Here is a 112,282-nt window from a genome sequence, read left to right as displayed (position 1 = left end):
TCCTCGGCGCCGAGGAGGAACCGCACCTGCCCCGGGGTGAGCGCCGCGCGGTCCTCGCCGAAGGCGCCGATGTTGCGCTGGTAGAGCTCCCGCCAGGACTGCCCGTGGGCCCCCGCGAGCGCGGCGAACGGGTCGCCCTGCTCGGCGGTGTGCCGGTCCTCCTGGGTCGCGGTGACCGAGGGCGCCGGGCTGGTGGTGTGGGCCTGCGCCGGGGAGCTGAGGACGCCCAGCGTGACGACGGAGACGCCGGCCACGACGGGGAGGCCGACGAGGACGTCCCGCGTGCGGACGAAGCGAGACGAGCTGTTCTTGGGCATGGTGATCTCCGATCACCGCCTGAGGGGTTAGCTGTCGGGTTCGGGCGATCGGTGCCCGGCCGGCGATGCCGGCTTCACCCCGAGGCGCGCCATCCGATGGATCGGCGCGCCGTGTGCGGTGGGTTCCCCACCCCTGCCCTGAAGGTCCTGGATGGCGGCCGGCAGGCAGGGTTGGGCGGACCGGCGCCACGCCCACGAAGTCGGCGTGACCGGAACGTTATGTACCCGCGATGGGGCTGTCTTCGTGACGGTCGTCACGCCATCGGCGTGCCGTCGGCGGCACGCCGTCCGGTGGCGGGACGCGCCGGCCGACTCGCCGCCGTAGTGCCGGACAGCGGGCCCGGGGCGCCGTCCGCGCGAGAGTGGGGAAGGCCACGACCCGCGCGTGGTCGGCAGCCGTGACTTCCCGTCAGCGCTCCGTAGCCTGGCCCGAGTGAACCCCACGACCCGGGACCGCAGCCGGCGGTTCCCCCGCCTGCCGGACCGGGCGCGCAAGGCGATCTCCGGGTCCGGGCCGCCGACGGCACCGCTGGCGCTGCGCGCCCAGCCCAGCCGGGTCGACGCGGACACCGCGCGCTCGGCGCTCGGCCTCGCCCTGCGCATCGGGGAGTCGATGCTGGCGGTCGGGGCCTCCGCGGCCGACGTGACCGCCACCGTGCTGCGCGTGGCCGCGGGCTACGGGCTGACCGACTGCCAGGTCGACATCACGTTCACCTCGCTGACGATCAGCTACGACCCGGACGACGTCCCACCGCTCATGCTGATGCGGATCGTGCGCCCGCGGGGGCTGGACTACACCCGGCTCCAGGGCATCACCGACCTGGCGGCGGAGATCAAGACAGCCGGCCTGGGCCTGGAGGAGGCGCACCGTCAGCTGGACGACGTGCTGTCGGCGCCGCACCCCTACCGCCGCTCGATCCACGCGCTCGGCTGGTCGGGTGTGGCCGGTTGCGTCGCCTTCCTGCTCGGCGGGGACTGGCTGGTGGCGCTGGTCGCGGCGCTCACCACGGCCGCCATCGAGCAGACGATGCGAGCCCTCGACCGGCGTGGGCTGCCGATGTTCTTCCAGCAGGCACTCGGCGCCGCGGTGGCCACCGGAGCGGCCGTCCTCCTCATCGTCTCCGAGGTCGAGGTCCGCACCTCGCTGGTGGTCGCCGCAGGGATCGTGGTGCTCCTGGCCGGCCTCTCCTTCGTGGGTGCGGCCGAGGACGCGATCAACGGCTTCCCGGTCACCGCCGCGGCGCGCGCCTTCGAGGTGCTCACCTTGACGACCGGCATCGTCGTCGGCATCGCCGCCGTGCTGGACCTGGCGCAGCGGGCGGGTGTCCCGCTGCGCGTGACCGACCCGTCGATGTACACCGTGCCGTTCGCCGTGGCGCTGGCCGCAGCCGCCGGGATGGCGGGGTCCTGGGCCCTCGCGTCCCATGCCCGCCCGCACGCCGTCGGGGTCGCCACGGTGGCCGGCGCGCTGGCCTGGACGACGTCGTCGGCGACCGCGGCGTTCGGGGCCGGCCCCGCGGTGGCGAGCGGGACGGCGGCTGTGGTCGTCGGCTTCTGCGGTGCGGCGCTGACCGATCGGCTCCGGTTCCCGCCCCTGCTCGTCGCGGTCTGCGGCATCGTGCCGCTGCTGCCCGGGCTCACGATCTACCGCGGCCTCTTCGCGATCGTCGTGGAGGCGGACGTGCCGGGCGGGGTGGACGAGCTCGTGGGGGCCGCGGCCATCGGCCTGGCCCTCGCCGCCGGCATCGTGCTGGGCAGGTACCTCGGCCAGCCGCTGGGCAGCAGCCGCGACCGGTTCGACCGGCGGGTGCGGCGCCGCGCGACCAGCTCCGACTGAGATCGGCCTGCTGACCGAGGGGTCCAGGCCGGGCAGCTCGGGCGGGTGCGCGAAACGGCGAGATCGGGTGCACGCGGTGGTCGTCGGCCACCGCGGATCGGACCGAGGGTCTACCGAACAGCTCACCGCCGCCGGGTGATGCCGTCAGCGGAGCTCGCTCCGGTCACCACCCCCGCGGGACCAGTCCCGGGGTGGCCGGGCTCCGTCCGGTCCTGACGCCGTCCCCTCTGCAGAGAACGAGGCCCTCATGTCCGCACGCCGTCATCGAGCCACCGCCGCCGTCGTCGCGCCGCTCGCGGTGACCCTGGCGCTGACCGGTTGCAGCACCACGAGTGAGAGCGGCACCGCCGCGGCCACCTCTGCGGGCGGCGACACCGAGGTCGACACCATCCTCTTCGACTTCCCCTTCACCTCGCTGCCCATCTACTCGGTGCTCAGCCAGCAGATGCAGGACTACGCCGAGGAGCAGGGCGTCACCGTCGAGTTCACCAACGACAACAGCGACCTGTCGACCCAGGTGTCGAACCTGACCACCTACCTCAACAGCGACGTGGACGCGGTGGTGTCCTTCCCGATGGACCCGGCCAGCATCGACTCGATCGCCCAGCAGTACCTGGACGCCGGCAAGTACTGGGTCACCTACGGCGGCGACCTGGAGAACCAGAGCAGCACGCTGCAGTTCAGCTTCACCGAGTCCGGGCGGATGCTCGGGGAGGACGCCGGCCGGTGGGCGCAGGAGAACCTCGGCGAGCCCCCCACGGTGCTGGTGCTGGAGGACCAGCTGACCCAGATCGGGCAGGAGCGGACCAACGGGATCCTCGAGGGACTGCGCAACGCCGCTCCCGATGCCGAGATCGTCGCCCAGCAGCAGGCGGTGACCCCGCAGGAGGCGCTGACGGTCACCAACTCGGTGCTGGCCGCGAACCCCGACGTCGACATGGTGCTGGCGGCCGTCGGTGACGCCGCCCAGGGCGCCTACCAGGCGCTGCTGTCCTCCGGCCGGGCCGCGGACGACCCGGAGACCTACGTCGGCGGGCTCGACGGCAACCTCTCCCTGTTCCAGGCGATGCAGGAGGGCGACTTCGTGCGCGGCGTGGTGACCGTCAAGTCCGAGGACATCGTGAAGGCGACCATCGACATCCCGCTCGCCCTGGGCCGCGGGGAGGAGCCGGAGACCGACGTCCCGGTGTACCTGGTCACCCCGGACAGCCCCGACCTGCAGGAGTACGTCACCGCCTTCGGCGGCTGACATGACCGTCTCCGTCCGTGGCCTCACCAAGAGGTACGGCCCGACCCTGGCGCTCGACGACGTCGACCTGGACATCGCCGCCGGCGAGGTGCACGCCCTGCTCGGGCACAACGGCGCCGGCAAGTCCACGGTGATCAAGTGCCTGGGCGGGGGCACCGCACCCAGCGCCGGGTCGATCACCATCGGTGGGACGACGTACGACGCCCTGGACCCCAGGTCCTCCATCGCCGCGGGGATCGCGGTCATCTACCAGCACCTGAGCCTCATCGACCGGCTCGACGTCACCGAGAACCTCTTCCTCGGTCAGGAGACGACGGCGGCCGGGGTCTTCCTCCGCCGCGCCGACCAGCGGTCACGCGCGGTGCGACTGCTCGAGCGGGTGGGGCTCGACGTCTCGCCGGACACCCCGGTCCGGGAACTCACGATCGGCCAGCGTCAGCTGGTCGAGATCGCGAAGGCGCTGAGCCGGGACGCGCGGCTGCTGGTCTTGGACGAGCCGAGCGCCGCGCTGTCCCCGGTGGAGTCGCGACGGCTGGCCGAGCTCGTGCGACTGCTCAAGGCCGAGGGGATCGCCGTCCTCTACGTGACGCACCTGCTCAACGAGGTCGTCGAGCTGGCCGACCGCACGACGGTGATGCGGGACGGGCGGGTCGTCTGGTCCGCGCCGATGACCGGCGTCGGCAAGGCCGACCTGGTGGCCGCGGTGAGCGGCCGCGCGCACGGCGCGGCGGTGGCGCCCCGGCCGGTGGACGGCGACGCGACCCCGGCACTGGCCGTCGACCGGCTGCGGGCACCGGGCCTGCACGACGTCTCCCTGGCGGTGCAGCCCGGGGAGATCGTCGGCCTCTACGGGTTGGTGGGGTCCGGCCGCTCGCGGCTGCTGGAGACCCTCTTCGGTCGCCGGCCGGCCGCCTCCGGGACGGTCGCCGTGGACGGGCGCCCGGTGCGCGTCCGCCGTCCCGACGACGCCCTCCGCGCCGGCCTCGCACTCGTCCCCGGTGACCGGCTCCGGCAGGGGCTCTTCGGCTCCCTGTCGTCGGGGGAGAACACCGTGCTGCGGGTCATGTCGCTCACCGCACGCGCGGGGTGGCGTCGGCCCCGGGCGGAACAGCAGGTCTTCCGGAGCACCGCCGCCGCGTTCGGCCTGCGCCCGGCCGACCCGGCGGTGCCGGTCTCCCGGCTGTCCGGCGGCAACCAGCAGAAGGTGCTCATCGCCCGCTGGGTCAACGACCGGGCCGGTACCCGGGTCCTCCTGCTGGACGACCCGACCCAGGGCGTCGACGTCGGCGCCCGGGCCGAGATCTACGACGTCCTGCGGCAGGTCGCCGCCGAGCGGGGACTGGCGGTGCTGTTCGCCAGCAACGACCCCGACGAGGTCGTCGCGCTGGCACACCGCTGCCTGGTGATGCGCCAGGGCCGGGTGGTCGACGACCTCGACATGCGCGACACCGACGAAGAGCAGCTGCTCGACCTCATCCACAGCGAGCTGGAGCCCTCCTGATGACGACCGCCCCACCTCCCACCGTCGACGGCGCCGACCGTCGCCCGCCGTCCACCGGTCACGCCGCCGCGGCACCGTCCCCGGTGGCCGCCGCCGCGGGCTGGCTGGTTCAGAACCCGCTGCTGGTGCTGCTCGTGGTGATGGTGGCCGGCGTACAGCTGGCCACCGGGGCGCAACTGGGCTGGGGCAACCTGCGGGGCGTCTTCCTGGACGCGGCGGTCATCGCGATCGTCGCCGCCCCGGTCGCGATGCTGGTGATCGCCGGCTACATCGACCTCTCGGTCGGGTCGACCCTGGCCCTGGGCGGGGTGGTGGCCGGCAAGGTGGCGCAGTCCGGTGGGTCCCCGCTGGTCGCCGTCGGGGCGGCGCTGCTCGCCGGCGCCGCAGTCGGCGTGGTCAACGCGGTGCTGGCGACGGTGTTCGGGCTGTCCTCCTTCATCGTGACCCTGGGCATGCTCACCGCCGTCCGGGGCGTCGCCCAGCTGGTCAGCCCGCTGCCGCTGAGCAACTTCGGAGAGGCCTTCGGCTTCCTGGGCATCGGCAACATCGCCGGGGTCCCGCTGCCGGCGCTGCTGGCCGTCGCCGTGCTCCTGACCGCCGGGGTGTTCCTCACCCGTACGCCGGCCGGGCGGCACGTCTACGCGATCGGGGTGAACCGGGAGGCCGCCTACCTGTGCGGGGTGGACACCCGGCGGATCCGGTTCCTGCTGTTCGTCACCAGCGGCGCCGCGGCCGGGCTGGCCGGCGCGATCACCGTCGCCCGGCTCAACAGCGCCCCGGCCGGCCAGCTCGGCGGCGGCTTCGAGCTGGCGGTGATCACCGCGGTGCTGCTCGGCGGCGTCGCGCTCACCGGCGGCGAGGGCAGCATGGTCGACGTCCTGGTCGGGGTGCTGTTCATGGGGCTGCTCCGCAACGGCCTCACCCTGCTGGGCGTCACCACCTTCTGGCAGAACGTCGCCAGCGGCCTGGCGCTGGTGGCGGCGATCGCCATCGCCGCAGCCACCCACGTCGTCCGCGAGAAGATGCGGGCCCGGGAGGCCCACCGGCTGCACGACGCGGCTCCCGCCGGCTGAAGCGCACCCGGCCGGGGGCGACTGCCCTCGGCCGGGCCCGGGCTACGGGGTGGGGTCGACGGCGAACTCGTACGGCGGGACGGCGGGCCGGGCCAGGTAGCCGAAGTCGGAGACGACCGAGGTGCCGTTGATCGGGGAGCTCACCGGTGAGGCGAGGAACGCGGCGTGCCGGGCCAGGTCCGCCGGCTGCATGACCGGCAGGTCGCTGCCGGCGAACCCGTCGGGGCGGCCCAGGTCGGCCCGCGACATCGGGGTGTCGACGACCCCCGGGCACAGGCAGTTGACGCGCACCTCGGGGTGGTCGACCGACAGCGAGCGGGTGAGCATCAGCACCGCGCCCTTGGAGGTGTTGTAGGCGCTCATCCCCTCGAACGCCACGAGTGCCGCGTCGGAGGCGATCAGCACGATGGTGGCGACCGAGCTGGAGCGCAGCGCGGGGACCGTGTGCTTGGCCAGCAGGAAGTTGCCGCGGACGTTCACCGCCATGACCTGGTCCCAGTCGGCGACGCTCACCTCTGCAGCCGGTGTCCCGGCCGGGCCGGAGATGCCCGCACACCCGAGGACGGTGTCCAGCCGGCCGAACCGGTCGAGGACGGCGGCGACGGCCGTGCGCACGTCGGCCTCGACCGTCACGTCGGCCCGGACGAACAGGGCGTCGTGGCCCCGGTCGCGCAGCAGAGCGGCGACCTCCTCGCCGGCCGGGTCACGGTCGAGGAGGGCGATCTGCGCGCCCTCCTCGGCCAGCGCGTCGGCACACGCCCGCCCGATGCCGGAAGCACCACCGGTGATCAGCGCGACCCGGTCGCGCAGCTGCAGGTCCATGGTCCGGTCCTCCTGTCCTCAGCGGTCGTCGACCGGGCGGTCGTCGACCGACACCCGGGGGTCGAAGGGCACCGTGCCCACGTCCACGGCCACCTGCCCGCCGTCGACCGGGATCACCGCCGCGTTGACGTAGCGGGCCTGGTCCGACAGCAGCCAGGCGATGCACGCGGCGACCTCGTCGGCGCCGGCCGGCCGGCGCGCCGGGACCAGCGAGGTCACCAGCCCGTAGGCGGCGCTGGGGGAGAGGCCGCGCGGACCGCCGAACTCCGCCATCTCCGCGTCGGCCATCTCGGTCGCCGTCCACCCGGGGCACACCACGTTGGCCCGCAGTCCCTGGGGGCCGTAGTCGACGGCCAGGGACTGGGTGAGCGCGGTGGCGGCCGCCTTCGAGGCGGCGTAGACCGACATCTCCGCGCTGGCCCGCAGGCCGGCCACCGAGGCGACGGTGACCACGGCGCCGCGGGAGGCCAGCAGGTGCGGCAACGCGGCCCGGAGCACGTGGTAGAGGCCGCCGACGTTGACCCGCAGCGTCGCCTCGAACGCCTCGGGGGAGACGTCCAGCAGCGCGCCGGGGTGCATCACCCCGGCATTGAGCACCAGGCCGTCGAGTCGACCGAAGTGGTCGACGGTGCGCTGCACGACCCGGGCGGCGTCCGCCGGGTCGGCGACGTCGCCGGCCACGGCGAGCCCGCCGGTCTCCTGGGCCGTCCGCTCCAGCGGTTCCGGCCGGCGACCGCAGACGACGACCCGGGTCCCGGCGCGCGCCAGCGTGCGGGCGGTCGCCGCACCGATGCCGGCGCCGCCGCCGGTGACCAACGCGACCCGGGGAGGGGTCATGGCGTGGTGACCGGCGGTGCCTCGGACAGGGGCTGTGCGTAGGCGCCCATCGTGAGGTCGACCAGCTCACCGCTGAACTGGTCGAGCGCGAACTGGATGCCCACCGAGCGCAGCTGGGTCAGGTCGACCAGCACCATGCCCTCGACGCCCAGCAGCTTCTCCAGCCAGGAGAAGAGGTACACCCCCTCGCGGATCTTCCAGTGCACGCACCGCTCGGTGTCCGCCTCGCCCTGCTCGGCACCGCCCATGCAGACCCAGGTGAAGAGGCGGTCGGTGAGGTAGACGTGGTCGTAGACGTCGTCGCTGCTGTAGCGGTAACGGATCCGCTGGCCGACCAGCTCCGTGGTCGGCTGGTGGGGGTGCGGGTCCGCCGGCCGTCCGTCGATCGTCGCCTGGAACCACTGCTGCCGGGCGCGGTGCGGGTCCGGCTCCAGGCCGAGCTGGGCCAGGGCCCCGGTCGCTGTGCCGTTGGCCAGGTCCAGGGCGAAGGACGCCGCCTCGGGTCGGGGGAGGCCCTGCCACAGCTGGTGCACGTAGAAGAGCTCGTCGGCGAGCTCGAAGGCCTGGTAGGTGGCGGTGCCGCTGCGCTCCGGGCGGTCGCCGACGCGCAGCACCCAGTCGAGCCGGCGGTCCTCGGTGAACCGCTGCTCGAGGGAGAAGGCCTCGCCGCCGTCGGCCAGGGCGCCGGTCAGCGTGATGGTCCGGCCGACCAGGGCGCCGGACACCGGCGGGCGGAACTCGTCGAAGCCCTCGGCCATCTCACTCAGTGGGGTCCAGGACTGCGCGTCCCAGGCGAACTCGCCTCTGCCGCTCACGGTTCTCCTCGTCGTCGTGCTGGTCGGGTCGGTCTCGGCACGGCCGAGTGGGTCACGGGCGGGTGGTCGGCTCGTCGGCGGTGTGCACCAGTCGGCCGGCGAACCAGGTGCGCAGCACCTGGGTGGCGTGCACCTGCGTCGGGTCCACCGCGAAGACGTCACGGTCCAGGACGATGAAGTCCGCGGACCGGCCGGGGGTGAGCCGTCCGGTCACGTCGCCGAGCCCCATCGCCTCGGCCGGGTGCGTGGTGAAGGCGGTGACCGCCTCCTGCACGGTCAGCGCCTGCCCGGGGTTGAGCGTCCCGGGCACCGCGGGGTCGGGGTTGCGGCGGGTGACCATGGCCTCCAGCCCGGTCCACGGGTCGGGGGTGGGCGCGGCGCACGGCCAGTCCGACCCGGCGGCGACCACCGCACCCGAGTCGAGGAAGTCGCGGAACGGCCAGGACGCCGCGACCACCTCCGTGGGCACGTGGGCGGCGATGCTGTCCTGGATCACGCCGGGGAACCAGATGTAGGGGGAGGCGTCGGCGACCACGTCCAGCGCGGCGAACCGGGGCAGGTCGTCGGGGTGCACGTACTCGGCGTGGGCGATCTGGAAGCGCGGCCCGGGCCCGCGGCGGGCGCGCACCTGCTCCACGGCATCGAGCACGAGCCGCACCGAGGCGTCCCCGGTCGCGTGGAACTTCGCGCCCAGGCCCAGGTCGTGGCACCGCTCCACCTCGGCGACCAGGTCGGGCAGGTCGTAGTACAGGTCACCGGTCGTGGCGGGCTCGCCGTGCCGGCACAGGTAGGGCTCCAGCAGCGCCGTCGTGCGGGTCATCGGGACGCCGTCCAGCACGACCTTCACGAAGTCCGGGCGCACCAGCTCGCTGCGCTGGGCCCGGGCCTCGGCGATGAGCTCCCCGCCGACCGCGCCGTCCTCGAGGAACGGGCGCACCGGGAGGGAGGCGACCACCCGCAGCGTCAGCTCACCCTCCGCCTCGAGCTCGCGCAGCGCGGCCAGGGGCCCGCCCATGGTCGCGGCCTCCTGCACGCTGGTGATGCCGTAGGAGTTCAGCACCCGGACCGCGGTGGCCACCGCTTCCCGCATGCGCGCCTGCGGATCGGCGACCGACGCCGCGAAGGCCGACTCGGCCCGGGCGGAGGCCAGCTCGTGCAGCACGCCGGTGAGCCGGCCGGCGTCGTCCCGGACGTAGCGGCCGCCCTCCACGTCCGGGCTGTCCGGGCCCACGTCCATGAGCTCCAACGCCCGCGAGCTGACCCAGCGGTTGTGCATGGTGTCGTCGCGCAGCAGCACCGGCCGCCCGCCGCTGGCCTCGTCGAGGGCCAACCGGTGGCGCTCCTCGGCCAGCTGACCGAGGAGGGTGCTGCCGAGGATGCCGCCGACGACCCAGGCGTCCGGCTCCAGCCGGCCGGCCCACGCCCGCACCTTCGCCAGCACGTCGTCCAGCGAGTCGCTCGGCAGCAGGGGCAGCTCGAACGCCGCCTGGGCGCCGGCCAGGTTCAGGTGCACGTGCCCGTCGACCAGCCCCGGGAGCACCAGCGCGCCGGCCAGGTCGTGCACCTCCGTGTCCGGGCCGCGGTGCCGGGCGACCTCGTCGACCGTCCCGACGTCCAGCAGCAGCCCGTCCCGGACCGCCAGCGCCTCCGCCCACGGGCGCGCCGGGTCCGACGTCCAGACGCGTCCTCCGGTCACGACGAGGTCAGCGGCGAGCGGGGTGGGGGACATCGGGCCTCCGGGTGGACGTGGGCGGGCGGGGGACGCGCGGTGCCCGGGGCCACCGGCGGGGCGGTCGGCCCGCCGAGCGGGGCCCGGCCGGCCGGCGACGGGCTGCGCCGACGCCGGTGAGTCCACGGCAGCGCGGGGGAGGGGCTGAGCCATCCCGTGCACGGCCTGTCGCCATCTCGTGCACAGGACTGGTCGGCACCCGGTCAGGCGGCGGTGCTCTGCCGACGGAGCTGTGCCGGGGACTCGCCGAAGGCCGTGCGGAACTGTCGCGCGAGATGGGTGACGTCGAGGATCCCCCAGCGGGCGGCGATCGACGGCGTGCTCCGGCCGGCGAGCGTCGGGTCGAGCAGGTCGCGGCGGATGCGCTCCAGTCGGCGGCGCCGGATCCACGCGGCGGTGGTGAACCCCTCCTGGGCGCACATCTTGTGCACCTGGCGCACCGAGACGCCGAGGGCCACCGCGATCGACTCGACGCCGAGGTCGGGGTCCCCGAGGTGGGCCAGCGCGTACGTGCGCACCCGGTCGGCCAGGGTCGGCCCGCTGCCCCCGGGCACCTGGGGGAGCCCGGCGTAGACGGCTAGCACCATCGACACGAGGGCATCACCGAGGTGGCAGGCCGCGGGGGAGTCGCCCGAACCGGCGTCCTCGCACCGCGACAGTTCCTCCAGCATCGAGGAGAGCGCGCGAGCGGGGCTGCTCGTCGCCGGGACGGGGACCGCGGTCCGCTCGCTGAACGGTCGGAGGTGCGGGTGCAGCCGGTCCCGCGGCACCGCGACGACGACCGCCTCCCAGTTCGTACCCGCGCTGTCCAGGTGGTACGGCCGGGTCGTCTCGTAGGCCACCAGGTCCCCGGGCCTGGCCTCCCCCCGACGCCCGTCCTGGCTCAGCCGGCTGACGCCGGAGCGCTGCCAGATGAGCTTGAGGAACTCCGGGTCGGTGGAGCTGAGCAGGCGCCCGGTCCGGGAGACCGTGTTGGGGCTGGTGCGCAGCGCGGTGACGAGCAGCCCGTCGGCAGTGGCGCTGCGCAGCCGGCCGTGGAAGGCGACGCCCTCGACCGGCCGCACCCGCACCGGCGCGCAGGCGGAGGACACCGCCGCCTCGAACGTGCCGAGGGCTGCCTCGGCGTCCAGCGGCTCGGCCGTGGGGCTGCGGGGCGTCGTGACCACAGGCTGCCTCGTTCCATTCGGAAAGCGAACGACATGTCCGTTAAGAGGGAACGCTAGGTCATGTGTGACCTGCTGCACAACGACTGACCGGCCACGGACGGTCAGTCGAGGGGAGTCGGGGCCTGGACCACCGTGCCGGCGGCCAGCAGTGCGTCGACGTCGCTGATGCCCCAGTCCGACAGCGCCGCCCGGGTGTGCTCACCGGCGCGGGACGGCGGCCGGTCCAGCGTGGCCGGGGTGCGGGAGAACCGCGGCGCGGGCGCCGGCTGCACGACGCCGTCCCGCTCGACGTAGGTCTGCCGCGCCGCCAGCTGGGGGTGGTCGCGGGCCTCGGCGAAGGAGAGCACCGGGGCCACGCACGCGTCACTGCCGGCGAACACCTCGGCCCATTCGTCGCGGGTCCGCCGGCCGATCGCGTCGGCGAACAGGCCGCGCAGCTCCTCCGGGTCCGCCCCGGCCCGCTCCGGCACGCGGCCGGCCAGGCCGAGCCGGTCGACGAGCTCGGCGTAGAACTGCGGCTCCAGGGCGCCGACCGCGAGGTGCCGGCCGTCGGCGGTCTCGTAGACGTCGTACCAGGGGACGCCGGAGTCCAGCAGGTTGACGCCGCGGGTGTCCTGCCAGACCCCACCGGCCAGCATGCCGGCGATCATGGTCGCCAGGTGCGCGGTGCCGTCGACGATGGCGGCGTCCACCACCTGGCCCCGGCCACTGCCGCGGGCCTCCAGCAGCGCGGCGAGCACCCCCACCACCAGGTACATCGCCCCGCCGCCGAAGTCGCCGACCAGGTTCAGCGGGACCTGCGGCGGCCCGCCCGCCCGCCCGATGGCGTGCAGGACGCCGGTGACCGCGATGTAGCCGAGGTCGTGCCCGGCCGTCGCCGCCAGTGGGCCGTCCTGACCCCAGCCGGTCATCCGGCCGTACACCAGGCGGGGGTTGCGGGCCAGGCACTCCTGCGGCCCGATGCCCAGCCGTTCGGTGACCCCGGGCCGGAAGCCCTCGAGCAGCACGTCCGCGCGCTCGGCGAGGCGCCGGACCAGCTCCGCGCCGTCGGGGTCCTTGAGGTCGACGGCCACCGACCGCCGCCCGCGGGCCAGCAGGTCGTGCTCGGCGGACGGCGTTGGCGGCCTGGCACCGGGACGGTCGATCCGCAGCACGTCGGCGCCGAGGTCGGCGAGGAGCATCGCCGCGAACGGGGCGGGGCCGAGACCGGTGAGCTCGACGACGTGCAGCCCGGCGAGGGGTCCGGTGGTCATCGGAGAACCTGACGGCACCGGGACGCCGGTCGTCAAGGGGCGGGTGCCGACCGGCCGGGTGCCGAGGGTGCCCCGGGCGACCGGCCGGTCGGCGGGGGCACCATGGACGTCGGGCACTAGCCTGACCCGCGGTGGACGGCGAGGTGGAACTGCGATGACGACGGCGGGCGACCGGGCGGCCGACGTCCCTCCGGACGGTCCGGCCAACCGTCGGCGCGTCGTGCCGCGGAACCGGGACGAGCTGGGCGACCGGGTGTGGACGCTGCCCAACCTGCTGTCGGTCGTCCGGCTGCTGGGCGTGCCCCTGTTCCTGTGGCTGCTGCTGGGCCCGCACGCCGACGGCTGGGCCATCGTCGTGCTCGTGGTCTCCGGCGCCACCGACTGGCTCGACGGGAAGCTGGCCCGCGCGCTGGGACAGGCCAGCCGGCTCGGCGCGCTCCTGGACCCGGCCGCCGACCGCCTCTACATCGTCGCGACGCTGATCGCCTTCGTCATCCGGGACGTCGTGCCCCTGTGGGTGGTCGTCGTGCTGCTGGTGCGCGAGGTCGTGCTCGCCACGACCCTGCTGGTGCTCCGGCACGCGGGCTGGCCGCCGCTGCAGGTGCACTACCTCGGCAAGGCCGCGACCTTCCTGCTGCTCTACGCCTTCCCCCTCCTGCTGCTGGCCGACGGCGAGGGGTCGGTGGCCGCGGTGGTCCAGCCGGTCGCCTACGCGCTCACCGTGTGGGGGGCGGCGCTCTACCTGCTCGCGGGGGTCTTCTACGTGGTCCAGGCCGTCCAGCTGCTGTCCGGGCGCCACCCGGCCGGAGTGGAGGCGTGAGCGCGCCCGCACCCGGGCGGCCACGTTCGCTGGGTGCCTCCCTGCTGGACCAGGTGCTGGCCGACACCCTGGACCCGGCCTACGCCCAGGTCGCTGCGGCCCGGGCGGCCCGGGCCGCGGAGGAGGCGGCCGGATCGACGGCGCAGCCCGGCCCGGCCTCCCGCCCGTCGTGGCTGCAGCGGAACCGGGGGCAGCTGCTCGTCGCCGCCGCGCTGCTGCTGGCAGGGCTGCTGGCCGCGGTGACCTACCAGGAGGCGGCGGCCGGCGCGCAGGGGCGTGAGGCGGCCCGGCAGGCGTTGCGCGACGACATCGTCCAGGAGTCCGCGGTCGGCGACGAACTGGCCGCCCAGCTGCAGGAGCTCACCGCCGAGGTCGCCCGGACCCGGCAGCAGGCGCTGGACACCAGCGTGGTCGGGCAGCGCGCGCTGAGCCAGCTCGCGGTGGCCCAACAGGGGGCCGCCGCGGTGGCGGTCGCCGGGCCCGGGCTGCTCGTGACGGTCGGCAACGCCCCGCCGGCGGCGGACAGCGACCCGGTCGGCGGGTCCGACCAGATCGCCCTGGCCGGCCGGGTCCAGGACGGCGACCTCCAGCTGGCGGTGAACGCGCTGTGGGCCTCCGGTGCCGAGGCGATCAGCATCAACGGTCAGCGGGTCGGCCCGACCACCGCCATCCGTCAGGCCGGCGACGCCATCCTGGTCGACTTCCGACCGGTGATGAACCCCTACGAGATCTCCGCGGTCGGCGACCCCGACGACCTGGCCCGCGCCTTCCTGGCCACCCCCGAGGCCAACGACCTGGCCACGCTGACGAAGGACTTCGGTGTGGTCTTCGACTTCGCCCGGGCCGACGACCTCGAGCTGCCGGCCGGCAGCAGCGCGGAGCTGCTGTTCGCCGAGCCGCTCACCGCACCCGAGGAACAGGGTGAGGCAGCGGCGCCCGCCACCCCCGACCCGCCCACCGACGGAGGCTGACGCGTGATCCCGATCCTCGGACTCGCAGTCGGCGTGGTGCTGGGGCTGTTGCTCGACCCCAGCGTCCCGCTCTGGCTGCAGCCCTACCTGCCGATCGCGGTGGTCGCAGCGCTGGACGCGGTGTTCGGCGGGGTGCGGGCGCGCTTCGACCGGATCTTCGACGCCAAGGTCTTCGTCGTCTCCTTCGTCTCCAACGTCGTCGTCGCAGCGCTGATCGTCTTCCTCGGTGACCAGCTCGGGGTGGGCGCGCAACTGTCCACCGCCGTGGTGGTGGTGCTCGGCATCCGCATCTTCGGCAACGCCGCGGCCATCCGTCGGCACCTGTTCCGCGCATGAGCGAGGAGCCGACCGCCGAGCGCCGGTCCGATGCCGGGCCTCCCGGGGCCGACGACCCCGGGACGGGCTCCTCCGCGGCGGGCACCCCCCAGGCGGGCACCCCCGGTGCCGACGGCGTGGGGGAGCAGGAGGCGGCCGGCCCGTCGGACGGGGCGGACGGCGCCGGGGCCACGCCGGTGGCCGGACGACGGCGTCGCGATCCGCTGGCGGCCGTCCTCATCGGCGTGCTCACCCTGCTGCTGGGCTTCGCCTTCGCGGTGCAGGTGCGCAGCACCGACACCGACGCGCAGCTGGCCGGCCTGCGCGAGGAGGACCTCGTCCGCATCCTCGACGACCTCTCCTCCCGGGAGGACCGGCTCCGCCAGGAGATCAACGACCAGCGGACGGCGCTGGCCCAGCTGGGCAGCTCCGACAGCGCCGCGACCGCCGCGCTGGCGGAGGCCGAGGAGCGGGCCGAGGCGCTCGGCATCCTCAACGGCACCGTCGCCGCCCGCGGTCCCGGGCTCGAGGTGGTCATCCGCGACCCCGCCGACCGCGTCACCGCCGGCGTCGTGCTCAACGCCATCCAGGAGCTGCGCGGCGCCGGTGCGGAGACGATGCAGATCGACGGCGTCCGGATCGGCGTGAGCAGCGCCATCACCGGCGAGCCCGGTGCCCTGGAGATCGACGGAGAGCCGGTGGAGGCGCCCTACACGATCCGGGTCATCGGCTCGCCCGAGGACATGGCCACCGCCCTCAGCATCCCGGGCGGGGTCTCCGCGATGGTCAACCAGCGCCGGGGCGACGTGGCCATCACCCCGTCCCAGGACGTCGTGGTGGACGCGTTGCGGCCACTGGACACGCCTCAATACGCTGAGCCGGCCGAGGGGGACTGAGGAAGGACCTCGGTGCCCCCCAGACCTCGCTGGCGCTCGGTCCGGGCCCCTGCACCGAGGCCGCGGCCACCACTGCAGCCACCGAACCGACCCCGATCTCTGGAGATGCCGCATGACCACACCCGATGACCGCCGTTACACCGACCAGCACGAGTGGGCGCTGGTCCAGGGCACCGAGGGTGCCGCGACGGTGGTCCGGGTCGGGATCACCGACCACGCCCAGGACGCGCTGGGGGACATCGTGTTCGTCCAGCTGCCCGAGGTGGGTGCGGAGGTGGCCCCCGGCAACCCGATCGGTGAGGTCGAGTCCACCAAGTCCGTCTCCGACGTCTACTCGCCGGTGGCCGGCGTCGTCTCGGCGGTGAACGAGGCCCTGACCGACGCGCCGGAGACGGTCAACAGCGATCCCTACGGTGCCGGCTGGCTGGTCGAGGTCCAGGTGACCGGGCAGGACGGCGACCCGACCGCGTCGCTGCTGGACGCAGCGGCGTACCAGGCGGTCGTCCAGGGCTCCTGAGCCCGCCCTGACCGGGCCGGATGGATCGGCCCGTCACTCCGCTGGCCCCCCGCCGTCCGGTCGGGGTGGTCGGCGATCACTATCATCACTGCGACGGTCGGCCGTGCGCTCCACGGCGTCCGACCCTCACCCTGTACGTGCGGTTGACCCTCGGGTCGGCCGCTGGTTCCATGACCCCCGGCCCGACCGTGATCCTGCGGTCGGCCGACCTACGACGGGCCGACCGGTCCGTCGTCCGCCGGCCGACCGCGGCCCGTACCACCAGGCCCGCGGCGGTGCCGCCTGCACCGGAGGAGACAGACGTGCTCTGCACTCGATGTGGCCACCAGAACCCAGAGGGCAGCCGCTTCTGCGCGCAGTGCGGGGCGGCGCTGAGCCCCGAGCGGGTCGGCGAGTCGACCAGCATCATCCCCAAGGTCGGCGGTGAGGACTCCGGCGAGCAGGCCGAGGTGTCCGAGTCGACCGCGGACGCGCACGCCGGCGCCGTCGAGTCGCTGCCGGCCGGGTCCGCGCTGCTGGTGGTGAAGCGGGGCCCCAACGCGGGCAGCCGCTTCCTGCTCGACCAGGAGGTCACCACCGCCGGTCGGCACCCCGACAGCGACATCTTCCTCGACGACGTGACGGTCAGCCGCCGGCACGTGGAGTTCCACCGCGAGGGTGGCGGGTTCACCGTCCACGACGTGGGCAGCCTCAACGGCACCTACGTCAACCGCGAGCCGGTCGACGTGGCCTCCCTCGCCGGCGGCGACGAGGTCCAGATCGGCAAGTTCCGCCTGGTCTACCTGACCGGGCCGCGGACGGGCGAGCCGGCCGGCGCATGACCGCCACGTCGTGCACGGAGCGGGCCGAGAGCGGACGCCGGTCATGACTGCGGTGCCCCAGCCCAGCCCCAGCGCTGACCGGGACACCGCCGACGCCCGGGACGCCGCTGACAGCAGGGACGCCGCGGACGCCAGGGACACTGCCGACACCAGGCCCCGGTTCACGATCGGCGAGGTGCTGTCCGCCCTGCGCGGCGACTTCCCGGACGTGACGATCAGCAAGATCCGTTACCTCGAGTCCGAGGAGCTGGTCCACCCGCAGCGGACGCCGTCGGGCTACCGGAAGTTCTCCGTCGCCGACGTCGCCCGACTGCGGTACGTGCTGGCCGCCCAGCGGGACCAGTACCTGCCGTTGCGGGTCATCAAGGAGCACCTGGACGCCCTGGACCGGGGCGAGCCGGTGCCCGGCAGCGGGACCGCCGGCGGCGTGGCCGGCCAGCCGGTCGGGACCGCCCCCCTGCCGGGCCCGGAGTTCGCGGCGGCCGCCGGCCTGACGGAGGCCCAGCTGGCCGACTGCGTCCAGTTCGGACTGCTCAACGCCGACTCCCAGGGCCGGCACCGCGTCACCGACCTGCCCGTGGGCCGCGCCGTCGCCGGCCTGGCCCGGCACGGCATCGAACCGCGGCACCTGCGGGTGTACCGGACGGCGGCGGAGCGGGAGGCCGCCCTGCTCGAGCAGCTGGTGGCCCCGGTGCTGCTGGCGCGCTCCGAGGAGGCGCGCGCCCGGGCCGGTGAGCAGCTCCAGGAGCTGGCCGCGCTGTCGGCCCAACTGCACGGCGGGCTGCTGGAGTCGCGCCTGCGCGAGGTCCTCGGCGGCTGACCCCTGGCGTACCGTTGCGGGGGTGCGGGCACCCGCGGTGCTCCGGTCGGCCGCCCTGCGGTGGACGGTCCGGGAGCGGTGGGTGACCACGGGGAAGTCAGCGGAGGGGAGCCAGACGTGCAGGAGCTCAGAGTCGTCGGCGTCCGGGTGGAGCTGCCCGGCAACCAGCCCATCCTGCTGCTCAAGGAGACCCAGGGGGAGCGGTACCTGCCGATCTGGATCGGCGCGACCGAGGCCGCGGCGATCGCCTTCGAACAGCAGGGCGTCCGGCCGGCCCGGCCGATGACCCACGACCTGCTGCGTGAGGTGGTCACGGCCCTCGGCGCCACGCTGGAGGCGGTCCACATCACCGAGATGCGTGACGGCATCTACCTCGCCGAGCTGCAGTTCGGCGACGAGCGCACGGTGAGCGCCCGCCCGTCCGACGCCGTGGCCCTCGCCGTCCGCACCGGTGCGCCCATCTACGGCGCCGAGGCCCTGCTCGACGAGGTCGGGATCGAGATCCCCGACGAGCAGGAGGACGAGGTGGAGAAGTTCCGCGAGTTCCTGGACAACATCAGCCCCGAGGACTTCGGCGCCGGGTCGGGCTCCGGCGGCAGCTGAGCCGCCGGCTCCCCGGGGCCACCCGCACGGGTGAGTCCAGCGACACGCCGCGTCCCTCGGTTGACCCTGTCCCGGCCCCGGCCTACGGTCAGCGAATCACGTGCGTGGAAGTCCCTGAGCCGCGCCCGTGACCGTTCCCAGCCACAGCACGGGGACGGCCCAGGTGCTGGGTGCCGGAGTCGAGGAGGCGCTGGAGTGAGCGGGCCCGCGATCGACGGCACGAACCCAGCAGCGCCGCGACCGCGGCAGATGAACGCCAGCGAGGAGTGCCCGTGAGCGACCAGGACAACGGTTCACAGGGTCAGCTGTTCAGCGACGCAGCGGTGGGCGTCCCCTCCTACGACGAGATCGACACCGACGTCGTCGGCTACCGCGGCCCGACGGCGTGCGCCGCCGCCGGCATCACCTACCGGCAGCTGGACTACTGGGCGCGCACCGGGCTGGTCGCGCCGTCCGTGCGGACCGCCACCGGGTCGGGCACGCAGCGGCTCTACTCGTTCCGCGACATCCTGGTGCTCAAGGTCGTGAAGCGGCTGCTGGACACCGGCGTCTCGCTGCAGAACATCCGCAAGGCCGTCGACCACCTGCGCACCCGCGGGGTCAAGGACCTCGCCAACATCACGCTGCTCTCCGACGGCGCCACCGTCTACGAGTGCACCTCGGCCGAGGAGGTCGTCGACCTCCTCGCCGGCGGGCAGGGCGTCTTCGGCATCGCGGTCTCCGGCGCCCTCCGGGAGCTCTCCGGGGAGCTCGCCGAACTGCCGGCCGAGCGGCTGGACGGGGGCGGCTCCGTCGCCGACGACGAGCTGTCCGCCCGCCGCCGCCGGCGCGCCGCCTCGGCCTAGGCCACACTCCGCCGGCCCGGCTCGGCCCGGCGCGGACGTGGTCGAGCCGCTCTGGCCTGGACGGCCCCCAGCCGCTGATCGCGCGCTGGTACCGTCCCAGCAGTGGCCGACCGGACTCCTGGTTCTGATCCCGCACCCCTGACCGGGTCGCTCCCCGCGCTCTCCGCGCTGTCGACGAGCGGGTCGTTCGCGGCCCGACACATCGGCCCCCGCCCGGCGGACACCGCCGCGATGCTCGAGGTGCTCGGCCACGCCTCGCTCGCCTCACTGGCCGATGCCTGTGTGCCGGAGGGCGTGCGCGACCGCACCCCGCTGGACCTCCCGGCGGCCGCCGACGAGGCGACGGTGCTGGCGCAGCTGCGGGAGCGGGCGGCGGCCAACGAGGTGTTCACCTCGATGATCGGGCTCGGCTACAGCGACACGATCACCCCGGCGGTCATCCAGCGGAACATCCTGGAGAACCCCGCCTGGTACACCGCCTACACGCCGTACCAGCCGGAGATCAGCCAGGGCCGCCTCGAGGCGCTGATCAACTTCCAGACGATGGTCGCCGACCTCACCGGGCTGCCGGTCGCCGGCGCCTCGATGCTGGACGAGGCCACCGCCGCGGCGGAGGCGATGACGCTGGTGCGCCGGGCCGGGCGGGCGAAGGCCCACTCCGTCTTCGTCGTCGACGCCGACACGCTGCCGCAGACCCTGGCCGTGCTGCGCACCCGCGCGGAGCCGCTGGGCATCGGCCTGCACGTGGCCGACCTCTCCGCCGGCTGGCCCACCGACCTCCCGGAGGCGGGGGCCTTCGGGGTGCTGCTGGCCTACCCGGGCGCCAGCGGCGCGGTCCGGGACCACCGCGAGCTGGCCGCGGCCGCGCACGCGGCCGGTGTCGCCGTCGTGGTCGCCGCCGACCTGCTCGCCCTCACGCTGCTGGAGGCGCCGGGGGAGTGGGGCGCCGACGTCGCCTGCGGCACCACCCAGCGTTTCGGCGTCCCGATGGGCTACGGGGGCCCGCACGCCGGGTACCTGTCGGTGCGCGAGGGCCTGGCCCGTCAGCTCCCCGGCCGGCTGGTGGGGGTCTCGGTCGACGCCGACGGCGACGTGGCCTACCGGCTGGCGCTGCAGACCCGGGAGCAGCACATCCGCCGGGAGAAGGCCACCAGCAACATCTGCACCGCCCAGGTGCTGCTCGCCGTCATGGCCGGCGCCTACGCCGTCTACCACGGGGCCGAGGGGCTCACCGCGATCGCCGCCCGGGTGCACCGCACCGCCCAGGTGCTGGCCGGCTGGCTGCGCGCCGGTGGCCTCACCGTGGTGCACGAGCACTTCTTCGACACCGTCGTCGTCGCGGTGCCCGGCCGGGCCGCCGAGGTGGTGGCGGCCGCGGCCGCCCGCCGGGTGAACCTGCGCCTGGTCGACGACGACGCCGTGGCGATCGCCTGCGACGAGACGACGACGCCCGCCGTCCTGCGGCTGGTCGCCGAGGCGTTCGGGGTGGGCACGGACGACGCGGGCCTGGACGACGCCGGGGCCGACGCGCTCCCGGCCGAGCTGCGCCGGCGCAGCCCGTTCCTCAGCCACCCGGTCTTCGCCGAGCACCGTTCGGAGACGGCGATGCTGCGCTACCTGCGTCGGCTGTCGGACAAGGACCTGGCGCTGGACCGCACGATGATCCCGCTGGGCTCGTGCACCATGAAGCTCAACGCCGCCACCGAGATGGCTGCGATCACCTGGCCGGAGTTCGCCGGCCTGCACCCCTTCGCACCGGTCGAGCAGGCCCGCGGGTACGCCCAGCTGATCCAGGAGCTGTGCGACGGGCTCGCCGAGGTCACCGGGTACGCCGCGGTCAGCGTGCAGCCCAACGCCGGGTCGCAGGGGGAGTTCGCCGGCCTGATGGCCATCCGCGCGTACCACCACAGCCGCGGTGACGCCGAGCGGGACGTGTGCCTCATCCCGTCCTCCGCGCACGGCACCAACGCGGCCAGCGCCGTCATGGCCGGCATGCGGGTGGTCGTGGTGGCCTGTGACGAGGCCGGCAACGTCGACCTCGCCGACCTGCGGGCCAAGGTGGACACCCACGCCGAGCGGCTCGCCGCGATCATGATCACCTACCCGTCCACCCACGGGGTGTTCGAGGTCGAGGTGCAGGAGATCTGCGCGGCGGTGCACGACGCCGGCGGTCAGGTCTACGTCGACGGCGCGAACCTCAACGCCCTGGTCGGGCTGGCCAAGCCGGGCCGGTTCGGCTCCGACGTCAGCCACCTCAACCTGCACAAGACCTTCTGCATCCCGCACGGCGGCGGTGGCCCCGGCGTGGGGCCGATCGGCGTCCGGGAGCACCTGGTGCCCTTCCTGCCCGGCCACCCGCTGGTGGAGACCGGGGGCAGCGGCCCGGCGATCTCCGGTGCCCCGTGGGGCTCGGCGGGGATCCTGCCGATCTCGTGGGCCTACCTGCGGCTGATGGGCCCCGACGGGCTCCTCCAGGCCACCGAGCAGGCGATCCTGGCGGCCAACTACGTCGCCGAGCGGCTGCGGCCGCACTACCCGGTGCTCTACACCGGTGCCACCGGCCTGGTGGCGCACGAGTGCATCCTGGACATCCGGCCGCTCACCAAGGCCACCGGTGTGACCAACGACGACATCGCCAAGCGGCTGATCGACCTGGGCTTCCACGCGCCGACGATGAGCTTCCCGGTGGCCGGCACGCTGATGGTCGAGCCGACCGAGAGCGAGGACAAGGCCGAGCTGGACCGGTTCGTCGAGGCGATGGTGCACATCCGCGGGGAGATCGAGCAGGTCGCCACCGGCGAGTACGGCCGGGAGGACAACCCGCTGCGCAACGCCCCGCACACGCTGAAGATGCTGGCGGGGGAGTGGGACCGCCCGTACTCGCGCGAGGCGGCCGTGTACCCGGTCCGGGGGCTGGTCGGGCGCGGCTACCTGGCGCCGGTGCGGCGCATCGACGGGGCCTACGGCGACCGGAACCTTGTCTGCTCCTGCCCGTCGCCGGAGGCGTTCGAGGAGCCCGCGGTGCCGCACCCGCCGGTGGCGACCGAGCCTTCCCGCGCCGACGGGGCCCCCGATGACCTGGGGACGGTGCAGGACGTGGTGGGCGCCCGGTCCTGACACGCCGGGAAGGGGTCGACGGCGGGGCCCGGAAGGTGCACCATCCCCGTGCATGGGGACCCTGGTGCGTCGGTCGTCGGTCGGTGTGGTAATGCTCGCCGGGACGGCGGTGCTGACCTCCTGTGCGAGCCAGCTGGGCGCCGCCGGTCCCACCGCGGTCAGCGAGGCGGCCGCGACCGACAGCGTCGCTCCGGCCGCCGCGGAGGAGCTGGCCGGCGCACTGCTGCCGGAGTCCGCGTTCGGTCCGGACGCCACGGTGCTCCAGCTCCCGTCGGAGTGGGTCGGCCCCTGGTCGGGGTCGTGGGCCGGGCCGTGGTCGGGTGACGGGTCGTGGGGCGACCACCGCGGCTGGGGCGGCCACCACGGCTGGGCCGGCAACGGCTGGGGCGGCCACCACTGGTGGGGCGACGCGGACGGCACCGACGAGGACGGCACCGACGAGGACGGCACCGACGAGGACGGCACCGACGAGGACGGCACGGTGATGGAGCCGACGGTCGAGCCGGCCGCCTGCGCCGATGCGCTGGCCGCCCTGCCGGCCCTCGAGGACGAGGAGATGCCGGCGGTCGCGGCCCAGGTGGCCGCCACCGATCAGCAGCGCACCTTCCAGGTGGTCGCCGAGGGGCCGGCCGTCGAGGGGCTGGAGCTGCCGGTCGACGAGCTCGTCCAGGCCTGCGCGGACGCGACCGTCGACGCGCCCTGGGGGATGCAGGTCGAGATCGGCCTGTCGGCCCTCGACGTACCGGAGCGTGGGGACTCCGCCGCCGCGCTGGCGGTCACGATGACCCACTCGGTCGGCACGGTCTCGATGCTGGTCGGCGTGGTCACCGACGGCCCACGCGCGGTCATGCTGAGCCAGACCGGCACCGCGGACGCTGCCCTGGACCAGGCCGCGTTCACCACGCTGCTCACCCAGGCCGCCGACGCCGCCGGCCTGGACTGAGCCGACCCGATCAGGCCGCGGAGGCGCCGGCCAGGGCCCAGGGGCGGGTCAGCACGACCTGACCGTCCGGGAGGAGTTCGCCGTCGTCGTCGAACACGATCACGCCGTTGCACAGCAGCGTCCACCCCTGTTCGGGACGGCGGCTCAGCGGCGCGGCCAGCACGCGGCCGTCCGCGGCGGGCGGGGGACAGGTCGAGGGGTGCGAGCACATCGGGGTCCACTCCAGGGGAAGCGAGGCAGGGTGCGGCCGCGGCGCTGCGGTCAGCCGAGTGTGCGCCGCGTCACTCCCGACGGGCGGGGACGCGACCTCACGACGTCGGCGGGCGTGCTCGGCACTTCCTGACAGCGGACGCTCAGAGCTTGCGCAGCAGCACCCGTCGCACGGAGTGGTCGGCGGCCTTCTGCAGCACCAGGCGCGCCCGGGACCGGGTGGGGGCGATGTTGAGCCGCAGGTTCGGCTCGTTGACCGCCTCCCAGATCCCCCGGGCCGTCGTCGTGGCCTGCTCGTCGGTGAGGTCGGCGAAGCGGTGGAAGTACGCGTCGGAGTCCTGGAAGGCCGTGCGGCGCAGCGCGAGGAAGCGCTCCACGTACCACTGGGAGATGTCGTGCTCGGTGGCGTCGACGTAGACGGAGAAGTCGAAGAAGTCCGAGAGGAAGACCTCGGGCACCCGGCCGTCGTTGCGGGCGCCGGCCTGCAGCACGTTGAGCCCCTCCAGCACCAGCACGTCGGGGGAGTCCACGACCTGCCGCTGGTCGGGGAGGACGTCGTAGGACTGGTGGGAGTACAGCGGGGCGCTGACCTCCGGCTTGCCGGACTTCACGTCGGCCAGGAAGCGCAGCAGCGCCCGCCGGTCGTAGCTCTCCGGGAACCCCTTGCGGCCGAGCAGGCCGCGGGACTCCAGGACGGCGTTGGGCAGCAGGAAGCCGTCGGTGGTGACCAGGTCGACCCGCGGGGTGTCCGGGGCGGCGGCCAGCAGCGCCTGCAGCAGCCGCGCGGTGGTGCTCTTGCCGACGGCGACGCTGCCGGCCACGGCGATGACGAACGGGACCTTCGCGGTGCGCGCACCGAGGAACTGGGTCTGGGCGGCCCACAGCCGCCGGCTGGCGGTGACGTGCAGGTGCATCAGCCGGGCCAGGGGCAGGTAGACCGTGGAGACCTCGTCCAGGTCGATCCGGTCGCCCAGGGTGGCCAGCTGCCGGACGTCGGCGTCGTCCAGGGGCAGCTCACCGCCGGCGGCCAGCGCCCGCCACGACTGTCGGTCGAACGCGGTGAAGGGCGAGACCTGCGCACGCGTTCCGGCCGTCACGGCGCCCATGGTGCCGTCTGCCTGCCGGGCGCCCCCCGACCGGGTGGGTCGGGGACGGCTGCCGACCGGACCTGCACCGCCGGGCGGCTAGGGTCCGGGGCGTGTCGTCGCCCGGGCTGCTCGACCGGATCGAGCGCTACTTCGCCCTCGCCCCGCTGCCCGACGCCCGGGTGCACTCCGTGGGTGCACTCCAGGTGCCGATCGGTCCGCCGGAGTGGCCGCACCCGGCCCGGCCGCGGCCCGGCTTCGAGGGCGAGGTCGCGGTGGACGACGTCCGGGCCGCGATAGCCCTGCAGGAGCGGGCCGGCCTGCCGGCGTCGCTGGAGTGGCTCGGCGACCGCTGCCGCGGCCTGGCCACGGTGGCGCGGGCAGCGGGGCTGGTGGTCGACGAGCTGCCGCTGCTGGTGGCCGACGACCCGGTCGAGGTCCTGCTGCCCAGCGAGGTGCGGCTCTACCTGGTGGGCGCCGACGACCCGCAGCTGGGCCTGTACCAGCGGCTGGCCGCGCTGGCGTTCGCCACGCCCGCCGGCGCACCGGCGGCGGACGCACCCCGGGAGACCCCGGAGGTGGCCCGGGACGACCCCGGCCCGGCCGCCGTGCCGCCGACCGAGGTGCTGCGCGACCGGGTCGCGTCAGGCTCGACGGTGATGATGGTGGCCGTCGAGGACGGCGAGCCGGTCGCCATCGGCTCGCACCAGCCGGTGCTGGTCGACGGCACCGAGATCAGCGAGGTCGTCGGCGTGGCCACCCTGCCCCGGTTCCGTGGCCGCGGGCTGGGGGCCGGGCTCACCTCGGCCCTGGTCGAGCACGCCCGGCAGACGGCCGACCTGGTCTTCCTCTCCGCCGGCGACGACGACGTGGCCCGGGTCTACGAGCGGGCGGGCTTCGCCCGGGTGGCCACCAGCTGCGTGGCAGAGCGTCCGTCCGGCTGAGCCGCGGAGCGGCCGTCCGGCTGGGGCGGTCGGACACCCGCCGCCCCAGCCGGACGACGGGTCACTGCACCTCGTACGTCGCGACCAGGGTGGCCCGGGCGAGGGTGTGGCTGAACAGGTTGAACCCCAGGTAGGCCGGGCTCGCCTCGGCCGGCACGCCCAGGTCGTCGGTGTCCAGTGCGTGGACGACGACGAAGTACCGGTGCCGGCCGTGCCCGGCCGGCGGGGCTGCCCCGACGTAGCCGGCGAACCCGGCGTCGTTGCGCAGCTGCACCGCGCCGTCCGGCAGCCCGCCGTCCGCGGCACCGCTCGGGAGCTCGGTCACCGAGGCCGGGAGGCCGGCGACCGCCCAGTGCCAGAAGCCGCTGGCGGTCGGGGCGTCGGGGTCGTACACGGTGACCGCGAAGCCGCGGGTCCCGTCCGGGAAGCCGGACCAGCTCAGCTGCGGTGACCGGTCCTCACCTCCGGGCACGCCCATCTTCCCGCTGACGTGCGGCTGCGGCATCGGCTCGCCGTCGGTGAGGTCGGCGCTGGTCACCTGGAAGGCAGGCACGGGGGGCAGGAACTCGTAGGGGTCGGGTGGGGTCGGTCGACCGGCCATGCCGGGTCCTCCTCGGGTCGTCGGGCTCCCCGGCAGTCCCGCCGGCGAGCGGGGGCGTGGTGCCCGCCGCCGACCCTAGGCAGCCGCGCCCGCCGACGCCCAGCGAGCGCCTCGGTCGGACGATGGACCGTTATCCCCAACGACGACGCGGCACGAGCCGGCCGCGTCCCCGGCCACCGCACCCTCCGGGCACAGCTCAGCAACGGGGGTGGGGCTCCCGAGAGGTCGTGTGGATCATCTCGCCGTAGCGTGTCGGGCGTGCTGGGACTCCCTGACGACATCCGGGCCTGTTTGTTCGACCTCGACGGGGTCCTGACGCAGACGGCCAAGGTCCACCAGGCTGCCTGGAAACGGACCTTCGACGAGTTCCTGCTCAGCCGCGACCCGGGGGCGGCGGAGTTCAGCCCTGACGACTACAACCGGTACGTCGACGGCAAGCCGCGCAAGGACGGCGTCCGTGACTTCCTGACCAGCCGGGGGATCACCCTGCCCGAGGGCAGCGACGACGACCTCGCCGACGCGTCCACCGTGGCCGGCGTCGCGACGCGGAAGAACCAGCTGATCATGGCCGAGCTGGACGAGCACGGCGTGCAGGTCTACGAGGGCTCGATGAGGTACCTGCGGGCGGCGCGGGACGCCGGCCTGGCCACCGCCGTCGTCACGGCGTCGGCCAACGGGGAGCACGTGGTCGCGGTCGCCGGGTTCGCCGACCTCATCGACGTCCGGGTCGACGGCGTGGTCGCCGCCACCGAGGGGCTGCGCGGCAAGCCGGCCCCGGACACCTTCCTGGCCGGTGCGCGGGCCCTCGGCGTCGAGCCGGCGCAGGCCGCGGTCTTCGAGGACGCCCTGTCCGGGGTCGCCGCCGGGCGGGCCGGTGACTTCGGCTACGTCGTCGGGGTCGACCGGGTGGGCCAGGCCGACGGGCTGCGCGAGCAGGGCGCCGACGTCGTCGTCACCGACCTGGACCAGCTGCTGGGGGAGACCCCGTGACGGAGGGGCGCGCGCACTTCCTGATCGAGCCCTGGTCACTGACCGAGGTCGGCGTCGACCTTGCCTCCCTGGGGGTCAACGAGTCGGTGTTCGCCCTGGCCAACGGGCACATCGGGATGCGCGGCACGCTCGACGAGGGCGAACCGGTCATCGTCCCCGGCACCTACCTCAACGGCTTCTTCGAGGAACGGCCGATGCCCTACGCCGAGGCCGGCTACGGCTTCCCGGAGCAGGGCCAGACCGTGGTCAACGTGACCGACGGCAAGCTGATCCGGCTGCTGGTCGGGGACACCCCGCTGGACCTGCAGTACGGCGACGTCATCGACCACCGCCGGACGCTGGACCTGCGCAACGGGCTGCTGCGCCGCACCACCGAGTGGCGGGGCCCCAGCGGGCGTCAGGTGCGGGTCACCAGCACCCGGCTGGTCTCGCTGACCCGGCGGTCGATCGCCGCCGTCGAGTACACCGTCGAGTGCACCGACGACCAGGGCGACCTCTACATCGCGCTGCAGTCGGACCTGCTGGCCAACGAGTTCGTGACGACGTCCCAGTCCGGCGACCCCCGCGCCGCCTCGGCGATGACCCGGCCGCTGCAGTCGGAGCTGCACGTGGGTCGCGGCCGGCACGCCGTCCTGGTGCACCAGACCACCCGCAGCCGGCTGCGGATGGCCGCCGGGATGGACCACGAGGTCGACGTCCCCGACTCGGCGACCGAGGACCTGGAGGTCTCCCCGGACCTCGCCCGCTACACCCTGGCCGCCCGGCTGCCGGCCGGCTCGAAGCTGCGGCTGGTGAAGTACCTCGCCTACGGCTGGTCCAGCCGCCGCTCGTCGGCCGCCGTCCGGGACCAGGTGGAGGGGGCGCTGGCCACGGCGAAGCTGGCCGGCTGGAACCGGCTGGTGCGGGAACAGCGGGAGCTGCTGGACCGGCACTGGGACGAGGCCGACGTCGAGGTGGAGGGCGACGACGAGCTCCAGCAGGCGGTGCGGGTCGGCATGTTCCACGTCCTGCAGGCGGGCCTGCGCGCCGAGCGGCAGCCGATCCCGGCCAAGGGGCTGACCGGTGACGGCTACGACGGGCACACGTTCTGGGACACCGAGACCTACGTGCTGCCCGTGCTCACCTACACCGCGCCCGGAGCCGTGCGCGATGCGCTGCTGTGGCGGCACTCCACCCTGGACCTGGCCCGCGAACGGGCCCGCGTGCTCGGCCACACCGGTGCCGCGTTCCCGTGGCGGACCATCCGCGGGGAGGAGACGTCGGGCTACTGGCCGGCCGGGACGGCGGCCTTCCACATCAACGCCGACATCGCCGACGCCGTCGCCCGCTACACCGCGGCCACCCTGGACGACGAGTTCGACCGCGACTACGGCACCGAGCTGCTGGTCGAGACGGCCCGGCTGTGGGCCTCGCTCGGGCACTTCGACGACGGCCGCGGCTTCCGGATCGACGGCGTCACCGGGCCCGACGAGTACACCGCCGTCGTGGACAACAACGTCTACACGAACCTGATGGCGCAGCGGAACCTGCGGGAGGCGGTCGCGGCCGCCCACCGTCAGCCCCAGACCGCGGCGCGGCTGCAGGTGGGCGAGGACGAGCTGGAGCTGTGGGCCCGTGCCGCGGACGGCATGCGGGTGCCGTTCAACGCCGACCTCGGGGTGCACGAGCAGTCCGAGGGGTTCACCCACCACGAGGAGTGGGACTACGAGGGCACCCGGCCCGACCAGTACCCGCTGCTGCTGCACTTCCCCTACTTCGACATCTACCGCAAGCAGGTCGTCAAGCAGGCCGACCTGGTGATGGCCCTGCACCTGCGGGGGGACGCCTTCACGCTCGAGGAGAAGATCGCCGACTTCGCCTACTACGAGGCGCGGACGGTGCGGGACTCCTCCCTGTCGGCGTCGGTGCAGGCGGTGATCGCCGCCGAGACCGGACACCTGGAGCTCGCGCACGACTACTGGGGCGAGGCGGCCCTGACCGACCTGCAGAACCTGCACGGCAACAGCGGGCACGGGCTGCACATCGCCTCGCTGGCCGGGGGCTGGATGGTCGCGGTCGCCGGGTTCGGCGGGATGCGCGACCACGGCGGCCGCCTGACCTTCGCGCCGCGGTTGCCCAGCCGGATCCGCCGGCTGCGCTTCCGGGTGGTGTTCCAGGGGAACTGCCTGTCGGTCACGGTGACCCCGGAGAAGGCCAGCTACCGGCTGGTCTACGGCGAGGGACCGCTGGAGACCGCGCACCACGGGGAGCCGATCGTGGTCACCGCCGAGACCGTGGAGCGGGAGATCCCGCCGCCGCCCGTCGTCGACCCGGTGCGCCAGCCGCCGCACGCCGCCCCCCGCCGCCGCAACCGCCCCACCAGCGACTGACGGAGGACCCCAGTCACCACCGAAATGGCCATTCTGGTGGTGACTGGGGTCAGAGGAGGGCGGTGTCGCGGAGGAGCCACCAGCCGCCGAGGAGCAGGGCGCCACCGTCGACCAGCAGGAAGACGGCGACCCAGACGATCCCCGGCAGCCCGGTGAGCCGGGCCAGCTGGTCGGCGTCGGAGTCCCGGGCCGCACCCGAGCGGCGCTTGGCCTGGAGCTCCAGGACGGTCTTCGGCGCCGCCAGCAGCAGGAACCAGGTGACGCCGGCGGCGAACGCCGACTGCCCCGCCGCGGGCAGCCACCAGGTGGCGGCGAAGACCAGGGTGCCGGTGACGAGCACCGACCACAGGCCGTACCAGTTGCGGATCTGCACCAGCAGCAGGGCCAGCAGCAGCAACAGCGCCCACAGCAGGCCGATCGCGAACCCGGCGGCCAGCAGCGCCGCCGCACCCAGCCCGAACAGTCCGGGGCCGGTGTAGCCCGCGGCTGCGGTCAGCACCATGCCGGGGCCGCGAGGCCGGCCGGCCGACACGGTGACCCCGGAGGTGTCGGAGTGCAGGCGGATGCCGGCCAGCCGTCGGCCGGTGACCAGGGCGGCCAGGCCGTGCGCCCCCTCGTGCGCGATCGTCACCGAGTGCCGGGCCCGCTGCCACAGGGTGGGGGAGAGGACCAGCGCAGCGGCGAGCGCCGCGGTCAGGACGAGCAGCCAGAGCGGCAGCGGGGGAGAGGTCGCGGAGACCTGCTCCCAGAGCGAGCTGACGACGTCCACCCGGGCATCGTCGCCAGTGGACCTGTGCGTGGGGTCAGCGCCACGCCGCTGGACGCCCGGTGACCGACCCGACATCTGCGCGACATCCGCGGCAGGGATGCTGTGGTCATGGAGAGCACTGTCCCGGTGCCGGCGCTCGCGGAGACCCCGCAGCTGCCGGTGACCGTCTCCTTCACCCGGCGGGCCGACCCGGCCCACACGGTGGAGATGACCGCCTGGATCCGGGCGGGACTGACGATGGCCGAGAACTTCCCCGGGTTCCTCGGCGGTGGCTGGGTCCGCCCACGCCACGACGCCGACGAGTGGCACATGCTGTGCCGCTTCGACTCACCGGCGACGATGGCGGCCTGGGAGGCCAGCTCGGAGCGACGCTGGTGGCTGGGGTCGGCCCAGGGGCTGGCCGAGGTCACCCGCACCGAGCGGCGCACCGGCATCGAGGGCTGGTTCGACGCGCCGGCCGACGCGGCGACGGAGGTGCCCGCGTCCCTCGCGCCACCGCGGTGGAAGCAGGCGGTCACCATCTGGCTGGTCTTCTTCCCGCTCAACCTGCTGGCCACGGTCACCCTGGGTGCGCTGCTGACCGAGGTCCACGTCGTCCTCCGGGTGGCGGTGATGACGCTGACCCTCACCCCGGTGATGACCTACCTGCTGCTGCCCTGGATGACCCGGCGGCTGGGGTGGTGGCTCCGGAAGGACCCCGTCCCCCTCACCCCTCGCAAGCTCGGGGCGAGCCTCCGGACGGGGCCGAACTGGCGCGACCGCTGACCGGCGTCAGACGAGGTCGGCGTCGTGGGTGAGCAGGGCGATCTGGACCCGGTTGGCGACGTCCAGCTTGACCAGCAACCGGGAGACGTGCGCCTTCACCGTGGCCACGCTGAGGTACAGCTCCGCGCCGATCTGGGCGTTGGACAGCCCGCGCCCGACGGCGAGCGCCACCTCCTGCTCCCGGTCGCTGAGCAGGGCGAGCCGTGTCCGGGCACGGGTCTGCCGGTCCGCGACCGGGCCGGCCGGCTGCACCGCCGAGACGTGCGCGATGAGCTGACGGGTCACGGTGGGGGAGAGCATCGGCTCGCCGGCCGCCACCCGGCGCACGGCCTCCAGGATCGCGACCGGTGGGGTGTCCTTGAGCAGGAACCCGCTGGCCCCCGCGCGCAGCGCCCGGAGCACCTGGTCGTCGGCGTCGAAGGTGGTCAGCACGATCACCTCGGGGGCATCCGGCGTGGCCTGCAGCAGCTCGGTGGCCGTCAGGCCGTCGGTGCGCGGCATCCGGATGTCCATCAGGACGACGTCCGGGGCGCTGGCCGCCACGGCGGCCGGCACCTCGTCGCCGTCGGTGGCCTCGCCGACGAGCTCCAGGTCCACCGCCCCGCCGAGCACCATGGCCAGCGCCGCGCGCACCAGCGGGTCGTCGTCCACGACGAGGACCCGGACCGGTTCCCTCACGCCGGCTCCGGCCAGGGCAGCTCGGCGCGCAGCCGGAACTCCCCGTCGGGTGTCCAGCCGTGCTCCAGGTGCCCACCGCCCAGGCTGACCCGCTCCAGCAGGCCCACCAGCCCGGTGCCGGCGCTGGGCAGCGGCGCGGAGTGCTCCCCGCCGGCCGGCGGCGGGTTGCGCACCTCCACGGTGAGGCCCGTGCCCGGGCCCCCGGAGACGACGACGGCGGCCACCGTGCCCGGCGCGTGCTTGCGCACGTTGGTCAGGCCCTCCTGGACGACGCGGTAGGCGTTGCGCCCGGTGGCCGCCGGGGCCGAGCCGAGCTCGGGCACCCGGTACTCGGCCCGCACCCGGACCCCGGCCCGCCGGCACTCCTCGATCAGCGCGGGCAGGTCGGCCAGCCTCGGCTGCGGGCGGGTGCTCGGGTCGCCGTCCCCGCCGTCGCGGAGCACCCCGATGACCTCCCGGAGGTCCTCCAGCGCCTGCCGGGCACTGGCCCGGACCACGCCGGCGGCCTGGGCGACCTCGGCCGCGGGGGCATCGGGGCGGAACTCCAGCGCCCCGGCGTGCATGCTCAGCAGGGACAGCCGGTGGGCCAGCACGTCGTGCATCTCACGGGCGATCCGGGTGCGCTCCAGGTGCCGGGCCTGTTCCACCCGCAGCTGCTGCTCGTCCTCCGCGCGCACCGCGCGCTCACGCAGCTGCATCACCAGCTGGCGGCGGGCACGCACGAACAGACCAGAGGCCACCACGGCGGCGAGCAACACGACGCCGAACCCGAGGAACAGCGGCAACGGCATGCCCTCGGTCGGCCGCAGCAGGCAGTAGGCGACGAAGGACACGACGTTCAACCCGGCCAGGACCAACACCGCCGGGAGCCGGCGGTGCACGGCGACCGTGAAGAGCGCGATCAGCACCGCCGCGCCGCTCATGTCGGAGAAGCTGCCGATCACCGCCAGCGCCACGGCGACGCCGACCGGCCACCGGCGCCGCCACCACAACAGCAGGCAACCGATGGACCCGGCCAGGACGTCGGCAGCGATCAGCGCATCGGGGTGCGGGCCCGGTTCGCTCAGCGTGATGCCAACGACGACCATGCCGAAGGCGATGGAGAAGAGGAACGCCGCGACGTCGACCGCCCAGTCACGGACCGAGCGGCGGACCCGGCGGCGCCCGCCCGTGCCGGACGTGGTGTCCGGGCTCCGCTCAGGCGCAGCACCCGGGTCGCCCAGCAGCTGGGCCGGCACCAGCGAGGGGTGTTCCACGCCGGGGGCGGACCCCGGTCCCGTCGCCACGCTCACAGGAGGAGGCTACGGACGACCGTCGGTCCCTGGAACAGACCAAGGTCTACGTCTGCGGCGCCGGGAGCCGGGGAGCGCGGGTGATCACCTACTTCTGGCCGATGCGCGGAGCCGATCGGACGGAGCAGGGTCTGCACCATGATCACGATCGAACACCTGACGAAGGCGTACGGCGGGCAGCTCGCCGTCGCCGACGTCTCCTTCTCCTGTCCGCCGGGCACCGTCACCGGCTTCCTCGGCCCCAACGGTGCCGGCAAGTCCACCACGATGCGCGCACTGGTCGGGTTGGCCGAGCCGACCAGCGGCACCGCGACCGTCGGCGGGCGCCGGTACCGCGACCTGCCCAACGCCGGCCGCTCGGTGGGCGTGCTGCTCGACGCCGGCGCCCAGCACGGTGGGCGCACCGGGCGGGAGGTGCTCATCCTGGCCTCCCGGGTCCTCGGCGTCGACCGGCGCCAGGTGGACGAGGCGCTGGAGCGGGTCGGCCTGGCCGGGCGGCCGGCCGGAAAGCGCGTCGGCCAGTACTCACTCGGGATGCGGCAGCGGCTGGGCCTGGCGACCGCGCTGCTCGGCGACCCGCAGGTGCTGGTGCTCGACGAGCCGGCGAACGGGCTGGACCCGGAGGGCATCTTCTGGATGCGCGGGCTGCTGCGCGACTTCGCCGACCGCGGCGGCACCGTGCTCCTCTCCTCCCACCTGCTGCACGAGGTGGAGGCGGTCGCCGACCAGCTGGTGGTCATCTCCGGCGGGCGGATCGTCGCGCAGGGCAGCAAGTCCGAGCTGCTGGCCGGCACCGGCGGCACCCTGGTGCGCGGTCCGGACCGGGCCCTGCTGGCCAAGGCGCTGGAGGCGGCCGGCATCGGCGTCTCAGCCGGACCGGACGACGCCCTGGTGGCCGACGCCGAGGCCCTCGCCGTCGGGCAGGCGGTGGCCGCGGCGGGCGTCGTGCTCACCGAACTGCGGGCCGCCGGGGGAGCGGGGCTGGAGGACCTCTTCCGTTCCCTCACCGGTTCCTCCCACGAGGTACAGGAGGTGCAGGCATGAGCACCGCGACCCTCACCCCCGACCAGCCGCGCACGCTGGTGGACCACCCGGCGCCGTCCCTGCTCCAGCTGGTGCGGGTGGAGCTGCGCAAGTCCTACGACACCCGCGCCGGGCGGTGGCTGCTGATCGTCATCGGCCTGGCCGTGCTCGCGGTGGTGGCGATCTCCCTGTTCGTCGAGGACGCGCCCAAGCGGTTCACCGACCACTTCGGGATCACCCAGCTGCCGATCAGCATCCTGCTCCCGGTGCTGGGCATCTTGCTGGTGACCAGCGAGTGGTCGCAGCGCACCGCGATGACGACGTTCACCCTGGTGCCACGCCGGTCCCGGGTGCTCGTCGCCAAGGTGCTCGCCGCCACGGTGCTGGCCGTGCTCGGCGTGGCCGTCGCGGCGCTGGCCGCGGTGGTCGCGACCGGGCTCACGCCGGTCTTCTCCGACTCGGCGCAGGACTGGGGCATCAGCGCCGCGCTGGTGGGCCAGGTGCTCGTCGTCCAGGTGGTGACCGTCCTGGCCGGTGTCGCGTTCGGCATGCTGCTGCTCAGCTCGCCGCTGGCGATCGTCCTGTACTTCGTGCTGCCGACGGTGTTCACCATCCTGGTGAACCTGGTGTCGGCGCTGGACTGGGTGCGCGACTGGCTGGACCTGTCGACGACCTCGATGCCGTTGTTCGAGGACGGGCTGGACGCGCAGGGCTGGCTGCAGTTCGGCACCTCGGCGGCGCTGTGGGTGGCGTTGCCGATGCTGCTCGGCTGGCTGCGCATCCTGCGGACCGAGGTCGCCTGATCCCCACCGGTCCGACCCGCCGCCCGTGCTCGCGGGCGGCGGGTCAGCCCCGTCCGGGTCCTGGACGCGCGCCGTCGGCGCAGGCCAGGCTGGGCGGATGCGATCCCGACAGGCCGGCATGTGGTGGGGAGCGGCGATCGAGGCGCCCGACCCGGCGGCGCTCGCCCGGTTCTACGCCGAGCTGCTGGAGTGGCCGATCGGGCACGAGGAACCCGGGACGACGGTGCTGGCCGCCCCTGGAGGCGCGGTCTTCGTGGTCTTCCAGCAGGCCGACGACTACCGGCCGCCGGTGTGGCCGCCGGCCGTGGGGGAGCAGCGGCCGATGATGCACCTCGACGTCCAGGTCGGGGACCTCGACGACGCGGTGGCCGAGGCGGTGGCCCTGGGCGCCACGCTCGCCCAGGACCAGCCGCAGCCGCACGTCCGGGTGTTGCTCGACCCGGCCGGGCACCCGTTCTGCCTGGTCCAGGACGACGGGTGACCGAGCCGAGCCGCGGGCCCGGTCCGCTCAGGCGTGCTCGCCGGGCATCCGCACCTGCCCGCTGAGGTGCCGGGCGGTGTTGACCAGGCCGACGTGGCTGAACGCCTGCGGGGTGTTGCCCAGGTGCCGGCCGGTCCGCGGGTCGTACTCCTCGCTCATCAGCCCGAGGTCGTTGCCCAGGCCCAGGAGCCGCTCGAACAGCTCCCGGGCCTCGGTGGTGCGACCGATGCCGTTGAGCGCGTCGGCGAGCCAGAAGCTGCACAGCAGGAACGGCGCCTCCTCACCCGGCAGTCCGTCGACCCGGCCGTCGGCGTGGGTGTGGTAGCGGAGCAGGAAGCCGTCGGAGGTGAGCTCGCGCTGCACCGCCTCCACGGTGCCCACGACCCGCTCGTCGTCCCAGGGCAGGAAGCCGACCTGGGGGATGAGCAGCAGCGCCGCGTCCAGCCCCTCGGAACCGTAGAACTGGGTGAACGTCCGGCGCTCGGCGTCGTAGCCCCGGGCGCAGACGTCGTCGTGGATCCGCTGACGCAGTTCCCGCCAGCGCTCGACCGGCCCGTCCAGCCCGTGCCGCTCCACCGCCTCGATCGCGCCGTTGACGCCGGCCCAGGCCAGCACCTTGGAGTGCACGAAGTGCCGGGGCTCGCCGCGCACCTCCCAGAGGCTGCTGTCCGGGGTCTCCCAGATGTCCTCCAGGTAGGCCAGCAGCTCCTTCTGCACCGCCCAGGCGTCCGCGGTGGGGGAGAGGCCCGACTCGCGGGCCAGGTGCAGCCCGTCGAGCGTCTCGCCCCAGACGTCGAGCTGGAACTGCCCGGCGGCGGCGTTGCCCACCCGCACCGGGGCCGAGCCCTCATAGCCCGGGAGCCACGGCAGCTCGTACTCCGGGATCCGGCGGGAGCCGTCCAGCGCGTACATGATCCGCAGGTCGGCGGGGTCACCGGCGACGGCGCGGAGCAGCCAGTCCCGCCAGGCCCGTGCCTCCTCGAGGTACCCCGTGCCGAGCAGGGCCTGCAGGGTGAACGTCGCGTCGCGCAGCCAGCAGTACCGGTAGTCCCAGTTGCGGCTGCCGCCGAGCTCCTCGGGCAGTGAGGTGGTCGCGGCGGCGACGATCCCGCCGGTGGGCCGATACGTCAGCGCCTTGAGGGTGATCAGCGAGCGGCGGACCGCCGGCCCCCACTCCCCGTCGTAGCTGCAGTGACCGATCCACTCGGCCCAGAACTCCTCGGTGCTCGTCAGCGCCTCCTCGGCATCGACCGGCTTCGGCCGAGGCAGGTGCGAGGCGTGGTGGGTGAGCACGAACGGGACCCGCTCACCAGCGGCGACCTCGAACTCGGCCGCGGTGGTGTGGTCCTGTCCGTGCAGGTGGACCGGCGTGGTGAGCGAGACGGCGTCCGGGCCGGCGACGGCGACCAGGTCGCCGTCCACCGAACGCACCCAGGGCACCAGGTGGCCGTAGTCGAACCGGAGCACCAGGTCCAGCCGCATCGGCACGTGGCCGGACACGCCCTCGACGATGCGGACGACATCGGGGCTCTCGCCCCGTGGCGGCATGAAGTCGATGACCCGGACCGTCCCGGTCGGGGTCTCCCACTCGGTCTCCAGCACCAGGGAGTCACCCCGGTACTGCCGGCTGGTGCAGGTGCCGGCTCCGGCCGGCGCGAGCTGCCACCGGCCGTTGCGCTCGTCGCCCAGCAGCGCGGCGAAGCAGGCAGCGGAGTCGAAGGACGGCAGGCACAGCCAGTCGATCGAGCCGTCCTTGCCGACCAGCGCAGCGGTCTGCAGGTCCCCGATCAGTCCGTAGTCCTCGATCCTGCTCGGCACGGGTGGTTCCTCTCGAGTGGGTCGACCGCGGCCCAGCCGCGGGTGGCACGCGAAAGGCGCCCTGCGCCCCCTACCGACCAGCCTCTCGGCGCAAACCCCTCACTCACTCGTTCGACCGTTATCCCCAACAAACAGACCTTCTAGAGCAGGGAAGGACCAGCTCCAACAGGGGAGGGGTCGACCCGGTCCCTGGCCGCGCGGGCAAGGACCGGGTCGACCATTGGGCTGGACGTGTGCGTTCCACCCGGCGTCGAACGGGGGCCTTCCTGTCGGTGGTCCGGTCTAGCGTTCGTGCTGTCGCACGAGCCGCTGACCAGCAGGGGAGACCGTCATGAGCACGCTGTCCGACCGCCCGCACACCGCACTCATCGTCATCGACGTCCAGCAGGGCGTGGTGGGGGAGGCGCCCCGCCGGGACGAGGTCGTCGGCAACATCGACGCCCTGGTCGAGAAGGCGCGCGGCGACGGGGTGCCGGTCGTCTGGGTGCAGCACTCCGACGAGGAACTGGTGCGGGGGAGTGACGAGTGGCAGTACGTCCCCGAGCTGGTGCGGGCGCAGTCCGAGCCGTTGGTGCACAAGTCCTACGGCGACTCGTTCGAGGGCACCGACCTCGAGGACGTGCTGGCCGACCTCCACGTGGGTCGCCTGGTCGTGGCGGGTGCAGAGTCCGATGCCTGCATCCGGTCGACGATCCACGGGGCCTTCACCCGGGGCTACGACGTCACGCTCGTCGGCGATGCCCACACCGCCGGCGACAAGAGCGCCTGGGGTGCGCCGCCCGCGGAGCAGGTCATCGCGCACACGAACCTCTACTGGCAGTTCCAGGCAGCGCCCGGTCGCACGGCCGGGGTGGTGGACACGCAGGACGTGACCTTCTCCGGCTGACGGGGTCGCGTCCGACCGCTGCTGCGAGCCGTTGACACATGCAGGCAACTACCTGCATGATCCTGGTCATGGACGCCGAGACGAGCGGGATGGACGCCGTCTTCAAGGCGCTCGCCGACCCGACCCGACGGCTGCTGCTCGACCGGCTGCGGGAGCGGAACGGCCAGACCCTCGGTGAGCTCTGTACGCACCTGGGCATGGCCCGGCAGTCGGCGACCCAACACCTCGACGTCCTGCACCGCGCCAACCTCGTCACCGTCGTCCGGCGGGGTCGGGAACGGCTGCACCACCTCAACCCGGTGCCGATCCACCAGGTCCAGGAGCGTTGGATCTCGGCCTTCGACCGGCCCCGGCTCTCCGTCATCAGCGCGATCACGCAGCAGGCAGAGGAGCAGGCCATGGCCACCAGCAGTACGAGCACAACCGCCGTCCCCGACTACGTGTACGTCACCTACATCCGCGCGAGCGCCGAGCAGGTGTGGCACGCGTTGACCGACGCCGACCTGACCGCCCGGTACTGGGGGCACGCCAACGTGTCCGACTGGCAGACCGGGTCGACCTGGGAGCACCGGCGCACCGACGGGTCGGAGAAGGTGGACGTCGCCGGGCGGGTGCTCGAGTCGGTGCCCCCGACCCGGCTGGTGATCACCTTCCAGGAGTCGGCGGCGGACGGCGACGAGGACCCGGTGGGGGAGCCGTCGGTCGTGACCTTCGCGGTCGAACCGCACGAGGGCATCGTCCGGCTCACCGTCACCCACGAGCGTCTCGCGGACCAGGCCAGCCACGACGGTGTCTCGCACGGGTGGCCCGCCGTGCTCGCCAACCTCAAGTCACTGCTGGAGACAGGCGAGGTGCTGCCGGCCGAGCCGTGGCAGATGACGCCGGTGCGTGGCGCTCGTGCGCACGCGGACGCCTGAGCGACGTCGTGACCGAGCTGAGCCAGCGTCCACTCGGAGTGGACGTCGCGCTGGCGGCCCGAGCCGGCCGCTACGCCTTGGACGAGGTCGGGGCGCTGGCCATCGGTGACCTGGACCGGCCGACGCCCTGTGCCGACTGGGACGTCCGGTCCGTGGTGGCGCACCTGGCGGACGTCGCCGATGCGCTCGCCGGCCTGCTCGCCACCGGTCGGCTGACCATGCCTCAGTCGCCGGCGCGGCCCGTCGATGGCCCGATGGTCGGCGCCCAGCGGCGGGTCCAGCAGCTGCTCGACCAGTTGCATGCAGCCGGCGAGCAGGGGAGCCACGGCCGCCCGGCGCCATGGGCGACCGAGGCCGCCCATGGTGCGGCCATCGAGTTCACCGTCCACGGCTGGGACGTCGCCGCCGCACGGGGCCGGGCGCAGCAGCTGCCGGCGGACCTCGCTGAGGACGTGCTGACCCTGGCCGGTGGACTGCTCGACGACTCGGCCCGCGGGACGTCGTTCGCCGCCCAGGTGACCTCCGGACCGGACGAGTCACCTGTCGAGCGCTTGGTCGCCTTCATGGGGAGGAACCCGGCGCCGTGGATCCGGTCGGGGCCTGTCGTCTCCACTACTTGACATAATGTCGATTATCGGCGCATAGGAAGAGGCTGGTCGGAGGGCGGTCCTGAGCCAGCTGACTGGTCCGAAGACGCAGCATGCGACGGCACGTCGTCACCACGGCGCCGACCACGTGACCGGCGCCGAGCCTCGTGGGTGCACGTCCGGTCTCTGTGCAGCCTGGTCGGCATCCTGACGCGTGCTGCACGAGTCTCGCGCCGATGGTCGGAATGCCATGTCGATCATCTAGAGCCTGCCGACAGATCCGACGATCTTGATGGGCTCTGGACATGGCGGACGTCGATCGCCGTCATCGACGGCCGCGACCACTCCAGGCCCAACTCCCCTGGTCCCGCTGGCCAGATGTGAATACGTCACTCTGACGGAATGACGCTGCTGCAGGGTCTCGGTCGTCCATGATCGCCAGTCCGCACGATCGCACTGCCGGCAGTGACACCTGAGCTTGCGGTCGTCCTCGTCGCCCGGCCGGGCGACGGCTCGCCGAGCGAGGTGTCAGTGGCCCGAGGTGAGCGACGCCCGCTCGAGGACCTGGGGACCGCTCCCCCCTGGACCGTGTGTGCCCACGTGATAAACGTCACTGTGACGCATTGGCAGCCAACCCTCGGTCGGCCGCCAACTCCTCAGCCGGCGGCCTTGCCGTTCAGCCAGAGCCGGTCGAGCCGACCGGTCGACCGCACCAGCTCGGCCAGGGACCGCTCGAGTTCGGCCTTGGTGGGCTTCTCAGTGAGGAGCGTCTGGACGTCCTCGATGGCGCAGCGCAGTTGGTACAGCCGGTCCTGGAGGCCGTCCAGCTCCGCCCGGGTCACCAGGACGACGTCCGCGGACAGTCCCGCCTTGGCCGTCGCCGACCGCTGCTCGTACGCCCGCTGCCGGCACGCCTGGCCGCAGTAGAGCCGGGGCCGGCCCACCGACTCCTGCGCCGGCAGGACGTTGCGGCACCAGCCGCAGCGTCGCTCTTCGCCCTCGGGACGCCGCGTCCGAGGGACCAGGCGGGCCTCGACGCCCTGCTCTACTGCCACGGCAGGGACGGTAGACGCCCCGCCCGCCCGTCCGCCGTGGACACGCCCGAGGCCCGTCCCGGCGGGCGGGCGCACCGCGACCTGGACCACCTCCGAGACGCCACGGACCACCGCACTAGCGTGGGGGCGTGCCGGGCTCGCGTTACGCCTTCCTCGACGGGCCGACCCCGGTGGCGATGGCCCACCGCGGTGGGGCCATCGAGCACCTGGAGAACACCCAACCGGCCTTCGAAGCGTGTGTGAAGCTGGGCTACCGGTACATCGAGACCGACGTCCGGGTCACCTACGACGGCGAGCTCGTGGTCTTCCACGACCCCACGCTGGACCGGGTCACCGACCGCACCGGCCGGGTCGACACCCTGCCCTGGCGGGAGGTGAGCACGGCGCTGATCGGTGGCCGTGAGCCGATCATGCGGCTGGAGGACCTGCTGGGCGCCTGGCCGGACGTCCGGTTCAACCTCGACATCAAGGCCGCCGGCGTGCTGGCGCCGCTGGTGCACAGCATCCGGCGGCTGAACGTCGAGGACCGAATCTGCCTCGGTTCCTTCTCCGACGCCCGCATCGCCGCGGCGCGACGGCTCTTCGGCCCGGACGTCTGCACCTCGCTGGGGCCCAAGGGCGTCGCCGCGCTCCGGTTGTCCTCCTACTCCCCGCGCGCCGCGGGGCTGGTCCGGATCCAGGCGGGGTGCGCGCAGGTGCCGCTGGCCCTGGGCGGCCGCCCGCTGGTCGACGAGCGGTTCATCGCCGCGGCACACGCCCGGAGCCTGCAGGTCCACGTCTGGACCGTCGACAGCGAGGCGGATGCCACCGAGATGCTCGACCTGGGCGTCGACGGCGTGATGACCGACCGGCCGGCCATGCTCCGCGACCTGCTGGTGTCCCGGGGGCAGTGGACCGGCGCGTGAGCGTCGCCCGCCAGGCGGCCGCGCACCGACCTGCCGTGCACGGCGCGCACGGGCAGTCGGGCCGGTGCTGGACCGCCGTCCCCGCGCCTGGCACCCTGCGCCGGTGAGCGCCGCCCCGCAGGTCCACCCAGCACCGCCGCCGCCCGACCGGGCGCTGCGCCGCGAGCGCGCCGGCTGGTACTCCTACGACTGGGCGATGTCGGTCTTCAACACCTCGGTGACGACCGTCTTCCTCGCGCCCTACCTCACCTCGATCGCCGAGGCGGCCGCCGACGCCGACGGCCGGATCCACCCGCTGGGCATCAGCGTCCCGCCGGGCAGCTGGTTCGGGTACGTGCTGTCGCTGTCGGTCGTGCTGCAGGTGCTCGTGCTGCCGATCACCGGGGCCATCGCCGACCGCAGCGGCGCCAAGCGCCAGCTGCTGGCCGCCTTCGCCGCTCTCGGCTCGCTGTGCACCATGTCGCTGTTCTTCGTCGCCGGTGAGCGCTACCTCCTGGGCGCTGCGCTGTTCATCGCGGCCAACCTCTCCTTCGGCGCGGCGACCGTCGTCTACTACTCCTGGCTGCCGGACCTGGCCGGGCCCGACGAGCGGGACGCGGTCTCCAGTCGCGGCTGGGCCTGCGGCTACCTGGGCGGGGCGCTGCTGCTGGCCGGCAACCTGGCGCTGTTCTCCCAGTACGAGGCGCTGGGCCTGACCGAGGGCGAGGCGGTGCGGATCTGCCTGGCCTCGGCCGGCATCTGGTGGGCCGGGTTCACCCTGGTCAGCGTCTCGCTGCTGCGCAACCGGCAGCCGCGCGAGTCCGGCGTGGCGGTGCCACCCGGGCAGGGGGCGCTCTCCGGTGGCTTCAAGCAGCTCGCCGCGACGCTGCGCGACCTGCGGCGGTACCGGCTCACCCTGTGGTTCCTCGGCGCCTACCTGCTGTTCAACGACGGCGTGCAGACGATCATCGGGGTGTCGGCGCAGTACGGCGCCGAGGAGCTCGACCTCGACCAGTCGACGCTGATCTCGGCGATCCTGCTGGTGCAGGTGGTCGCCTTCTTCGGCGCGATCGGGATGGGCCGGATCGCCATGGTGATCGGTGCCAAGCGCACGGTGCTGGGCAGCCTGGTGCTGTGGGTCGGCGTCCTGGTGGCGGCGTACTTCGTGCAGTCGGGCGCCGTCGTCCAGTTCTACCTGCTCGCCGTCTGCATCGGCTTCGTGCTCGGTGGCACCCAGGCGCTGTCCCGCTCGCTGTTCAGCCAGCTCATCCCGCCGGGCAAGGAGGCCGAGTACTTCGGCTTCTACGAGATCAGCGACCGTGGTACCAGCTGGCTCGGCCCGTTCCTGTTCGCCCTGACCTACCAGCTCACCGAGTCCTACCGGTACGCGATCTTCAGCCTCGTCTTCTTCTTCGTCGCCGGCGGCTGGCTGCTGGCCCGGCTGGACATGCGCCGCGCGATCGTCGAAGCCGGCAACACCCCTCCGGAGCGTCTGTGACCCCCACTCCCCCCGCCGGTCAGCTCGCCGCCCTCGACGCCTCGCTGGACGTCGTCCCGGCCGCCGGTGACCGACGTCGGCACCCGGCTCCCGCCCATCTGGTCTTCTTCCACGGACCGATGGACTGCGGGAAGTCCACCCTCGCCCTCCAGGTCGACCACAACCAGAGCCGGCAGGGCCGGCACGGGCTGCTGCTGACCCAGGGCGACCGCTCCGGCACCCCGCAGATCAGTTCCCGGGTCGGGCTGCAGCGGGCGGCGATCGAGCTGGACGCCGACACCGACGTCCGGCTGCTGGTGCGCGACCGCTGGGCCGCCGGGCAGCGGGTCGACTACCTGATCGTCGACGAGGCGCAGTTCCTCACCGGCGCCCAGGCCGAGCAGCTGGCCGAGCTGGTCGACGAGTCGCACGTCGACGTCTACGCGTTCGGGCTGACCACCGACTTCCGCACCCGGCTGTTCCCCGGCACCCAGCGGCTGTTCGAGCTGGCCGACGACGTGCAGCGGGTGCAGGTCGAGGTGCTCTGCTGGTGCGGCCTGCCCGGCCTGCTCAACGCCCGGGTGGTCGGTGGCGCCGTGGTGCGGGAGGGGGCCACGGTGGTGGTCGCCGACACCGCGCCGGCGCCGCAGCCGCCGGCGGCCGTCCCCGAGGTCGCGTCCGGTGGGGACGCCGCCGTCCGCTACCAGGTGCTGTGCCGGCGGCACTACTCCCGCGGCCAGCTGGGGCCGACGCCCACCGGACCGGGGCAGCTGGCGCTGCGCTGAGCTCACCCGTCAGGGTGGTTGAACGCTGAGACATCACCCCGTGCGATGATGTACGACTGACGACACGGAATCTCTTTCCTTCATCTGTCGTTGACCCCTGCGACACCCCGCACCGGATGCGTGAGCATGCGGTTGCCCGGGCAGTCCAGATCTGACCGACATCAGCACGAGAGGACGGTGTGCCATGGGCGAGCGTTCGCTTCGCGGGAGCCGACTGGGCAGCGTGAGCTATGAGACCGAGCGCAACACCGCGCCCATCGAGCGGCAGTACGCCGAGTACCGGTGTGCCCAGGGGCACCTCGTCACGGTGCCCTTCGCCGATGACGCCGAGCTCCCCGACACCTGGGAGTGCAAGTACGACGGTTCGGCCGCCAAGCTGGTCGGCGGCGCGGAGCCGGCCCCCAAGAAGGTCAAGCCGCCGCGTACGCACTGGGACATGCTCCTGGAGCGTCGTTCGGTCGACGACCTGGAGGAGGTCCTCGCCGAGCGGCTCGAGGTGCTCCGTGGTCGCCGGACCCGGGCGTCCTGAGCGTCTTCGACTCCAGCTCGCACTGAGCTGAGCTCGGCACGGCCCCGGTGGGAGTCCCCACCGGGGCCGTGCTGTGTCCGGGGGCGGGCCGTCAGGGGTCCGTGCGCTCCGGGGCGACCTCGCCCTCGATCACGCGGCTGGCCGGCCCGGCCCGGAACGGCTGGTCGGGGCCGGCGACCGGCTCGGTGCGGGTCGAGCGCACGTACACCGGGCCGCGCAGCCGGTCCGGCAGTCGCCGCAGCAGGCCGCGGGTGATGAGCGCGCGGGGCAGGGCGCGGGTGGCCGGCAGCAGGCACAGCAGGCCCAGCAGGTCACCCAGGAAGCCGGGCAGCACCATCAGCAGCCCGCCCAGGGCCACCAGGCCGGCATCGCCGAGGGCGCGACCGGGCGCCCGGTGCTCCTCGGCGCGCAGCCGCAGCTCCCCCAGCGCCTTGGTGCCCTGCCGGGCCAGCAGCGCCCAGCCCAGCGCGCTGGTGGCCAGGGTGGCGAGGATCGTCCAGCCCAGCCCGATCCAGGAGGCGACCAGGACGTAGACGACGACCTCGGCCAGGGCCCCCAACCCGATCGCCGTCCGCAGCCCCGACGACCTGCGTCGTGGGGCGGTGTGGCTGGTGGCCATGCGTTCTCCCTCCGCCCGCGGGGCGGTGGGTCCTCCCTAGCGGAGGACCCTGGACCGCCGCCCGTCCCGGGCTCGTGCTGGCACGGGACGGGTCACCCGGCCCGGCAGCCGATCGGCCAGCCGGTCCAGGATGCCCCACCAGGTCACCCGTACCAGTGCTTCTCCAACGATCGAACCGCTCATCTTGCTCCGCCCGGCTGTGCGTTCGCTGAAGGCGATCGGCACCTCGACCACCCGGGCACCGGCCCGGACCGCCCGCCAGGCCCAGTCGACCTGGAAGCAGTAGCCCTGACTGGCGACCGTGTCGAAGGGCAACCGGCGCACGAGCTCCATCCGGGCCGCCCGGAACCCGCCGGTGGCGTCGGCCAGCGGCAGCCGCAGCGCCCACCGGGTGTAGAGGTTGCCCAGCCGGGACAGCACCAGCCGGTGCGGCGGCCAGTCGAGCACCTCTCCCCCGGGCACGTACCGGGAGCCCAGCACCAGGTCGGCGTCGGCGAGGGCGGCCAGCAGCGCCGGGAGCCGCTCGGGCGGGTGGGAGCCGTCGGCGTCCATCTCGACCACCACCCCGTAGCCGTGCTGCTCGGCCCAGCGGAAGCCGGCGACGTAGGCCGGGCCCAATCCCGCCTTGGCGGTGCGGTGCAGCACGTGCACCCGCTCGTCGGCCGCGGCCCGGGCGTCGGCCAGCTCGCCGGTGCCGTCGGGCGAGGCGTCGTCGACGACGAGGGCGTGCGCGGTCGGCACCGCCGCGTGCAGCCGGTCCAGGACCGCCCCCAGGTTCCCGACCTCCTCGTAGGTCGGGACCACCACGAGCACCGGCCCGGGGGCCGCGGGGCCGGTCACCGGCCGCGCTCGGCCCGGCGGCGGGCCACGGCCGGGAACGCCACCGCCAGGACGGCGCCCACGCCCAGCGCCGTCAGCGCCCACTCCGGGGCCGCGCCCAGCCGTTCGGCGACGGTCGAGGAGTCCCGCTGGGCGATCTCCTCGACGAAGGTGTCGGCGGTGAACAGCTCCGAGCGCTGCACGAGGGAGCCGTCCGGGGCGACGACGGCACTGATCCCGCTGGTCGCCGCGACCACGACCGTGCGGCCGTACTCGACGGCCCGCAGCCGGCTCATCGCCAGCTGCTGCGCGCTCTCGTCGGTGTAGCCGAAGGTCGCGTTGTTGGTCTGCACGACCAGCATCCCGGCGCCGGCATCGACCACGTCGGAGACCAGCCCGTCGTAGGCGACCTCGAAGCAGATGACGTCGCCGACCCGCGCCCCGCCGACGTCCAGGATGCCGACCTCGGTGCCGTGCACGAAGTCGGTGACCCGGTCGACGAGCGGGCTGAAGAACCGGAAGAACGGCCGGGCCGGCACGTACTCCGCCAGCGGCACGGGGTGCCGCTTGACGTAGGTGTCCCCCGGGCCGGTCACCGGGTCCCAGACGATGGCCGTGTTCGCCACGTACTCTCCCGGCAGCTGCACCACCGCGCCCACCAGGATCGGCGCGTCGATGGCGACCGCCGCGCGGGTGATGACGCGGGCGGCGTCGGCGTTGCTGTACGGGTCGATGTCGGAGCTGTTCTCCGGCCAGATGACCAGGTCGGGCTGCGCGGCCTCACCGCGCTCGACGGCTGCGGCCAGCTCGAGCGTCTGGTTCGCGTGGTTGTCCAGCACCGCCCGCCGCTGGGCGTTGAAGTCCAGCCCGGCCCGCGGCACGTTGCCCTGGATGACCGCCACCGTCCGGTCGGGCCCGCCCGCGGTCAGCGACGACCCCGCCAGCGGCAGCTCCGCCAGCACCCCGACCAGGGGGACGGCGAGCGCACCGACGAGCGCGAGGGCCGCTCCGCGCCGTCCGGCTCGCCGCTCCCCGGTGCCGGGCCGGCGGGTGGCCCGGTGCAGGCCGACCAGGCCGGCGGCCAGCAGCGTGCCGGTCAGCGCGACGGCGAAGCCCACCAGCGGGACACCGCCGTAGGCCGCCAGCGCCGTGAACGGCCCGTCGGCCTGGCTGAACCCGAGCCGCCCCCACGGGAACCCGCCCAGCGGCTGACGGCCGCGCAGCGCCTCGGCGCCCACCCACAGCGCAGCCGCCCACAACGGCCAGGCGGGCAACCGGGAGGTGGCGGCCAGGGCGCCGCCGAGGAGGGCGAAGTACAGCGCCTCGAACACCGCCAGCGCCAGCCAGGGGAAGGCGCCGACGTAGATGCCGGTCCAGGACAGCAGGGGCACCAGGAAGACCAGGCCGAGCACCAGCCCCAGCCACGCCCCGCTGCGCGCCCGTTCGCCGCGGACGGCGAGGGCGAGGGCGGCCGGCCCGAGCACGGCCAGCCCGGACAGGTCGTGTCCGGGGAAGGCGAGGTACAGCGCCAGGCCACCGGCTGCGGCCACGCCGGTGCGCCAGGGCCACCGGCGACGGGGGGCCGGGGGCTCCACCGGGGTGCTCGAGGTGGCTGACTCCACCGTGCCGGTCGCCACCACTGCCGGCACCGCCGCCTTCGCGCTGGCCCGGGTCGGACCCGGGACGCCTCGGACCCGGCGTGCTGCGCGGACCCGGTCGTGGCACGGACGCCGCGACCACGTCCAGCATCCCACTCCTGGCGGTGCGACCGCCGCAGCTCTCCCCGCCCGGCGTCCGTCCCCGGGGCACCCCGCGCCTTCGGGCCGGGACACCGGCCGCTGGCTGCGGCCGCTGCTCCGTTGTCTGGTGACGCGGGGCCCCGCCGGAGCGGACGTCGGGAGTGGGACGTGCACCCTCGGGTCCGCGGCTCCCCCTCGGCCTGGCGGGGACACGCAGCCGGCGACGCGAGGTGCGTCACCGCACTGCGTCACCGAGGGACGAGCGCGCGACTGTGCCGAGGGGGAAGCACACCCCGGTCTCCCGGGATGGGGCGACCCCGACCCTAGGCACCGACCCGACGTCGGGGAACCCCTCCGGACCACTGGTTCGGAGCGTCACCGCGATGGGACACCGGGTGGCGTGCCGATGTCCCGGCGGGGTCAGGCGGAGCCACCGGGGACGACGAGCGTCGCCACCGCCTCCACCACCCGCAGCGGCGGGTCGAGCACCTGGGCGGCGGAGGCGCCGCGGGAGGGGTCGGCGCGGGCGACCACGTCGGCCCAGCAGCGCAGCTCCCGGCTGCGGCGGCCGACCCGGACCACCTCGCAGGTCGCCTCCAGGACGTCGCCGGCCTGCACCGCCGCGAGGAAGGAGACCTCCGAGTAGCCGGCGAGCAGCCCCTCGTCGCCGTCGGTGCGGATCGCCACCTCGGTCGCGACGTCGCCGAACAGGCCGAGCGTGTAGGCCCCGTCGACGAGCGAGCCGCCGTAGTGGGCGTGCGCGTGCGGCACGTAGCGGCGGTGGGTGACGGTGAGCCCGACCCGGGCGTTGGTCATGACGGTTCCTCCTCGGGGACGAGTGCGTGCACCAGGTAGCTGGCGACCTCGCCGGGCGTCGTCCCCCGGCCGAAGACCTTGTCGACCCCCAGGTCGGCGGCCATCGCCGGGTCGAAGCGGGGACCGCCGACGACCAGCAGCGGCCGGGACTCCCCCATCGCCTCGCGGAACGCCCCGGCCAGCTCGCGGGTGTTGCGCAGGTGCGCGTCCCGCTGGGTGACCACCTGGGACACCAGGACGGCGTCGGCCTTCCGGGCCCGGGCGGCGTGCACCAGCTCCGGCACGCTGACCTGAGCACCGAGGTTGGCCACTTGCAGCTCCCGGTAGTACTCCAGGCCCTTCTCCCCCGCGAAGCCCTTGAGGTTGAGGATCGCGTCGATGCCCACGGTGTGCGCGTCGGTGCCGATGCAGGCGCCCAGGACGACGAGGCTGCGCCGGAGCCGGGTCTTCACCGCGGCGTTGACCTCGCCCGGGGAGAGCAGCGGGTAGGGGCGCTCCTCGACGTGGACGGCGTCCAGGTCGACCAGGTGCCGCACGCTGCCGTAGACGACGAAGAAGGTGAAGCCCTCCCCGATGCCGTGCGAGTGCACCACCATCGCCGGCTCGATGCCCATCTTCTGCGCCAGCTGCAGCGCGGCGCCGTCGGCCTTGGGCCCGGGCGGGACGGGGAGGGTGAACGACGTCTGCACCATCCCGTCGCCGGTGGTGTCCCCGTACGGCCGGACGACGCTCCCGCCCTCCCGAGGACCACCAGAATGGCCATTCTGGTGGTTGTCAGGCACGGGACACCTCGCGCTCCAGCAGTTCGGTGGCCGGGTCGAAGTGGTCGGCGGCCTTGCGGACGACGCCGTCCAGGCCCTTGCCGCCGTCCGGGGACCGCTTGGTGATCCCGAAGGTGCCGTCGGCGATCGCCTGGATCAGGCCCTGCGGGTGTGCGGCGATCCGCTCCAGCAGCTCGACCGCCTCGGTCAGCACGGTGTGCGCCCGGCGGTCGATGAAGCCGCCGGGCTGGGGGGCGAAGTCCTCGTGCAGGTTCCCGGCGGCCTCGAGCACGTAGCGGACGTTGCGCAGCGCCAGGTCGCGGTCGCTCAACCAGGGGGTGACCACCGCCTCGGTCATCATCCCGACCAGCAGGATGCCCTGGCCGGTGAGCGCCCCGGCCAGGTTGAAGAACCCGTCCAGCAGGTAGCCGCGGAAGACGTCGCCGGTCATGTGCTTGGTCGGCGGCATCCACTTCAGCGGCGCGTCCGGGAACAGTCCGCGGGCCAGCAGTGCGTGCGCCAGCTCCAGCCGGAAGGACTCCGGGACCGCCGGGTCGATCTCGAAGGCGTGCCCGAGGCCCAGCTGCCAGTCCTCGAGCCCGGCCTCGTGCGCCAGCCGCTCGTTCAGCAGCTGGCTGACGGTGACGGTGTGCGCCTCGTCGACGGCGTCGGCGGTGGTGAGGTAGTTGTCCTCGCCGGTGTTGATGATGATCCCGGCGCGGGCGTGCACCATCCGGCTGAACCGCTGGTCGACGAACGTCCGGTGCGGGTTGATGTCGCGGAAGAGGATCCCGTACATCGCGTCGTTGAGCATCATGTCCAGCCGCTCCAGCCCGGCCAGGACGGCGATCTCCGGCATGCACAGCCCGGACGCGTAGTTGGTCAGCCGGACGTAGCGGCCCAGTTCGGCGCTGACGTCGTCCAGTGCGGCCCGCATCAGCCGGAAGTTCTCCTGGGTGGCGTACGTGCCGGCGTAACCGGTGCGGGTGGCGCCCTCGGGCACGTAGTCCAGCAGCGACTGCCCGGTGGAGCGGATGACGGCGATGACGTCGGCCCCGGCGCGGGCGGCGGCCTGCGCCTGTGGGATGTCCTCGTGGATGTCGCCGGTGGCCACGATCAGGTAGATCCACGGACGGCGGGGTGGGTCGCCGTGGGTGGCCACCAGCTCCTCCCGCCGGGCCCGGTTGGCGTCGATCCGGGCGATCCCGGCACCGACGGCGGCGCGGGCGGCCTCCCGGGCCCGGTCGGAGGCGGCCCCCTCGGGCACGGTGAACCGGGCGGTGCCGGCGCCGACCTGCTCGGCGAGGTCCTGCAGCGTGCCGCCGGAGCCCAGCGCGTGCCAGACCGGCAGGGCGACGCCGTGCTCCAGACCGACCTGGTCGCGGACCGCGTCCACCACGCGGTTCACCCACGGCACCTCGCCGTCGCCGTCCACCGGGTCGGTGCCGGTCAACCCGGCCAGCCGCAGCGTGGCCCGTTCCACCGAGACGGTCGTGTAGGTCGCGGCCAGGTCCACCACCGGCGCCGCCGCCCGGGCGGCGAGCTCCCGCGCCCGCGCCACCAGCGCCTGGTCCAGCTGCAGTCGGCTCATCGCACTCCCCTGTGTCGGATCGGCTCCGGTGTGGCCCGGTCGGTGACGGTCAACACGGCTCCCCGGCGACGATCAGCTGGCGGCAGGTGGGGCGGGCCCGGGCGGCGAGGACGGCGGAGAGCGTCAGCTCGGTCGCCCACAGCGCCAGGTCCGCCGGCGCACCGACCGCCAGTGGCCCCTCCGGGTGCTCTCCGCGGGTGGCGACCCAGCCGCCGTGGGTCGCCGCGTCGAAGGCGTCGAACGGGCGCATGCCCGAGCCGGGGGTGGTGTGGTCGACCGCGGCGTGCACCCCGCCCCACGGGTCCAGCGGGGTGACCGGGGCGTCGCTGCCGATGGCCACCACCACCCCGGCGTCGACGAGGTCGGCCAGCGGGTTGCAGCCGGCGGCCCGCTCGACGCCCAGCCGCTCGGCGTACATGCCGGCCGGCCCGCCCCACGCGGCGTCGAAGGCGGGCTGGACGCTGGCGACCATCCCCCACCGGCGCAGCTGGTCGATCGCGGCGTCGCTGACCATCTCCACGTGCTCCAGGCGGTGCCGGCAGGCCCGGACGGCGTCCCGGCCCAGCTCGTCGACGACCGCGCCGACCGCGGCCAGCACCTGGTCGACGGCGGCGTCCCCGATGCAGTGGAACCCGGCCTGCAGCCCGGCGACGGTGCAGGCGCGGACGTGCTCGACGAGGGCCGCGGTGTCGAAGCGCAGGGCGCCGGTGGTCTCCGGCCGGTCGGCGTAGGGGCTGCTCAGCGCCGCGGTGTGCGAGCCGAACGCGCCGTCGCAGAACAGGTCACCGCCGGCGCCGGCCAGCCGCAGCTCCCGGACGACGTCCAGCCCGCCACGCTCGGACAGCTCGCCCCAGTACCCGACCACCCGCGGCCCGGGCACCTCGGCGGCCAGCGCGAGCAGGCCGGCGAGGTCCTCGGCGCTGGACACCTCCGGGCCGGCCATCTCGTGCACGCTGCCGATGCCCAGCGCGGCCGCGGCGGCCAGGGTGGCCCGCTGGGCGCTGCGCCGCTGATCGGCTGGCACCGATCCGTAGGCGGCCTGCCGGGCGGCGTGGTGGGCGTCCAGCCGGAGCCGGCCGTCGGGGCTGTACCCGGGCAGCTCGGTGATGCCGGGCACCCGGTCCAGCAGGGCGGTGGAGACGGTGGCCGAGTGCACGTCGACCCGGGCCAGGTAGGCCGGCCGCTCCCCCACCACCGCGTCCAGGTCGTGCCGGGTGAGCCCGCGGCCCTCGGGCCAGGCCGTCTCGTCCCAGCCGGTGCCGAGCACCGTGCCGGTGGGGGCGGCGGTGGTCTGGGCGGTGACGCCGGTCAGCGCGGACCGCAGGCTGTCGGCGCCGTGCAGGTCCAGCCCGGTCAGCGCCAGGCCGGTGGCGGTGGCGTGCACGTGGGCGTCGACGAACGCGGGGGTCAGCAGCGCTCCCCCGCCGTCCAGCACCCGGGCAGCCGTGGGTGCGTCGGCCGCGGCACCCAGCCAGGCGATCCGCCCGTCGACGACGTGCACGGCACGGCCGGGCCGGTCGCCGACCGTCACGTCCCGGATGAGCAGCCCGCTCACGAGGCGCGGACCCGCGGCTCGATCAGGGACCGCACACCCGGCGAGTGCCGGTAGAGGTCCATCGCCAGGGCTGCGTGCCCCGGCGTGTAGCCGTTGCCCACGAGCATCGTCACGTCCGCCGCCATCCCCTCAGCTCCCAGGGCCGCCGCCGAGAAGGAGGTGGCCATGGAGAAGAAGACCACGGTGCCGCCGTCGGCCGTCGCGAGGACCGCTCCGTGCTCGGCGCCGGGGGTGTCGACGCACACGACGGTGACGTCGACCGGCTGGCCGACCGCTGCGGCGACGGCGAACGGATCGGTGGCGTCGGCCACGACCACCTCGTCGGCCAGCCGCGCCGCCCGCAGGGCCGTGGCCTCCCGCTCGTCGCGGACCACGCCGACCAGCCGGCCCGCGCGGGCGTCCCGGGCGGCGGCCAGGCTCAGACAACCGGACTTGCCGGCGGCACCCAGGACGGCGACCGAGGGCCGGTGACCCGAGCGGTGCACGACCCGCTCGGTGGCCGCCGGGGCGCCGCAGACGTCGAGCACCGCCAGCGCCACCTCCTGGGGCAGGTCGTCGGGGAGCACGGCGGCGATCGAGCGGGCGAAGAGGACAGCCGTCCCGGCGGCCGGCACCTGTTCGCTGCGCCCGTCCCACTGCGCCAGTCCGTCGGTGATCCGCAGCGGGGTGAGCGTGAGGGAGACCAGGGTGGCCACCCGCTGGCCGGGCTCCAGGCCGAGTGGGGAGTCGTCGCCCACCTCGTCGACGACGCCGATGAGCATCCCGCCCGAGCCGGTGACCGGGTTGTGCATCTTGCCCCGGCTCCCGACGATCCCGAGGACGGCGGCGCGTACCCGGTCACCGTCCCCGCCGTGCTCCTCGGCCAGCTGCCGGTAGGAGGCGGCGTCGAGGTTGAGCCGGTGCACGGCGATGCGGACCTCGTCGGGGCCGATCCGTGGGTCGGCGTCCAGCCGGGCAGCCGCCTGGGGCAGCACGCCGACCGGTTCGAGCACCCGGTGCACGCCGAGGCTGCGGTGCAGTGCGTTCATCACCACCGTCGTCCCTTCGTCGTCTCCGATTCGACACCGGAGAACCTATCGTTATCCGCCCCTGACGCCGCACTTTTTCCCGTAGGGTCGCGGTGTCGAAGTCGAAGACGTCGCGCGGACAGGAGTTCCGGTGCTGGAGCAGCCCTACGAGTACACCGCCCGTGAGCTCATCGAGCCGGACTGGCGGCGGTTGCCCGGCTTCGCCGAGGTCACCGACGAGGACTGGCGCAGCGCCCAGTGGCAGCGCGCGCACTGCGTGAAGAACGTGCGCCAGCTGCGCGGCGTGTACGGCGACCTGCTGGACGAGTCGTTCTACGCCGACGTCGAGGCCGACCAGGCCGGGCGGGCGACGATGTCGCTGCTGCTGCCACCGCAGATGCTCAACACGATGGTGCCCGCGGCACTGCCCTCGACCGCTGCGATGCTCGCCGACCCGGTGCGCCGCTACATGCTCCCGGTCGCCTCCGACCGGCTGCCCGGTGACGAGGCGAGCCACCCGCACGCGGCCCGCGACTCGCTGCACGAACACGAGATGTGGGCCGTCGAGGGCCTCACCCACCGCTACCCCACGAAGGTGCTGGCCGAGCTGCTGTCCACCTGCCCGCAGTACTGCGGGCACTGCACCCGGATGGACCTGGTCGGCAACTCCACCCCGGCGGTGGACAAGCTGCGGTTCGACCTGAAGCCGGTCGACCGGCAGGCCGAGATGCTGGCCTACCTGCGCCGCACCCCCGGCGTCCGGGACGTCGTCGTCTCCGGTGGCGACGTGGCCAACCTGCCGTTCAAGAACCTCGCCGCGTTCGTCGAGGGGCTGCTGGAGATCGACTCGATCCGCGACGTCCGGCTCGCCTCCAAGGCGCTGATGGGCCTCCCCCAGCACTGGCTGCAGCCGGAGGTCGTCGACGGGATGGGCCGGCTGGCGGCCATCGCGCGGGAACGGGGCGTCTCGCTGGCGGTGCACACCCACGTCAACGCCGCGCAGTCGGTGACCCCGCTGGTCGCCGAGGCCACCCGGGCGCTGCTGGCGGCCGGCGTGCGCGACGTGCGCAATCAGGGCGTGCTGCTGGCCGGGGTGAACGCCACCGCCGGGCAGCTGCTGGACCTGTGCTTCGCGCTGCTCGACGGCGCCTCGATCACGCCCTACTACTTCTACATGTGCGACATGATCCCCAGCGCCGAGCACTGGCGGGTCTCGCTGGGCACCGCGCAGACCCTGCAGCACGACGTCATGGGGTACCTGCCGGGGTTCGCGACGCCGCGGATCGTGTGCGATGTGCCTTACGTCGGCAAGCGCTGGGTGCACCAGGTCGCCGAGTACGACCGCGAGCGCGGCATCTCCTACTGGACGAAGAACTACCGCACCGGCATCGAGCGCACCGACGCCGACGCCCTCGACCGCCGCTACGCCTACTACGACCCGATCGCCGGGTTGCCCGCCGAGGGCCGCGCCTGGTGGGCCGCCCAGCGCGACCGTCAGCTCACCCCCACCGGCTGCTGACGGACCCCGCTGCCCCCACCACTCGCAGGCTCGTGGCGGGCCCCTGCGGCGGGGCCGGAGCTGGGGTTTTCGACCGGGCGGACGGCGGTAGGCACCTCCGGGTGGAACTGCTGTGCACCGACCGGCTGCGGCTGCGGGCCTGGACGACGGACGACGCCGACCTCGCCCGCCTCGCCGACCTGTACAGCCGGGACGAGGTGACCCGCTGGCTGGGCGGGGCACCCACGGTGTCCCCCGCTGAGCTGGTCGAGCGCTGGCGGCTGGTGCACCAGCTGGACCCGGCGCACGGGTGCTGGGCGATCGAGCCGCGCAGCGGGGGCCCACCGGCCGGCACGGTGCTGCTCAAGCCCCTCCCCCAGGGCGTCGGTGAGGTCGAGGTCGGCTGGCACCTGCACCCGGACAGCTGGCGGCTCGGCTACGCCACCGAGGCGGCCCGGGCGGTCGTCGACCGGGCGTTCGACGACGGGCTGCTGGAGGTCTACGCCGTCGTCCGGCCGGGCAACGAGGCCTCGCTGCGGGTCTGCCGGAAACTGGGCATGCAGCCGCTGGGCCGCACCACCCGCTGGTACGGCACCGAGCTGGAGGCCTTCCGGCTCGAGGCCCCACCAGACTGAGCGGAGGGCGTCGTGGAGTGGTTCGCCGACCCGGGCGCCTGGTGGGGTCGTTGGCTCTTCACCCGGGGCCTCGCGCTGGTCTACCTGATCGCGTTCGTCGCCGCGCTGCGCCAGGGGCGGGCGCTGTTCGGCACCCACGGCCTCACCCCGGTACCCCGGTACCTGGAGCGGGCCTCGTGGAAGCGCAGCCCGAGCCTGTTCCACCTGCACTGGTCCGACCGGTTCTTCGCCGGCTGCTGCTGGACCGGCATCGCGCTCTCCGCCGCCGCCCTCGGTGGGCTGGCCGACCGGCTGCCGCTGGCCGGCTGGATGGCGCTGTGGGCGGTCCTCTGGGCGCTCTACCTGTCGATCGTGAACGTCGGGCAGATCTGGTACGGCTTCGGCTGGGAGTCGCTGCTGCTGGAAGCCGGGTTCCTCGCCGTCTTCCTCGGCCCGGCGCACGTCGCACCACCCGTGCTGGGCATGTGGCTGCTGCGCTGGCTGCTCGTCCGGCTGGAGCTCGGCGCCGGGTTGATCAAGATGCGCGGTGACCGTTGCTGGCGGGAGCTGACCTGCCTGAACTGGCACCACGAGACCCAGCCGATGCCCAACCCGCTGAGCTGGTGGTTCCACCGGCTCAGCCCCCGGCTCCACCGGGTGGAGACGTTGGCCAACCACGTCACCCAGCTGGTCGTCGTGTTCGGGCTGCTGGCGCCGCAGCCGATCGCCGGGGTGGCGGCGCTGGTCATCGTGGTCACCCAGGGGTACCTGCTGATCAGCGGCAACTTCGCCTGGCTGAACGCGCTGACCCTGGTGCTGGCCCTGTCGGTGGTCGACGGGCGCTGGCTGGCCGCCGTCCTGCCCGTCGACCGCCCCGACGAGCTCTCCTCCCCCACCTGGTTCGTCGGCGTGGGGATCGGGCTGGCGGTGCTGGTCGCCGTGCTCAGCGTGGCGCCGGTGCGGAACATGCTGTCACCGGGGCAGCGGATGAACACCAGCTTCGACCCGCTGCGGCTGGTGAACAGCTACGGCGCCTTCGGCTCGGTGACCAAGGTGCGCCGGGAGCTGGTGGTCGAGGCCACCGACGGCACCGGGCCGGACGCCGTGTGGCGGGAGTACGAGTTCCGCGGCAAGCCCGGCGACGTCCACCGCCGTCCGCCACAGTGGGCGCCCTACCACCTGCGGCTGGACTGGCTGATGTGGTTCGTGGCCCTCTCCCCCGCCTACGGCCGGGCCTGGCTGCTGCCCTTCCTCGGCAAGCTGCTGGACGCCGACCCGGCCACCCTGCGGCTGCTGCGGTCGGCGCCCTTCGGCACCGACCGCCCCGCCGCGGTGCGGGTGCTCGTCTACCGCTACCGGTTCACCACCCGCCAGGAACGGCGGGAGACCGGTGCGTGGTGGCACCGCAGCCACGAACGGGAGATGGTCGCCCCGCTCACCGCCGACGACGTCGGCGCACGGGTGCGCTGAGGCTCAGCGGCGGACGCGACCCAGCAGCGCCTTGGCCCGGGCCAGCGGGTGCGGGGCCTTGACCCGCGTCCGGTTGCCGGCGGCGTAGTCGGCGTCGTTGATCGCGGCCACCTCCGGGGTCGGCGCGCTGCCGCCCAGGTGGGCCGGCTGCCACCAGCGGTCGCCGTCCCCGGCCGGCTGGTCCGGGTAGGTGCGCTGCGCCTCGTCCAGCAGTTCCACCATCGCCGCCTTGGTGCGGCGGAGCAGGGCCTGCGGCTTCTCCCCCGGCTCGGGGACGATCGGCTCGCCGATGATCACCGTCACCGGGACGTCCCGGCGCAACACCACCTTGTGTGCCTTGGTGGCGATGCGCTGCCCACCCCAGACGGCGGCGGGGACGATCGGCACCCCGGCCTCGACCGCCATCCGGGCTGCGCCGGCCTTGACGTCCTTGACGGTGAACGAGGTGCTGATCGTCGCCTCGGGGAAGATCCCGACGAGGTGGCCGTCCTTCAGCGCCCGGACGGCGGCGTCGAACGCCGAGGCACCGGCCTTGCGGTCGACCGGGATGTGCTGCATGGCGCGCATGAAGGGCCCGGCGAACCAGTGCCCGAAGATCGCGGCCTTCGCCATGAACCGCACCAGCCGGTGCTGCGGCAGCGCGGCGAGCCCGAGGTAGGTGAAGTCGAGGTAGGAGACGTGGTTGCTGCAGATGACCGCGCCACCGGTGGCCGGGACGTGCTCGGCCCCGCGGATGTCGAACCGGAAGCGGAACAGCCGGAAGACGACCAGCACGAGCCGGATCACCGACCGGTAGGGGCGGTCCCTCGGGTCCGGCTTCGGCCCGAACAGGTCTCGGCGGACGACGTCGCCCCAGCTGGCCGTGTGCATGGGCGGACCCTAACCAACCCGGTCGCGCGCGGCGTTCCGGCCTCAGCTGCCGTGAGTGGCGGCGACCGCGGCCCGGACGACGGCGGCCGGGTCGCTGGTCTCGTCGAAGACCGCGCGCTGCACGGTCGCCCCGGTGCCGCGGCGCAGGACGTCGGCGACGCCCGCCTCGACGCGTTCGTCGTCCCCGCTCTCGCGCAGGGCAGCGCGCACGTGCTCGAGCAGGGCGGTGACCACCTCGGCGGCAGAGGCCGGCTGGCCGGTCCGCGGGTCGACGAGGTCCCCGGTCAGGCCAGAGCGGCCGGCCCGCCAGCCGGCGACGCGGAGCACCTCGGTCCGCACCTCCGGCGCCGGGACGCCGGCCCGCCACTCCCGGGCCGCGGTCTCGACCAGGCCGCGCACCAGCCCGGCCAGCAGGACGGCGTCCTCCACCCGCAGCGCGACGTCGGACACCCGCACCTCCACCGTCGGCCAGGTGGCCGAGAGGCGGGCGTCGAAGTAGACCATCCCCTCGTCGAGCACCGTCTCGGTGGCGACCAGCTCGGCGATCAGCTGGTGGTAGCGGGCCGGGGTGCCGAACACGGCGTTCGGACCGGCGGAGGGCCACCGGTTCCAGACCTGGGAGCGGAAGCTGGCGTAGCCGGTGTCCCGCCCGGACCAGAACGGCGAGTTGGTGGTCAGCGCGGTCAGCACCGGCAGCCACACCCGAATCCGGTCGAGGACGGCCACCCCCTCCTCGTCGCCGTCGACGGAGACGTGCACGTGGCAGCCGCAGGTGAGCACCTCGACGGCGGTGAGGCCGAAGACCTCGACCATCTGCGCGTACCGCTCCCCCGGCGTCGTCTCCGGTTCCACGGCCACCGGCGAGCTGGCCAGGGCCGCCACCCGGGCGCCCACGGTCGCGGCGGCCGCATCGGCCCGGGAACGCCAGTGCCGCAGCTCCGCGGCCACCTCGTCGAGCTCCCGGCAGACCCGGGTGCCCAGCTCGATCTGCTGCTCCTTCAGCTCGGGCACCAGGCGAGGGCCGGCCGGGGCCCCGGCGGCGTCGGTGTCGGGCGCCGCATCGGACTGCTGGGCCCGGTCGTGCTCTCCGACCGTCTCCCCCTCGCCACGGCGGGCGGCCACCTCCAGGGCCTCCGGGGCCAGCGGCACCGGCACCCCCGCCGGATCGACGACCAACAGTTCTTCCTCGACTCCGACGGTGCGCACCGCCCCATGATCACGGGCATCCCGGTCGTCGTGCTCGCTGAGCCCGGCTCCGGGGGCTGGTTGTTACTGCGGTGCGCCCGCAGGGCGCGAGGTCTGTCATCGGCAGGTGACGACAATGATTTCTCGTGACATTGTTGGGGATAACGGTAGTGTGTCGTCATGCCAGGTGCATGGCAGCCGCCGCTGCCCGACATGCCTGCCCCTCCACCGGCCCGCGCCTGGGCCCGGCTGCCCGTGCCGCCGGGGTACGAGCCGCAGTGGCGGCGACTGGTCGAGGCGGCCCTCGAGCAGGGGCTGGGGCCGGACGCGCTCGCCGAGACCGGCCTGGAGCCGCTGGCCGCGGCCCGCGACTGGAAGCCGGCCACCGTCGCCCTCTACAGCAAGGTCGCTCGCTACGGCGGAGTCGGAGTGCCGAGGGCGACCACCCCCGAGCCCGACCCGGTCACCCTCGACCTGCGGGAGCTGACCCGGGTGCGCAGCGAGGCGCCGGAGCACCTGCGCTCGGTCGCGTGGTGCGCGCTCGCGCTGGGCTGGCCGGCCACGGTGGGGCAGTTCCAGGGGTTGCGCCGGGACCAGGTGCAGGCGACCGGACGCCGCCTCGTCGTGTCCACCGAGGACGGCGGGTGGTCGGTGCCCGGTGCGCTGACCGCCTGGCACGCCTGGGAGGAGGTCCGCAGCCGGTTCCCCGGCCTGGCGGCGAGCCCATGGGTCCTGCCGGCGCTGCGGCGGGGCCCGGGGCCGAACTCGCACGTCGGTGGGCAGCTGTCCACGCAGGCGCTGCAGGTGACGTTCGCCAAGCACGCCGTGCGCACCGCGACGGCCATGCGCGCCACGGCTCCGCCGAGCCGCCGTGCGGAGGTCGAGGAGCTGGCAGCGGACTACCTGACGCTCTCGTACGACTCCTACCGCCGGCTGGCGCTGGCCGGTGGTGCGCCGCCGGTGGGCCCCCGCGGCGCCGTGCGGGCGTTGCGCACCGTGGGCCGTCGTGCCCGACTGGCCGGCTGACCCGGCTCCCCTCCCCCGGTTCTGCCCGACGCCGGGTTCAGCACAGCGACAACTGCTCGGGCGCCTCGTCGATGGGCGCGGGCTCCGGCCGTCGGGTGGGCAGGCTGCCGGCGGGGAAGCCCACCGACTCGTCGCCGGGGAGGCCGAGGCTGCTGCCGGCGTCGACGCCGCGCGCCACTCCCCCGCTCTGCCGGTCCAGGCCGTACCGGGCCAGCACCGGGGCCACCCGGCCGGCGAGCCAGCTGCGGTACTCGGCCGGCACGTAGGCGCCTCGGCCGTAGAGCTGGCGGTACCGGCCGACCAGACCGGGGTGCTCCCGGGACAGCCAGGCGGTGAACCACTCCCGGGCGCCCGGGCGCAGGTGCAGCGGCAGCACGGTGACCCCGGTGGCCCCGGCCGCGGCGATGGCGCCGATCGCCGCCTCCAGGTGCTCCATCCGGTCGGTGAGGCCGGGCAGCACCGGGGCCAGGAACACCCCGCAGGGCAGCCCGGCGTCGGTGATCGCCCGCACCAGGTCCAGCCGCGCACGGGGCGTGGGGACGCCGGGCTCCAGGGCGGCGTGCAGATCGTCGTCCCAGATGGCCATCGACACCCCCATCCCCACCGGGACGTCGCGGGACGCGGCGGCCAGCCGGGGGACGTCGCGGCGGGCCAGCGTGCCCTTGGTCAGCACCGAGAACGGGGTGCCGGACCGGGCCAGGGCGTCGATGATCCCGGGCATCAGCCGGTAGCGGCCCTCGGCCCGCTGGTACGGGTCGGTGTTGGTGCCCAGCGCCACGTGCTCCCGCTGCCAGGACGGGCGGGCCAGCTCCCGCCGCAGCACGTCGACGAGGTTGGTCTTGACCACGATCTGCTGGTCGAAGTCGGCCCCGCTGTCCAGCTCCAGCCACTCGTGCGTGCCGCGGGCGAAGCAGTTGTGGCTCACGACGCCGTTCGCGATGAAGTCGCCTGTCCCAGTGGTGATGTCGTACATCGGCATCTCGAGACCGAGGTCCTGGACCTCGGTCACTCGTAGATCAGCCGTGCTCGTGATGGCTGTGCCCTGTACCCGGCACTTGCGGCGGATCGCCGGGTCGACCAGGTGGATGAACCGCAGGTGCTCTTTCAGCCCGCCGCGCAGGCGGACGGTCCGTACCCGGTTCGCCAGGCGCCTGTCCTCCAGAACGCTGTCGAAGCCCAACGCGGTGAAGGCGGCACTCGTCCGCTCGAGCATCTCGTCATCGGCGTTGGTGATCCGCAGGACGTGTTGGCTCCGGCTGCCCTCGGCGTCGAAGACGCCGGCCAGGAAACCCCGCTGCCAGGCACCCGATGGCTGTTCCGGCCAGGCGATGAGCTCGGAGATCCGAGCCACGGAGGCGGCTGACGACGTCCTGATGGCGCTCATCGCCCGGCGCTCGGGGGTGACAGCGGAGAACTCGAACCAATCGGTCGACACCCCCGCCTGGGCCAAGTAGGCCTGAGAGCGCTGAAGACCCTCCTGGTCCGCCAACGCCAGCCGGAAACGGTGCACGTTCCCATGGACCCGCCCGGCTCGCTCGTAGCGGTACACCTTGAGGTGGGCGTCGCCGCGGACCATGCCGGTCAGGTAGCCGCGCCGGTAGTCCTCGCAGGGGAGGACCACCGGAGCCGAACGGCCGAAGCCGAGCAGTTCGTCGTTCGTCGTCAGATGCGGGCGTTGACCCGTTCCGCAGCTCGCACCGGTGACGTGCTTCCAGCCACGCCCGGTGAGGAACCTATGGTCACCACTCGCGACGAGAACGGTGCCGTCGGCAAGTGTCACCCGATGAGCTGGTTTGACCGTCGACCAGTGCGCCAGCACCTCGGTCTCGACGTACCGGCGGTAGCGGTCGCCTTTCTCTGTCCCGATGATCCGGTCCCCCACCTGCAGTTCCGCGATCGCGCGCTGAGAGCCGTCCGCCATGAGCACCTGCGTGTCTCCCGACAGGCAGTACACGCACGCATGGGAGCAGCCCCGGTAGGGGTTGATCGTGTGGCCGAACGGCATCGCCGAGCCCTTCGGCACCGCGTTCAGCGCGCTCTTGGCCCGCACCTCGTGGAAGGTCAGGCCCGGGAACTCGGGCACCTGCACGCTGCGCAGCAGGCCACGCACGTCGGGCAGCCCGGGCAGGGTGCTGGGCTCGTCGAAGTCCAGCCGCTGAGCATCCCACCGCATACCGGTCATTCGAACACACGTTCGACGGACCGTCCACCGGCCCCTCGCAGGGGCCCGCCGCGAGCCTGCGAGCGGAGGGGGGCGAGGGGGTCCTTCCTCAGACCGGTGGGCGGTCCTCGTAGAAGGTGGAGAGGACGACGGTGGTCCGGGTGGTGACGTTGGCCGCCGACCGGATCTCGTGCAGCAACGCCTCCAGCGCGTCGGGCGAGGCCACCCGCACCTTGAGGATGTAGCTCTCCACCCCGGCCACCGAGTGGCAGGCCTCGATGGCCGACAGGTGCGCCAGCCGGGCCGGTGCGTCGTCGGGCTGCGCGGCCTCGATCGGGGTGATGGAGACGAAGGCGGTCAGCGGCAGCCCGAGCCCCTTCGCGTCCAGCTGCGCCGCGTAGCCGGTGATCAGCCCGCGCTGTTCCAGCCGGCGGACCCGCTGGTGCACCGCGGACACCGACAGCCCGACCCGGTCGGCCAGGTCGGTGAAGCTGGCCCGGCCGTCGCGGGCCAGGGCGCTCAGCAGCTCGCGGTCGACGTCCTGGGCCGCCGGCGGCCCGCCCGGCTCAGCCGGGGAGTTCGACGAGCTCACGGGGACCGTTGTTGAGGTTGCGGACGCCGTCGTCGGTGCAGACGACGATGTCCTCGATCCGGGCGCCGTAGCGGCCGGGCAGGTAGATGCCGGGCTCGACCGAGAAGGCCATCCCCGGCTCCAGCGGCAGGTCGTTGCCGGCGACGACGTAGGGCGCCTCGTGGGTGTCCAGCCCGATGCCGTGCCCGGTGCGGTGGATGAAGTGCTCACCGAAGCCGGCCTTGGTGATGACGTCGCGGGCGACGGCGTCGATCTGCGCGCAGGTGACCCCGGGGCGCACCGCGGCGACGGCCGCCGCCTGGGCCCGCTGGAGGACGGCGAACCAGTCGACCAGACCGCGGGCGGCGTGCCCGCCGACCAGGTAGGTGCGGGTGCAGTCGGACCGGTAGCCGGTCGCCGTCTCCCCGCCGATGTCCACGACGACCATGTCCCCGGCCTCCACCACCCGGTCGGAGACCTCGTGGTGCGGGCTGGCGCCGTTGGGGCCCGAGCCGATGATCGTGAAGTCGACCCCGACGTGGCCCTCGGCGAGGATCGCCGCCGCGACGTCCGCGCCGACCTCGGCCTCGGTGCGGCCGACCCGCAGCCACTCCCCCATCCGGGCGTGCACCCGGTCGATCGCCGCACCGGCGATCGCCAGCTCCTCGACCTCGGCCGGCGTCTTCACCATCCGCAGCCGGTCGATGACCGGGCTGGCCAGCTCCAGCGCCGAACCCGGCAGCGCCCGCTGGATGCCCAGCGCGTGCTCGGCCCAGGTGCGGGACCCGACTGCCACCCGGACCGGCGCGCTGCCCAGCCGGGCGGTGACCGCCTCGGCCAGCCGGGCGAAGGAGTCGTCGGTCTCGTCCCAGGGCAGCACCTCCAGGCCCAACGACCCGGCCGGGGAGGCCTCGATCATCGGCGCCTCCAGCCGCGGCACCACCAGCAGTGGCTCGCCCCGGCGGGGCACGGCCAGCGCGGTCAGCCGCTCCATGGCGTGCGCGTCGTAGCCGCACAGGTAGCGCAGGTCGGAGCCGGGCGTGACGACGACGACGTCGATGTCGAGCTCGTCGGCGAGAGCGCGGGCGGCGTGCACCCGGTCGATGGACACCAGCGGGGAGGAGGGAGAGGGAGAGACGGCGACCACGTCCGCAGACTAACCAGCGGGAGCGACAGCCCCGGACGTCGTCATCGCACCGTTACCGTGCCCGGCGTGACGACGATGCTCCTGGACGCCGCGAGCCTCTACTTCCGTGCCTTCTACGGGGTGCCGACCAGCGTGACCGGACCGCACGGCCGGCCGGTCAACGCCGTCCGTGGCTTCCTGGACATGACCGCCCGGCTGGTCGTCGCCCACTCCCCCACCCGGCTGGTCGCCTGCTGGGACGACGACTGGCGTCCGGCCTTCCGGGTCGCCGCGCTGCCCAGCTACAAGGCCCACCGGGTCGCGCAGGAGGGCGGTGAGGAGGTGCCCGACGAGCTCGGGCCGCAGGTGCCGGTGCTGGTCGAGGTGCTCGCCGCCGCCGGGCTGACCCGGGTCGGCGCCCCCGGCTACGAGGCCGACGACGTCGTCGGCACGCTGGCCACCCGGGCCCGTGGGCCGGTCGACGTGGTCACCGGCGACCGGGACCTGTTCCAGCTGGTCGACGACGCCCGCGCCGTGCGGGTGCTCTACACCAACCGCGGCATCAACGACCTGGAGTTCGTCGACGAGGCGGCCGTCGCGGCGAAGTACGGCATCCCCGGCCGCTCGTACGCCGACTTCGCGGTGCTCCGCGGCGACCCCAGCGACGGGCTGCCCGGGGTGTCCGGCGTCGGGGCGAAGACGGCGGCGGCGCTGATCAACGAGTTCGGGTCACTGGCCGGCATCCGGGAGGCGGCTGCCCGCACCGCCGTCCCCAGGGCCCCGCTCACCGCCGCGGTGCTGAAGAAGCTGCACGCGGCCGCCGACTACCTCGATGCCGCACCCGAGGTGGTCGCCGTCGTCACCACCATCGACCTGCCACCGGTGGACGGCGAGCTGCCCCGCCGCCCGGCTGACCCCGACGCCCTGGCGGCGCTGGCCGAGGCGCACGGGCTGGAGTCCTCGGTGCGCCGGCTGGGGTCGGCGCTGGGGTGGCCGCAGGACTGAACGGCCCGGTCAGCTCACCGCCCAGGTGTAGTCGCCGTCCTCGCCGGTCAGCGTGATCGTGATGCCGACCGGTTCGCCGTCGACGGTCCGGCCCGCGCAGGAGTAGGCGGCGCCGGCGCGGACCGGGAGCTCGTCCTCGCAGCTGAGGTCCAGGGCGACGCCCTCCCGGTCCTCGAACTGGCCGGCCACGGCGCGCTCCACCGCCGCCGGGTCGAGCCGGGTGGCGCCCAGCGGAGACGGCAGGGTCAGCGCCGCGACCACCAGCAGGACCGCCAGCGTGACCAGGACCAGCTTCGGCGAGCGGGACCGTCTCCTGGCCGGCTGCGCCGGCGAACCCCAGCCCCCGGGCGACCCGAACTGCGCGGACGGCGGCCCCCAGCCACCGGGCTGCCCGTACTGGCCCGGCTGGCCGTACCCGGGGGCCTCCCCCCAGCCCTGGTACCGCGGTGGCTGCCCCGGTCCGCCCGACGGCGGACCCCAGCCGCCCTGCGGGCCGCCCCATCCCGGCGCCGCCGGCCGGGGACCGTGCTCCCGGTCCGGGCGGGCCCAGGGGGACTGCGGGTCCTCGCCCTGCGGCGGCTGGCTCATCGTCGCTCCTCGATCGGCTCCCCGGTGCGGTGCACCGGGGACGGCCGATTGTGGCCCACCGGCCGCGGATCAGTCGGTGACGGCGACCGCGACCACGCCGCGGCGCACCCGGCCCACCGCGGCCCGCGCGATGCCGGCCAGCGGAGCGTCGGCGACCTTGGCGAGCTGGTCGAGCAGGTCGACCAGCTGTCGCGCCCAGCGGACGAAGTCGCCGCCGGAGAGCTCGGTGCCGGCCTGCTGCGCCCCGGCCAGCACCCGGTCCAGGCTCTGGCCGTCGGCCCACCGGTAGGCGGCCCAGACGAAGCCCAGGTCGGGGTCACGGGTGACCGGCACGGAGTGCTCGCGCTCGAGGTCGGTGAGCGCGGTGTGCACCCTGCGCATCTCGGCGAGCGCACCGGCGACCTTGCCGGCCGGCACGGAGGGCTGGGCGGCGCTCTCCCGCCGCGCCTCGAACACCAGGGCGGAGACGCAACCGGCCAGCTCGGCGGGGGTGAGCCCGCGGAACACCCCGGCCCGCAGGCACTCGGCGGTCAGCAGGTCGGTCTCCGACCAGATCCGGCCGAGCCGGCGGCCCGCCTCGGTGACCACCGCTGCGGGCGGGGCGTCGTCCTGCGCGGGGTCGGGGTGCAGGTAGCCCAGCTCGGTGAGGACGTCGCAGGTGCGGTCGAACTGCTGGGTCAGCGAGCTGGTGCGGTCGGCGATCTGCCGGCGCAGCCGCTCGCCGTCCCGCACCTCGCGCAGCCAGCGGTCGGCGGCACGCACCCGCTCCTCCCGGTCGGGCAGCCCGTGCACCGGGTGGGCGCGCAGCGCGTGCCGCAGGTCGGCGAGCACCGGGTCGTCGTCGGCCGCGGACCGCCCCTTGGTGCGCCGGGCACCCAGGCCGTTCTCGGCGCGGGCGTTGCGCAGGGTGGAGGCGAGGTCGCGGCGGGCGTGCGGGCTGCGGTGGTTGAAGTTCTTCGGCACCTTGACCCGGGCCAGGGCGCTCACCGGGGACGGGAAGTCGACCGATCCGAGCCGGCCGGCCCACTTGTCCTCGGTGAGCACCAGCGGCCGGGGGTCGGTGAGCTCGGTGACCCCGGGGTCGAGCACCACGGCGAGGCCCTGGCGCCGTCCGCTCGGCACCCGGATGACGTCGCCGGCGCGCAGCGCAGCGAGGGACTCGGCGGCCTCCAGCCGGCGCTTGGCCTGCGAGTCCCGGGACAACGCCTTCTCCCGCTCGGAGATCTCCATCCGCAGCCGGGCGTACCCGGCGACGTCCAGCACCGCGGCGCTGAGCCCGGCGTTCATCTCCTTGAGCAGCCGGGCGGCGTCCTCCTCGTGCCGGGCGGCCGAACGGGCCAGGCCGACCACCGACCGGTCGGCCTGGAACTGGGCGAAGGAGGCGGCGAGCAGCTGACGGGCGTGCGCCCGGCCGAAGGCGCCGACCAGGTTGACGGCCATGTTGTAGCTGGGCCGGAAGGAGGAGCGCAGCGGGTAGGTGCGGGTGCTGGCCAGCCCGGCGACGGCCGCCGGGTCGACCCCCGGCGCCCAGACGACGACGGCGTGCCCCTCGATGTCGATGCCGCGCCGGCCGGCCCGGCCGGTGAGCTGGGTGTACTCCCCCGGCGTCACGTCGGCGTGGGCCTCGCCGTTCCACTTGACCAGCCGCTCCAGGACGACGGTGCGCGCGGGCATGTTGATGCCCAGGGCGAGGGTCTCGGTGGCGAAGACCGCCTTGGCCAGGCCGCGGACGAAGCACTCCTCGACGGTCTCCTTGAACGCCGGCACCAGCCCGGCGTGGTGGGCGGCGAAGCCGGCCAGCAGCCCCTCCCGCCACTCCCAGAAGCCGAGGACGTGCAGGTCCTCCTCGGGCAGCGACCCGGTCCGCCGGTCGATGATCTCGGCGATCGCCCGGCGCTCGGTCTCGTCGGTCAGCCGCATCCCCGAGGCCAGGCACTGGTGGACGGCGGCGTCGCAGCCGTTGCGGCTGAACACGAAGGTGATCGCCGGCAGCAGCCCGGCCCGGTCCAGCCGCTCGATGACCTCCGGCCGGGACGGCGGCCGGTAGCGGGGCTTGTGGCTGAACCCGCCGCGGGATCCCCCACCGCCGTGCCAGCTGTCGTGCCGACGTTCCTGCTCGTGCACGTACCGGACGAGTTCGGGGTCGACCACCGCGCGGCCGCGCTCGCGGGTGGACAGCCCGCGCGGGGTCTGCTCCCACTCCCCCGCGTGCGCCGCCGGCCGCAGCGCGAACAGGTCGAACACCCGGCCGCCCACCAGCATGTGCTGCCACAGCGGGATCGGCCGCACCTCGCTGACCACGACGGCCGTGTCCCCGCGGACGGTGACCAGCCAGTCGGCGAACTCCTCGGCGTTGCTCACCGTCGCCGACAGCGAGACCAGCCGGACGTGCTCGGGGAGGTGGATGATCACCTCTTCCCACACCGCGCCGCGGAACCGGTCGGCGAGGTAGTGCACCTCGTCCATCACCACGTAGCCGAGGTCGGTGAGCGCCGGGGAGTCGACGTAGAGCATGTTGCGCAGCACCTCGGTGGTCATCACGACCACCGGTGCGTCGCCGTTGATGGCGTTGTCCCCGGTGAGCAGCCCGACCTTCGCTGCCCCGTACCGGTCGCAGAGGTCGCGGTACTTCTGGTTGCTCAGCGCCTTGATGGGCGTGGTGTAGAAGGCCTTGCGGCCCTCCTGCAGCGCCTTGTGGACGGCGAACTCCCCCACCACGGTCTTGCCGGCACCGGTCGGGGCGCAGACCAGCACACCGGAGCCCTGTTCCAGCGCCTCGCAGGCCTCGACCTGGAACGGGTCCAGGGAGAAGCCGAGTTCGGCGGTGAAGTCCGAGAGGGTGGGGTGTGCGTTCCGCCGGCGGGCAGCCGCATAACGCTCAGCCGGGCTGGACATGCCCCCACGTTAGGCGCTCTCCCCCCGTGCCACCGGTCGTCCCTCGCGAGCACCGAAATGGCCATTGTGGTGGTACGGCGGGTCAGCCGAGGACGGTGAGGGCGCCGGGTACGCAGACGGTCGTGGCCGGGAGCGCGCAGATCGGCTCACCGTCGGCCCAGGTGGTCAGGCCGGCGCCGGTGAGGCCGACCTCCCGGCCGCGCAGCACGGTGACGGCGGGGTGGTCGACGTGGCTGCCGGCGGCCAGCCGGGGGCGGGTGCGCACCAGCTCGCGACGGCTGACCGGCCCGATGACGACGACCTCCAGCAGCCCGTCGGCCGGGTCGGCGCCGGGGGCGATCCGCAGCCCGCCGCCGTACCAGGGGGTGTTGCCGACCGCGATCAGGGTCACCTCGTGGTGGCGGACGGCGCCGTCGACGGTGAGCGTGACCGCGCGGGGACGCAGCTGGGCCAGCTCGAGCAGGATCGCGATGTCGTAGCGGCGGGGGCCGCGTGGCCAGCGCAGCCGGTCGGCTCGCTCGGTGACCGCCGAGTCGAAGCCGCAGCACAGCACGGTGGCCCACCACCGCTCGCCGGTGCGCGCGGCGTCGAGCTGCCGGGTGCGGCCGGCGTGCAGGTCCGCGGTGAGCGCGGCGGCGGCCCGCACCGGGTCGGCCGGCACCCCGAGGGCGGTGGCCAGGTCGTTGCCGCTGCCGGCCGGCAGCAGCGCCAGCGGGGTGCCGGTGCCGGCCACGGCCTGGAGCGCGGCGTGGGCGGTGCCGTCGCCACCGAGCGCGGCCACCGCCCCGACCCCGTCGCCCACCGCGGCCGTGGCCAGCCGTTCCGCCTCCGCCCGGGTGCTGGCGGCCAGCACCCGGGCTCGCACCCCACCGGCGGTCAGCGCTGCCACGACGGCGGGAACGGCCCGGGCTGCGCGGCCCCGCCCGGCGGCGGCGTTGACCAGGACGGCCACCTCGGGCCGCGTCATGCCCGTGTGGATCGACTCAGCGTCGGAGGTGTTCCGGCTCGTCGAGCGGGCTCGGGGTGGTGTCCAGCGGGCTGGCCACGTCGATGCTCGGGGAGGCCTCGTCGTCGTCCAGCCCGGCCAGGCCCGCCGCGGCCTCGCGCTTCGCCCGCCGCTTGTCCACGAACCGGGCGATCTGGATCGCGATCTCGAACAGCACGCACATCGGCGCGGCCATCAGCAGCATGGTGAACGGGTCCTGCGTGGGGGTGATGAACGCGGCGAACACGATGGTGAGGAAGTAGATCCACCGCCGGCTCTTGGACAGTGCCTCGTAGGAGAGGACACCGATCAGGTTCAGCACCACCGCGATGAGCGGCAGCTCGAAGCTCACCCCGAAGGCGACCAGCAACGAGATGACGAAGCCGACGTACTCCTGCGCGGTCAGCGCGACGGTGACGCCGTCGCCGGCCAGGCCGATCAGCAGCTCCAGGCCCTTGGACAGCGCGATGTAGGCCAGCGCGGCACCCAGGGCGAACAGGCTGCTGGACGCCGCCACGAACGCGACGCCGTAGCGCTTCTCGCTCTTCTTCAACCCCGGGGTGAGGAAGGCCCAGACCTGGTACAGCCAGAACGGCGCGGCCAGCACCACACCGACGATGAAGCTGATCTTCAACCGGATCAGCGCACCACCGAGGACGTCGATGACCAGCAGGTCGCAGTCGCCGTCGGGCTGGTTGGGCAGTCCACGGTCGCCCGCGGCCAACCCGCAGTACGGCGCCCGGATGAACTCACCCAGTCCCTGCTCGTACCACCAGAACGCCACCGCGGTGCCGATCAGCACGAAGAACAGCGCGATGCCGATGCGGTTGCGCAGTTCGCGCAGGTGGCCGATGAGGCTCATCGTCGCCGCGGCGTCCCGTTCGGGACGCCGCGGTCGACGGTCACGCACTCGCCCTGCCAGGGTCACGGGCGGCAGCGGTCGGTGCTGGGGGTCAGCGCGTGCCGTCGGCGGCTGCCGACGAACGCACCTGCTCCGCACGCGCCCGGGCCTCGGCGGCGCGGGCCTCGGCGGCGGCCGCCTCGGCCTCGTAGTCGACGGCACCCGGGGTCACCGCGGGGGCGATGATCTCACCGGTGACCGGGGACGTGCGGGCCTCGTCCTTGGCGCGCACGTCGTCGTCCTTCATGCCCTTCATCTCGGACTTGAAGATGCGCATCGAGCGCCCCATCGAGCGGGAGGCGTCGGGCAGCTTCTTGTAACCGAAGAGCAGCAGGACGGCCAGGATGATGAGGCCGATCTCCATGGGGCCGAGGTTCATCGGACTCCTCCTAGTCGTGGCGGACGTGCCGGGCCGACTCTACGCCGGGAACGCCGTGGGTCCAGGGCTGCGGACGGCTGTACGCACGCCGTCCACCTCGGGTTCAGTCGTCGGCCTCTGCGCGGTCGGCGCGCAGGGCGGCGGCCCGCTCCGCCGAGGCCTGGACCTCGGTGAGCACGGGACGGACGTCCCGCTCCAGCGCCCGCAGTTCGCGGTCCAGCCGCCCGGCGGCACCGAACACCCCGTACCCGACGACGCCGAGCACCAGCAGGGCGAGCACGGGGACGACGATCCACACGATCAGCAGCACGGGGCCGAGCCTAACCGGCGCTGCCCGGCCGGGGCTCCGCCGAGCTGCCGGTCAGTCCGCGTACCGGGCCAGTGCAGCGCGGGCCTCCTCGGCGACCCGGGTGGCGAGCTCGACCGGCTCGTCCACGGTGGCCGCCCCGCCCAGCGAGGCGACCAGGCGGCGGGCCCAGGACAGGTCCGACGTCCGGACCGTGACCGCCAGCCCACCCGGTGGGTCGGTGACCTCGGTCTGCTCCTCCACCGGGTAGTAGTCGGCGACCCAGCGGGCGGTGCGGGCCAGCCGCAGCCGGACCAGCGGCTCCTCCGCGCCGGGCTGGTAGAGCCCGTCGTCCAGGTCGCGCTCGTGCGCCTGGGGTGGTGGGGCGGCCGGCTCCTCGAGCACCGCGACGTCGTCGATCCGGTCCAGCCGGAACAGCCGTACGCCCTCGGCGTTCCGGCACCACGCCTCCAGGTACCAGTGGCCGTCGACCAGCAGCAACCGCATCGGGTCGACGGTGCGCTCGGTGCGCTCGTCCCGGCTGGGCACGTAGTAGTGCAGGTGCAGGGCGCGGCGCCGCTCCACCCCGTCACGGACGACGGCGAGGGACTGCGCCCGGGTGTCGACGCTGACCGCCACCGGCGCCCGCACCTCCGCCGGGTGCCCGGCCGCGGCCGAGACCTTGGCCAGCGCCCGGCTCACCGCCTCGCCCTCGGCCAGCCCGGGCAGCTTCAGCAGCGTGCGCAGGGCGACGATCAGCGCGACCGCCTCGTCGGTGGACAACCGCAGCGGGCGGACCATCCCGGCGGTGAAGGTGATCCGCACCCGGTCGCCCTCGAAGGCCAGGTCGATGAGGTCGCCCGGGCCGTGCCCGGGCAGGCCGCAGACCCAGAGCAGGTCCAGGTCGCGGCGGAGCTGGACCTCGGTGACCCCGAAGTCGGCGGCCGCGTCGGCCAGCCGGACGCCGTCGGGCCGGGCGGTCAGGTAGGGCACCAGGGCCAGCAGCCGGGTCATCCGCTCGGCCGTGCTGGGCGCCGTCATGCCCGCTCCCCCACGGCGGCCAGCCGGCTGAGCCGTTCCACGACCGCCTCGCGCATCCGCTGTGGCGCCTCGACGAGCACGTCCGGGCCGTAGGCGGCCAGCTGGTCGGCCAGCGCCCAGGGCGTGGTGGTGCGCAGCTCCAGCCGGTCGTCGCCGTCGTCCGCCGCGCCCAGCGGGGTGGCGTGCCGGCGCAGGCCGATCGCGGTCCCCGGTCGGGCCCGGACGACGACGATCTGCTCCTCCCGTCGCTCCGAGCCGGCCACCACCGAGGCGAGGTCGAGGTCGGCCGGCGGCTCGAAGGCGTCGACCGGGCCGCTGGCCCGCGGGGTGCCGGTGACCCGGGAGAGCCGGAAGACCCGCGCTGCCTGCCGGTCGAGGTCGTGACCGACCAGGTACCAGCGGCCGTGCCAGGCCACCAGGCCCCACGGCTGCACCCGGCGGCGGCTGGCGGTCTGCTCGTCGGGACGGCGGTAGTCGAAGGCGAGCGCCCGGCGGTCGCGCGCCGCCGCGTAGCAGGGTTCGAAGGCGGGCTCGCCGGCGTCCAGGCGCGGCTGGATGGACAGCCCCCGGGACTGGTCGACCTCCACCCCGGCGGCGCGGAGCTTCACCAGGGCGCTCTGCGCGGCGCCGGCCAGCTGCGCGGACTGCCACAGCCGGAGCGCCAGCCCCACGGCGGCCGCCTCCTCCCCGGTCAGGGTGATCTCGGGCAGCTCGTAGTCGGCCCGGGCGATGCGGTAGCCGTCCTCGGTGTCGAAGGCGCTGGTGCGCCCCGTCTCCAGGGGCACGCCGATCTCCCGCAGCTCGGCCTTGTCCCGCTCGAACATCCGCTTGAACGCCTCGTCGGCGCGGTCGGTGCCGTCGTCGGGCTCGTAGCCGGGGACGATCGAGCGGATCTTCGCCGCCGAGACGTACTGCCGGGTCCCGAGCAGGGCGATGACCAGGTTGACCAGTCGTTCTGCCCGCTTGGCTGCCACGGGGACAGGCTAGTGCGCGGCGGCCGGCGCCCTCGCTGGTTAGCCTCCCCCGGTGACTGATGCACCGTCTCCCGCTCCCGGCTCCCGGATCCGCTGGCGCCGCGGCCAGGTCACCGAAGTCGGCCGGTCGTGGCGGGACGCGCAGGAGCTGACCGTCGAGGTGCCCGAGGACGGCACGCTGAAGGCGCTGGCGCACCCCTCCCTCGTCGGGCTGCCCCGAGTGGGCGACGAGGTGCTGCTGAACACCACCGCCTGGGCGCAGCGGCTGGGCACTGGCGGGTACGCGCTCGTCGTCGCCGTCCCCGACCGGCTGCCGCCGGACCCCACCGGCCCCGGGCACCTGGTGAAGGGGCGGTACACGCCGCTGCAGGTGACCGTGCAGGGCGTCGACGAGCAGGACACGCCGCACCACGACACCATCGCCGGCGCCGAGGACCTCGACGGCATGCCGGTGGTGGTGGCCGACCTGCACTCGGCCCTGCCCGCAGTGCTGGCCGGCGTGCACGTCACCGACCCGGCGCTGCGCGTCGCGTACGTGATGACCGACGGCGGGGCGCTGCCCGCGGCCTTCTCCCGGACCCTGGACACCCTGGCCAGCTCGCTGGCCGGGGTGGTCACCGTCGGGCAGGCGTTCGGTGGCGACGTGGAGGCCGTCACGGTGCACACCGGGCTGCTGGCCGCGCGGCACGTGCTCCGGGCCGACGTCACGATCGTCACCCAGGGGCCGGGCAACCTGGGCACCGGGACGCCGTGGGGATTCTCCGGGGTCGCGGCGGGCGAGGCCTGCAACGCCGTGCACGTGCTGGGTGGGCGGGCCGTCGGCGCGCTGCGCATCTCCGACGCCGACCCGCGCCCCCGGCACCGCGGCGTCTCGCACCACTCGCTGACCGCGTTCGGCCGGGTCGCGATGGGCGGCGTCACCCTGGTGGCGCCCCGGGGGCTCGGTTCGGAGCTGGGCACCCAGGTCGAGGAGGACCTGGCCGGGCAGCCGGAGCGCAACCCGGTGGAGTGGGTGGACTCGCTCGGGCTGGAGGACGCGCTGGCCGCCTCACCGGTCCGGCTGTCGACGATGGGCCGCGGCCTGGCCGAGGACCGCGCCTACTTCCTGGCCGCGGCCGCGGCCGGGCGGTTCGCCGCCCAGCTCACGCTGTTCGGCCCACCCCTGGCCTGAGCGCGCTCGCGCCGGGAGACCCCGTCCTCGGCGCGGGCAGTGGCAGTGTGCTGGCATCTCCGGCGTTGAGTTGGGGATAACGGTCCGATGACGGCAGTGACCCACCCGCTCACCGCTGGTGCTCACCGGCTCAGCCCCCGCGGCGGAAGCCGCCCTCGGCGTCGAGGGTCTGGCCGGTGACCGAGCGGGCGTCCGGGCCGGTCAGCCAGGCGACGACGGCGGCCGCCTCCGCCGCGCGGTTCCAGCGCCCCCGGGGCATCAGCCGGGCCACGCCGTCCTGCTCGGCCGGATCGGCCCAGCCGGTGTCCGTCGGGCCGGGGTTCAGGCAGTTGACGGTGACGTCGGCGTCGATGAGCTCGTCGGCCAGGGACAGCGTCATCTGCTGGACCGCCCCCTTGCTGATCGCGTACGGCAGTTCCCGGGACATCGGCCCGCGGTGCTGGCCGGAGGTGAACAGGACGACGGCGCCCGGGCCGGCGGCCGGCTCGTACTGGGCGGCGAAGGCCTGGGTGAGCAGCAGGCTGCCGCGGGCGTTGACCGCGAAGCAGAGGTCGACCTCGGCGGCCGTCACCTCGGCGAGCCGGCCCACGGCGCTGCGGGCGTGCGCGGCGACCAGGGTGCTCAGCGGCCCGACGGCGTCCCGGGCGGCGGCGACCAGCTCGCCCGGCGCCGCTGGCTCGGCCAGGTCGGCGCTGACGTGCGGCGGGTCCCCCAGCTCGGCGAGGACGGCGGCCAGGTCGTCGCCTCCCCACGGCTGCTCCGCGTCGTGCGGCGCCCAGGACTGGACCACCACCCGGTCCCCGCGGTCCAACAACCGCCGCGCGACCGCGAAGCCGATGGAGCTGCGGCGGCTGACGCCGGTGACGAGTGCAGTGCCCACCGCGGCAGTGTGGTCCGCAGCTCCGTGCAAGGCGAACGGTTTGCCGGGCCGACGGTACGCCGGGCCGGGTGCCCCTGCGGGACGGCCTCCCCCTCCCCGTTGGTGCTGCGGTCGGTCTTCCCGGAACATGTGGCCGGAAGTTGGGGATAACGGTCGTACAACGACACGTCGATCGGGGGCGGCAGGCGGCGGCGCGCTCCGTGCGGTTCGGCGCCGACCGTGAGCCGACGTGGGGCGCGCCTGGCCGGGGCACAACCGAGCCGGGCACCGTACCGTCCGTGAGCGCGTCCTGAGCGTCCGCGCGGGACACCGAGGTGGGTGGTCACGCACGGTGCGCGCCGGACTGGAAGGTCACGGCGACGGTGTGGGCCCCTGGCGGCTCACCGCCGCAGTGTCCCCGGACGTCACATGGACGCGATGAGCTTCTCCACGCGCTCGTCGACGGACTTGAACGGGTCCTTGCACAGCACGGTGCGCTGGGCCTGGTCGTTGAGCTTGAGGTGCACCCAGTCGACGGTGAAGTCGCGGCGCTTGTCCTGGGCGCGGCGGATGAACTCCCCGCGCAGCTTGGCCCGGGTGGTCTGCGGCGGGACGTTCTTGGCCTCGAAGATCGCCGGGTCGTGGGTGACCCGCTCGACCTGGCCGGCCTTCTCCAGGAGGTAGTACAGGCCGCGGTTGCGCCGGATGTCGTGGTACGCGAGGTCCATCTGGGCGACCCGCGGGCTGGACAGCGACAGGTCGCGCTTGGCCATGTACCGGTGCAGCAGCTGGTGCTTGATGGCCCAGTCGATCTCCCGGTCGATCAGCGAGAGGTCGCCGCTGTCGACGGCCTTGAGCGTGCGCCCCCACAGCTCGAGCATCTGCCGGTGCACCGGGCCGTAGCCCTCGCGGTCGACGAACTCGGCGGCGCGGTCGTGGTACTCCTGCTGGATCTCCAGGGCCGACATCTCCCGGCCGTTGGCGAGCCGGACCTTGCGGCGGCCGGTGAGGTCGTGGCTGATCTCCCGGATCGCCCGGATCGGGTTCTCCAGGGTCATGTCCCGCAGCACCACACCCTGCTCGATCATCCGCAGCACCAGGTCGGTGATGGTGACCTTGAGCAGCGTCGTCGTCTCGCTCATGTTCGAGTCGCCGACGATGACGTGCAGCCGGCGGTACTTCTCGGCATCCGCGTGCGGCTCGTCGCGGGTGTTGATGATCGGCCGGGACCGGGTGGTGGCGCTGGAGACGCCCTCCCATATGTGCTCGGCCCGCTGGCTGACGCAGTAGACCGCGCCGCGCGGGGTCTGCAGCACCTTGCCCGCGCCGACCACCATCTGCCGGCTGACCAGGAACGGGATCAGCACGTCGGCCATCCGGCTGAACTCGCCGTGCCGGCCCACCAGGTAGTTCTCGTGGCAGCCGTAGCTGTTGCCGGCCGAGTCGGTGTTGTTCTTGAACAGGTAGATGTCGCCGGTGACGCCCTCTTCGTTCAGGCGTTGCTCGGCGTCGACCATCAGCCCTTCGAGGATCCGCTCGCCGGCCTTGTCGTGGACGACGAGCTCGGTGACGTCGTCGCACTCGGCCGTGGCGTACTCGGGATGGCTGCCGACGTCGAGGTAGAGCCGGGAGCCGTTGCGCAGGAACACGTTCGAGCTGCGGCCCCAGGAGACCACCCGGCGGAACAGGTAGCGGGCAACCTCGTCGGGCGAGAGGCGGCGCTGCCCCTTGAAGGTGCACGTGACGCCGTACTCGGTCTCGATGCCGAAGATCCGTCGTTCCACCCCGCCGAGCCTAGGCGTCCGCGGCGCACTCGGCTCGTGTCCCGAGTACGCCGCGCCGCTCACTGCTCGCTGTCCGGAGTCTCGCCGTCGGTGCCGCCGCCGGCGCCGGCGCCGTCCTGCGTGCTCGGCTGGGCGGAGGCCTGCTCGGTGCCGCCGGCGGTGTCCACGGCCGCCGGGTCGCCGAGGCCCGGCGGGGTGCCGGGCGCCGGGGCACTGGGCGCGTGGGTGGCGGCCGCCTCGGCGGGGCTCTCGGCGGGCTCTGCAGCCGTCTCCTGGTCGGACAGCAGGCTGGTCAGCGCGGCGCCGACGACCCGGCGGAACGCCCGCTTCGGACGCCGTCGGTCGAGGACGGCGACCTCGAGCTGCTCGGCGGGCAGCTGGTCGTGCGCCCCGCCGTTGGCCGCGGTGGCCGGGCTGACCGCGGACAGCGCCCGGACACCCACCCGCAGGGCCTCCGCCAGGCTGAGGCCGGCGGTGAAGTGCTCACGCAGGTGGCTGCTGACGGCCTCGGCCTGCCCGCCCATGACCACGAAGGAGGCCTCGTCGACGATCGACCCGTCGAAGGTGAGCCGGTAGAGCTGGTCGGAGGCGGAGTCCTCCCCCACCTCGGCGACGCAGAGCTCGACCTCGAAGGGCTTCATCTGCTCGGTGAAGACCGCGCCGAGGGTCTGCGCGTAGGCGTTGGCGATGACCCGGCCGGTGACGTCGCGCCGGTTGTAGGAGTAGCCGCGGACGTCGGCCAGCCGGATGCCGGCGACCCGCAGGCTCTCGAACTCGGAGTACCGGCCGACGGCGGCGAAGCCGATGCGGTCGTAGAGCTCGCTGACCTTGTGCAGCGTGGCGCTGGGGTTCTCGGCGATGAACAGCACGCCGTCGGCGTAGGTGAGGACGGCGACGCTGCGACCGCGGGAGATGCCCTTGCGGGCGTACTCCGAGCGGTCCCGCATGACCTGCTCGGCCGAGGCGTAGTACGGCATGGTCATGGCTCAGCCCTGCCCGTCTGCGGCCGAGCGCTCGGCGACGATGGTGGTGGCGATGGCGGCGACCTCGTCGTCCGGGAGCCGGACGGCGCCCTCGGCGTCGACCCGGTAGACGATCGGGTAGAGCCGCCGCACGGTGTCGGGGCCGCCGGTGGCGGAGTCGTCGTCGGCGGCGTCGTAGAGCGCCTCGACGAGGGTGCGGGTCGCGGCGTCGGCGGACAGGCCGGGGCGCCAGGTCTTCTTCAGGGAGTTGCGGGCGAACAGCGAGCCGGAGCCCACCGAGGAGTAGCCGCGCTCCTCGTAGTTCCCGCCGGTGACGTCGTAGCTGAAGATCCGGCCCGGGCTGACGCCCTCGGCTGCGTCGAGGTCGTAACCGGCGAACAGCGGAACGACGGCGAGCCCCTGCATCGCGGCACCGAGGTTGCCCCGGATCATCGCGGCGAGGCGGTTGGCCTTGCCGTCGAGGGACATCGTCATCCCCTCGATCTTCTCGTAGTGCTCAAGCTCGACCTGGTAGAGCCGGACCATCTCGATCGCGATGCCCGCGGCGCCGGCGATGCCGATGACCGACCAGGAGTCAGCCGCGTAGACCTTCTCGATGTCCCGGCTGGAGATCAGGTTGCCCATGGTCGCCCGCCGGTCGCCGCCCATCAGCACGCCGCCGTCGAAGGTGGCGGCCACGATGGTCGTGGCGTGCGGGGCGAGGTCAGCCACGGACATCGTCGGGACGGTGCGCCGGCCGGGCAGCAGGTCGGGGGCAGTGGTGCCCAGGAAGTCGGTGAACGAGGAGCCCACCCGGTCCAGGTACGCGGGCGGGAACCCGCTCCGACCAGCTGACGTCTCGGTCACCCATCCGCCTCTCCTGCCGTCGTGCGACGGCGGTCCGTGCTGCTGCGTCTGCTGCGCCGGACGGCCGCGGAGCTGCCGGGTCGACGCCCCGACGACCCTACCGGCGGGCTCGTCAGTCGGTCGGCCACCACTGCTGACCCGGGGGCGGGCCGACCAGCTGGCCTGCACGATGCGACTCGACGTAACGGGCGGCCACCCGGAGCAGCGCCGGGTCGTCCTTGAACTGCCCCAGCCCGCCGTTGCAGTTGAAGCACAGCAGCGATCGGACGGCGCCACTGTCGTGATCGTGATCGACGTGCGCCGCCGGCGCCTTGGCGCAGATCGCGCAGAGCCCGCCCTGGTCAGTGAGCATGGCGTCGGCCTCTTCAGCCGTGATCCCGTACCGCCGCTTGAGGTGGTACGTGCGCGCCCCGCCGAGCTTGTCCTTGGAAGCCTTCCCGCGGGTGTTGTGGCAAGGCTTGCAGTAGGCCGACCGACCAGACGACTGGCTGGCATTGCGCACGAACTGCTCAATGGGCTTGACAGAAGAGCAGTCCGGGCACCACTTCTGACCAGCAGGGACGTCGACCTCCCGCCGATGGCGGGTCTTCGGTGGCCCCTTCCGCGCGTCCTTGGACGCATTCAGCCGTCGACGTGCGTGGACCTTGCAGTAAAAGCTCAAGCCGTCCGCCCTCCGGCGGTCGGACGTGAACTCCCCTGCTGGGCGGACTTCGCCGCAGTCCTTGCAGTACTTCGAGTCAGCCATTTTCGGACTATTCGCCGGAATGGCTATTGGCCGCCCTTTTGCACATAGCTCTTAACAAATTCCTCGGCGTTCTCCTCTAGGACGCCGTCGATCTCGTCGAGGATGGAGTCGACGTCGTCGGTCATCTCCTGGCGCCGCTCGGCTGCCTCGGCGTCGACCGACGCCTCGACCTCCTCGGTCTCCTCGCGCGTGCGCGTGGCCTTCTGCTGCCCGCCGGTGTCCCTCGTGGCCATCTCACCCTCCGGAGCTCGCTGCTGGGTCGGTCCTGAGGCAGAAGCTACCCGCGCCGGGTGACAGTCCGCCGCGTTCGCGGGCTCCCCCTGAGATGGGCACCGCCGTCAGGTCAGCGCGCGGTGATCCGGTCGACCAGCTCGGCCGCGGTCGACGTCGACTCGAACAGCGCGCCGACGTGCTCCCGGGTGCCCCGCAGCGGCTCCATGGTCGGGATGCGCACCAGGTTCTCCCGGCCGACGTCGAAGACCACCGAGTCCCACGACGCCGCGGCGACCTGGGCCGGGTAGCGGCGCAGGCACTCGCCGCGGAAGTAGGCGCGGGTGTCCGGCGGCGGGCTGGTCATCGCCCGGGTCACCTCGTCGTCGGTGAGCAGCCGCTGCATCGAGCCACGGGCCACCAGCCGGTGGTAGAGCCCCTTGTCCGGCCGGACGTCGGAGTACTGCAGGTCGACCAGCTTCAGCCGGGCGTCGCCCCAGCTGAGCCCGTCGCGCTGCCGGTACCCCTCCAGCAGCCGGAGCTTGGCCGGCCAGTCCAGCCGGTCGGCGAGCCGCATCGGGTCCACAGCCAGCTCGTCGAGCACCTCGGCCCACCGGAGCAGCACGTCGGCGGTCTGCTCGTCGTCGTCCCCGCTGTCGGCGACGAACTTCTGGGCCTGGGCCAGGTACTCCCGCTGCACCTCGATCGCGGTCAGCCGGCGGCCGTCGCGCAGTCGCACCCGGTGGGTCAGCGACGGGTCGTGGCTGATCGCCTGCAGCGACTCGACCGGCTCCTCGATGGTGAGGTCCTGGGTCAGTGCCTTGGCCTCGATCATGGCCAGCACGAGCGCCGTCGTCCCGACCTTGAGGTAGGTCGACAGCTCGGCGAGGTTCGCGTCGCCGATGATCACGTGCAGCCGGCGGTAGTCGTCGGGGTTGGCGTGCGGCTCGTCCCGGGTGTTGATGATCGGCCGCTTCAGCGTCGTCTCCAGGCCCACCTCGACCTCGAAGAAGTCGGCCCGCTGGGACAGCTGGAAGCCCTCGGTGCGGCCCTCGGTGCCGATCCCGACCCGGCCGGCGCCGGCGAAGACCTGGCGGGTGACGAAGAACGGGATGAGCCCGCGGATGATGTCGATGAACGGCGTCGACCGGCTCATCAGGTAGTTCTCGTGCGCCCCGTAGGAGGCGCCCTTGCCGTCGGTGTTGTTCTTGTAGAGCTGGATGGGCTGGGTGCCCGGCACCCGGGCGGCGCGGCGGGCCGCCTCGGCCATCACCTGCTCCCCCGCCTTGTCCCACAGCACGATGTCCCGCGGGTTGGTGACCTCCGGCGTGGAGTACTCCGGGTGGGCGTGGTCGACGTACAGCCGGGCCCCGTTGGTGAGGATGACGTTGGCCATCCCCGCGTCGTCGTCCAGGTCGTTGTGGTCCAGCGCCTGGGCCGGCGAGAGGTCGAACCCGCGGGCGTCGCGCAGCGGCGACTCCTCCTCGAAGTCCCACCGCGGCCGGCGCGGCGTCGGCGCCTCGGCCACCGCCCAGGCGTTCACCACCTGGCTCGACAACGTCGTCGGGTTCGCCCCTGGTTGCCCCGGCACCGAGATGCCGTACTCGAGCTCCGTGCCCATCACCCGTCGCACGCTCATGCCGTCAGGCTAGGCGGCCGTCCGGAACGGCCGGTGGGCAGCGCCCGGACGCCGACCGGCCCCTGCCGCTGTGCAGCGGGGGCCGGTCGGTTGCGGCCCCGCTGCAGGGCCCCACGGCGAGCCTGCGAGCCGTGGGGAGCAGCGGGGTCGGCTCCTTACAGGTACTGGCCGGTGTTGGTCGCGGTGTCGATCGCGCGGCCGCTGTCGGCGCCCTTGCCGCTGATGAGCGTGCGGATGTAGACGATCCGCTCACCCTTCTTGCCCGAGATCCGTGCCCAGTCGTCGGGGTTGGTCGTGTTGGGCAGGTCCTCGTTCTCCTTGAACTCGTCGACGCAGGCGTTCATCAGGTGCCCGACCCGCAGGCCGCCGACGCCGGTCTCCAGGCGGTCCTTGATCGCCATCTTCTTCGCCCGGTCGACGATGTTCTGCAGCATCGCCCCGGAGTTGAAGTCCTTGAAGTACAGGACCTCCTTGTCACCGTTGGCGTAGGTGACCTCCAGGAACCGGTTCTCCTCGGTCTCGGTGTACATCCGCTCGACGGTGCTCTGGATCATCCCGGCGATGGTCGCCTCGCGGCTGCCGCCGTGCTCGGCCAGGTCGTCGGCGTGGATGGGCAGCGTCGTCGTCAGGTACTTGGTGAAGATGTCCCGCGCGGCCTCGGCGTCCGGCCGCTCGATCTTGATCTTCACGTCCAGGCGCCCCGGGCGGAGGATCGCCGGGTCGATCATGTCCTCGCGGTTGGAGGCGCCGATGACGATGACGTTCTCCAGCCCCTCGACGCCGTCGATCTCGCTGAGCAGCTGGGGCACGATCGTGCTCTCCACGTCGGAGGAGACACCGGACCCGCGGGTGCGGAAGATCGAGTCCATCTCGTCGAAGAAGACGATGACCGGCGTGCCCTCGCTGGCCTTCTCCCGGGCACGCTGGAACACCAGCCGGATGTGCCGCTCGGTCTCCCCCACGTACTTGTTCAGCAGCTCGGGGCCCTTGATGTTGAGGAAGAACGACTTCCCCTGGCTCCGGTCGGAGTCGCCGTTGAGCTCGGCGACCTTCTTGGCCAGCGAGTTGGCCACCGCCTTGGCGATCAGCGTCTTCCCACAGCCGGGCGGGCCGTAGAGCAGGATGCCCTTCGGCGGCCGCAGCTCGTACTCGCGGAACAGGTCGGCGTGCAGGAACGGCAGCTCGACGGCGTCCCGGATCTGCTCGATCTGCCGGGAGAGCCCACCGATGTCGGAGTAGTCGATGTCGGGGACCTCTTCGAGGATGAGCTCCTCGACCTCGCTCTTCGGGATCCGCTCGTAGACGTAGCCCGAGCGGGACTCCAGCAGCAGCGAGTCGCCGCTGCGCAGCGGCTGCCCCTCCAGGGAGTCGGCGAGGTAGACGACCCGCTCCTCGTCGGTGTGCCCGATGACCAGGGCGCGGCGCGGGACGCCCGGCAGGGGCTCCAGCAGCTCCTTGAGCATCACCACGTCACCGGCGCGCTCGAACCCGCGGGCGGCGACGACGTTCATCGCCTCGTTGAGCATGACCTCCTGGCCGTGCTGCAGCTCGGCGACCTCGACGGCCGGCGACACCGACACCCGCAGCTTGCGGCCGCTGGTGAACACGTCGACGGTGCCGTCCTCGAAGAGCTCCAGGAAGACGCCGTAGCCGGACGGGGGCTGCCCCAGCCGCTCGACCTCCTCCTTGAGCGTGACCAGCTGCTCGCGCGCGTCGCGCAGCGTGCCGGCCAGCTTGTCGTTGCGCTCGGAGAGGAAGGCCGCGCGGCCCTCCGCCTCGGCGAGCCGTTCCTCGAGCGCACGCACCTGGCGCGGGCTGTCGGTCACCTTGCGTCGGAGGAGGCTGATCTCCTCCTCGAGGTAGGAGATCTGCTTGACCAGGGAGGCGACGTCACGCTCACGCCGCGCTCGGAACTCGTCGGGGCCAGTGCCAGTACCGGGGCCCATCGCGCACCTCCACACACATCGGGGGGAGCCAGGACGCCAATCTATACACGCGGGAGGCGACCGCGCCGCAGGCTCGGAACGGGTGCGCGCGGTGGGCCGGGACGTCATCGCCCCGACACGTGCGGGACGCGTCGGCCCAGGCGTCAGGCGAGCTTCTTGCGCCGCTGCCGCATCGGTGCGACGGCCCCCTCGGCCAGCCGGCGGGCGGTGACCAGGAAGGCGGTGTGCGCGACCATCCGGTGCTCGGGGCGAACCGCGAGGCCCTCGGCGTGCCAGGGCCGCAGCATGGTCTCCCAGGCATACGGCTCGGTCCACACGCCCTGGGCGCGCAACGCCTCCACGTAGGTCGACAGCTGGGTGGTGGTGGCGACGTAGCCGATCAGCACGCCCCCGGGGCGCAGCGCGGCGGCGACGGTGGGCAGCACGGCCCACGGCTCTAGCATGTCCAGGACGACGCGGTCCACGACCTCGGCGGCCGGGTGGTCGGCCAGGTCGCCCAGCCGCAGCGACCAGTTCTCCGGGACCTCGCCGAAGAAGGCCCCGACGTTGCCGCGGGCGACGTCGGCGAAGTCCTCGCGCCGCTCGTAGCTGGTGAGGCTGCCGGTCGAGCCCACCGCGCGCAGCAGCGAGCAGCTCAGCGCGCCCGAGCCGGCGCCCGCCTCCAGCACCCGCATGCCGGGGCCGACGTCGCCGAAGCCGACGATCTGGGCGGCGTCCTTGGGGTAGATGACCTGCGCCCCGCGCGGCATGGAGAGCACGAAGTCGGCGAGCAGCGGGCGCAGCGCCAGGTAGCCGGTGTTCGCCGTCGAGTGGACGACGGAGCCCTCGGGCGAGCCGATCAGGTGGTCGTGGCTGATCGCGCCGCGGTGGGTGTGGAACTCCTTGCCCGGCTCCAGGACGACGGTGTGGTGCCGGCCCTTGGGGTCGGTGAGCTGCACCCGGTCACCGACCCGGAAGACCCCTTCGACCGGCTCGGGGGCGTCGGTCGGCGCCGGCTCGCCCTCGACCACCACGGGCTCGAGCGGCACGTCGGCGAGCACCTCGGTCGCGGTCGGGGTCTCGTCGGCGGGTTGCTGCTGCTGTACGTCCACGTGGGACGAGGGTACGGACGGCGAAGCGCCCGCTCCCCGGCGCGCACACTCGGAACTGTCAGGGGGCACACCTAACCTCGGGCGCATGACACTGACGGCGGAGACGGGCACGCAGGAGACCGACCAGTCCCCAGCACGGACGACGGCCGCGGACTCCGCTCCCCGGCGTCCGTCCCTGTCGCCCTCGCGGGCCGCGGACTTCAAGTCCTGCCCGCTGCTCTACCGCTTCCGCACCATCGACCGGCTGCCGGAGAAGAAGTCCCGGGCCGCGGTCCGGGGCACCCTCGTGCACGCGGTGCTGGAGAAGCTCTACGACCTGCCCGCCGCCGAGCGCACCGTCGCCGCCGCCCAGACGCTGGTGGCGCCGGCGTGGGACGAGCTACGCGAGGAGCCGGGCGTCGCCGAGCTGTTCGAGGTCGCAGCGGAGGGGCAGCCGGCGGAGAAGGAGAGCCTGGAGGCCTGGCTCGCGTCGGCCGGTGCGCTGGTGGAGACCTACTTCCGGCTCGAGGACCCGACCCGCATCCAGCCGCACGGCCGCGAGGAGCTGGTCGAGGTCACGCTGCCCGACGGGCTGCTGCTGCGCGGCTACGTCGACCGGCTGGACGTCGCCCCGACCGGTGCGCTGCGGGTGGTCGACTACAAGACCGGCGGGATGCCGCGGGAGGCCTTCGAGGCCAAGGCGCTGTTCCAGATGAAGTTCTACGCGCTGGTGCTGTGGCGCACCCGGGGCGTGGTCGCCGCCCAGCTCAAGCTGCTGTACCTCAAGGACGGCGACGCGCTCACCTACGCCCCAGACGAGGCGGAGCTGCTGCGGTTCGAGCGCACCCTGCAGGCGATCTGGGCCGCCATCGAGCGTGCGGTCGCGACCGGCGACTTCCGGGCGAACAAGAGCCGGCTGTGCAGCTGGTGCGACCACCAGGCGCTCTGCCCGGCGTTCGGTGGCACTCCCCCGCCGTTCCCGGCCGACGCCGCGGCCGCCGCAGGCTGGCGCACCACCCTGCCGCTGACGGCCGCCACCGACTGACCCGATCCGCACCCCGTGCGCACTCGATGCAGTCGCTGTATCGAACCGGTCAGACCGGGGTGGGCGCGTGACCGCGCTCGGCTACCAGCCGGCGCAGGTCGGGGACGGTCAACCCGGCGAGCGATGACCGCAGGGTCAGCCCGGGCAGTGGTTCCAGTGACTGCATCGACGGCACGCCGAGCACTGTTGCGCCGGAGGCCAGCCCCGCGGTGACCCCGACGTGCGAGTCCTCGATGACCAGCGACCCGGCTGCGTCCACGCCCAGCTCGCGCATCGCCTGCAGGTAGGGCGCCGGGTCGGGCTTGCGGGCGGGCACCTCGTCCCCGCAGACGGTCAGGTCGAAGGGCGACTGCCCCAGGTCCGTGCTGATGTGGTCGATCACCAGGGCGGCGATCCGGCGCGGCGTCGTCGTCACCAGGGCGGTGGCCAGGCAGGCGTCGCGCACCGCGACCAGCAGTTCCCGGGCCCCTGGTCGCCACGGCATCCCGCGGCTGGTCATCAGCAGGGCGGTCTGCTCCTCGACCCAGGCCGCATCGGCCCGGTGCTGGTCCTCGGTGCGCTCGACACCGAGGTCGGCGTAGAGGACCGCCATCGCCACCCGCATCGAGGTGCCGACGGTCTGCTCCCGCGCCGCGGCGGAGAAGACGCCGCCCAACTGGACGGCGAGGGCGGCCATCGCCTCGCCCCACAGCTCCTCGGTCTCCACCAGCGTGCCGTCCATGTCGAACAGCACCGCCTGCAGTGACTGGACCGAGCCGGACGGGTTGCCCACCGAGGTCAACGACACCCCTCGAGTCTAGGGAGGAGGCGTGTCGGGACCGATCAGGCCGGCTCGGTGCGGACCAGGGTCGCGAAGGCGATGATGTTGTCCTCGTAGCTGCGGGCCGCGGAGTCGAAGTCGCCACCGCAGGTGATCAGCCGCAGCTGCGCGTCGGGGGTGTCCCCGTAGGCCGCGATGGTCGGGAAGTCGTCCTTGGCGTGGCGCTCCACCCGGTCGACGGCGAACACGGCGACCGTGCCGTCGGCGCGGGCCACCTCCACCTCGTCTCCGGGCTGCAGAGCTCCCAGCTCGAAGAAGACACCGGGCCCGTGCTCGGCCGAGTCGACGTGCCCGAGGAGGACCGCCGGGCCGATGGCGCCGGGAGCCGGTCCCCGCTGGTACCAGCCGGCCTGGTCGTCCGGGCCCAGCGGCGGCACCTCGACGGTGCCGTCGTCGTTGAGGCCCAGGCGCAGCAGGTCGCTGGTCACCTCGATGGTCGGGATGCTGACCGACACCGGCTGGGCCACCTGCTCGCCGGGGTCCGGGGCAGCCGACTCAGCAGGTGCAGCCACAGCACCGGGCGTCGACGGGGTGGGGGTCGCCGTGGCTGTCGAACTCTCCCCCTGGCTGGGAGCGGCCGCCGGCTGCGGGGCCTGCTGCTGTCCGGTCACCGCCACCACGACGGCGACGACGGCCACCACGACGAGCGCGACGGCCAGCGCCGTCCACGCCCGGGGGCTGGGCCGACGGCTGCTCTGCTCGCTCACAGGGGGTCCTTCCAAGAGGGTGGGAGGGGGGCCGGGTCGCGCGGGGAGGTCAGCCCTCCCCGCGCGACCCGGAGCCGGATCAGGCCTGGTCGGCCTGACGACGGCGGTAGGCGATCGCACCGGCACCCGCGGCACCCGCGGCGGCCAGGACGCCGACGCCGATCACGGCGGTGTTCTCGGTACCGGAGGTGCTGCCGGCACCGGTCTCGGCGCCACCGGCCGGGGTGGCACCCATCTGCGCCACCTCGAGCGCGCCACAGGCGGCGGGGGCAGTGGCCTCCATGGGCAGCGACGGGTCGAGGTCGCTCATGACGTCACCGTCGTAGGCACCCGAGCCGTCCTGGTCGATGCCGTGCACGACCAGGACGGCCGTGCCCGCCTCGAACGCCGCGTGGACGTCGTCGGTGACCTCGAACGTCCGCTCGTAGCTGATCGTGCCGTCGTCCGCGGTCGGGAAGCGGTCGATGGCCAGGCCGCTGTCCGGGCTGGTGTCGCCGGTGGTGGTCAGCGAGGAGCCGATGGCGCCGTAGTACTTGGCGGCCTCGGTGACGCTCACGAAGCCGTCGCCGTCCGCGTCGTCCGCGAGGTCGTTGGTCGGGCACTCGCCCAGGGCGCCGATGTGGAAGTGCTGGGCGTGCGGCGAGCCGGCGAGCAGCCCGGACGCCTCGACCATCACGGTGGCGGTGTTGCCGTCCAGCGTGACCATGCCGGTGCCGCTGACGCCGGACTGGTTCACCGCACCGAGGTCGGCCTGGTAGCTGGTGGCCCCCTCGTGGGCGAAGGCGGTGCTCATGGTGAGCAGCGGGAACGCTGCGGCGGCGATGGCGATGGCCGGGAGTGCGTGTGCCTTGCGCAAGGTGTGCTCCTCGTGATCGGAGTGCCGCTCCCACCGTGAGGTGGGAGCAGCGGACGGCGGCTGACACCGCTCGTCCGGTCGGTCGGCGGGCGCATCGTTGCCCCCGCCGCGGAACAGGTCTGGCGACCCCGGACAGCCGGCGGATCCCCCAGCGGGGATCACCCCGCTGCCGCGCTGACCACCCTGCATTCGGCGGGTGGTGCCGGATCGGTTCACTGCCCCCTCAGGAATTCCTGATCCCGGGCTGTGCAACGGGTGGGAGTCCGGCCTCCTACGCGCGGGGACGACGATCAGCAGGTGCCGTCCGGTGCGGGCCGGACCAACCGGAAGAGCGGTCGCGGACGAATGCCGGGCATGACTGTTCTGCGCGCCCTCCCGATCGCCGGTCCGCGCCCCGCGCCGGTGCTGCTGGTGGGGTTGCTGACCGTGCTGCTCCTCGGCATCGGGGTGCCCTCCGCCCGGGCGCACGACGCCCTCGTGAGCAGCAGCCCGTCAGCCGGTGCCGCCGTGCCCACGGCCCCGTCCTCGGTGGAGCTGGAGTTCAGCGGGACGCCGCTGCCGCTGGGCACCGAGGTGCTGGTGCTCGGCCCGGACGGCGCCGTGGCGTCCACCGGCGCCGCCGAGATCCAGGACACGACCGTCGTCCAGCCCGTGACCGCTGGGCTCCCCGCGGGGAGCTACACCGTGCAGTGGCGCAGCACCTCCTCCGACGGGCACCCGGTCACCGGCAGCTGGGACTTCACCGTCGCCGCGGGGAGCACACCGGCCCCGGACGCGGCGGCCCCGGACGCGGCGCCTCCGTCGGTGGCGGCCGCGACGGCCGACCCGGCGCTCCCGGTCGGCTGGCTGGTCGGTGGCGTCCTGGCCCTCGGCGCGGCGGCTGCGCTGCTCCTCGGCCGGCTGCGCAGCCGGCGGTGACCAGCACCGTGGTCCGCCCGGACCTGGGACAGGGCGCGCCGGAGCGGACCCGGTGGCGGGTGCCGGCGGCCACGGCCGCAGGGGTCGGCCTGCTCGCGGTCCTGGGCTGGGCGCTCGTCGTCGGCAGCGGCCCGGCGGCTCCCGCGGCCTCCGGGCTCCGCGAGGCGGGCCCGCTGGTGGAGTGGGGTGGGCCGGTCGTCACGCTGGCCGGCCGGATCGCCGCGGTGGGCACGGTGGGCACCCTGCTGTTCGCCGCCGTCCTGCTGCCCGGGGGCACCGGGCAACTGGCCCCGCAGGCGAGGCGCGCCGTGACGTCGGCGGCGGTGTGGGCGCTGGCCTGGGCGGTGGCGACCGTGCTCGGCGGCCTGCTCACCGTCAGCCGGCTGGTGGGCGTGGCCCCGACGGCACTGGACGCGGCGTCGCTGCGGGTGTTCCTCGCCGACACCGGCGCCGGCCGCGCCGTCCTGCTCGTCGCCGGCCTCACCGCGGTGATCGTGGTGGCGGCCCGGTCCTGCAGCGGCCGCGGGGGCGCCCGGCTGCTGCTGGCCGGTGCGCTGACCGCGCTGGTGGTCCCGGTGGTGCTCAGCGGGCACTCGTCGGCCGCGGAGGACCACCTGACCGCGGTGAGCACTCTGGCGGTGCACGTCGTCGCGGCGAGCCTGTGGGTCGGCGGCCTGGGGGCCCTGCTGCGGTACGGCCGGGAGACACCGGCCACCGCCGCGCGGTTCAGCGCGGTCGCACTGGTGTGCTTCGCAGTGACCGCCGTCTCCGGGGTGCTGGCGGCCGGCGTGGTCCTGGGCGGTACCGGCGCCGTGCTGGCCGCGCTGGGCACCGGCTACGGCGCGCTGTTGCTCGGCAAGACGCTGGGGCTGACCGTGGTCGGGGTGCTGGGCTGGCTGCACCGGCGCCGCACCCTGCCGCAGCTGCGGGAGGGGCGGCCGGGTGCCTTCCGGCGGCTCGCCGTCGTCGAGGTGGCCGTGCTGCTGGCGACCGTCGCGCTGGCGGTCGCGCTCGCCGCGTCCCCTCCCCCGGTCGCCGCAGCGGTGCCGTCAGCCACTGCGGCACCGGCGGCCGCGGACCCGATGGCGGGGCACGACCACGGCGAGCTCTCCGTCGGCGTCCTGGTCGACGAGGACCGCTTCCACGTGGCCGGGCCGGTCGCCGCCGGGTCGCGGGTGACGGTGCACAACGCCAGCGGTCAGCCGGTGACGATCACCGCGGACGACGGCTCGTTCGACGTCGACGTCGCCGCCGGGACGCTGCTGACCTTCCCGGCCCCCGACCAGCCGGGCGAGTACCGGTTCACCAGCGCCCACTCAGCGACGCACACCGACGTCCTCGTCGTGGAGTGACGGCGCCTCACTCGTCCTCCGTTCGATAACCGAGGTTGGGTGAGAGCCAGCGCTCCGCCTCGGCGACCGTCCAGCCCTTGCGCCGGGCGTAGTCCTCGACCTGGTCGCGGCCGATCCGGCCCAGCACGAAGTACCGCGACTCCGGGTGGGCGAAGTACAGACCGCTCACGGATGCCCCCGGCCACATGGCCATGCTCTCGGTGAGCTGGATGCCGGTGGCCGCCTCCACGTCGAGCAGCTCCCAGATCGTCTGCTTCTCGGTGTGCTCGGGGCAGGCCGGGTAGCCCGGTGCGGGCCGGATGCCGGCGTACTTCTCCGCGAGCAGCCCGTCGGCGTCCAGGTGCTCGTCGGGGGCGTAGGCCCAGAACTCGGTGCGCACCCGCTCGTGCAGCCGCTCGGCGAACGCCTCGGCCAGCCGGTCGGCCAGCGACTCCAGCAGGATCGCGCTGTAGTCGTCGTTGGCCTTCTTGAACTCGGCGACCTTCTCCGCGGACCCCAGGCCGGCGGTGACGGCGAAGGCCCCCACGTGGTCGCGGAGCCCGGTCGCCTTGGGTGCGACGAAGTCGGCCAGCGACTTGCGCGGCGAGCCGTCCCGGCCCTCGGTCTGCTGCCGCAGCTGGTGCAGCGTCGCCCGGACGGCGGTGCGGGACTCGTCGGTGTAGACCTCGATGGAGTCGCCGTCCACCTGGCTGGCCGGGAACAGCCCGAAGACGCCGCTGGCCCGCAGCCACCGCTCGGCGATCAGCTGGTCGAGCATCGCCTGGGCGTCCTCGTACAGCCGGCGGGCCGCCTCCCCGGTGGTCGGGTTGTGCAGGATGTCGGGGAACCGACCGCGCATCTCCCAGGCGTTGAAGAACGGCTGCCAGTCGATGTACTCCCGCAGCTCGTCCAGCGGGTAGTCGGCGAAGCTGCGCACGAACTGGGTGGCCACGCCGTGCCGGTGGTCGCAGGTGGGCCCGGCGCAGACGTCCTTGGTCTGCTGCAGCAGCATCCGCGGCCGCGGCGGGTGGTGGGCGGACCAGTCGATCGGGGTCGCCGCCGCGCGGGCAGCGGCCAGCGGGAGGACCGAGCGGGTGTCCTGCCGGGCCGCGTGCCGCTCCCGCAGCGCGGCGTAGTCGGCGTCGGTCTCGGCGAGCAGGGCCGGGCGCTGCTCGTCGGACAGCAGCGCGGCGACGACCGGCACCGACCGCGAGGCGTCCTTCACCCAGATCACCGGGCCGGAGTACTTCTGCGCGACCTTCACCGCGGTGTGCGCGCGGGAGGTGGTGGCCCCGCCGATCAGCAGCGGGATGGTGAACCCCTGCCGCTCCATCTCGGTGGCCAGGTTGACCATCTCGTCCAGCGAGGGGGTGATCAGCCCGGAGAGCCCGATGACGTCGGCGCCCTCCTCCTTGGCGGCGTCCAGGATCCGCTGGGCGGGCACCATCACGCCGAGGTCGACGACGTCGTAGTTGTTGCACTGCAGGACGACGCCGACGATGTTCTTCCCGATGTCGTGGACGTCGCCCTTCACGGTGGCCATCACGACCTTGCCGTTGCTGCGCTCGACGTCCCCGGGCTGCTTCTCCGCCTCGATGAACGGGATCAGGTGCGCGACGGCCTTCTTCATCACCCGTGCCGACTTCACCACCTGGGGCAGGAACATCTTCCCGGCGCCGAACAGGTCGCCGACGACGTTCATGCCGGCCATCAGCGGCCCCTCGATCACCTCGATGGGCCGGCCGCCGCGGGCGCTGATCTCCTGGCGCAGCTCCTCGGTGTCGGTCTCGACGAACTCGTCGATCCCCTTCACCAGGGCGTGGGTGATCCGCTCCCCCACCGGCAGCGACCGCCACTCCTCGGTGGCGACCTCCTTGGCCGCGCCGTCGCCGGCGAAGTCCGCCGCGATCTCCAGCAGCCGCTCGGTGCTGTCAGGGCGGCGGTTGAGGACGACGTCCTCGATCCGCTCGCGCAGCAGCGCCGGCACCTCGTCGTAGACCTCCAGGGCGCCGGCGTTGACGATCCCCATGTCCATGCCGGCGGCGATGGCGTGGAACAGGAAGACGGCGTGGATCGCCTCGCGCACCGGGTTGTTGCCGCGGAAGGAGAACGACACGTTGGACACGCCGCCGGAGACCAGTGCGCCGGGCAGGTTCTGCTTGATCCACCGGGTGGCCTCGATGAAGTCGACCCCGTAGGTGGCGTGCTCCTCGATGCCGGTGGCCACGGCGAAGACGTTCGGGTCGAAGATGATGTCCTCGGCCGGGAAGCCGACCTGCTGGGTGAGGACGTCGTAGGCCCGCCGGCAGATCTCCTGACGGCGCTGCAGGCTGTCGGCCTGGCCGTCCTCGTCGAAGGCCATCACCACGACCGCGGCGCCGTACTTGCGGCACAGCCGGGCCTGGGTGACGAACTCCTCCTCGCCGTTCTTCAGCGAGATGGAGTTGACGATCGCCTTGCCCTGGACGCACTTGAGGCCGGCCTCGATGACCTCCCACTTCGAGGAGTCGATCATCGTGGGCACCCGGCAGATGTCGGGCTCGGTGGCGACCAGCTTCAGGAACCGGTCCATCGCCGCGACGCCGTCGATCATCCCCTCGTCCATGTTGACGTCGATGACCTGCGCGCCGGACTCGACCTGCTGGCGGGCGACGGCGAGGGCGGTCGGGTAGTCGCCGGCCTTGATCAGGTTGCGGAAGCGGGCGGAGCCGGTGATGTTGGTCCGCTCGCCGACGTTGACGAACAGGCTGGCCTCGGTGACCGTCAGCGGCTCCAGCCCGGACAGCCGCAGCGCCGGGGCGACCTCGACCGGCGTCCGCGGGGCCCGGCCGGCGACCGCGCCGGCGATGGCGGCGATGTGCGCCGGCGTGGTGCCGCAGCAGCCGCCCACCAGGTTCAGGAAGCCGCTCTCGGCGAACTCCCCGACGATCGCCGCGGTCTCCTCGGGCGACTCGTCGTACTCACCGAAGGCGTTGGGCAGCCCGGCGTTGGGATAGCAGGAGACGAAGGTGTTCGCGATCCGGGAGATCTCGGCGATGTAGGGCCGCATCTCCTTGGCGCCCAGCGCGCAGTTCAGCCCCACCAGCAGCGGCTCGACGTGCCGGACCGAGTGCCAGAACGCCTCGGTGACCTGCCCGGAGAGGGTGCGACCGGAGGCGTCGGTGATCGTGCCGGAGATCATCACCGGCCAGCGGCGCCCGCGCTCCTCGAACAGCGTCTCCAGCGCGAAGATCGCGGCCTTCGCGTTCAGCGTGTCGAAGATCGTCTCGATCAGCAGCACGTCGGAGCCGCCGTCGACCAGCCCGTTGGCCTGCTCCAGGTAGGCCTCGACCAGCTCGTCGTAGCTGACGTTGCGGGCGCCGGGGTCGTTCACGTCGGGCGAGATGGACGCCGTCCGGCTGGTCGGGCCGAGCGCGCCGACGACGTACCGCGGCTTCTCCGGTGTGCTGACCGCGTCGCAGGCGGCGCGGGCGAGCCGGGCGGAGGCGACGTTCAGCTCGTACGCCAGGTCGGACATCCCGTAGTCGAGCAGCGAGATCCGGGTCGCGTTGAAGGTGTTGGTCTCGATCAGGTCGGCGCCGGCCTCGAGGTACTCGCGGTGGATGCCGCTGATGATCTCCGGGGCGGTGATGCTGAGCAGGTCGTTGTTGCCCTGGACGTCGCTGGGCCAGTCGGCGAAGCGCTCACCCCGGTAGCCGGCCTCGTCCGGCCGGTCCCGCTGGATGGCCGTGCCCATCGCCCCGTCGAGCACCAGGATCCGCTGCTGCAGCAGCGCGGTGAGCGCGGTCGTGGCGTCGGGGCGGACGTGCGGGGATGCAGGCACGGGCAGTCCTCGGTGGTCGATCGGGCACGGTCACGGAGGCGTCCGGCGCCAGGGCCCTGGCAACTCCGACGGGCGAGCGGCCTCGTCGTCCTCGAACAGCGCCCCCATCGTCGCACTTTCCTCCCCTGCCCGGGTGCACCCCGGGGCCCGGGCGGTCCCAGCCGCCCCACGAGCAGCCGGGCCGGCTGGCCAGATCGACGTAGGCTCGAAGGGTGATCGATCCGAAGTCCGACGCTGACGACCTGCCCGAGCTGGACGACCCCGTGGTCGTGGTCGCGTTCGAGGGATGGAACGACGCCGGGGACGCCGCCACCGGTGCCGTGGAGCACCTGGAGCTGACCTGGAACGCCACCCCGCTCGCTGCGCTGGACCCCGAGGACTACTACGACTTCCAGGTCAACCGGCCGACCGTCTCCCTGATCGACGGCGTCACCCGCCGGGTCGAGTGGCCCACCACCCGGCTGTCGGTGGTTAAGCCGCCGGGGAGCGAGCGGCACGTCGTCCTCATCCGCGGCATCGAGCCGAACATGCGCTGGCGCAGTTTCTGCGACGAGCTGATCGAGCTGATCCAGGAGCTCGGCGCCCAGACCGTGGTCGCGCTCGGCGCGTTGCTGGCCGACACGCCGCACACCCGGCCCACGCCGGTGACCGGCTCGGCCTACGACGCCGAGTCGGCGCGGCAGTGGGGCGTGGAGACGTCCACCTACCAGGGCCCGACCGGGATCCTGGGCGTCTTCGCCGATGCCTGCGTGCAGGCCGGGCTGCCGGCGGTGAGCTTCTGGGCGGCCGTGCCGCACTACGTCTCCCAGCCCCCCTCCCCCCGGGCGACGATGGCGCTGCTGACCCGGGTCGAGGAGGTCCTGGAGGTCACCGTGCCGCTGGGCAACCTGCCCGACCAGGCCGACGAGTGGGTGAAGACCGTCGACGAGATGGCCCAGGAGGACGAGGAGGTCGTCGAGTACGTGCGCTCCCTGGAGGAGCGGCAGACGGCCAGCGACCTGTCCCAGGCCAACGGCGACCAGATCGCCCGCGAGTTCGAGAAGTACTTGCGCCGCCGCGGCGGCACGAGCTGACCCCGGCCCCGTCGCAGGGCCCCGCCGCGAGCCTGCGAGTGGTGGGGGGCGAGGGGGTCCTTCCGCTGCGCCGCCGCGGCGGCACGAGCTGACCCGGCCCCTCATGATCAGCACGGGCTGAGGGTCGTCATCTCCACGGGATGACGACCCTCAGCCCGTTCTCGTCGCCGACCCTCCCTCAGGGTGTGACGAGCAGTGGGCGCATCCGGACGGCGGCCGTGTCGTCGAAGAGCCGGTCGTACGTGGCGAGCGCGAACCGGTCGGTCATCCCGGTCACGTAGTCGACGACCTGTGTGACCAGGTCGGCCTCGGTGTCCCGGTAGCTGGCCGGCATGAGCTCGGGATGGGCCAGGTGGTGGTCGACCAGCCGGCGGATCACCTCGATCGCCACGTGCTTCTGCCCGGCGGCGATCTCGGACTCGTAGACCCGCTCGAACATGAAGGCCCGCAGCTCGTTCATCGCCTCGAGGGCGTCCGGCGCCATCCGCACGGCCGGTGCCGGCGGGCCGCCGGGGACGGCGTGACGGGCCTCCTCGCGCGCCGAGGCGAACGTCCCGTCGACGACCGCCTCGATCATCGCGCCGACCATCGCCCCGCCGGGCGGGCCGAAGGTGGCCAGCGTGCGGGCCGGCAGGTCACCGGGGCGGAGCACCCCGGCCCGGACGGCGTCCAGCGCGTCGTGCGAGAGGTAGCCGATCCGGTCGGCGAACTTCACGCACTCCGCCTCCCGGGTGGCCGGCGGCGGGGTGATCTTCCAGCTGTGTGCCCGGATGCCGTCGCGCACCTCCCAGGTGAGGTTGAGGTCCTCGAGCACCTCGACGATCCGCACCCCCTGGGCGGCGTGGTGCCAGCCTCCTGCGACGTAGGGCTCCAGGGCCTCCTCGCCGATGTGCCCGAACGGCGAGTGGCCGACGTCGTGGGCCAGCGCGATCGCCTCGGTCAGGGTCTCGTGCAGGCCCAGCGCCCGGGCCAGTGACCGGGCGACCTGGGTGACCTGGAGGGTGTGGGTGAGCCGGGTGACGAAGTGGTCGCCGTCGGGGTGCAGGAAGACCTGGGTCTTGTGCTTGAGCCGGCGGAAGGCCTTGGCGTGCAGCACCCGGTCGCGGTCGAGCTCCCAGCAGGTGCGGAGTCCGTCGTCGGGCTCGGGGCGCGCCCGTCCCCGGCTCCGGGCGGACCGGGCGGCCGCCGGGGCCAGAGCCGTCTCCGCGTCCTCCCGTGCCTGCCGGTCGATCCGGGTGAAGGCAGGCGGGTACGCCAGCCACTCGAACCCCGTCCCGCCCTCGCTCACGGCGTGAGTGCCACGCCGAGCAGTGCGTCGACGAGGTCGCGGACGACGGCCGGCGACTGCTCGTCCCAGTCGTCGGTGGCGTGGGCTGCGGGCAGGCCCGGACCGGACGCGGCCTCGGCGAGGCTGGCGGCGGCCCAGCGGTCGACGGCGGCGATCGCGCCGGGGGTGTCGAGGTCGTCGGCCAGCCGCTCCCGGACCGTGGCCAGCACCGGACCGGCCGGCGCGCCCAGCGGCAGCTCCACGGCGCGCCGCCAGGTGTCCAGCCGCCGCTCCGCCGCGGCGAGCAGGTCGGGGGTCCAGGCCCGGTCGGTGCGGTAGTGCCCGGACAGCAGCGCCAGTCGGATCGCCATCGGGTCGGTGCGGTCGCCGCGCAGCCGGGAGACGAAGACCAGGTTGCCCCGGCTCTTGCTCATCTTCTCGCCGTCCAGCCCGATCATCGCGGCGTGCACGTAGGCCCGGGCGAAGGGCTTGGTGCCGGTGAGCGCCTCGGCGTGCACGGCGGAGTACTCGTGGTGCGGGAAGACCAGGTCGCTGCCACCGCCCTGGACGTCGAAGCCCATGCCGATCCGGTCCAGCGCGATGGCGGCGCACTCGACGTGCCAGCCCGGACGGCCCGCGACACCCCGCGGGCCGGGCCAGGACGGCTCGCCCTCGCGGGCCCCCCGCCACAGCAGCGGGTCGAGCGCGTTCCGCTTGCCCGCCCGGTCGGGGTCGCCGCCCCGCTCGGCGGACAGCCGCAGCATGGTGGGCTCGTCGTAGCCGGACTCGGAGCCGAACCCGGGCGCCTGGGCGATGCCGTGGTAGACGTCACCGGTGCCGTCCTCCAGCTGATAGGCCAGGCCGGCGTCCCAGAGCGTCTCCACGTGCGCGGCGATCCGCGGGATCGACTCGACGGCGCCGACGAAGTCCTCCGGCGGCAGCACCCGCAGCGCGGTCATGTCCTCGCGGAACAGCGCCGTCTCGCGCATGCCCAGCACGATCCAGTCCTCGCCGTCGCGGTCGGCCCGCTCGAACAGCGGGTCGTCGACGTCGGTGACGTTCTGCACGTAGTGCACGGCGTGCCGGGCGTCGCGCCACACCCGGTTGACCAGGTCGAAGGCCAGGTAGGTGGCCGCGTGGCCGAGGTGCGTGGCGTCGTAGGGCGTGATGCCGCAGACGTACATCCGGGCGATGCGGCCCGGGGAGGTCTCGACCACCTCGCCGCGGGCGGTGTCGTACAGCCGCAGAGCGGGACCGGACCCGGGCAGGGTGGGGAGCAGCGGGGCAGGCCAGGAGAGCACGTCAGGAGCCTAGATCCGGCCACCGACAGGGCGGCACGGCACCCGGTCCCCGGCCCGCTCCCCCGCCGTCCGGCGGTCCGTCAGGGCCAGGTGGTGGCGTGCCGCTCGAACTCCTCGCCGGTCTGGACGCCGACCACGCAGAACAGCAGCCCGGCGGGGTCCTTCATCTGCCAGAACCCGCCCATGTCGGCCATCCGCAGCGCGCCGAGGGCCTCCAGCCTGGCCACCTCGGCGTGCACGTCGTCGGTCTCGATGTCCACGTGCCAGCGCGGTGGGGTGCCCACCCCGGTGCGCTGGACCTCCAGGTGGAACCCGTCGGCGAAGGAACCGAGCGAGGACCACGCGTCGTCGATGGTGTCGGGCTCCACGGCGTGCCCGGTGGCGGCGGACCAGAACTGCTGGCCCCGGTCGTGCAACTGGGGAGGGAGGTCGATCAACAGGACCGCGAGTCGGCTGCGATGAGGCACCCACCCACCCTGGCAGCCCGCGCCCGGGAAGTCAGCCGCCCGGGCCCGGTCACTGCCGGTGTGCGCTAGAACGGCGGCCAGGGCAGCGCGGGCCAGTCACCGCTGGGCTGGGGGTGCAGCCCGGTGCGCAGCAGCTCGGCCACCCGTTGCTGGGTGCGCCGCACCTCGCGCCGGGTGAGGTGCTCGTGCAGCTGGTCACCCAGGTCGCCGCGGAGTCGTTCGGCCAGCTGCTCCAGCACGGCCAGGTGCTCCAGCAGCAGGGGCTTGCCGGCCCAGCGCCACAGCAGGGTGCGCAGCTTGGGTTCCACGGAGAAGCAGATGCCGTGGTCGACGCCGTACACGTGCCCGCCGCGCATCGGGATGATGTGGCCGCCCTTGCGGTCGGCGTTGTTCACCACCGCGTCGAAGACCGCCATCCGGCGCAGCTCGGGGACATCGAGCCGGACGAACTCGGTGAGCTCGACGGCGGGGTCGGCGTCCATCCACAGCTGGACCATGCCGGGGCCGAACGGGCCCTCGCGCAGCACGGTGGGCGGCACGATCGACCAGCCGGTCGCCTCGGACACCAGGTGCGCGCTGATCTCGCGGCCGGCGAGGGTGCCGTCGGGGAAGTCCCACAGCGGCCGCTCCCCCGCCACCGGCTTGTACACGCAGGTGGCAGCCAGCTGGTCGGTGCGGATCGCCCCGATGAGGGTGACGTTGCTGGCGTCGAGGAGGCGGCCCTCCATGTCCAGCACGCCCTCGCGGAGCAGGGTGGCGACCTCGTCGGCGCCGCTGGGCGGCCGGCGGTCACCGTGGTCGAACGCGGCGACGTCCAGCTCGACGACGTCGCCGTCGTCCTGTTCGAACTCGTCGTCGTCCAGCTCGTCGTCGTCCAGCTCGAGGGGCTCGTCGGTCAGCGGGTGCTCCAGCCGGTCGTCGCGGGGATCAGGCGCGGTCATCGCAGCGCCGGCTCAGCGGCGGTAACCGTTCTGCCGCGGGCAGACGTGGCCGGCCGGGTCCAGCGGCAGGGAGCACAGCGGGCAGGAGGGCCGGCCGGCGGCGATGACCCGGCGGGCGCGGGCGACGAACGCCCGGGCTGCGACCGGGGTGATCGTCACCCGCAGGGCGTCGGGGCCCTCGTCGCTGTCGGAGAGGATCACGTCCTCCTCGATCGGCTCCTCGCCGGCGGCGACGGCCTCGACGACGACCGCGTCCTCCTCGCCGTCCCAGGCCAGGCCCATCGCGGCGACGCGGAACTCCTCGTCGACGGGCGCGGTGAGCGGTTCGAGGTCGTCGACGCCGGCGTCGGGCGGGACGACGACGGCGGCGCGGTTGGCCACCTCGTCGAGCAGCTCGCTCATCCGGTCGGCCAGCACCTGGACCTGCGTCTTCTCCAGCGCCACGCTGATCGTGCGGCCGGCCTCGTCGGAGGCCTGCAGGTAGAAGGTGCGGTCGCCGGGCTGGCCCACCGTGCCGGCGACGAACCGGGTGGGACGGTCGAAGAGGAAGACCTGACGAGGCACGGCGATCAGGTTACGCGGCGCCGGAGCCCGCGCCGCCGCCGACGACCGCGTCGGAGGAGGGCTTGCGCCGGCCGCGCGTCTTCTTGGGCGGGATGAGGGCGGAGACGTCGCCGCCGGTGTCGTTGACCCGCACCAGGAACGGCCGGGTGTCGGTGTAGGTGACCACCGACAGGGACGCCGGGTCGACGACGATGCGCTGGAAGGAGTCCAGGTGCATCCCCAGTGCGTCGGCCAGGACCGCCTTGATCACGTCACCGTGGCTGCAGACCAGCCAGACGGCGTCCGGTCCGAGCTTCGCGTTCCACTCCCGGACGGCGGCCACCGCTCGCGCCTGGGTCTGGGCGAGACCCTCGCCCTCGGGGCCGGGGAAGACGGCCGCGGAGGGGTGCTGCTGCACGACCTTCCAGAGCGGGTCCTTGGTCAGCTCCTTGATCGGGCGGCCGGTCCAGTCGCCGTAGCGGGCCTCGCCGAACCGGTCGTCGGTCTGCACCTCCAGCGCACGCCCCTCGGCGACCGTGCCGGCGGTCTGCTGACAGCGCTCCAGCGGGCTGCTCACCACCGCGGCCAGCGGCACGTCCGACAGCCGCTGCGCGACCGCCTGCACCTGGGTCTGGCCGGTGTCGTCCAGCTGCACCCCGGGGGTCCAGCCGGCCAGCACGCCGGCGGTGTTGGCCGTCGTCCGGCCGTGCCGGAGCAGGATGACCGTCGTCATGGGGCTTGCCTCCTCGATCGGCCCGCGAGCAGGGGCCCGACGCGAGCCAGCGAGCGGCGGAGGACTCGCTGGCCCGTCCACACGCCGCCGACTCTATGGCCCCGTCCGGAGGCGCGCCTCGAGCTCCTGCGGGGGCGGCTCAGGTGGGCTCGAGGACGCCGGTGCCGACCAGGGCCAGCACCAGCGCACCGAGCGCGATCCGGTAGACCACGAACGGGGCGAAGCTGCCGTGGGCCAGGTAGCGCAGCAGCCAGGCGATGACGGCGTAGCCGATCCCGAAGGCGATGACGGTGGCCAGGATCGTCGGGCCCCAGGAGAGCGCCTGGCCCTCGGTGTCGCCGGTCAGGGACTCGTACGCCTGGAAGAACCCGGCGCCCAGCACGGCGGGGACGGCGAGCAGGAACGAGTAGCGCGCCGCCGCGGCCCGGTTGTAGCCGAGGAACCGGCCGGCGGTGATGGTGCCGCCGGAGCGGGACACCCCGGGGATGAGCGCCATCGCCTGGGCGAACCCGAAGGTCAGCCCGTGCTTGACGGTCAGGTCGGGCAGGTCGCGCTCGGTGCTGCCCACCCGGTCGGCCCAGTACAGGACCAGCGAGAAGACGATCAGGGCGACGGCGATGATCCGCAGGTCCCGGAACGTCGTCTCGATCGAGTCCTGGAACAGCAGCCCGAGGACGACGATCGGCAGGCTGCCGATGATGATCAACCAGCCCATCCGGGCGTCGGGGTCGCTGCGGGCCGAGCGGTCGGACAGCCCCCGGACCCAGGCGGTGATGATCCGCCAGATGTCGTGCCGGAAGTAGATGAGCACGGCGAGCTCCGTGCCGATCTGGGTGATCGCGGTGAACGCCGCCCCGGGGTCGCCCCAGCCGAACGCCTCGCCGACCACCCGCAGGTGGGCGCTGGAGGAGATCGGCAGGAACTCGGTGAGGCCCTGCACCAGCCCGAGGACGACGGCTTCGAACCAGCCCACGGTCAGCGCCTCCGCTGCTCGGCCGGGCGGTGGTCAGGGCACGCGGAGGACGACTGCACGGCAGGCACCCTAGGTGCCCGGACTCGGCGCAGGGCTGCGACCTCCCGGTGGTCGCCCTCCCTGGAGTGAGACGTTGGCGACGGTAGGTTGACCCGTCGTGGAACAGCGGGCGCTCGGGCGCAGTGGGCTCGTGGTCTCCCGGCTGGGGCTGGGCACCCTCACCTGGGGCCGGGACACCGACGAGGACGAGGCCGCGATGCAGCTCACGGCGTTCGTCGACGCCGGCGGCACGCTGGTCGACACCGCCGACGTCTACGCCGACGGGGAGAGCGAGCGCACCCTCGGGCGGCTGCTCGCCGACGTCGTCCCGCGCGACGACGTGCTGGTCGCCACCAAGGCGGCGGGCCGCACCGGGCCCGGGCCGATGGGCCGGGGCGCCTCCCGCGGGCACCTCCTCTCGGCGCTGGACGCGTCCCTGGAGCGGCTGGGGATCGACCACGTCGACCTGTGGCAGCTGCACGCCTGGGACGACGCGACGCCCCTGGAGGAGACGCTGGCCGCCTGCGACCTGGCCGTCTCCTCCGGCCGGGCCCGCTACGTCGGGGTGAGCAACTTCTCCGGCTGGCAGACCGCGCAGGCCGCCACCTGGCAGCGCGCCTGGCCCGGGCGCACCCCGATCGTGAGCACCCAGGTCGAGTACTCGCTGCTGCAGCGCGGCGTCGAGCGGGAGGTGCAGCCGGCCGCGGAGGCGCTGGGGCTGGGCATCCTGCCGTGGTCGCCGCTGGGCCGGGGGCTGCTCACCGGCAAGTACCGGGACGGCACACCCGCCGACTCGCGTGGCGCGTCCGCCCAGTGGCTGGGGTTCATCGACGGGCTGCGCTCGGCGACCGCCGACCGGGTGGTGGAGGCGGTCGTCACCGCCGCGCAGGGGCTGGGCACCACGCCGCTGGGGGTCGCCCTGGCCTGGCTGCACGACCGGCCCTGCGTGGTCGCCCCGATCGTGGGCGCCCGGACCGCCCAGCAGCTGCAGGCCGCCCTCGATGCCCAGGGGGTCCGGCTGCCGCCGGCGATCACCACGGCGCTGGACGACGTGTCCGCGCCGCACTTCTCCTATCCCGAGCAGCGTCGGGAACACTGAACAGTGAGCACCCCAACCGTGAGCACCGCACCCATGCGCACCGAACCGTGAGCACCCCCACGCCCGCCGGCGACCCCGTCTTCACCGCCTTCTGCGCCGCCGGCCTGTGGCCGGGCCTGGGCAAGCGGACGGCGGCCGACCTGCCGGCCGCCGGCGTCACCGGCCCGGACGACGTCAGCGCCGACCGGCTGCTCAAGCTGCCCCGGGTGGGCCGGCAGCGCGCCGAGCGGCTGTTCAGCTCGTTCCTGGCCGCCCGGTCGACCTACGAGGTCGTCGAGCTGCTGGTCGGCGCCGGACTGAACGCCCGGCTGGCGGTGAACTCCGCGGACGCGCTCGGCCCCGACGCCGCCCGCCGGCTCCGGGACGACCCGTGGGCGCTGCTCGGCCTGACCGGGGTGACGTTGGCCGACGCCGACCGGCTGGCGATCGCCGTCCTCTCCGGCGCCGACCGGCAGGACACCCGCCGCGGCCGGGCGATCGTGGCGCTGACCTTGCGCACCGCGACCCGGGACGGGCACACCGTGCTCCCCGCCGACCTGGTGGTGGCGGCGCTGCGCGCGGAGCAGATCGACGACCCGGCGGCGGCCGTGGTGGCCGCGGTGGAGTCCGGTGAGGTGCTCGAGCACGAACCACCGCTGGCCGAGCCGGACGACGACGCCGACGAGCTGCCCGAACCGGACCCGGCGCTGCGCTCCCTGTCGCTGGCCCGGTACGGGATGGCGGAGGAGGCGGTGGCAGAGAACGTGCACCGCCTGTCGGCCACCAGCGGGCGGATCGCCGACCCGGCGTCGGTGCGGTCGGTGGCCAAGGGCCTGGACCCGGCGCAGCAGGCCGCGGTGGCCCAGGTGCTCGGCGCCGGCATCTCCCTGCTGACCGGCGGGCCGGGCACCGGGAAGAGCCGGACCGTCGCCTCGCTGGTGAAGCTGCTGCAGGCCAAGGGCACCGAGGTGGCCCTGGCGGCACCGACCGGCCGGGCGGCGAAGCGGCTGGAGGAGCTGACCGACCACCCGGCGGTGACCGTGCACCGGCTGCTCGGCGCACAGGGCATGACCGGCGGGTTCGCCCGCAACGAGGAGTGGCCGCTGGACGCCGACGTCGTGGTGGTCGACGAGGCCTCGATGCTGGACGTCGAGCTGACCGCGGCGCTGCTGGAGGCCTGCCCGGACGGCACCCACCTGCTGCTGGTGGGCGACCCGGCGCAGCTGCCCTCGATCGGCCCCGGCCACGTCCTCGGCGACCTGATCGACTCCGGCGTGGTGCCGGTGACCGAGCTGACCACGCTGCACCGCCAGGCCGAGGGCGGGGCGATCGCGCGGCTGGCCACCGGGGTGCGCGGCGGTGAGCTGGTGCACGTCGACTCCCCCGACCGGGAGGTGGTGATCGTGCCGGCCACCGGGAGCGCCGAGGCGGCCAAGCGGGTGGTGCAGCTGGTCACCGACTCCATCCCGCGCGCGCTGGGCATCGACCCGTCGACGGTGCAGGTCGTCACCCCGGTGCACCGCGGGCCGGCCGGCACCATCGAGCTGAACAAGGCGCTGAAGGCGCAGCTCAACCCCGGCGAGGGCACGGTGTTCGGCTTCGACGTCGGCGACCGGGTGGTCGCGACGGCGAACCACCTCGACCTGGAGCCGATCGGGTTCGCCAACGGCGAGGTGGGCGTGGTGACCGGCACCGGCGAGGGGTCGCTGACCATCGACTTCAGCTCGGGCCCGGTCAAGGTGATCGGCAAGGCACTGTCGGACCTGCGGCACGGCTGGGCGATCACCGTGCACCGGGCGCAGGGCTCGGAGTGGCCCGGCGTCGTCGTGGTGCTGCCGCCGGAGGCCGGCGGGATGCTGTCCCGACCGCTGGTCTACACAGCCCTCACGCGGGCCCAGCGGCACCTGTCGATCGTGCACGCCAGCGGCGCTGCGCTGGCCCGGGCGGTCCGGGAGGTCGACGTCCGGCCGCGGCGGACCCGGTTGGCGACGCTGCTCGCCGAACTGGCGGAGTGACCCACCCGTCAGGTCGACCGCGTTTCACAGGTTGATCTTGAGGGCATTGATGAGGACATGGGCATCATCGGTTTCCTCGTCTTCGGTCTCGTCGTCGGTGCGCTCGCTCGGCTGATCAAGCCGGGCAAGCAGAACCTCAGCATCCTGGCCACCCTGGCCCTCGGCGTCGTCGGTTCCCTGATCGGTGGCGTCGTCGCCAGCCTCCTGGGCACCGGGGACTTCTTCGAACTCAACATCATCGGCGCGATCGTCGCGATCGTCGCCGCCGTGCTGCTGATCGGCGTGGCCGAGGGCATGAGCGGCGGTCGGCGCAAGGTCCACTGACCTCGCCCCCGCTCCACGCACGACTCCCCTGCCCGGGGCGCTGACCTCGCGGTCAGCGCCCCGGGCAGGCGCGTCTCACGGCACAGAGCAGCCGGTGCACCGCCGGCCCGAGGTCCTCGGCGCAGGTGACGGGCTCGGCGAACGGCACCCGCACCTCCCGGTGGCCCGCGCGCTGCTCGATCCGCAGCCGGAACCCGTACCGGTCCAGGCCCAGCGGGCGGACGACGTCGCCCCTCCCCACCCAGGCGGCCGGCACCCGGGAACACAGCAGGTCCAGCTCTTCGGGGTGGGCGACGTCGAGGTGCTGCAGCGCCGGCCCCTCCACCGCGATCAACGGGTCGGGCACCGCGGCGAGGAAGTCGTCGGGGTCGATCTCGGTGACCGAGCCGCACTCCCCCAGCACGACCTCGGCCAGGTCCAGGCGCAGCAGGGTGGCGCTGCGCCCGACGTCCAGCAGTGCGCCCACCGGTGCGACGTCCGCGAACGCCAGCGCGGCGTCCCGCTGGTCGGTCTCGAGCAGCGGCGTGAGCCATCCGGACAACCAGACCTGGGCGCGCACCGGCTCGCGCAGCGGCACCGGGGCGTGGTCGGTGACCATCAGCAGCGCCGCGAGGTCGCCGTCGGCGGATGCCTGGACCGTGCGGCACACCTCACCGTCGGTCGGCACGACCACGAGCACCTGCCCCTGGGCGGTGACGGCGTGCCCGAGCACGCGGCTGCCGTCGATGCAGGCAGCGCAGACGGCGGCCGCCGACCGGGCCGCCACGGTGCGCGCCCGTTCGGCTCCGGTGGGCCGGAGGGCGTCGGACGAGGGCCCGGGGGCGGCGGGGCGGGTCGATCGTGTCATGCGGCACTCCGGGTTCAGGGCGACTCAAGATCGGGTAAGGTGAGCCTAACCGAACCGGAGGATCGTGTGAACAGCTCCCGCCCCAAGGTCCGGCGCTCCCGTGCGCTGGGCATCCCGCTCACCCCGAAGGACGTCCGCTACTTCGAGCGGCGCCCGTACCCGCCCGGTGAGCACGGCCGCAAGCGCAAGAACACCAGCGACTACAAGACGCGACTGATGGAGAAGCAGCGGCTGCGCGCGCAGTACGACATCAGCGAGACCCAGCTCCGCTCGGCGTTCGACCGGGCCAAGCGCACCGGTGGCAAGACCGGCGAGGAGCTGATCACCCACCAGCTCGAGGCCCGGCTGGACGCGACCGTGCTGCGCGCCGGGTTCGCTCGCACGATCTACCAGGCCCGGCAGACGGTCAGCCACCAGCACGTCACGGTGAACGGCAAGCGGGTCGACCGGCCGAGCTACCAGGTGCAGCCCTACGACGTCGTCGAGATCGCCGAGCGCAGCAAGGCCAAGCTGCCCTTCCAGGTCGCCGCCTCCGGCGCGCACGCCGCCGCCCCGACGTACCTGCAGGTCCAGCTCTCCGAGCTCCGCTGCGTGGTCCTCCGCCGGCCGCAGCGCTCCGAGGTCCCCGTGGTGTGCGAGGAGCAGCTGGTCGTGGAGTACTACTCCCGCTGAGCCGACCCGGCGACCGGGGCCGATCAGGCCCCGGCGTCGGTCGCCGGAGCGCTGTTGAGCCGGATGGCCCGCTGGAGCTTCCGCCGCTGCACCAGCGGAGCGCCGACGATGACCGCGATGGACACGAGGCCGAACCACGGGATGTCGGAGAGCCCTCCGATGACCAGGGCGGAGGCGACGTTCACCACCAGCGCCACGAACCACAGCACGGCCAGCAGGAACACGATCCGCTGAGCCCGTGAGCCGCCGCCGCGCCCCAGGAGAGCCAGCTGCGCCAGGGACTCGCGGGCCAGATCGACCGCAGCGCCACGCAGCCGCTCGTCGGCCAGCGCCTCACCCCGGGTGACAGCAGACCCGACCCGGGCCTGCTCCGCAGGGCTCAGGCCGTGCCGACGCGCGAGGCCACCCCAGGGGTTCGGGCCTCGGCCGGGCTTCAGCCGGCCCCACACCGAACGGCCGCCGATCCACCAGGCCAGCAGCGGCAGCCCCACGAGGATGAGCAGCACGGTGATCAGCGCGGCGGTCACGGGCCAGATCCTCACCCGCCGTGACGGGCGTCGCGGCCGGCCGGCGTCCGGACCACCCGATCAGGCGATGCCCGGCACCCGGCCGCCCGCGGCTCCGGACGGGGTCAGCCGCGCTGCTCGTCCTCGTCGTCGTCCGGCACGGCCGCCCGCTGCTCGAGGACGTCGGCCTCGTCGGCCTCCGGGTCGGCGTCCCGCATCGTCGAGGAGGTGCCCGGCGTCGCGCTGAGCTGCTGCTCGATGCCGTCGGCCTCGGGGACCTCGGCGCCCAGCGGCGTCACCTCGTCGGCGAGCTCCGGGCCGGTCGCGGCGGTGGTCCGCTGCTGCTCCAGGCGGTCGGCGTCGTTGGCTTCGGGGTCGGTCATGAGGGCTCCTCGCCGGTCGGGGGCCCGGCCGGGTGCCGGGCCGCGCCGTCCTCCCCTGCCCGCACTCCGCCGGGGCGACACCCGGACCGGGTAGCTCCGTGGTGACCACCACGTGACCCGCGGGCGTCCGGCAGGCACAATCGACGAGGTGTCAGCACCCGGCGAGTACGAGTACGCCCCGCTGCGCATCCCGGCGGGCATCTCCCGCTCCGCGGCGGCGCAGCTGATGAGCATGCAGTCCGACACCGGCGGCTGGGAACTCGCCCGGCTCCAACTGCACGCCGACGGCACCCGCAAGGTGATCATGCGGCGCCGGATGCGGCTGTCCTACCTCCCCCGCCCCATGGTCTGACGAAGGACCCTGTTGCCCTCCCACCGCTCGCAGGCTCGCGACGGGACCCTGCTGATGGCCCCGTCCAGAGGCTCGGCCCGAGCGTGCGAGGGCTGAGGAGGACGGGGTCCTTCTTCAGGGCGTGAGGACGACCTTGCCGACGGTGCTGCGGTCGGCGATCGCGGCCATCGCCTGCGGCAACTCGGTGAGCGGCAGCGACTGACCGACCAGCGGGTCGATCGCCCCGTCGGCGAACAGGTCGCACAGCGCCTCGTGCACCAGCCCGATCCGGGCCGGGTCGTGCTTGCGGTAGAGGCCCCAGTGCAGCCCGACGATGCTGTAGTTCTTGACCAGCGCGTGGTTGACCGGCGCCTGCGGGATCGTGCCGCTGGTGAAGCCCACGACCACGAGTCGCCCCTCGAAGGCGATGCACTTGCGGGACTTGTCGAACACCTCCCCGCCGACCGGGTCGTAGACGACGTCGGCGCCGTGCCCGCCGGTGATCTCCTTGACCAGCGGGACGAAGTCCTCGGCCGTGTAGTCGATGACGTGGTCGGCGCCGAGCGAGCGGCAGACCTCGGTCTTCCGCTCCCCACCGGCGGTGGCGATGACCTTCGCGCCGGCGGCCTTGCCGAGCTGGATCGCCGCCGTCCCGACGCCACCGGCCCCGGCGTGCACCAGCAGCCACTCCCCCGCCTGCAGGGCCGCGCGCCGGTGCAGGCCGACGTAGCCGGTCTGGTAGGTCAGGTACAGCGAGGCGGCCTGCTCGTCCGACATCGCGTCGGGCACCGGCCAGGCAGCGGCGGCGTCCATCAGCGCGTACTCGGCGAACGCGCCGGGACCGCCGGACGGCGACCCGAGCACCCGCTGACCGGTCTCCACGATCTCGCCGCACAGCTCCACGCCCGGGGTGTAGGGCAGCGGCGGACGCTCCTGGTACTGGCCCATCGCCATCAGCACGTCGGGGAAGTTCAGCCCCGCCGCCCGCACCTTGACCAGCACCTGACCGTCGCCGGGGGTGGGCTGCTCGACCTCGTCGAGGGACATGACCTCGGCCGGGTTCCCGAGGCTGTGGACTCGCCATGCACGCATGCCCGGCACCCTGCCAGAACAGCGGTGACGCCGGTCACCCGGGGGCGCAGGTCTCGTTGCGTACGACCTTTCGCCTCGTACCCTGGAACGGTTGCGTCGAGAGGACGGCGTGGCGCGAACACCGGAGGACTAACCCTCGTGAGCTCCACCATGGACCCCGTCGCCGTGCGGACGCTGGGCCGACTGGGCGCCGACCTGGCTGCCGGCAGCCCGTCGCACGACCTCGTCGAACGCCTCGTCGACGACCTGAGCCGGCCGTTCGGGCTGGACTTCTCCATCCGGTACGAGCTGCCCCCGGCGGCCGGTGAGCTGCGCCTGCACACCACCATCGGCGTGCCTGCGCAGCACCGGACGGACCTCGCAGTCGTCCCGCTCGGTGTCGCCGTCTGCGGGATGGTCGCCGAGCAGCGCCGTCCGGAGGCGCATGCCCGGGTGGACGCGGACCCCGACGAGCGGCTCGCCCTGGCCCGAGAGCTGGACGCCACCGCCTACGCCAGCTTCCCGCTGGCCGCGGGCCCGGCCGTGCTCGGCACCCTGTCGGTCGGCTCCCGGACCCGCCCGGAGTTCGGCGACGCAGAGCTGGCCGTCCTGGGCGCCGCCGCGGACCTGGTTACCGTGGCCGCTGCCAGGGAGCGGGACCGCGCCATGGTCGAGTCCGCCCTCGCCGGGCAGGCCGCGGCCGAGGCGCGCATCGCACACCTGGAGACCGCGCTGGTCACCAACCGCACCATCGCCACGGCCATCGGCGTGGTGATGACCCGCCGGCGCGTGACCGACGAGCAGGCCCACCGGTGGCTGGTCGAGCTCAGTCAGCGAACCAACCGGAAGCTGCGGGTGGTCGCCGAGCAGATCGTGCACACCGGTTCGCTGGAGCTCTGACGTCCCTCAGCGCATGGACGGCGGGCGCAGCGCGGTCGGGACGACGGCGGTCTCACCGCTCGCCGTCCGGGCGGCCGGCACGCCCTTGAACTTGTAGGGCACGGCGCCCACCCCCGGCTGGACGACGTAGGCCGCGCCCGGCTCGGCGCCGGCCCAGGCGGCGACCATCGCCTCGGCCACCTCACCAGCCGACAGCACCGGGAAGTCGGCGGCGGCGAACTCGTCGCGGAGCGGGTCGATGATGGCGGTGTCGGCGAACCCGGGGCAGATGGCGGAGATGGTGATGCCGTCGTCCACCAGGCGGGAGGACATCGACCGGACGAACGCCACCGCCCCGCCCTTGGCGACGCTGTAGCCGGGGTCGGTCGCCATCGGCGAGAGCCCGGCCAGCGAGGCGGTCACCACGATCGACCCGCCACCGGCGCGGCGCAGGGCCGGCAGCGCGGCCTCGGTGCCGTAGACGACGCCGAAGAGGTCGACGTCGACCACCTTGAGGAACTCGTCGACGTCCAGGGCGTGCCGGGACTGCCCGGCGATGCCGGCGTTGAGGAAGACGGCGTCCAGCCGGCCGTGCTCGGCCTCCAGCGCGGCGACCACGGCGGCGTTGGCCGCCCGGTCGGTGACGTCGAGGGCAGCGAAGTGCGCGCCGAGGCCCGCGGCGACCTCGCGGTTGGCCGGGCTGTCGAGGTCGGCGAGGACGACGGTCACCCCGCGCTCGCGGAGCAGCGCAGCGAGGGCGCGGCCGAAACCGCCGGTCCCTCCGGTGACGAGGGCGACGTCGCCCTGGGCGGGCGAACCGGGCGCGGCAGTGGTGTCGGTCACGCCCGGCATCACATCACGCCTGGCGCAGGAACCGGTCGAGCACCCGGATGCCGAACTGCATGGAGTCGATGGAGATGCGCTCGTCGATGCCGTGGAACAGCGAGGCGAAGTCGAGGTCGGCGGGGAGCTTGAGCGGGGAGAAGCCGAAGCAGCGCATGCCCAGCGTCTCGAAGCTCTTGGCGTCGGTGCCGCCGCTCATGGTGAACGGGACGGCGCGGGCGCCCGGGTCCTCGGCCTGCAGCGCCTGGACCATCAGGTCGACCGAGGGGCCGTCGAACGTCGTCTCCACGGCCTGGTCGTAGGTGATCCACTCGCGGCTGACGCCCTCGCCCAGGAGCTCGTCGAGCTGCTTCTCGAACTCGGCCTCCTGGCCGTACAGGAATCGGCCGTCGATGGTGGCGCTGGCGGTGCCGGGGATGACGTTGGTCTTGTACCCGGCGTCGAGCATCGTGGGGTTGACCGTGTTGCGCAGCGCCGCGCCGATCATCCGGCTGATGCTGCCCAGCCGGGCCAGCGCCTCGTCGGGCTGGTCCGGGTCGATCTCCACCCCGTAGGCGTCGCTGACGGCGTCGAGGAACTCGCGCATCGGCGGGGTGAGCACGGTGGGCAGCCGGGTGGTGCCGATCCGGGCGACCGCCGCGGCCAGCCGGGTGACCGCGTTGTCCTCGTGCACGAAGGAACCGTGACCGGGCCGGCCCTGGGCAGTCAACTTCATCCAGGCCAGCCCCTTCTCCGCGGTCTGGACCAGGTAGAGGCGGAGGTCGTCGCGGACGGTGATGCTGAAGCCGCCGACCTCGCTGATCGCCTCGGTGCAGCCCTCGAAGAGGTCGGCGTGGTGGTCGACCATGAAGTGGGCGCCCTTGCGGCCGCCGGCCTCCTCGTCGGCGACGAAGGCCAGCACGATGTCGCGGTCGGGCTTGACGCCGGTGCGGGCCCAGTCGCGGACCAGCGCCAGGGTCATCGCGTCCATGTCCTTCATGTCGACCGCGCCGCGGCCCCACACGTAGCCGTCGCGCTGCTCACCGCTGAACGGGTGCATGCTCCACTCGCTCGGGTCGGCTGGGACGACGTCCAGGTGGCCGTGCACCAGCAGTGCCGGGCGGTCGCGGTTCGTGCCCTCGATCCGGGCGACCAGGTTCGCCCGCCCCGGCTCGGACTCGTGGATGACGCTGCTGATCCCCACCTCGTCCAGTTTGGCGGCGACCCACTCGGCGGCCTTCCGCTCCCCCGCGCTGGTGGCGGAGTCACCGGTGTTCGTGGTGTCGATGCGGATGAGGTCGGAGAGCAGGTCCGCGACCTCGGACTGGGCACCGGCCAGGGGCGTGGGCTGCGACATGCGGTCGATGGTGCCACCGGCCCCCGTCCCGAGCCGGGGTCGGCCTCGGTTATGCTCATCGAGGCGCTCCACGGAGCGCCCACCTTGTCCGGGTGGCGGAATGGCAGACGCGCTAGCTTGAGGTGCTAGTGCCCTTTATCGGGCGTGGGGGTTCAAGTCCCCCCTCGGACACAGAGTTGAACCCCCACGGCCTCCCTGGCCGGTGGGGGTTCTTCCGCTTCTGGTCTCGGCATTCCCGCCGGATTCCCGAACAAGCGCGTCAGCCATCTCCATCGGCGTCGCCACCGGTGTCGCAGTCCCGACCCGATCCGTCACCGCTCCGTGCAGCAGCGTCCGCGGGGCCGCCTGCTAGTTCCGGTTGAGGCCGTACTGCCGGGTGAGGAGCGCCCGCTTGTAGTGAGCCTCTGCCGCGTCGACCTCGGCGGTGGTCGCGGTCGGGCCGAACACCCGCAGGATGCTGAAGACGAAATGCCGACGGTGAGTCGCATCGACCTCCGCAAGTTCGCGAAGCGCGACGTTTCCGCCGTGGCCGTCGCGGGCGTACGCGCTCCACCGACCCAGAAGGCGCTCCGTGCCGTCCGCCTTCCCCACGTACAGATTGCCGCTGCTGGTGTCTGCCACGAGGTAGACGCCCTGGACGGCGGCGAGCGCTGTCCTCCACTCCGTGTACCGAGAGTCCTCAGCAACCGCCACGAGCTCGTCGTGCGTGATAAGGACGCTGTCGAAGCCTGGGAACGGCACGCGGGCAGGGTCGGCGATCTCAACCACCGGCATCTGGTCGGCCTTCCCGCCTGCCTTGGCCCAGTTGATCGTGTCGTTCGACCACTCGATGACGAGCCGGTTCCGAAGCGACGCGAGGACGTCGGAGTGGTGGAGATCGAAGTACCGCAGGACATCGGTCCGCTCAGCGAGAACTTCGCCCCTGTTCTCGTACGCCGCGAGGAAACGGGAACGCCGCTTGCCATCCGCCATGAAGTTGAGCCACAAGGCAGGCGGATCCCTGGGGATCTTGCTCTGCCGGAGCGCCTGGGCTCGGGAGTAGGTGAGGACGTTCTCGACCGTGGCGTCCTGCGGGCCGGTGAGGCCGTCAGCGCTGTAGGTGTGCCGGATGAGGAGCACGTCGTCCGTCGAGACGCCCGCCACGCTCAGCAGGTCCGCGAGGCTCAGGTCACCGCGCAACGAGGACGCCTGGGATAGCTGCATGATCGGA

Annotated in this window: 108 protein-coding genes, 1 tRNA gene and 1 riboswitch (1 of these 110 cut by a window edge); of the genes, 46 read left to right on the top strand and 63 right to left on the bottom strand. The window is 73.8% G+C overall.

Annotated elements, in window-relative coordinates; genetic code table 11:
- Window positions 1-317 carry the beginning of a hypothetical protein gene (locus O2W15_RS10715; RefSeq protein ID WP_269179405.1) on the bottom strand. It extends 568 nt beyond the left edge of the window, so 317 of the gene's 885 nt are visible here — the first part of the coding sequence; it begins with the start codon at window positions 315-317; the stop codon falls past the left edge of the window.
- A 1-nt stretch (window position 318) separates the two neighbouring features.
- A riboswitch (cyclic di-AMP (ydaO/yuaA leader) is annotated at window positions 319-434 on the bottom strand.
- A gap of 316 nt (window positions 435-750) precedes the next feature.
- Here O2W15_RS10715 and O2W15_RS10710 point away from each other — a divergent pair.
- The 4 genes from O2W15_RS10710 (at window position 751) to O2W15_RS10695 (ending at window position 5,977) form a co-directional block, all read left to right on the top strand.
- Complete coding sequence (locus tag O2W15_RS10710) at window positions 751-2,154, top strand: threonine/serine ThrE exporter family protein (RefSeq protein WP_269179404.1); 1,404 nt, start codon at window positions 751-753, stop codon at window positions 2,152-2,154.
- A 247-nt stretch (window positions 2,155-2,401) separates the two neighbouring features.
- Window positions 2,402-3,403, top strand: a complete 1,002-nt coding sequence (locus O2W15_RS10705) for a sugar ABC transporter substrate-binding protein (RefSeq protein WP_269179403.1) — start codon at window positions 2,402-2,404, stop codon at window positions 3,401-3,403.
- A gap of 1 nt (window position 3,404) precedes the next feature.
- Window positions 3,405-4,904, top strand: coding sequence for a sugar ABC transporter ATP-binding protein (locus O2W15_RS10700; RefSeq protein WP_269179402.1), 1,500 nt, complete (start codon window positions 3,405-3,407; stop codon window positions 4,902-4,904).
- Window positions 4,904-5,977: an ABC transporter permease gene (locus tag O2W15_RS10695; RefSeq protein ID WP_269179401.1), complete on the top strand. Its 1,074-nt coding sequence runs from the start codon at window positions 4,904-4,906 to the stop codon at window positions 5,975-5,977. Before O2W15_RS10700 ends, O2W15_RS10695 begins: the two co-directional genes overlap by 1 nt.
- A gap of 42 nt (window positions 5,978-6,019) precedes the next feature.
- Here the strand turns inward: O2W15_RS10695 and O2W15_RS10690 are convergent, their stop codons facing one another.
- From O2W15_RS10690 to O2W15_RS10665, 6 genes are all read right to left on the bottom strand, one after another.
- Window positions 6,020-6,799, bottom strand: a complete 780-nt coding sequence (locus tag O2W15_RS10690) for an SDR family NAD(P)-dependent oxidoreductase (RefSeq protein WP_269179400.1) — start codon at window positions 6,797-6,799, stop codon at window positions 6,020-6,022.
- Between the two features lie 18 nt (window positions 6,800-6,817).
- On the bottom strand, window positions 6,818-7,636 hold the full coding sequence (locus O2W15_RS10685) for an SDR family NAD(P)-dependent oxidoreductase (protein WP_269179399.1): 819 nt from the start codon (window positions 7,634-7,636) through the stop codon (window positions 6,818-6,820).
- On the bottom strand, window positions 7,633-8,451 hold the full coding sequence (locus tag O2W15_RS10680; protein ID WP_269179398.1) for a MoaF C-terminal domain-containing protein: 819 nt from the start codon (window positions 8,449-8,451) through the stop codon (window positions 7,633-7,635). The genes O2W15_RS10685 and O2W15_RS10680 overlap by 4 nt, the downstream gene beginning before the upstream one ends.
- Before the next feature lie 52 nt (window positions 8,452-8,503).
- Entirely contained in the window at window positions 8,504-10,180 is a 1,677-nt protein-coding gene (locus O2W15_RS10675; RefSeq protein ID WP_269179397.1) for an amidohydrolase, read from the bottom strand.
- A 203-nt stretch (window positions 10,181-10,383) separates the two neighbouring features.
- Complete coding sequence (locus O2W15_RS10670; RefSeq protein ID WP_269179396.1) at window positions 10,384-11,346, bottom strand: helix-turn-helix domain-containing protein; 963 nt, start codon at window positions 11,344-11,346, stop codon at window positions 10,384-10,386.
- Between the two features lie 101 nt (window positions 11,347-11,447).
- Window positions 11,448-12,599 (bottom strand): CaiB/BaiF CoA transferase family protein, encoded by a 1,152-nt coding sequence (locus tag O2W15_RS10665; RefSeq protein ID WP_269179395.1) that lies wholly within the window; start codon window positions 12,597-12,599, stop codon window positions 11,448-11,450.
- Between the two features lie 154 nt (window positions 12,600-12,753).
- Here O2W15_RS10665 and O2W15_RS10660 point away from each other — a divergent pair, with 154 nt between their 5' ends.
- The 11 genes from O2W15_RS10660 (at window position 12,754) to O2W15_RS10610 (ending at window position 23,267) form a co-directional block, all read left to right on the top strand.
- The gene (locus tag O2W15_RS10660) at window positions 12,754-13,419 is read left to right on the top strand and encodes a CDP-alcohol phosphatidyltransferase family protein (RefSeq protein WP_269165393.1); all 666 of its coding nucleotides are present in this window, start codon (window positions 12,754-12,756) and stop codon (window positions 13,417-13,419) included.
- Complete coding sequence (locus tag O2W15_RS10655) at window positions 13,416-14,390, top strand: DUF881 domain-containing protein (protein WP_269179394.1); 975 nt, start codon at window positions 13,416-13,418, stop codon at window positions 14,388-14,390. The genes O2W15_RS10660 and O2W15_RS10655 overlap by 4 nt, the downstream gene beginning before the upstream one ends.
- A gap of 3 nt (window positions 14,391-14,393) precedes the next feature.
- Window positions 14,394-14,726: a small basic family protein gene (locus O2W15_RS10650; RefSeq protein WP_036332584.1), complete on the top strand. Its 333-nt coding sequence runs from the start codon at window positions 14,394-14,396 to the stop codon at window positions 14,724-14,726.
- Window positions 14,723-15,601 (top strand): DUF881 domain-containing protein, encoded by an 879-nt coding sequence (locus O2W15_RS10645; RefSeq protein WP_269179393.1) that lies wholly within the window; start codon window positions 14,723-14,725, stop codon window positions 15,599-15,601. The genes O2W15_RS10650 and O2W15_RS10645 overlap by 4 nt, the downstream gene beginning before the upstream one ends.
- A 112-nt stretch (window positions 15,602-15,713) precedes the next feature.
- Window positions 15,714-16,118, top strand: coding sequence for a glycine cleavage system protein GcvH (gene gcvH, locus O2W15_RS10640; protein ID WP_036332586.1), 405 nt, complete (start codon window positions 15,714-15,716; stop codon window positions 16,116-16,118).
- 302 nt (window positions 16,119-16,420) lie between these two features.
- Window positions 16,421-16,939 carry an oxoglutarate dehydrogenase inhibitor Odhl gene (odhI, locus tag O2W15_RS10635; protein WP_166757210.1) on the top strand — a complete coding sequence of 173 codons (519 nt, stop codon included), beginning with the start codon at window positions 16,421-16,423 and terminating at the stop codon, window positions 16,937-16,939.
- Window positions 16,940-16,982: 43 nt separating this feature from the next.
- A complete protein-coding gene (gene ftsR, locus O2W15_RS10630; protein ID WP_269165396.1) occupies window positions 16,983-17,759 on the top strand; it encodes a transcriptional regulator FtsR in 777 nt (258 codons plus the stop codon).
- 117 nt (window positions 17,760-17,876) lie between these two features.
- Entirely contained in the window at window positions 17,877-18,362 is a 486-nt protein-coding gene (locus O2W15_RS10625; protein ID WP_036332790.1) for a bifunctional nuclease family protein, read from the top strand.
- 272 nt (window positions 18,363-18,634) lie between these two features.
- A complete protein-coding gene (locus tag O2W15_RS10620; protein WP_442928876.1) occupies window positions 18,635-19,207 on the top strand; it encodes a MerR family transcriptional regulator in 573 nt (190 codons plus the stop codon).
- 102 nt (window positions 19,208-19,309) lie between these two features.
- Window positions 19,310-22,324, top strand: coding sequence for an aminomethyl-transferring glycine dehydrogenase (gcvP, locus tag O2W15_RS10615; protein ID WP_269179392.1), 3,015 nt, complete (start codon window positions 19,310-19,312; stop codon window positions 22,322-22,324).
- 52 nt (window positions 22,325-22,376) lie between these two features.
- Window positions 22,377-23,267: a hypothetical protein gene (locus O2W15_RS10610; RefSeq protein ID WP_269179391.1), complete on the top strand. Its 891-nt coding sequence runs from the start codon at window positions 22,377-22,379 to the stop codon at window positions 23,265-23,267.
- Between the two features lie 10 nt (window positions 23,268-23,277).
- Here O2W15_RS10610 and O2W15_RS10605 read toward each other — a convergent pair whose 3' ends face one another.
- Together O2W15_RS10605 and coaA are read right to left on the bottom strand one after the other, a co-directional pair.
- Window positions 23,278-23,478, bottom strand: a complete 201-nt coding sequence (locus O2W15_RS10605) for a DUF5999 family protein (RefSeq protein WP_269165399.1) — start codon at window positions 23,476-23,478, stop codon at window positions 23,278-23,280.
- 142 nt (window positions 23,479-23,620) lie between these two features.
- Window positions 23,621-24,583, bottom strand: coding sequence for a type I pantothenate kinase (coaA, locus tag O2W15_RS10600; protein WP_269165400.1), 963 nt, complete (start codon window positions 24,581-24,583; stop codon window positions 23,621-23,623).
- Window positions 24,584-24,675: 92 nt separating this feature from the next.
- Here coaA and O2W15_RS10595 point away from each other — a divergent pair, with 92 nt between their 5' ends.
- Entirely contained in the window at window positions 24,676-25,506 is an 831-nt protein-coding gene (locus O2W15_RS10595; protein ID WP_269165401.1) for a GNAT family N-acetyltransferase, read from the top strand.
- A gap of 61 nt (window positions 25,507-25,567) precedes the next feature.
- Here O2W15_RS10595 and O2W15_RS10590 read toward each other — a convergent pair whose 3' ends face one another.
- Complete coding sequence (locus tag O2W15_RS10590) at window positions 25,568-26,107, bottom strand: YbhB/YbcL family Raf kinase inhibitor-like protein (RefSeq protein WP_269165402.1); 540 nt, start codon at window positions 26,105-26,107, stop codon at window positions 25,568-25,570.
- A gap of 258 nt (window positions 26,108-26,365) precedes the next feature.
- Here O2W15_RS10590 and O2W15_RS10585 point away from each other — a divergent pair, with 258 nt between their 5' ends.
- Complete coding sequence (locus O2W15_RS10585) at window positions 26,366-27,097, top strand: HAD family hydrolase (RefSeq protein ID WP_269165403.1); 732 nt, start codon at window positions 26,366-26,368, stop codon at window positions 27,095-27,097.
- Window positions 27,094-29,466, top strand: coding sequence for a glycoside hydrolase family 65 protein (locus tag O2W15_RS10580; protein WP_269179390.1), 2,373 nt, complete (start codon window positions 27,094-27,096; stop codon window positions 29,464-29,466). The genes O2W15_RS10585 and O2W15_RS10580 overlap by 4 nt, the downstream gene beginning before the upstream one ends.
- Before the next feature lie 49 nt (window positions 29,467-29,515).
- Here the strand turns inward: O2W15_RS10580 and O2W15_RS10575 are convergent, their stop codons facing one another.
- Window positions 29,516-30,235 (bottom strand): M50 family metallopeptidase, encoded by a 720-nt coding sequence (locus O2W15_RS10575; RefSeq protein ID WP_269179389.1) that lies wholly within the window; start codon window positions 30,233-30,235, stop codon window positions 29,516-29,518.
- Between the two features lie 108 nt (window positions 30,236-30,343).
- On the opposite strand from O2W15_RS10575, the gene O2W15_RS10570 reads away from it, so the two are divergent.
- On the top strand, window positions 30,344-31,000 hold the full coding sequence (locus O2W15_RS10570; protein WP_269179388.1) for an antibiotic biosynthesis monooxygenase: 657 nt from the start codon (window positions 30,344-30,346) through the stop codon (window positions 30,998-31,000).
- A gap of 6 nt (window positions 31,001-31,006) precedes the next feature.
- Here the strand turns inward: O2W15_RS10570 and O2W15_RS10565 are convergent, their stop codons facing one another.
- Window positions 31,007-31,678, bottom strand: coding sequence for a response regulator (locus tag O2W15_RS10565; RefSeq protein WP_269179387.1), 672 nt, complete (start codon window positions 31,676-31,678; stop codon window positions 31,007-31,009).
- Window positions 31,675-32,970 carry a histidine kinase gene (locus O2W15_RS10560; RefSeq protein ID WP_269165408.1) on the bottom strand — a complete coding sequence of 432 codons (1,296 nt, stop codon included), beginning with the start codon at window positions 32,968-32,970 and terminating at the stop codon, window positions 31,675-31,677. Before O2W15_RS10560 ends, O2W15_RS10565 begins: the two co-directional genes overlap by 4 nt.
- A 138-nt stretch (window positions 32,971-33,108) precedes the next feature.
- Between O2W15_RS10560 and O2W15_RS10555 the strand changes: the two genes are divergently transcribed.
- The 3 genes from O2W15_RS10555 (at window position 33,109) to O2W15_RS10545 (ending at window position 35,277) form a co-directional block, all read left to right on the top strand.
- Entirely contained in the window at window positions 33,109-34,014 is a 906-nt protein-coding gene (locus O2W15_RS10555) for an ABC transporter ATP-binding protein (protein WP_269179386.1), read from the top strand.
- Entirely contained in the window at window positions 34,011-34,796 is a 786-nt protein-coding gene (locus tag O2W15_RS10550) for a hypothetical protein (protein WP_269179385.1), read from the top strand. The genes O2W15_RS10555 and O2W15_RS10550 overlap by 4 nt, the downstream gene beginning before the upstream one ends.
- A 97-nt stretch (window positions 34,797-34,893) precedes the next feature.
- Window positions 34,894-35,277 carry a VOC family protein gene (locus tag O2W15_RS10545; protein ID WP_269165411.1) on the top strand — a complete coding sequence of 128 codons (384 nt, stop codon included), beginning with the start codon at window positions 34,894-34,896 and terminating at the stop codon, window positions 35,275-35,277.
- Between the two features lie 27 nt (window positions 35,278-35,304).
- Here O2W15_RS10545 and O2W15_RS10540 read toward each other — a convergent pair whose 3' ends face one another.
- Window positions 35,305-37,095: a glycoside hydrolase family 15 protein gene (locus O2W15_RS10540; RefSeq protein ID WP_269179384.1), complete on the bottom strand. Its 1,791-nt coding sequence runs from the start codon at window positions 37,093-37,095 to the stop codon at window positions 35,305-35,307.
- A 331-nt stretch (window positions 37,096-37,426) separates the two neighbouring features.
- On the opposite strand from O2W15_RS10540, the gene O2W15_RS10535 reads away from it, so the two are divergent.
- The 3 genes from O2W15_RS10535 to O2W15_RS10525 all read left to right on the top strand — a co-directional run bounded on the left by O2W15_RS10535 (window position 37,427) and on the right by O2W15_RS10525 (window position 39,518).
- On the top strand, window positions 37,427-37,981 hold the full coding sequence (locus tag O2W15_RS10535; protein WP_269179383.1) for an isochorismatase family protein: 555 nt from the start codon (window positions 37,427-37,429) through the stop codon (window positions 37,979-37,981).
- A gap of 68 nt (window positions 37,982-38,049) precedes the next feature.
- A complete protein-coding gene (locus O2W15_RS10530) occupies window positions 38,050-38,898 on the top strand; it encodes an ArsR/SmtB family transcription factor (protein ID WP_269179382.1) in 849 nt (282 codons plus the stop codon).
- A gap of 8 nt (window positions 38,899-38,906) precedes the next feature.
- Window positions 38,907-39,518, top strand: a complete 612-nt coding sequence (locus O2W15_RS10525; protein ID WP_269179381.1) for a maleylpyruvate isomerase family mycothiol-dependent enzyme — start codon at window positions 38,907-38,909, stop codon at window positions 39,516-39,518.
- 623 nt (window positions 39,519-40,141) lie between these two features.
- Here the strand turns inward: O2W15_RS10525 and O2W15_RS10520 are convergent.
- Window positions 40,142-40,540 carry a hypothetical protein gene (locus tag O2W15_RS10520; protein ID WP_269165417.1) on the bottom strand — a complete coding sequence of 133 codons (399 nt, stop codon included), beginning with the start codon at window positions 40,538-40,540 and terminating at the stop codon, window positions 40,142-40,144.
- 128 nt (window positions 40,541-40,668) lie between these two features.
- Between O2W15_RS10520 and O2W15_RS10515 the strand changes: the two genes are divergently transcribed.
- The 4 genes from O2W15_RS10515 (at window position 40,669) to O2W15_RS10500 (ending at window position 44,215) form a co-directional block, all read left to right on the top strand.
- Window positions 40,669-41,445, top strand: a complete 777-nt coding sequence (locus tag O2W15_RS10515; RefSeq protein ID WP_269165418.1) for a glycerophosphodiester phosphodiesterase — start codon at window positions 40,669-40,671, stop codon at window positions 41,443-41,445.
- A 103-nt stretch (window positions 41,446-41,548) separates the two neighbouring features.
- The gene (locus tag O2W15_RS10510) at window positions 41,549-42,922 is read left to right on the top strand and encodes an MFS transporter (protein WP_269179380.1); all 1,374 of its coding nucleotides are present in this window, start codon (window positions 41,549-41,551) and stop codon (window positions 42,920-42,922) included.
- Window positions 42,919-43,686, top strand: a complete 768-nt coding sequence (locus O2W15_RS10505; RefSeq protein ID WP_269179379.1) for a thymidine kinase — start codon at window positions 42,919-42,921, stop codon at window positions 43,684-43,686. The genes O2W15_RS10510 and O2W15_RS10505 overlap by 4 nt, the downstream gene beginning before the upstream one ends.
- A 184-nt stretch (window positions 43,687-43,870) precedes the next feature.
- A complete protein-coding gene (locus O2W15_RS10500) occupies window positions 43,871-44,215 on the top strand; it encodes an RNA polymerase-binding protein RbpA (RefSeq protein ID WP_036332628.1) in 345 nt (114 codons plus the stop codon).
- A gap of 91 nt (window positions 44,216-44,306) precedes the next feature.
- Here O2W15_RS10500 and O2W15_RS10495 read toward each other — a convergent pair whose 3' ends face one another.
- The 8 genes from O2W15_RS10495 to O2W15_RS10460 all read right to left on the bottom strand — a co-directional run bounded on the left by O2W15_RS10495 (window position 44,307) and on the right by O2W15_RS10460 (window position 53,143).
- Complete coding sequence (locus O2W15_RS10495) at window positions 44,307-44,834, bottom strand: FxsA family protein (protein ID WP_036332630.1); 528 nt, start codon at window positions 44,832-44,834, stop codon at window positions 44,307-44,309.
- A gap of 36 nt (window positions 44,835-44,870) precedes the next feature.
- Window positions 44,871-45,674 carry a polyprenol monophosphomannose synthase gene (locus O2W15_RS10490; RefSeq protein ID WP_269179378.1) on the bottom strand — a complete coding sequence of 268 codons (804 nt, stop codon included), beginning with the start codon at window positions 45,672-45,674 and terminating at the stop codon, window positions 44,871-44,873.
- Entirely contained in the window at window positions 45,671-47,302 is a 1,632-nt protein-coding gene (lnt, locus tag O2W15_RS10485; RefSeq protein ID WP_269179377.1) for an apolipoprotein N-acyltransferase, read from the bottom strand. Before lnt ends, O2W15_RS10490 begins: the two co-directional genes overlap by 4 nt.
- Window positions 47,303-47,812: 510 nt before the next feature.
- Window positions 47,813-48,208, bottom strand: coding sequence for a hotdog fold domain-containing protein (locus O2W15_RS10480; RefSeq protein ID WP_269179376.1), 396 nt, complete (start codon window positions 48,206-48,208; stop codon window positions 47,813-47,815).
- Window positions 48,205-48,990, bottom strand: coding sequence for an OAM dimerization domain-containing protein (locus O2W15_RS10475; RefSeq protein ID WP_269179375.1), 786 nt, complete (start codon window positions 48,988-48,990; stop codon window positions 48,205-48,207). The genes O2W15_RS10480 and O2W15_RS10475 overlap by 4 nt, the downstream gene beginning before the upstream one ends.
- Window positions 48,983-50,560 (bottom strand): lysine 5,6-aminomutase subunit alpha, encoded by a 1,578-nt coding sequence (locus O2W15_RS10470; protein ID WP_269179374.1) that lies wholly within the window; start codon window positions 50,558-50,560, stop codon window positions 48,983-48,985. The genes O2W15_RS10475 and O2W15_RS10470 overlap by 8 nt, the downstream gene beginning before the upstream one ends.
- Before the next feature lie 49 nt (window positions 50,561-50,609).
- A complete protein-coding gene (locus tag O2W15_RS10465) occupies window positions 50,610-52,115 on the bottom strand; it encodes an amidohydrolase (protein WP_269179373.1) in 1,506 nt (501 codons plus the stop codon).
- On the bottom strand, window positions 52,112-53,143 hold the full coding sequence (locus O2W15_RS10460; RefSeq protein ID WP_269165428.1) for an L-erythro-3,5-diaminohexanoate dehydrogenase: 1,032 nt from the start codon (window positions 53,141-53,143) through the stop codon (window positions 52,112-52,114). The genes O2W15_RS10465 and O2W15_RS10460 overlap by 4 nt, the downstream gene beginning before the upstream one ends.
- Before the next feature lie 130 nt (window positions 53,144-53,273).
- Between O2W15_RS10460 and O2W15_RS10455 the strand changes: the two genes are divergently transcribed.
- The 3 genes from O2W15_RS10455 to O2W15_RS10445 all read left to right on the top strand — a co-directional run bounded on the left by O2W15_RS10455 (window position 53,274) and on the right by O2W15_RS10445 (window position 56,704).
- A complete protein-coding gene (locus O2W15_RS10455) occupies window positions 53,274-54,641 on the top strand; it encodes a KamA family radical SAM protein (RefSeq protein ID WP_269179372.1) in 1,368 nt (455 codons plus the stop codon).
- Between the two features lie 101 nt (window positions 54,642-54,742).
- Window positions 54,743-55,255, top strand: a complete 513-nt coding sequence (locus tag O2W15_RS10450; protein WP_269165430.1) for a GNAT family N-acetyltransferase — start codon at window positions 54,743-54,745, stop codon at window positions 55,253-55,255.
- 12 nt (window positions 55,256-55,267) lie between these two features.
- On the top strand, window positions 55,268-56,704 hold the full coding sequence (locus tag O2W15_RS10445) for a lipase maturation factor family protein (RefSeq protein WP_269179371.1): 1,437 nt from the start codon (window positions 55,268-55,270) through the stop codon (window positions 56,702-56,704).
- 3 nt (window positions 56,705-56,707) lie between these two features.
- On the opposite strand, the gene O2W15_RS10440 is transcribed toward O2W15_RS10445, so the two are convergent.
- Both O2W15_RS10440 and O2W15_RS10435 read right to left on the bottom strand, forming a co-directional pair.
- The gene (locus O2W15_RS10440) at window positions 56,708-57,574 is read right to left on the bottom strand and encodes a lysophospholipid acyltransferase family protein (RefSeq protein WP_269179370.1); all 867 of its coding nucleotides are present in this window, start codon (window positions 57,572-57,574) and stop codon (window positions 56,708-56,710) included.
- A gap of 42 nt (window positions 57,575-57,616) precedes the next feature.
- The gene (locus O2W15_RS10435) at window positions 57,617-58,780 is read right to left on the bottom strand and encodes a carboxylate-amine ligase (protein WP_269179369.1); all 1,164 of its coding nucleotides are present in this window, start codon (window positions 58,778-58,780) and stop codon (window positions 57,617-57,619) included.
- A gap of 159 nt (window positions 58,781-58,939) precedes the next feature.
- Between O2W15_RS10435 and O2W15_RS10430 the strand changes: the two genes are divergently transcribed.
- Window positions 58,940-59,785, top strand: coding sequence for a hypothetical protein (locus tag O2W15_RS10430; RefSeq protein ID WP_269165434.1), 846 nt, complete (start codon window positions 58,940-58,942; stop codon window positions 59,783-59,785).
- A 37-nt stretch (window positions 59,786-59,822) separates the two neighbouring features.
- On the opposite strand, the gene O2W15_RS10425 is transcribed toward O2W15_RS10430, so the two are convergent.
- The 3 genes from O2W15_RS10425 to O2W15_RS10415 form a co-directional block, all read right to left on the bottom strand.
- The gene (locus tag O2W15_RS10425; protein WP_269179368.1) at window positions 59,823-61,967 is read right to left on the bottom strand and encodes an intein-containing Rv2578c family radical SAM protein; all 2,145 of its coding nucleotides are present in this window, start codon (window positions 61,965-61,967) and stop codon (window positions 59,823-59,825) included.
- Window positions 61,968-62,055: 88 nt separating this feature from the next.
- Window positions 62,056-62,538: an Lrp/AsnC family transcriptional regulator gene (locus tag O2W15_RS10420; RefSeq protein WP_269165436.1), complete on the bottom strand. Its 483-nt coding sequence runs from the start codon at window positions 62,536-62,538 to the stop codon at window positions 62,056-62,058.
- On the bottom strand, window positions 62,513-63,664 hold the full coding sequence (locus O2W15_RS10415) for a M24 family metallopeptidase (protein ID WP_269179367.1): 1,152 nt from the start codon (window positions 63,662-63,664) through the stop codon (window positions 62,513-62,515). The genes O2W15_RS10420 and O2W15_RS10415 overlap by 26 nt, the downstream gene beginning before the upstream one ends.
- Window positions 63,665-63,739: 75 nt before the next feature.
- Between O2W15_RS10415 and O2W15_RS10410 the strand changes: the two genes are divergently transcribed.
- Window positions 63,740-64,648 (top strand): 5'-3' exonuclease, encoded by a 909-nt coding sequence (locus O2W15_RS10410; protein WP_269179600.1) that lies wholly within the window; start codon window positions 63,740-63,742, stop codon window positions 64,646-64,648.
- 9 nt (window positions 64,649-64,657) lie between these two features.
- On the opposite strand, the gene O2W15_RS10405 is transcribed toward O2W15_RS10410, so the two are convergent.
- The 8 genes from O2W15_RS10405 to O2W15_RS10370 all read right to left on the bottom strand — a co-directional run bounded on the left by O2W15_RS10405 (window position 64,658) and on the right by O2W15_RS10370 (window position 72,697).
- Window positions 64,658-65,236: a DUF4333 domain-containing protein gene (locus tag O2W15_RS10405; protein WP_269179366.1), complete on the bottom strand. Its 579-nt coding sequence runs from the start codon at window positions 65,234-65,236 to the stop codon at window positions 64,658-64,660.
- A 69-nt stretch (window positions 65,237-65,305) separates the two neighbouring features.
- Window positions 65,306-68,131 (bottom strand): DEAD/DEAH box helicase, encoded by a 2,826-nt coding sequence (locus O2W15_RS10400; protein ID WP_269179365.1) that lies wholly within the window; start codon window positions 68,129-68,131, stop codon window positions 65,306-65,308.
- An 82-nt stretch (window positions 68,132-68,213) separates the two neighbouring features.
- The gene (locus O2W15_RS10395; protein ID WP_269165441.1) at window positions 68,214-69,098 is read right to left on the bottom strand and encodes a diacylglycerol/lipid kinase family protein; all 885 of its coding nucleotides are present in this window, start codon (window positions 69,096-69,098) and stop codon (window positions 68,214-68,216) included.
- Window positions 69,099-69,114: 16 nt separating this feature from the next.
- A complete protein-coding gene (gene tatC, locus O2W15_RS10390) occupies window positions 69,115-70,026 on the bottom strand; it encodes a twin-arginine translocase subunit TatC (RefSeq protein WP_269165442.1) in 912 nt (303 codons plus the stop codon).
- Between the two features lie 43 nt (window positions 70,027-70,069).
- Window positions 70,070-70,396, bottom strand: a complete 327-nt coding sequence (tatA, locus tag O2W15_RS10385; protein ID WP_269165443.1) for a Sec-independent protein translocase subunit TatA — start codon at window positions 70,394-70,396, stop codon at window positions 70,070-70,072.
- A 103-nt stretch (window positions 70,397-70,499) separates the two neighbouring features.
- Window positions 70,500-70,706, bottom strand: a complete 207-nt coding sequence (locus O2W15_RS10380) for a hypothetical protein (protein WP_269165444.1) — start codon at window positions 70,704-70,706, stop codon at window positions 70,500-70,502.
- A 51-nt stretch (window positions 70,707-70,757) separates the two neighbouring features.
- Window positions 70,758-71,723, bottom strand: coding sequence for a helix-turn-helix transcriptional regulator (locus O2W15_RS10375; RefSeq protein WP_269179364.1), 966 nt, complete (start codon window positions 71,721-71,723; stop codon window positions 70,758-70,760).
- The gene (locus tag O2W15_RS10370) at window positions 71,720-72,697 is read right to left on the bottom strand and encodes a helix-turn-helix transcriptional regulator (RefSeq protein WP_269179363.1); all 978 of its coding nucleotides are present in this window, start codon (window positions 72,695-72,697) and stop codon (window positions 71,720-71,722) included. The genes O2W15_RS10375 and O2W15_RS10370 overlap by 4 nt, the downstream gene beginning before the upstream one ends.
- Before the next feature lie 52 nt (window positions 72,698-72,749).
- Here O2W15_RS10370 and O2W15_RS10365 point away from each other — a divergent pair, with 52 nt between their 5' ends.
- Window positions 72,750-73,868 (top strand): DUF3866 family protein, encoded by a 1,119-nt coding sequence (locus O2W15_RS10365; protein WP_269179362.1) that lies wholly within the window; start codon window positions 72,750-72,752, stop codon window positions 73,866-73,868.
- Between the two features lie 130 nt (window positions 73,869-73,998).
- Here the strand turns inward: O2W15_RS10365 and O2W15_RS10360 are convergent, their stop codons facing one another.
- The 9 genes from O2W15_RS10360 to O2W15_RS10320 form a co-directional block, all read right to left on the bottom strand.
- Complete coding sequence (locus O2W15_RS10360; protein WP_269179361.1) at window positions 73,999-74,748, bottom strand: SDR family oxidoreductase; 750 nt, start codon at window positions 74,746-74,748, stop codon at window positions 73,999-74,001.
- A gap of 404 nt (window positions 74,749-75,152) precedes the next feature.
- On the bottom strand, window positions 75,153-76,511 hold the full coding sequence (gene pafA / locus O2W15_RS10355) for a Pup--protein ligase (protein WP_036332674.1): 1,359 nt from the start codon (window positions 76,509-76,511) through the stop codon (window positions 75,153-75,155).
- A 59-nt stretch (window positions 76,512-76,570) separates the two neighbouring features.
- Window positions 76,571-77,494, bottom strand: a complete 924-nt coding sequence (prcA, locus tag O2W15_RS10350; RefSeq protein WP_269179360.1) for a proteasome subunit alpha — start codon at window positions 77,492-77,494, stop codon at window positions 76,571-76,573.
- Between the two features lie 3 nt (window positions 77,495-77,497).
- Window positions 77,498-78,340, bottom strand: a complete 843-nt coding sequence (gene prcB / locus O2W15_RS10345) for a proteasome subunit beta (protein ID WP_269165450.1) — start codon at window positions 78,338-78,340, stop codon at window positions 77,498-77,500.
- Window positions 78,341-78,452: 112 nt separating this feature from the next.
- Window positions 78,453-79,085 (bottom strand): endonuclease VII domain-containing protein, encoded by a 633-nt coding sequence (locus O2W15_RS10340; protein WP_269179359.1) that lies wholly within the window; start codon window positions 79,083-79,085, stop codon window positions 78,453-78,455.
- Between the two features lie 23 nt (window positions 79,086-79,108).
- A complete protein-coding gene (locus O2W15_RS10335; protein WP_269179358.1) occupies window positions 79,109-79,318 on the bottom strand; it encodes a ubiquitin-like protein Pup in 210 nt (69 codons plus the stop codon).
- Window positions 79,319-79,428: 110 nt separating this feature from the next.
- Window positions 79,429-80,934 carry a depupylase/deamidase Dop gene (dop, locus tag O2W15_RS10330; RefSeq protein ID WP_269179357.1) on the bottom strand — a complete coding sequence of 502 codons (1,506 nt, stop codon included), beginning with the start codon at window positions 80,932-80,934 and terminating at the stop codon, window positions 79,429-79,431.
- A 155-nt stretch (window positions 80,935-81,089) separates the two neighbouring features.
- Complete coding sequence (gene arc, locus O2W15_RS10325) at window positions 81,090-82,880, bottom strand: proteasome ATPase (protein ID WP_269165453.1); 1,791 nt, start codon at window positions 82,878-82,880, stop codon at window positions 81,090-81,092.
- A gap of 143 nt (window positions 82,881-83,023) precedes the next feature.
- Window positions 83,024-83,971, bottom strand: coding sequence for a tRNA (adenine-N1)-methyltransferase (locus O2W15_RS10320; protein ID WP_269179356.1), 948 nt, complete (start codon window positions 83,969-83,971; stop codon window positions 83,024-83,026).
- An 85-nt stretch (window positions 83,972-84,056) separates the two neighbouring features.
- Here O2W15_RS10320 and O2W15_RS10315 point away from each other — a divergent pair, with 85 nt between their 5' ends.
- Window positions 84,057-84,995, top strand: coding sequence for a RecB family exonuclease (locus O2W15_RS10315; protein ID WP_269165455.1), 939 nt, complete (start codon window positions 84,057-84,059; stop codon window positions 84,993-84,995).
- A 49-nt stretch (window positions 84,996-85,044) separates the two neighbouring features.
- Here the strand turns inward: O2W15_RS10315 and O2W15_RS10310 are convergent, their stop codons facing one another.
- From O2W15_RS10310 to O2W15_RS10300, 3 genes are all read right to left on the bottom strand, one after another.
- Window positions 85,045-85,782 carry an HAD family hydrolase gene (locus O2W15_RS10310; protein ID WP_269179355.1) on the bottom strand — a complete coding sequence of 246 codons (738 nt, stop codon included), beginning with the start codon at window positions 85,780-85,782 and terminating at the stop codon, window positions 85,045-85,047.
- A gap of 35 nt (window positions 85,783-85,817) precedes the next feature.
- Window positions 85,818-86,522, bottom strand: a complete 705-nt coding sequence (locus O2W15_RS10305) for a class F sortase (protein WP_269179354.1) — start codon at window positions 86,520-86,522, stop codon at window positions 85,818-85,820.
- A gap of 79 nt (window positions 86,523-86,601) precedes the next feature.
- Complete coding sequence (locus O2W15_RS10300) at window positions 86,602-87,378, bottom strand: hypothetical protein (protein ID WP_269163064.1); 777 nt, start codon at window positions 87,376-87,378, stop codon at window positions 86,602-86,604.
- 354 nt (window positions 87,379-87,732) lie between these two features.
- Between O2W15_RS10300 and O2W15_RS10295 the strand changes: the two genes are divergently transcribed.
- Together O2W15_RS10295 and O2W15_RS10290 are read left to right on the top strand one after the other, a co-directional pair.
- Complete coding sequence (locus O2W15_RS10295) at window positions 87,733-88,296, top strand: copper resistance CopC family protein (RefSeq protein ID WP_269179353.1); 564 nt, start codon at window positions 87,733-87,735, stop codon at window positions 88,294-88,296.
- Window positions 88,293-89,648: a CopD family protein gene (locus O2W15_RS10290; RefSeq protein WP_269179352.1), complete on the top strand. Its 1,356-nt coding sequence runs from the start codon at window positions 88,293-88,295 to the stop codon at window positions 89,646-89,648. Before O2W15_RS10295 ends, O2W15_RS10290 begins: the two co-directional genes overlap by 4 nt.
- A gap of 7 nt (window positions 89,649-89,655) precedes the next feature.
- Here the strand turns inward: O2W15_RS10290 and metH are convergent, their stop codons facing one another.
- Window positions 89,656-93,450, bottom strand: coding sequence for a methionine synthase (gene metH / locus O2W15_RS10285; protein ID WP_269179351.1), 3,795 nt, complete (start codon window positions 93,448-93,450; stop codon window positions 89,656-89,658).
- 212 nt (window positions 93,451-93,662) lie between these two features.
- Here metH and O2W15_RS10280 point away from each other — a divergent pair, with 212 nt between their 5' ends.
- Window positions 93,663-94,523: a PAC2 family protein gene (locus tag O2W15_RS10280; protein WP_269179350.1), complete on the top strand. Its 861-nt coding sequence runs from the start codon at window positions 93,663-93,665 to the stop codon at window positions 94,521-94,523.
- A 178-nt stretch (window positions 94,524-94,701) separates the two neighbouring features.
- Here the strand turns inward: O2W15_RS10280 and O2W15_RS10275 are convergent, their stop codons facing one another.
- The 7 genes from O2W15_RS10275 to O2W15_RS10245 form a co-directional block, all read right to left on the bottom strand.
- Window positions 94,702-95,811, bottom strand: coding sequence for an HD domain-containing protein (locus O2W15_RS10275; protein WP_269179349.1), 1,110 nt, complete (start codon window positions 95,809-95,811; stop codon window positions 94,702-94,704).
- Entirely contained in the window at window positions 95,808-97,091 is a 1,284-nt protein-coding gene (mshC, locus tag O2W15_RS10270; RefSeq protein WP_269179348.1) for a cysteine--1-D-myo-inosityl 2-amino-2-deoxy-alpha-D-glucopyranoside ligase, read from the bottom strand. Before mshC ends, O2W15_RS10275 begins: the two co-directional genes overlap by 4 nt.
- 80 nt (window positions 97,092-97,171) lie before the next feature.
- Entirely contained in the window at window positions 97,172-97,558 is a 387-nt protein-coding gene (locus O2W15_RS10265; RefSeq protein ID WP_269179347.1) for a VOC family protein, read from the bottom strand.
- A gap of 65 nt (window positions 97,559-97,623) precedes the next feature.
- Window positions 97,624-98,499 carry an SCO1664 family protein gene (locus O2W15_RS10260; RefSeq protein ID WP_269179346.1) on the bottom strand — a complete coding sequence of 292 codons (876 nt, stop codon included), beginning with the start codon at window positions 98,497-98,499 and terminating at the stop codon, window positions 97,624-97,626.
- 12 nt (window positions 98,500-98,511) lie between these two features.
- Entirely contained in the window at window positions 98,512-99,063 is a 552-nt protein-coding gene (locus O2W15_RS10255; RefSeq protein WP_269179345.1) for a DUF3090 family protein, read from the bottom strand.
- A gap of 10 nt (window positions 99,064-99,073) precedes the next feature.
- Window positions 99,074-99,775, bottom strand: coding sequence for a histidine phosphatase family protein (locus O2W15_RS10250; RefSeq protein WP_269179344.1), 702 nt, complete (start codon window positions 99,773-99,775; stop codon window positions 99,074-99,076).
- Between the two features lie 139 nt (window positions 99,776-99,914).
- Entirely contained in the window at window positions 99,915-100,748 is an 834-nt protein-coding gene (locus O2W15_RS10245; protein ID WP_269179343.1) for an undecaprenyl-diphosphate phosphatase, read from the bottom strand.
- 157 nt (window positions 100,749-100,905) lie between these two features.
- Here O2W15_RS10245 and O2W15_RS10240 point away from each other — a divergent pair, with 157 nt between their 5' ends.
- The 3 genes from O2W15_RS10240 to O2W15_RS10230 are packed head-to-tail and all read left to right on the top strand — an operon-like array spanning window position 100,906 to window position 104,204.
- Window positions 100,906-101,886, top strand: coding sequence for an aldo/keto reductase (locus O2W15_RS10240; RefSeq protein WP_036332704.1), 981 nt, complete (start codon window positions 100,906-100,908; stop codon window positions 101,884-101,886).
- Between the two features lie 47 nt (window positions 101,887-101,933).
- Window positions 101,934-103,880 (top strand): AAA family ATPase, encoded by a 1,947-nt coding sequence (locus O2W15_RS10235; RefSeq protein WP_269179342.1) that lies wholly within the window; start codon window positions 101,934-101,936, stop codon window positions 103,878-103,880.
- 57 nt (window positions 103,881-103,937) lie between these two features.
- The gene (locus O2W15_RS10230; protein ID WP_269163076.1) at window positions 103,938-104,204 is read left to right on the top strand and encodes a GlsB/YeaQ/YmgE family stress response membrane protein; all 267 of its coding nucleotides are present in this window, start codon (window positions 103,938-103,940) and stop codon (window positions 104,202-104,204) included.
- A gap of 52 nt (window positions 104,205-104,256) precedes the next feature.
- On the opposite strand, the gene O2W15_RS10225 is transcribed toward O2W15_RS10230, so the two are convergent.
- Window positions 104,257-105,051, bottom strand: coding sequence for a DUF2470 domain-containing protein (locus O2W15_RS10225; protein ID WP_269179341.1), 795 nt, complete (start codon window positions 105,049-105,051; stop codon window positions 104,257-104,259).
- Between the two features lie 66 nt (window positions 105,052-105,117).
- Between O2W15_RS10225 and rpsD the strand changes: the two genes are divergently transcribed.
- Entirely contained in the window at window positions 105,118-105,723 is a 606-nt protein-coding gene (gene rpsD / locus O2W15_RS10220; RefSeq protein WP_269179340.1) for a 30S ribosomal protein S4, read from the top strand.
- 23 nt (window positions 105,724-105,746) lie between these two features.
- Here the strand turns inward: rpsD and O2W15_RS10215 are convergent, their stop codons facing one another.
- Entirely contained in the window at window positions 105,747-106,250 is a 504-nt protein-coding gene (locus O2W15_RS10215; RefSeq protein ID WP_269179339.1) for a hypothetical protein, read from the bottom strand.
- Between the two features lie 104 nt (window positions 106,251-106,354).
- Window positions 106,355-106,612 (bottom strand): hypothetical protein, encoded by a 258-nt coding sequence (locus O2W15_RS10210; RefSeq protein ID WP_269163079.1) that lies wholly within the window; start codon window positions 106,610-106,612, stop codon window positions 106,355-106,357.
- A gap of 148 nt (window positions 106,613-106,760) precedes the next feature.
- Here O2W15_RS10210 and O2W15_RS10205 point away from each other — a divergent pair, with 148 nt between their 5' ends.
- A complete protein-coding gene (locus tag O2W15_RS10205) occupies window positions 106,761-106,964 on the top strand; it encodes a DUF5703 family protein (RefSeq protein ID WP_036332716.1) in 204 nt (67 codons plus the stop codon).
- 114 nt (window positions 106,965-107,078) lie between these two features.
- On the opposite strand, the gene O2W15_RS10200 is transcribed toward O2W15_RS10205, so the two are convergent.
- A complete protein-coding gene (locus tag O2W15_RS10200; RefSeq protein WP_269179338.1) occupies window positions 107,079-108,035 on the bottom strand; it encodes an NADPH:quinone oxidoreductase family protein in 957 nt (318 codons plus the stop codon).
- 138 nt (window positions 108,036-108,173) lie between these two features.
- Between O2W15_RS10200 and O2W15_RS10195 the strand changes: the two genes are divergently transcribed.
- Window positions 108,174-108,914 (top strand): GAF and ANTAR domain-containing protein, encoded by a 741-nt coding sequence (locus tag O2W15_RS10195; protein ID WP_269179337.1) that lies wholly within the window; start codon window positions 108,174-108,176, stop codon window positions 108,912-108,914.
- A gap of 6 nt (window positions 108,915-108,920) precedes the next feature.
- Here the strand turns inward: O2W15_RS10195 and O2W15_RS10190 are convergent, their stop codons facing one another.
- Window positions 108,921-109,745, bottom strand: a complete 825-nt coding sequence (locus O2W15_RS10190) for an SDR family oxidoreductase (RefSeq protein WP_269179336.1) — start codon at window positions 109,743-109,745, stop codon at window positions 108,921-108,923.
- A gap of 4 nt (window positions 109,746-109,749) precedes the next feature.
- Window positions 109,750-111,072 (bottom strand): M20/M25/M40 family metallo-hydrolase, encoded by a 1,323-nt coding sequence (locus O2W15_RS10185; RefSeq protein WP_269179335.1) that lies wholly within the window; start codon window positions 111,070-111,072, stop codon window positions 109,750-109,752.
- A gap of 86 nt (window positions 111,073-111,158) precedes the next feature.
- Between O2W15_RS10185 and O2W15_RS10180 the strand changes: the two genes are divergently transcribed.
- A tRNA-Leu gene (locus O2W15_RS10180) sits at window positions 111,159-111,243 on the top strand.
- Between the two features lie 177 nt (window positions 111,244-111,420).
- Here the strand turns inward: O2W15_RS10180 and O2W15_RS10175 are convergent.
- The gene (locus O2W15_RS10175; RefSeq protein ID WP_269179334.1) at window positions 111,421-112,275 is read right to left on the bottom strand and encodes a GIY-YIG nuclease family protein; all 855 of its coding nucleotides are present in this window, start codon (window positions 112,273-112,275) and stop codon (window positions 111,421-111,423) included.
- Window positions 112,276-112,282 lie beyond the last annotated feature (7 nt).

This window comes from Modestobacter sp. VKM Ac-2979, from assembly GCF_026967995.1.
Lineage (GTDB): Bacteria > Actinomycetota > Actinomycetes > Mycobacteriales > Geodermatophilaceae > Modestobacter.
This window is presented reverse-complemented; position numbering and strand designations above follow the sequence as displayed.

What these genes read in the sequence shown, in the direction of transcription:
- O2W15_RS10705 (WP_269179403.1), top strand. Translation starts at nt 2,402, where the DNA reads ATGTCCGCACGCCGTCATCGAGCCACCGCCGCCGTCGTCGCGCCGCTC.
- O2W15_RS10700 (WP_269179402.1), top strand. Translation starts at nt 3,405, where the DNA reads ATGACCGTCTCCGTCCGTGGCCTCACCAAGAGGTACGGCCCGACCCTG.
- O2W15_RS10695 (WP_269179401.1), top strand. Translation starts at nt 4,904, where the DNA reads ATGACGACCGCCCCACCTCCCACCGTCGACGGCGCCGACCGTCGCCCG.
- O2W15_RS10690 (WP_269179400.1), bottom strand. Translation starts at nt 6,799, where the DNA reads ATGGACCTGCAGCTGCGCGACCGGGTCGCGCTGATCACCGGTGGTGCT.
- O2W15_RS10685 (WP_269179399.1), bottom strand. Translation starts at nt 7,636, where the DNA reads ATGACCCCTCCCCGGGTCGCGTTGGTCACCGGCGGCGGCGCCGGCATC.
- O2W15_RS10675 (WP_269179397.1), bottom strand. Translation starts at nt 10,180, where the DNA reads ATGTCCCCCACCCCGCTCGCCGCTGACCTCGTCGTGACCGGAGGACGC.
- O2W15_RS10665 (WP_269179395.1), bottom strand. Translation starts at nt 12,599, where the DNA reads ATGACCACCGGACCCCTCGCCGGGCTGCACGTCGTCGAGCTCACCGGT.
- O2W15_RS10660 (WP_269165393.1), top strand. Translation starts at nt 12,754, where the DNA reads ATGACGACGGCGGGCGACCGGGCGGCCGACGTCCCTCCGGACGGTCCG.
- O2W15_RS10645 (WP_269179393.1), top strand. Translation starts at nt 14,723, where the DNA reads ATGAGCGAGGAGCCGACCGCCGAGCGCCGGTCCGATGCCGGGCCTCCC.
- gcvH (WP_036332586.1), top strand. Translation starts at nt 15,714, where the DNA reads ATGACCACACCCGATGACCGCCGTTACACCGACCAGCACGAGTGGGCG.
- ftsR (WP_269165396.1), top strand. Translation starts at nt 16,983, where the DNA reads ATGACTGCGGTGCCCCAGCCCAGCCCCAGCGCTGACCGGGACACCGCC.
- O2W15_RS10610 (WP_269179391.1), top strand. Translation starts at nt 22,377, where the DNA reads ATGGGGACCCTGGTGCGTCGGTCGTCGGTCGGTGTGGTAATGCTCGCC.
- O2W15_RS10605 (WP_269165399.1), bottom strand. Translation starts at nt 23,478, where the DNA reads ATGTGCTCGCACCCCTCGACCTGTCCCCCGCCCGCCGCGGACGGCCGC.
- coaA (WP_269165400.1), bottom strand. Translation starts at nt 24,583, where the DNA reads ATGGGCGCCGTGACGGCCGGAACGCGTGCGCAGGTCTCGCCCTTCACC.
- O2W15_RS10590 (WP_269165402.1), bottom strand. Translation starts at nt 26,107, where the DNA reads ATGGCCGGTCGACCGACCCCACCCGACCCCTACGAGTTCCTGCCCCCC.
- O2W15_RS10570 (WP_269179388.1), top strand. Translation starts at nt 30,344, where the DNA reads ATGGAGAGCACTGTCCCGGTGCCGGCGCTCGCGGAGACCCCGCAGCTG.
- O2W15_RS10555 (WP_269179386.1), top strand. Translation starts at nt 33,109, where the DNA reads ATGATCACGATCGAACACCTGACGAAGGCGTACGGCGGGCAGCTCGCC.
- O2W15_RS10550 (WP_269179385.1), top strand. Translation starts at nt 34,011, where the DNA reads ATGAGCACCGCGACCCTCACCCCCGACCAGCCGCGCACGCTGGTGGAC.
- O2W15_RS10545 (WP_269165411.1), top strand. Translation starts at nt 34,894, where the DNA reads ATGCGATCCCGACAGGCCGGCATGTGGTGGGGAGCGGCGATCGAGGCG.
- O2W15_RS10535 (WP_269179383.1), top strand. Translation starts at nt 37,427, where the DNA reads ATGAGCACGCTGTCCGACCGCCCGCACACCGCACTCATCGTCATCGAC.
- O2W15_RS10530 (WP_269179382.1), top strand. Translation starts at nt 38,050, where the DNA reads ATGGACGCCGAGACGAGCGGGATGGACGCCGTCTTCAAGGCGCTCGCC.
- O2W15_RS10500 (WP_036332628.1), top strand. Translation starts at nt 43,871, where the DNA reads ATGGGCGAGCGTTCGCTTCGCGGGAGCCGACTGGGCAGCGTGAGCTAT.
- O2W15_RS10495 (WP_036332630.1), bottom strand. Translation starts at nt 44,834, where the DNA reads ATGGCCACCAGCCACACCGCCCCACGACGCAGGTCGTCGGGGCTGCGG.
- O2W15_RS10480 (WP_269179376.1), bottom strand. Translation starts at nt 48,208, where the DNA reads ATGACCAACGCCCGGGTCGGGCTCACCGTCACCCACCGCCGCTACGTG.
- O2W15_RS10470 (WP_269179374.1), bottom strand. Translation starts at nt 50,560, where the DNA reads ATGAGCCGACTGCAGCTGGACCAGGCGCTGGTGGCGCGGGCGCGGGAG.
- O2W15_RS10460 (WP_269165428.1), bottom strand. Translation starts at nt 53,143, where the DNA reads ATGAACGCACTGCACCGCAGCCTCGGCGTGCACCGGGTGCTCGAACCG.
- O2W15_RS10440 (WP_269179370.1), bottom strand. Translation starts at nt 57,574, where the DNA reads ATGCACACGGCCAGCTGGGGCGACGTCGTCCGCCGAGACCTGTTCGGG.
- O2W15_RS10430 (WP_269165434.1), top strand. Translation starts at nt 58,940, where the DNA reads ATGCCAGGTGCATGGCAGCCGCCGCTGCCCGACATGCCTGCCCCTCCA.
- O2W15_RS10425 (WP_269179368.1), bottom strand. Translation starts at nt 61,967, where the DNA reads ATGACCGGTATGCGGTGGGATGCTCAGCGGCTGGACTTCGACGAGCCC.
- O2W15_RS10410 (WP_269179600.1), top strand. Translation starts at nt 63,740, where the DNA reads ATGCTCCTGGACGCCGCGAGCCTCTACTTCCGTGCCTTCTACGGGGTG.
- O2W15_RS10405 (WP_269179366.1), bottom strand. Translation starts at nt 65,236, where the DNA reads ATGAGCCAGCCGCCGCAGGGCGAGGACCCGCAGTCCCCCTGGGCCCGC.
- O2W15_RS10400 (WP_269179365.1), bottom strand. Translation starts at nt 68,131, where the DNA reads ATGTCCAGCCCGGCTGAGCGTTATGCGGCTGCCCGCCGGCGGAACGCA.
- O2W15_RS10395 (WP_269165441.1), bottom strand. Translation starts at nt 69,098, where the DNA reads ATGACGCGGCCCGAGGTGGCCGTCCTGGTCAACGCCGCCGCCGGGCGG.
- tatA (WP_269165443.1), bottom strand. Translation starts at nt 70,396, where the DNA reads ATGAACCTCGGCCCCATGGAGATCGGCCTCATCATCCTGGCCGTCCTG.
- O2W15_RS10375 (WP_269179364.1), bottom strand. Translation starts at nt 71,723, where the DNA reads ATGACGGCGCCCAGCACGGCCGAGCGGATGACCCGGCTGCTGGCCCTG.
- prcA (WP_269179360.1), bottom strand. Translation starts at nt 77,494, where the DNA reads ATGACCATGCCGTACTACGCCTCGGCCGAGCAGGTCATGCGGGACCGC.
- O2W15_RS10340 (WP_269179359.1), bottom strand. Translation starts at nt 79,085, where the DNA reads ATGGCTGACTCGAAGTACTGCAAGGACTGCGGCGAAGTCCGCCCAGCA.
- O2W15_RS10335 (WP_269179358.1), bottom strand. Translation starts at nt 79,318, where the DNA reads ATGGCCACGAGGGACACCGGCGGGCAGCAGAAGGCCACGCGCACGCGC.
- dop (WP_269179357.1), bottom strand. Translation starts at nt 80,934, where the DNA reads ATGAGCGTGCGACGGGTGATGGGCACGGAGCTCGAGTACGGCATCTCG.
- arc (WP_269165453.1), bottom strand. Translation starts at nt 82,880, where the DNA reads ATGGGCCCCGGTACTGGCACTGGCCCCGACGAGTTCCGAGCGCGGCGT.
- O2W15_RS10315 (WP_269165455.1), top strand. Translation starts at nt 84,057, where the DNA reads ATGACACTGACGGCGGAGACGGGCACGCAGGAGACCGACCAGTCCCCA.
- O2W15_RS10295 (WP_269179353.1), top strand. Translation starts at nt 87,733, where the DNA reads ATGACTGTTCTGCGCGCCCTCCCGATCGCCGGTCCGCGCCCCGCGCCG.
- O2W15_RS10260 (WP_269179346.1), bottom strand. Translation starts at nt 98,499, where the DNA reads ATGACCGCGCCTGATCCCCGCGACGACCGGCTGGAGCACCCGCTGACC.
- O2W15_RS10250 (WP_269179344.1), bottom strand. Translation starts at nt 99,775, where the DNA reads ATGACGACGGTCATCCTGCTCCGGCACGGCCGGACGACGGCCAACACC.
- O2W15_RS10230 (WP_269163076.1), top strand. Translation starts at nt 103,938, where the DNA reads ATGGGCATCATCGGTTTCCTCGTCTTCGGTCTCGTCGTCGGTGCGCTC.
- O2W15_RS10225 (WP_269179341.1), bottom strand. Translation starts at nt 105,051, where the DNA reads ATGACACGATCGACCCGCCCCGCCGCCCCCGGGCCCTCGTCCGACGCC.
- O2W15_RS10210 (WP_269163079.1), bottom strand. Translation starts at nt 106,612, where the DNA reads ATGACCGACCCCGAAGCCAACGACGCCGACCGCCTGGAGCAGCAGCGG.
- O2W15_RS10200 (WP_269179338.1), bottom strand. Translation starts at nt 108,035, where the DNA reads ATGCGTGCATGGCGAGTCCACAGCCTCGGGAACCCGGCCGAGGTCATG.
- O2W15_RS10190 (WP_269179336.1), bottom strand. Translation starts at nt 109,745, where the DNA reads ATGCCGGGCGTGACCGACACCACTGCCGCGCCCGGTTCGCCCGCCCAG.
- O2W15_RS10185 (WP_269179335.1), bottom strand. Translation starts at nt 111,072, where the DNA reads ATGTCGCAGCCCACGCCCCTGGCCGGTGCCCAGTCCGAGGTCGCGGAC.
- O2W15_RS10175 (WP_269179334.1), bottom strand. Translation starts at nt 112,275, where the DNA reads ATGCAGCTATCCCAGGCGTCCTCGTTGCGCGGTGACCTGAGCCTCGCG.